Source organism: Corynebacterium sp. HMSC034E11 (assembly GCF_001835905.1).
Lineage (GTDB): Bacteria > Actinomycetota > Actinomycetes > Mycobacteriales > Mycobacteriaceae > Corynebacterium > Corynebacterium coyleae.
Map to the genome: position 1 here is coordinate 1 of NZ_KV826394.1, position 115,343 is coordinate 115,343.

The 115,343-nt window shown below is 60.3% G+C and carries 112 protein-coding genes, 1 tRNA gene and 1 pseudogene (1 of these 114 running past the window's edge); 37 read left to right on the forward strand and 77 right to left on the reverse strand.

What is annotated here, in order from left to right; all coding sequences use genetic code 11:
• Nucleotides 1-470: pseudogene (locus HMPREF2690_RS12145) on the forward strand (PLP-dependent aminotransferase family protein); the annotation flags it as partial.
• Between the two features lie 8 nt (nt 471-478).
• A complete protein-coding gene (locus tag HMPREF2690_RS03980; protein ID WP_210384752.1) occupies nt 479-658 on the forward strand; it encodes a type II toxin-antitoxin system Phd/YefM family antitoxin in 180 nt (59 codons plus the stop codon).
• 3 nt (nt 659-661) lie between these two features.
• Here the strand turns inward: HMPREF2690_RS03980 and arc are convergent, their stop codons facing one another.
• From arc to HMPREF2690_RS03995, 3 genes are read right to left on the reverse strand one after another with little or no spacing between them, the layout of a single operon-like run.
• Nucleotides 662-2,185, reverse strand: a complete 1,524-nt coding sequence (gene arc, locus HMPREF2690_RS03985) for a proteasome ATPase (protein WP_070615064.1) — start codon at nt 2,183-2,185, stop codon at nt 662-664.
• A gap of 38 nt (nt 2,186-2,223) precedes the next feature.
• Entirely contained in the window at nt 2,224-3,057 is an 834-nt protein-coding gene (locus HMPREF2690_RS03990; RefSeq protein WP_070423170.1) for a tRNA (adenine-N1)-methyltransferase, read from the reverse strand.
• 15 nt (nt 3,058-3,072) lie between these two features.
• Nucleotides 3,073-4,284 carry a M18 family aminopeptidase gene (locus HMPREF2690_RS03995; RefSeq protein ID WP_070820246.1) on the reverse strand — a complete coding sequence of 404 codons (1,212 nt, stop codon included), beginning with the start codon at nt 4,282-4,284 and terminating at the stop codon, nt 3,073-3,075.
• 26 nt (nt 4,285-4,310) lie between these two features.
• On the opposite strand from HMPREF2690_RS03995, the gene HMPREF2690_RS04000 reads away from it, so the two are divergent.
• Nucleotides 4,311-5,150, forward strand: a complete 840-nt coding sequence (locus HMPREF2690_RS04000) for a RecB family exonuclease (protein ID WP_070820408.1) — start codon at nt 4,311-4,313, stop codon at nt 5,148-5,150.
• On the opposite strand, the gene HMPREF2690_RS04005 is transcribed toward HMPREF2690_RS04000, so the two are convergent.
• The 7 genes from HMPREF2690_RS04005 to HMPREF2690_RS04035 all read right to left on the reverse strand — a co-directional run bounded on the left by HMPREF2690_RS04005 (nt 5,147) and on the right by HMPREF2690_RS04035 (nt 12,905).
• Nucleotides 5,147-6,814 carry a formate--tetrahydrofolate ligase gene (locus HMPREF2690_RS04005; protein ID WP_070820247.1) on the reverse strand — a complete coding sequence of 556 codons (1,668 nt, stop codon included), beginning with the start codon at nt 6,812-6,814 and terminating at the stop codon, nt 5,147-5,149. The two genes, HMPREF2690_RS04000 and HMPREF2690_RS04005, sit on opposite strands and share 4 nt — an antisense overlap.
• 5 nt (nt 6,815-6,819) lie before the next feature.
• Nucleotides 6,820-8,130, reverse strand: coding sequence for an anaerobic C4-dicarboxylate transporter (locus HMPREF2690_RS04010; protein WP_070820248.1), 1,311 nt, complete (start codon nt 8,128-8,130; stop codon nt 6,820-6,822).
• A 146-nt stretch (nt 8,131-8,276) separates the two neighbouring features.
• Nucleotides 8,277-9,710 carry an aspartate ammonia-lyase gene (aspA, locus tag HMPREF2690_RS04015; RefSeq protein ID WP_070820249.1) on the reverse strand — a complete coding sequence of 478 codons (1,434 nt, stop codon included), beginning with the start codon at nt 9,708-9,710 and terminating at the stop codon, nt 8,277-8,279.
• Nucleotides 9,711-9,765: 55 nt separating this feature from the next.
• A complete protein-coding gene (locus tag HMPREF2690_RS04020; protein ID WP_256380947.1) occupies nt 9,766-10,440 on the reverse strand; it encodes an HAD family hydrolase in 675 nt (224 codons plus the stop codon).
• On the reverse strand, nt 10,433-10,828 hold the full coding sequence (locus HMPREF2690_RS04025; protein ID WP_070451478.1) for a hypothetical protein: 396 nt from the start codon (nt 10,826-10,828) through the stop codon (nt 10,433-10,435). The genes HMPREF2690_RS04020 and HMPREF2690_RS04025 overlap by 8 nt, the downstream gene beginning before the upstream one ends.
• A gap of 24 nt (nt 10,829-10,852) precedes the next feature.
• Nucleotides 10,853-12,067 carry a cysteine--1-D-myo-inosityl 2-amino-2-deoxy-alpha-D-glucopyranoside ligase gene (gene mshC, locus HMPREF2690_RS04030; RefSeq protein ID WP_070820251.1) on the reverse strand — a complete coding sequence of 405 codons (1,215 nt, stop codon included), beginning with the start codon at nt 12,065-12,067 and terminating at the stop codon, nt 10,853-10,855.
• Between the two features lie 10 nt (nt 12,068-12,077).
• Nucleotides 12,078-12,905, reverse strand: a complete 828-nt coding sequence (locus HMPREF2690_RS04035; protein WP_070423249.1) for an undecaprenyl-diphosphate phosphatase — start codon at nt 12,903-12,905, stop codon at nt 12,078-12,080.
• 72 nt (nt 12,906-12,977) lie between these two features.
• Between HMPREF2690_RS04035 and HMPREF2690_RS04040 the strand changes: the two genes are divergently transcribed.
• Both HMPREF2690_RS04040 and HMPREF2690_RS04045 read left to right on the forward strand, forming a co-directional pair.
• Entirely contained in the window at nt 12,978-14,015 is a 1,038-nt protein-coding gene (locus tag HMPREF2690_RS04040) for a WD40 repeat domain-containing protein (protein WP_070820252.1), read from the forward strand.
• 9 nt (nt 14,016-14,024) lie between these two features.
• Complete coding sequence (locus HMPREF2690_RS04045; RefSeq protein ID WP_070820253.1) at nt 14,025-15,104, forward strand: quinone-dependent dihydroorotate dehydrogenase; 1,080 nt, start codon at nt 14,025-14,027, stop codon at nt 15,102-15,104.
• Here the strand turns inward: HMPREF2690_RS04045 and HMPREF2690_RS04050 are convergent.
• The 4 genes from HMPREF2690_RS04050 to HMPREF2690_RS04065 are packed head-to-tail and all read right to left on the reverse strand — an operon-like array spanning nt 15,101 to nt 19,268.
• The gene (locus tag HMPREF2690_RS04050; RefSeq protein ID WP_070423161.1) at nt 15,101-15,457 is read right to left on the reverse strand and encodes a hypothetical protein; all 357 of its coding nucleotides are present in this window, start codon (nt 15,455-15,457) and stop codon (nt 15,101-15,103) included. The two genes, HMPREF2690_RS04045 and HMPREF2690_RS04050, sit on opposite strands and share 4 nt — an antisense overlap.
• A gap of 10 nt (nt 15,458-15,467) precedes the next feature.
• Nucleotides 15,468-16,001 carry a YbhB/YbcL family Raf kinase inhibitor-like protein gene (locus HMPREF2690_RS04055; protein WP_070423160.1) on the reverse strand — a complete coding sequence of 178 codons (534 nt, stop codon included), beginning with the start codon at nt 15,999-16,001 and terminating at the stop codon, nt 15,468-15,470.
• Nucleotides 16,002-16,022: 21 nt separating this feature from the next.
• Nucleotides 16,023-17,828, reverse strand: a complete 1,806-nt coding sequence (locus tag HMPREF2690_RS04060; RefSeq protein ID WP_070820254.1) for an ABC transporter ATP-binding protein — start codon at nt 17,826-17,828, stop codon at nt 16,023-16,025.
• Nucleotides 17,829-19,268: an ABC transporter transmembrane domain-containing protein gene (locus tag HMPREF2690_RS04065; protein WP_371326011.1), complete on the reverse strand. Its 1,440-nt coding sequence runs from the start codon at nt 19,266-19,268 to the stop codon at nt 17,829-17,831.
• Nucleotides 19,269-19,499: 231 nt separating this feature from the next.
• Here HMPREF2690_RS04065 and HMPREF2690_RS04070 point away from each other — a divergent pair.
• The 3 genes from HMPREF2690_RS04070 (at nt 19,500) to HMPREF2690_RS04080 (ending at nt 20,906) form a co-directional block, all read left to right on the forward strand.
• A tRNA-Leu gene (locus HMPREF2690_RS04070) sits at nt 19,500-19,585 on the forward strand.
• A 77-nt stretch (nt 19,586-19,662) separates the two neighbouring features.
• Nucleotides 19,663-20,310 (forward strand): TVP38/TMEM64 family protein, encoded by a 648-nt coding sequence (locus HMPREF2690_RS04075; protein ID WP_070820255.1) that lies wholly within the window; start codon nt 19,663-19,665, stop codon nt 20,308-20,310.
• 35 nt (nt 20,311-20,345) lie between these two features.
• Nucleotides 20,346-20,906, forward strand: coding sequence for a MarR family transcriptional regulator (locus HMPREF2690_RS04080; RefSeq protein WP_070423156.1), 561 nt, complete (start codon nt 20,346-20,348; stop codon nt 20,904-20,906).
• Here the strand turns inward: HMPREF2690_RS04080 and HMPREF2690_RS04085 are convergent.
• From HMPREF2690_RS04085 to HMPREF2690_RS04095, 3 genes are read right to left on the reverse strand one after another with little or no spacing between them, the layout of a single operon-like run.
• Entirely contained in the window at nt 20,878-22,119 is a 1,242-nt protein-coding gene (locus tag HMPREF2690_RS04085) for an SPFH domain-containing protein (protein WP_083279524.1), read from the reverse strand. The two genes, HMPREF2690_RS04080 and HMPREF2690_RS04085, sit on opposite strands and share 29 nt — an antisense overlap.
• Nucleotides 22,120-22,548, reverse strand: coding sequence for an NfeD family protein (locus HMPREF2690_RS04090; RefSeq protein ID WP_070423155.1), 429 nt, complete (start codon nt 22,546-22,548; stop codon nt 22,120-22,122).
• Between the two features lie 10 nt (nt 22,549-22,558).
• Nucleotides 22,559-23,410: a DUF3097 domain-containing protein gene (locus HMPREF2690_RS04095; RefSeq protein WP_070423154.1), complete on the reverse strand. Its 852-nt coding sequence runs from the start codon at nt 23,408-23,410 to the stop codon at nt 22,559-22,561.
• A 40-nt stretch (nt 23,411-23,450) separates the two neighbouring features.
• Here HMPREF2690_RS04095 and HMPREF2690_RS04100 point away from each other — a divergent pair, with 40 nt between their 5' ends.
• On the forward strand, nt 23,451-24,206 hold the full coding sequence (locus tag HMPREF2690_RS04100) for a hypothetical protein (RefSeq protein WP_070820256.1): 756 nt from the start codon (nt 23,451-23,453) through the stop codon (nt 24,204-24,206).
• Here the strand turns inward: HMPREF2690_RS04100 and HMPREF2690_RS04105 are convergent.
• From HMPREF2690_RS04105 to HMPREF2690_RS04115, 3 genes are all read right to left on the reverse strand, one after another.
• Entirely contained in the window at nt 24,203-25,261 is a 1,059-nt protein-coding gene (locus tag HMPREF2690_RS04105; protein ID WP_070820257.1) for a ferrochelatase, read from the reverse strand. The genes HMPREF2690_RS04100 and HMPREF2690_RS04105 overlap by 4 nt on opposite strands.
• A 31-nt stretch (nt 25,262-25,292) precedes the next feature.
• A complete protein-coding gene (locus HMPREF2690_RS04110; RefSeq protein ID WP_070820258.1) occupies nt 25,293-26,951 on the reverse strand; it encodes a DIP1281 family NlpC/P60 protein in 1,659 nt (552 codons plus the stop codon).
• Between the two features lie 568 nt (nt 26,952-27,519).
• The gene (locus HMPREF2690_RS04115; protein ID WP_083279523.1) at nt 27,520-27,993 is read right to left on the reverse strand and encodes an Rv1476 family membrane protein; all 474 of its coding nucleotides are present in this window, start codon (nt 27,991-27,993) and stop codon (nt 27,520-27,522) included.
• 193 nt (nt 27,994-28,186) lie between these two features.
• On the opposite strand from HMPREF2690_RS04115, the gene acnA reads away from it, so the two are divergent.
• The 3 genes from acnA (at nt 28,187) to HMPREF2690_RS04130 (ending at nt 32,439) form a co-directional block, all read left to right on the forward strand.
• Nucleotides 28,187-30,964: an aconitate hydratase AcnA gene (gene acnA, locus HMPREF2690_RS04120; RefSeq protein ID WP_208856595.1), complete on the forward strand. Its 2,778-nt coding sequence runs from the start codon at nt 28,187-28,189 to the stop codon at nt 30,962-30,964.
• A 143-nt stretch (nt 30,965-31,107) separates the two neighbouring features.
• Entirely contained in the window at nt 31,108-31,674 is a 567-nt protein-coding gene (locus HMPREF2690_RS04125; protein WP_070423150.1) for a TetR/AcrR family transcriptional regulator, read from the forward strand.
• A 24-nt stretch (nt 31,675-31,698) separates the two neighbouring features.
• Nucleotides 31,699-32,439 (forward strand): glutamine amidotransferase-related protein, encoded by a 741-nt coding sequence (locus HMPREF2690_RS04130; RefSeq protein WP_070820259.1) that lies wholly within the window; start codon nt 31,699-31,701, stop codon nt 32,437-32,439.
• On the opposite strand, the gene HMPREF2690_RS04135 is transcribed toward HMPREF2690_RS04130, so the two are convergent.
• Nucleotides 32,436-33,092 (reverse strand): NAD(P)H-binding protein, encoded by a 657-nt coding sequence (locus HMPREF2690_RS04135; protein ID WP_070820260.1) that lies wholly within the window; start codon nt 33,090-33,092, stop codon nt 32,436-32,438. The two genes, HMPREF2690_RS04130 and HMPREF2690_RS04135, sit on opposite strands and share 4 nt — an antisense overlap.
• 41 nt (nt 33,093-33,133) lie before the next feature.
• Here HMPREF2690_RS04135 and HMPREF2690_RS04140 point away from each other — a divergent pair, with 41 nt between their 5' ends.
• The 4 genes from HMPREF2690_RS04140 to HMPREF2690_RS04155 are packed head-to-tail and all read left to right on the forward strand — an operon-like array spanning nt 33,134 to nt 36,122.
• Entirely contained in the window at nt 33,134-33,403 is a 270-nt protein-coding gene (locus HMPREF2690_RS04140) for an ACT domain-containing protein (RefSeq protein ID WP_070423148.1), read from the forward strand.
• Nucleotides 33,404-33,412: 9 nt separating this feature from the next.
• Nucleotides 33,413-34,777, forward strand: coding sequence for a PFL family protein (locus HMPREF2690_RS04145; protein WP_083316637.1), 1,365 nt, complete (start codon nt 33,413-33,415; stop codon nt 34,775-34,777).
• Between the two features lie 54 nt (nt 34,778-34,831).
• Complete coding sequence (locus HMPREF2690_RS04150) at nt 34,832-35,521, forward strand: MerR family transcriptional regulator (RefSeq protein ID WP_070820261.1); 690 nt, start codon at nt 34,832-34,834, stop codon at nt 35,519-35,521.
• Complete coding sequence (locus tag HMPREF2690_RS04155) at nt 35,514-36,122, forward strand: hypothetical protein (protein ID WP_070816377.1); 609 nt, start codon at nt 35,514-35,516, stop codon at nt 36,120-36,122. Before HMPREF2690_RS04150 ends, HMPREF2690_RS04155 begins: the two co-directional genes overlap by 8 nt.
• On the opposite strand, the gene HMPREF2690_RS04160 is transcribed toward HMPREF2690_RS04155, so the two are convergent.
• The gene (locus tag HMPREF2690_RS04160; protein ID WP_083308126.1) at nt 36,103-36,348 is read right to left on the reverse strand and encodes a PLDc N-terminal domain-containing protein; all 246 of its coding nucleotides are present in this window, start codon (nt 36,346-36,348) and stop codon (nt 36,103-36,105) included. The genes HMPREF2690_RS04155 and HMPREF2690_RS04160 overlap by 20 nt on opposite strands.
• Before the next feature lie 181 nt (nt 36,349-36,529).
• On the opposite strand from HMPREF2690_RS04160, the gene HMPREF2690_RS04165 reads away from it, so the two are divergent.
• On the forward strand, nt 36,530-37,396 hold the full coding sequence (locus tag HMPREF2690_RS04165; protein ID WP_070484810.1) for a hypothetical protein: 867 nt from the start codon (nt 36,530-36,532) through the stop codon (nt 37,394-37,396).
• 33 nt (nt 37,397-37,429) lie between these two features.
• A complete protein-coding gene (locus tag HMPREF2690_RS04170; protein ID WP_070820262.1) occupies nt 37,430-38,968 on the forward strand; it encodes an HNH endonuclease signature motif containing protein in 1,539 nt (512 codons plus the stop codon).
• Between the two features lie 75 nt (nt 38,969-39,043).
• Here HMPREF2690_RS04170 and HMPREF2690_RS04175 read toward each other — a convergent pair whose 3' ends face one another.
• The 8 genes from HMPREF2690_RS04175 to HMPREF2690_RS04210 form a co-directional block, all read right to left on the reverse strand.
• Nucleotides 39,044-40,672 (reverse strand): ABC-F family ATP-binding cassette domain-containing protein, encoded by a 1,629-nt coding sequence (locus HMPREF2690_RS04175; RefSeq protein ID WP_070820263.1) that lies wholly within the window; start codon nt 40,670-40,672, stop codon nt 39,044-39,046.
• An 82-nt stretch (nt 40,673-40,754) separates the two neighbouring features.
• Entirely contained in the window at nt 40,755-41,129 is a 375-nt protein-coding gene (locus tag HMPREF2690_RS04180) for a metal-sulfur cluster assembly factor (RefSeq protein ID WP_070423143.1), read from the reverse strand.
• A gap of 2 nt (nt 41,130-41,131) precedes the next feature.
• Complete coding sequence (sufU, locus tag HMPREF2690_RS04185) at nt 41,132-41,581, reverse strand: Fe-S cluster assembly sulfur transfer protein SufU (protein ID WP_070820264.1); 450 nt, start codon at nt 41,579-41,581, stop codon at nt 41,132-41,134.
• Complete coding sequence (locus tag HMPREF2690_RS04190; protein ID WP_070820265.1) at nt 41,578-42,810, reverse strand: cysteine desulfurase; 1,233 nt, start codon at nt 42,808-42,810, stop codon at nt 41,578-41,580. The genes sufU and HMPREF2690_RS04190 overlap by 4 nt, the downstream gene beginning before the upstream one ends.
• Nucleotides 42,810-43,565 (reverse strand): Fe-S cluster assembly ATPase SufC, encoded by a 756-nt coding sequence (gene sufC, locus HMPREF2690_RS04195; protein ID WP_070820266.1) that lies wholly within the window; start codon nt 43,563-43,565, stop codon nt 42,810-42,812. The genes HMPREF2690_RS04190 and sufC overlap by 1 nt, the downstream gene beginning before the upstream one ends.
• Nucleotides 43,566-43,576: 11 nt before the next feature.
• Nucleotides 43,577-44,740: a Fe-S cluster assembly protein SufD gene (sufD, locus tag HMPREF2690_RS04200; protein ID WP_070423139.1), complete on the reverse strand. Its 1,164-nt coding sequence runs from the start codon at nt 44,738-44,740 to the stop codon at nt 43,577-43,579.
• A complete protein-coding gene (gene sufB / locus HMPREF2690_RS04205; RefSeq protein WP_070820267.1) occupies nt 44,741-46,186 on the reverse strand; it encodes a Fe-S cluster assembly protein SufB in 1,446 nt (481 codons plus the stop codon).
• Complete coding sequence (locus HMPREF2690_RS04210) at nt 46,179-46,883, reverse strand: helix-turn-helix transcriptional regulator (protein ID WP_070423137.1); 705 nt, start codon at nt 46,881-46,883, stop codon at nt 46,179-46,181. The genes sufB and HMPREF2690_RS04210 overlap by 8 nt, the downstream gene beginning before the upstream one ends.
• Before the next feature lie 194 nt (nt 46,884-47,077).
• On the opposite strand from HMPREF2690_RS04210, the gene mptB reads away from it, so the two are divergent.
• The 5 genes from mptB to HMPREF2690_RS04235 are packed head-to-tail and all read left to right on the forward strand — an operon-like array spanning nt 47,078 to nt 52,386.
• The gene (mptB, locus tag HMPREF2690_RS04215) at nt 47,078-48,682 is read left to right on the forward strand and encodes a polyprenol phosphomannose-dependent alpha 1,6 mannosyltransferase MptB (protein ID WP_141761211.1); all 1,605 of its coding nucleotides are present in this window, start codon (nt 47,078-47,080) and stop codon (nt 48,680-48,682) included.
• A 6-nt stretch (nt 48,683-48,688) separates the two neighbouring features.
• Nucleotides 48,689-49,615 carry an ABC transporter ATP-binding protein gene (locus HMPREF2690_RS04220; protein WP_070615017.1) on the forward strand — a complete coding sequence of 309 codons (927 nt, stop codon included), beginning with the start codon at nt 48,689-48,691 and terminating at the stop codon, nt 49,613-49,615.
• Nucleotides 49,616-49,619: 4 nt separating this feature from the next.
• Nucleotides 49,620-50,408: an ABC transporter permease gene (locus HMPREF2690_RS04225; protein ID WP_070423134.1), complete on the forward strand. Its 789-nt coding sequence runs from the start codon at nt 49,620-49,622 to the stop codon at nt 50,406-50,408.
• 45 nt (nt 50,409-50,453) lie between these two features.
• Complete coding sequence (locus HMPREF2690_RS04230) at nt 50,454-51,407, forward strand: COX15/CtaA family protein (protein WP_070451424.1); 954 nt, start codon at nt 50,454-50,456, stop codon at nt 51,405-51,407.
• 1 nt (nt 51,408) lies between these two features.
• On the forward strand, nt 51,409-52,386 hold the full coding sequence (locus HMPREF2690_RS04235) for a quinone oxidoreductase family protein (RefSeq protein ID WP_070451422.1): 978 nt from the start codon (nt 51,409-51,411) through the stop codon (nt 52,384-52,386).
• Between the two features lie 10 nt (nt 52,387-52,396).
• Here the strand turns inward: HMPREF2690_RS04235 and HMPREF2690_RS04240 are convergent, their stop codons facing one another.
• Nucleotides 52,397-53,314 carry a heme o synthase gene (locus HMPREF2690_RS04240; RefSeq protein ID WP_305764019.1) on the reverse strand — a complete coding sequence of 306 codons (918 nt, stop codon included), beginning with the start codon at nt 53,312-53,314 and terminating at the stop codon, nt 52,397-52,399.
• Between the two features lie 155 nt (nt 53,315-53,469).
• On the opposite strand from HMPREF2690_RS04240, the gene tkt reads away from it, so the two are divergent.
• From tkt to pgl, 5 genes are read left to right on the forward strand one after another with little or no spacing between them, the layout of a single operon-like run.
• Entirely contained in the window at nt 53,470-55,641 is a 2,172-nt protein-coding gene (tkt, locus tag HMPREF2690_RS04245; protein ID WP_371326012.1) for a transketolase, read from the forward strand.
• Nucleotides 55,642-55,647: 6 nt separating this feature from the next.
• On the forward strand, nt 55,648-56,739 hold the full coding sequence (tal, locus tag HMPREF2690_RS04250) for a transaldolase (protein ID WP_070451418.1): 1,092 nt from the start codon (nt 55,648-55,650) through the stop codon (nt 56,737-56,739).
• Nucleotide 56,740: 1 nt separating this feature from the next.
• A complete protein-coding gene (zwf, locus tag HMPREF2690_RS04255) occupies nt 56,741-58,258 on the forward strand; it encodes a glucose-6-phosphate dehydrogenase (protein ID WP_070423129.1) in 1,518 nt (505 codons plus the stop codon).
• A 22-nt stretch (nt 58,259-58,280) separates the two neighbouring features.
• Nucleotides 58,281-59,201, forward strand: a complete 921-nt coding sequence (locus HMPREF2690_RS04260) for a glucose-6-phosphate dehydrogenase assembly protein OpcA (protein ID WP_070451416.1) — start codon at nt 58,281-58,283, stop codon at nt 59,199-59,201.
• Nucleotides 59,198-59,896 (forward strand): 6-phosphogluconolactonase, encoded by a 699-nt coding sequence (pgl, locus tag HMPREF2690_RS04265; RefSeq protein ID WP_070820269.1) that lies wholly within the window; start codon nt 59,198-59,200, stop codon nt 59,894-59,896. The genes HMPREF2690_RS04260 and pgl overlap by 4 nt, the downstream gene beginning before the upstream one ends.
• Nucleotides 59,897-59,903: 7 nt before the next feature.
• On the opposite strand, the gene secG is transcribed toward pgl, so the two are convergent.
• The 18 genes from secG to HMPREF2690_RS04355 all read right to left on the reverse strand — a co-directional run bounded on the left by secG (nt 59,904) and on the right by HMPREF2690_RS04355 (nt 78,278).
• Complete coding sequence (gene secG / locus HMPREF2690_RS04270) at nt 59,904-60,140, reverse strand: preprotein translocase subunit SecG (protein WP_070423126.1); 237 nt, start codon at nt 60,138-60,140, stop codon at nt 59,904-59,906.
• A gap of 67 nt (nt 60,141-60,207) precedes the next feature.
• Nucleotides 60,208-60,981 carry a triose-phosphate isomerase gene (gene tpiA, locus HMPREF2690_RS12375; RefSeq protein ID WP_070820270.1) on the reverse strand — a complete coding sequence of 258 codons (774 nt, stop codon included), beginning with the start codon at nt 60,979-60,981 and terminating at the stop codon, nt 60,208-60,210.
• Nucleotides 60,982-60,993: 12 nt separating this feature from the next.
• Nucleotides 60,994-62,205 carry a phosphoglycerate kinase gene (gene pgk / locus HMPREF2690_RS12380; protein ID WP_371325711.1) on the reverse strand — a complete coding sequence of 404 codons (1,212 nt, stop codon included), beginning with the start codon at nt 62,203-62,205 and terminating at the stop codon, nt 60,994-60,996.
• Between the two features lie 93 nt (nt 62,206-62,298).
• Nucleotides 62,299-63,309, reverse strand: coding sequence for a type I glyceraldehyde-3-phosphate dehydrogenase (gene gap, locus HMPREF2690_RS04285; RefSeq protein WP_070423123.1), 1,011 nt, complete (start codon nt 63,307-63,309; stop codon nt 62,299-62,301).
• A gap of 259 nt (nt 63,310-63,568) precedes the next feature.
• The gene (gene whiA / locus HMPREF2690_RS04290; protein WP_070423122.1) at nt 63,569-64,558 is read right to left on the reverse strand and encodes a DNA-binding protein WhiA; all 990 of its coding nucleotides are present in this window, start codon (nt 64,556-64,558) and stop codon (nt 63,569-63,571) included.
• A 54-nt stretch (nt 64,559-64,612) separates the two neighbouring features.
• On the reverse strand, nt 64,613-65,593 hold the full coding sequence (gene yvcK / locus HMPREF2690_RS04295; RefSeq protein WP_070451408.1) for a gluconeogenesis factor YvcK family protein: 981 nt from the start codon (nt 65,591-65,593) through the stop codon (nt 64,613-64,615).
• Nucleotides 65,593-66,501: an RNase adapter RapZ gene (rapZ, locus tag HMPREF2690_RS04300; protein WP_070423120.1), complete on the reverse strand. Its 909-nt coding sequence runs from the start codon at nt 66,499-66,501 to the stop codon at nt 65,593-65,595. The genes yvcK and rapZ overlap by 1 nt, the downstream gene beginning before the upstream one ends.
• Nucleotides 66,502-66,578: 77 nt before the next feature.
• Nucleotides 66,579-68,639 (reverse strand): excinuclease ABC subunit UvrC, encoded by a 2,061-nt coding sequence (gene uvrC, locus HMPREF2690_RS04305; RefSeq protein ID WP_070451404.1) that lies wholly within the window; start codon nt 68,637-68,639, stop codon nt 66,579-66,581.
• A 3-nt stretch (nt 68,640-68,642) separates the two neighbouring features.
• The gene (locus HMPREF2690_RS04310; RefSeq protein ID WP_244268731.1) at nt 68,643-69,176 is read right to left on the reverse strand and encodes a PH domain-containing protein; all 534 of its coding nucleotides are present in this window, start codon (nt 69,174-69,176) and stop codon (nt 68,643-68,645) included.
• A 72-nt stretch (nt 69,177-69,248) separates the two neighbouring features.
• Nucleotides 69,249-69,734, reverse strand: a complete 486-nt coding sequence (gene ribH, locus HMPREF2690_RS04315; RefSeq protein WP_070423117.1) for a 6,7-dimethyl-8-ribityllumazine synthase — start codon at nt 69,732-69,734, stop codon at nt 69,249-69,251.
• A 19-nt stretch (nt 69,735-69,753) separates the two neighbouring features.
• Entirely contained in the window at nt 69,754-71,058 is a 1,305-nt protein-coding gene (locus HMPREF2690_RS04320; protein ID WP_070451594.1) for a bifunctional 3,4-dihydroxy-2-butanone-4-phosphate synthase/GTP cyclohydrolase II, read from the reverse strand.
• A gap of 11 nt (nt 71,059-71,069) precedes the next feature.
• Entirely contained in the window at nt 71,070-71,657 is a 588-nt protein-coding gene (locus HMPREF2690_RS04325; protein ID WP_070423115.1) for a riboflavin synthase, read from the reverse strand.
• 3 nt (nt 71,658-71,660) lie between these two features.
• Complete coding sequence (ribD, locus tag HMPREF2690_RS04330; RefSeq protein ID WP_070820271.1) at nt 71,661-72,656, reverse strand: bifunctional diaminohydroxyphosphoribosylaminopyrimidine deaminase/5-amino-6-(5-phosphoribosylamino)uracil reductase RibD; 996 nt, start codon at nt 72,654-72,656, stop codon at nt 71,661-71,663.
• Nucleotides 72,653-73,315 carry a ribulose-phosphate 3-epimerase gene (gene rpe, locus HMPREF2690_RS04335; protein ID WP_070484833.1) on the reverse strand — a complete coding sequence of 221 codons (663 nt, stop codon included), beginning with the start codon at nt 73,313-73,315 and terminating at the stop codon, nt 72,653-72,655. The genes ribD and rpe overlap by 4 nt, the downstream gene beginning before the upstream one ends.
• A gap of 9 nt (nt 73,316-73,324) precedes the next feature.
• Complete coding sequence (locus HMPREF2690_RS04340; protein ID WP_070820272.1) at nt 73,325-74,803, reverse strand: RsmB/NOP family class I SAM-dependent RNA methyltransferase; 1,479 nt, start codon at nt 74,801-74,803, stop codon at nt 73,325-73,327.
• Nucleotides 74,800-75,726, reverse strand: coding sequence for a methionyl-tRNA formyltransferase (gene fmt, locus HMPREF2690_RS04345; RefSeq protein ID WP_070820273.1), 927 nt, complete (start codon nt 75,724-75,726; stop codon nt 74,800-74,802). Before fmt ends, HMPREF2690_RS04340 begins: the two co-directional genes overlap by 4 nt.
• 2 nt (nt 75,727-75,728) lie before the next feature.
• The gene (def, locus tag HMPREF2690_RS04350) at nt 75,729-76,229 is read right to left on the reverse strand and encodes a peptide deformylase (protein WP_070423242.1); all 501 of its coding nucleotides are present in this window, start codon (nt 76,227-76,229) and stop codon (nt 75,729-75,731) included.
• A 39-nt stretch (nt 76,230-76,268) separates the two neighbouring features.
• The gene (locus HMPREF2690_RS04355) at nt 76,269-78,278 is read right to left on the reverse strand and encodes a primosomal protein N' (RefSeq protein ID WP_070820274.1); all 2,010 of its coding nucleotides are present in this window, start codon (nt 78,276-78,278) and stop codon (nt 76,269-76,271) included.
• 187 nt (nt 78,279-78,465) lie between these two features.
• On the opposite strand from HMPREF2690_RS04355, the gene HMPREF2690_RS04360 reads away from it, so the two are divergent.
• The 3 genes from HMPREF2690_RS04360 to HMPREF2690_RS04370 are packed head-to-tail and all read left to right on the forward strand — an operon-like array spanning nt 78,466 to nt 80,661.
• Nucleotides 78,466-79,395 (forward strand): polysaccharide deacetylase family protein, encoded by a 930-nt coding sequence (locus HMPREF2690_RS04360; protein ID WP_070484836.1) that lies wholly within the window; start codon nt 78,466-78,468, stop codon nt 79,393-79,395.
• Between the two features lie 18 nt (nt 79,396-79,413).
• Nucleotides 79,414-79,809, forward strand: coding sequence for a hypothetical protein (locus tag HMPREF2690_RS04365; protein WP_070820275.1), 396 nt, complete (start codon nt 79,414-79,416; stop codon nt 79,807-79,809).
• Between the two features lie 3 nt (nt 79,810-79,812).
• Nucleotides 79,813-80,661, forward strand: coding sequence for a hypothetical protein (locus tag HMPREF2690_RS04370; protein WP_070820276.1), 849 nt, complete (start codon nt 79,813-79,815; stop codon nt 80,659-80,661).
• Here HMPREF2690_RS04370 and metK read toward each other — a convergent pair.
• The 11 genes from metK to pyrR all read right to left on the reverse strand — a co-directional run bounded on the left by metK (nt 80,658) and on the right by pyrR (nt 92,184).
• Nucleotides 80,658-81,875: a methionine adenosyltransferase gene (gene metK / locus HMPREF2690_RS04375; protein WP_070820277.1), complete on the reverse strand. Its 1,218-nt coding sequence runs from the start codon at nt 81,873-81,875 to the stop codon at nt 80,658-80,660. The genes HMPREF2690_RS04370 and metK overlap by 4 nt on opposite strands.
• A 72-nt stretch (nt 81,876-81,947) precedes the next feature.
• Complete coding sequence (gene coaBC / locus HMPREF2690_RS04380; protein WP_141761200.1) at nt 81,948-83,177, reverse strand: bifunctional phosphopantothenoylcysteine decarboxylase/phosphopantothenate--cysteine ligase CoaBC; 1,230 nt, start codon at nt 83,175-83,177, stop codon at nt 81,948-81,950.
• 73 nt (nt 83,178-83,250) lie between these two features.
• A complete protein-coding gene (rpoZ, locus tag HMPREF2690_RS04385; RefSeq protein ID WP_371325710.1) occupies nt 83,251-83,565 on the reverse strand; it encodes a DNA-directed RNA polymerase subunit omega in 315 nt (104 codons plus the stop codon).
• A gap of 13 nt (nt 83,566-83,578) precedes the next feature.
• On the reverse strand, nt 83,579-84,166 hold the full coding sequence (gene gmk, locus HMPREF2690_RS04390; RefSeq protein WP_070423104.1) for a guanylate kinase: 588 nt from the start codon (nt 84,164-84,166) through the stop codon (nt 83,579-83,581).
• Nucleotides 84,167-84,168: 2 nt separating this feature from the next.
• Nucleotides 84,169-84,492 (reverse strand): integration host factor, actinobacterial type, encoded by a 324-nt coding sequence (gene mihF, locus HMPREF2690_RS04395; RefSeq protein ID WP_070423240.1) that lies wholly within the window; start codon nt 84,490-84,492, stop codon nt 84,169-84,171.
• Between the two features lie 231 nt (nt 84,493-84,723).
• Entirely contained in the window at nt 84,724-85,542 is an 819-nt protein-coding gene (gene pyrF, locus HMPREF2690_RS04400; protein WP_070570393.1) for an orotidine-5'-phosphate decarboxylase, read from the reverse strand.
• Nucleotides 85,542-88,916: a carbamoyl-phosphate synthase large subunit gene (carB, locus tag HMPREF2690_RS04405; protein ID WP_224212669.1), complete on the reverse strand. Its 3,375-nt coding sequence runs from the start codon at nt 88,914-88,916 to the stop codon at nt 85,542-85,544. The genes pyrF and carB overlap by 1 nt, the downstream gene beginning before the upstream one ends.
• A 22-nt stretch (nt 88,917-88,938) precedes the next feature.
• The gene (locus HMPREF2690_RS04410; RefSeq protein ID WP_070816216.1) at nt 88,939-89,400 is read right to left on the reverse strand and encodes a carbamoyl-phosphate synthase domain-containing protein; all 462 of its coding nucleotides are present in this window, start codon (nt 89,398-89,400) and stop codon (nt 88,939-88,941) included.
• A gap of 4 nt (nt 89,401-89,404) precedes the next feature.
• Nucleotides 89,405-90,688 (reverse strand): dihydroorotase, encoded by a 1,284-nt coding sequence (locus HMPREF2690_RS04415; RefSeq protein ID WP_070451380.1) that lies wholly within the window; start codon nt 90,686-90,688, stop codon nt 89,405-89,407.
• Complete coding sequence (locus tag HMPREF2690_RS04420; protein WP_070423099.1) at nt 90,685-91,623, reverse strand: aspartate carbamoyltransferase catalytic subunit; 939 nt, start codon at nt 91,621-91,623, stop codon at nt 90,685-90,687. The genes HMPREF2690_RS04415 and HMPREF2690_RS04420 overlap by 4 nt, the downstream gene beginning before the upstream one ends.
• On the reverse strand, nt 91,624-92,184 hold the full coding sequence (pyrR, locus tag HMPREF2690_RS04425; RefSeq protein ID WP_070816217.1) for a bifunctional pyr operon transcriptional regulator/uracil phosphoribosyltransferase PyrR: 561 nt from the start codon (nt 92,182-92,184) through the stop codon (nt 91,624-91,626).
• Between the two features lie 157 nt (nt 92,185-92,341).
• Here pyrR and HMPREF2690_RS04430 point away from each other — a divergent pair, with 157 nt between their 5' ends.
• Both HMPREF2690_RS04430 and HMPREF2690_RS04435 read left to right on the forward strand, forming a co-directional pair.
• On the forward strand, nt 92,342-92,824 hold the full coding sequence (locus HMPREF2690_RS04430; RefSeq protein WP_224212667.1) for a YbjN domain-containing protein: 483 nt from the start codon (nt 92,342-92,344) through the stop codon (nt 92,822-92,824).
• On the forward strand, nt 92,821-93,300 hold the full coding sequence (locus HMPREF2690_RS04435) for a YbjN domain-containing protein (protein ID WP_070570403.1): 480 nt from the start codon (nt 92,821-92,823) through the stop codon (nt 93,298-93,300). Before HMPREF2690_RS04430 ends, HMPREF2690_RS04435 begins: the two co-directional genes overlap by 4 nt.
• Here the strand turns inward: HMPREF2690_RS04435 and HMPREF2690_RS04440 are convergent.
• The 16 genes from HMPREF2690_RS04440 to aspS form a co-directional block, all read right to left on the reverse strand.
• Nucleotides 93,297-94,139: a PPK2 family polyphosphate kinase gene (locus tag HMPREF2690_RS04440; RefSeq protein ID WP_070570405.1), complete on the reverse strand. Its 843-nt coding sequence runs from the start codon at nt 94,137-94,139 to the stop codon at nt 93,297-93,299. The two genes, HMPREF2690_RS04435 and HMPREF2690_RS04440, sit on opposite strands and share 4 nt — an antisense overlap.
• A 129-nt stretch (nt 94,140-94,268) precedes the next feature.
• Nucleotides 94,269-94,802, reverse strand: a complete 534-nt coding sequence (gene nusB, locus HMPREF2690_RS04445; RefSeq protein WP_070820279.1) for a transcription antitermination factor NusB — start codon at nt 94,800-94,802, stop codon at nt 94,269-94,271.
• Nucleotides 94,802-95,365 (reverse strand): elongation factor P, encoded by a 564-nt coding sequence (gene efp / locus HMPREF2690_RS04450; protein WP_070451369.1) that lies wholly within the window; start codon nt 95,363-95,365, stop codon nt 94,802-94,804. Before efp ends, nusB begins: the two co-directional genes overlap by 1 nt.
• Before the next feature lie 51 nt (nt 95,366-95,416).
• On the reverse strand, nt 95,417-96,508 hold the full coding sequence (locus tag HMPREF2690_RS04455) for an aminopeptidase P family protein (RefSeq protein WP_070451367.1): 1,092 nt from the start codon (nt 96,506-96,508) through the stop codon (nt 95,417-95,419).
• Nucleotides 96,508-96,942, reverse strand: coding sequence for a type II 3-dehydroquinate dehydratase (gene aroQ, locus HMPREF2690_RS04460; RefSeq protein WP_070423092.1), 435 nt, complete (start codon nt 96,940-96,942; stop codon nt 96,508-96,510). Before aroQ ends, HMPREF2690_RS04455 begins: the two co-directional genes overlap by 1 nt.
• A 3-nt stretch (nt 96,943-96,945) precedes the next feature.
• Nucleotides 96,946-97,998 carry a 3-dehydroquinate synthase gene (aroB, locus tag HMPREF2690_RS04465; RefSeq protein WP_070451365.1) on the reverse strand — a complete coding sequence of 351 codons (1,053 nt, stop codon included), beginning with the start codon at nt 97,996-97,998 and terminating at the stop codon, nt 96,946-96,948.
• Nucleotides 97,999-98,039: 41 nt separating this feature from the next.
• Complete coding sequence (locus tag HMPREF2690_RS04470) at nt 98,040-98,624, reverse strand: shikimate kinase (RefSeq protein ID WP_083284804.1); 585 nt, start codon at nt 98,622-98,624, stop codon at nt 98,040-98,042.
• On the reverse strand, nt 98,617-99,843 hold the full coding sequence (gene aroC / locus HMPREF2690_RS04475) for a chorismate synthase (RefSeq protein WP_070570409.1): 1,227 nt from the start codon (nt 99,841-99,843) through the stop codon (nt 98,617-98,619). The genes HMPREF2690_RS04470 and aroC overlap by 8 nt, the downstream gene beginning before the upstream one ends.
• 37 nt (nt 99,844-99,880) lie before the next feature.
• On the reverse strand, nt 99,881-100,300 hold the full coding sequence (locus HMPREF2690_RS04480; protein ID WP_070451359.1) for a prepilin peptidase: 420 nt from the start codon (nt 100,298-100,300) through the stop codon (nt 99,881-99,883).
• Between the two features lie 56 nt (nt 100,301-100,356).
• The gene (locus tag HMPREF2690_RS04485; RefSeq protein WP_070771039.1) at nt 100,357-101,196 is read right to left on the reverse strand and encodes a shikimate dehydrogenase; all 840 of its coding nucleotides are present in this window, start codon (nt 101,194-101,196) and stop codon (nt 100,357-100,359) included.
• A gap of 20 nt (nt 101,197-101,216) precedes the next feature.
• Nucleotides 101,217-102,368 (reverse strand): endolytic transglycosylase MltG, encoded by a 1,152-nt coding sequence (gene mltG / locus HMPREF2690_RS04490; RefSeq protein ID WP_070451356.1) that lies wholly within the window; start codon nt 102,366-102,368, stop codon nt 101,217-101,219.
• Nucleotides 102,369-102,370: 2 nt separating this feature from the next.
• Nucleotides 102,371-102,859: a Holliday junction resolvase RuvX gene (gene ruvX, locus HMPREF2690_RS04495; protein ID WP_070423088.1), complete on the reverse strand. Its 489-nt coding sequence runs from the start codon at nt 102,857-102,859 to the stop codon at nt 102,371-102,373.
• A gap of 111 nt (nt 102,860-102,970) precedes the next feature.
• The gene (gene alaS / locus HMPREF2690_RS04500; protein ID WP_070820280.1) at nt 102,971-105,640 is read right to left on the reverse strand and encodes an alanine--tRNA ligase; all 2,670 of its coding nucleotides are present in this window, start codon (nt 105,638-105,640) and stop codon (nt 102,971-102,973) included.
• 71 nt (nt 105,641-105,711) lie between these two features.
• Nucleotides 105,712-107,076, reverse strand: a complete 1,365-nt coding sequence (locus HMPREF2690_RS04505) for a replication-associated recombination protein A (protein WP_070816222.1) — start codon at nt 107,074-107,076, stop codon at nt 105,712-105,714.
• A gap of 4 nt (nt 107,077-107,080) precedes the next feature.
• The gene (locus HMPREF2690_RS04510) at nt 107,081-108,421 is read right to left on the reverse strand and encodes a phosphotransferase (RefSeq protein WP_070423085.1); all 1,341 of its coding nucleotides are present in this window, start codon (nt 108,419-108,421) and stop codon (nt 107,081-107,083) included.
• Nucleotides 108,422-108,429: 8 nt separating this feature from the next.
• Nucleotides 108,430-110,241 (reverse strand): aspartate--tRNA ligase, encoded by a 1,812-nt coding sequence (gene aspS, locus HMPREF2690_RS04515; RefSeq protein ID WP_070423235.1) that lies wholly within the window; start codon nt 110,239-110,241, stop codon nt 108,430-108,432.
• Between the two features lie 169 nt (nt 110,242-110,410).
• On the opposite strand from aspS, the gene HMPREF2690_RS04520 reads away from it, so the two are divergent.
• From HMPREF2690_RS04520 to HMPREF2690_RS04530, 3 genes are read left to right on the forward strand one after another with little or no spacing between them, the layout of a single operon-like run.
• Nucleotides 110,411-111,331 (forward strand): KPN_02809 family neutral zinc metallopeptidase, encoded by a 921-nt coding sequence (locus HMPREF2690_RS04520; RefSeq protein ID WP_070451349.1) that lies wholly within the window; start codon nt 110,411-110,413, stop codon nt 111,329-111,331.
• A gap of 16 nt (nt 111,332-111,347) precedes the next feature.
• Entirely contained in the window at nt 111,348-112,070 is a 723-nt protein-coding gene (locus tag HMPREF2690_RS04525; protein ID WP_070423083.1) for a CBS domain-containing protein, read from the forward strand.
• Nucleotides 112,071-112,123: 53 nt separating this feature from the next.
• Nucleotides 112,124-113,518 (forward strand): L-serine ammonia-lyase, encoded by a 1,395-nt coding sequence (locus HMPREF2690_RS04530; RefSeq protein ID WP_070820281.1) that lies wholly within the window; start codon nt 112,124-112,126, stop codon nt 113,516-113,518.
• Here HMPREF2690_RS04530 and hisS read toward each other — a convergent pair.
• Nucleotides 113,505-114,791 (reverse strand): histidine--tRNA ligase, encoded by a 1,287-nt coding sequence (gene hisS / locus HMPREF2690_RS04535; RefSeq protein WP_070820282.1) that lies wholly within the window; start codon nt 114,789-114,791, stop codon nt 113,505-113,507. The two genes, HMPREF2690_RS04530 and hisS, sit on opposite strands and share 14 nt — an antisense overlap.
• Nucleotides 114,792-114,960: 169 nt before the next feature.
• Between hisS and HMPREF2690_RS04540 the strand changes: the two genes are divergently transcribed.
• On the forward strand, nt 114,961-115,343 hold the start of the coding sequence (locus tag HMPREF2690_RS04540; protein ID WP_070820283.1) for a peptidylprolyl isomerase. The gene runs 568 nt beyond the window's last position; the window shows 383 of its 951 coding nt (coding positions 1-383); it begins with the start codon at nt 114,961-114,963; its stop codon lies beyond the right edge, outside the window.

Here is a 115,343-nt window from a genome sequence, read left to right on the forward strand (position 1 = left end):
GGATTGCCCCTACCAACTACACGGAAACGGCAGCCGGCTACGTCGTCGCCTCACCAGCAACCGCAGAAGTGCTGCGCGAGGTACGCAGCGTCCTCGGCATGCCAGTTTCTTCGGTCACCCAGCGTGCCATCGCATACTTGCTTAACGACGGCGTCGCTCGCCGCTCATCTCGCGCCGTGCATCGTGGGCTGGCACAGCGACGCAAAGTACTCAACGAGCGACTGGTTCCGTTAATCAACGGTGCCGAACTCGCGCCCGGCGATGGCGCAGACCTCACGGTGCGTTTTGACACACGAAACGAACGGGATGAGTTTGAACAACGCCTGCTCGAGGCAGGCGTCGAGTCCGGCCATGAATCTGCATTGTGGACAAATGGTGGCGACGGGCTGTTGCTGAGCTTTGCTCACTTGAGCGCGTCTGACTTCGACCATGCCGTTGAGATCGTCGTCCAAACTGTCGGACGCATATGATGAAAGTCATGACTTACTCAGAGTCTCGCAAGGGGGCCGACTTTGTCTCGAGCACGGAATACGAGTCAATGAACGAGACCTCTTTTCTACTTCAATCACCCGCGAATGCCCGCGTACTCAAAGAGCGAATCGACCGATTAGAAAAAGGGTTATCGGTGCAGAATGCACTCATCGAGGAAAATGAATAACTACTACCCGATAACTTCTGCAGCGACGACGCGCTTGCCGTGACGGCCAGTAATACGCGCCCACTCGTCTGGGTTCGCGGTGTTCGGCATGTCTTCACTTTCGTCTTGCTCGTCGCGTACTGCTTCGCGCAGGTGATCAGCGGTGACACCCGCGGTAGATACACCTGAGAGGTGGTCCTTGATCGCAAGCTTCTTCGCGCGATCCACCACGTTGGCAATCAAAGCGCCAGAGACGAAGTCGGAGTAGTGCAGTACCTCGGCGGTGCCGTCGACAAGTTCGAGTCGCACGAAGGGGCGCGGGGCGAACAGAGCGGCAGCGGCTGCGTCGATAAGTTCTTTGCGAGGAGCCGCGAGTGGGATCTCGTCAGTGAGGTAGCGCGCGAGGATGTCCTTCGACTCCTCCTTGTTCGGTCGCGACACGCGGACCTTGATGTCGAGGCGACCCGGGCGCAGGATTGCGGGGTCGATGAGTTCCTCGCGGTTGGTCGCGCCGATGACGATGACGTTCGCGATGTCCTCCACGCCGTCGATCTCAGTCAGCAACTGCGGCACCACGGTGGTTTCCATATCTGAGGAGACACCGGAACCGCGGGTGCGGAAGATCGATTCCATCTCGTCGAAGAAGACGATGACGGGGTTGCCCTCGGAGGCGAGTTCGCGGGCGCGCTCGAAGATCAGGCGGATGCGCCGCTCGGTTTCGCCGACGAACTTGTTCAGCAGCTCGGGGCCTTTGACGTTGATGAAGTGCGCCTGTCCTCCGTCGCCAATGCGCTGCGACAACGAGTTCGCTACCGCCTTTGCAATGAGCGTCTTACCGCAACCCGGAGGACCATAGAGCAGCAGGCCCTTCGGCGGGGTGAGGTCGTACGCGGCGTAGAGCTCGGGGTGTGAAAACGGCAGCTCGACGGAGTCTTGGATCGTCTCAATCTGAGACGACAGCCCGCCGATGTCTTCATAGGTCACATCCGGGATCTCTTCGAGCGAGAGTTGGTTGACTTCGGTCTTCTCAATGCGCTCAAACGCGTAACCGGCGGACGAATTCACCAGCACCGTATCGCCTGCACGCGTGGTCTTGAGTAGCGGTTCGGCGAGCATGACCAGCGACTCCGCGCCTTGCTGGTCGGCGACCACGGCGCGATCTGTGCCGATGCGTTCCACCATCGTGGCAATCTGGCCTGTTGGGGTAAACCCGCAGGCTTCCACCACAACGGTCCCCTCACCGAGGCGCACAAGCGTGCCTGGTACAAGGGCTTGCGGCTCGACCAAGGGCGAGATTTTCAGACGCATCCGCCGACCGGACGTGTGCACCTCCGCTTCCCCATCGCGAGTACCCGGGGCAAGGTAGATGCCGTAGGTAGACGCGGGTTCGCCGAGTTCCTCGACCTTGACGTAGAGGTCATTGAGCTTGTCGCGGCTGGACTTCAGCAACTCCGCAAGCCGCTTGTTGCGCGCCCCCAAATCCTGGTTCTCGCGCTTGAGGTTGCGCAATTCGGGCCCGAAAGCATCGTCTTCAATGTGTCCAACCATGGATCCGAGCCTACCTATCGCCGATAGGACGCAAGTGCTTATCGACGAGCCTTACGCTGCGGACGCGGCGGCGTCACACCATCGGCGAGCCTGCGGGTCCAGACAAGAAACGCCGTGTGTGCGTTCATGCGGTGCTCCGGGCGGGTAGCCAGGCCGTCGACCTTCCACTCACGCAGCAGGGTCTCCCAGGCGCGTGGCTCAGTGAAGCACTTCGCCTCGCGGATAGCCTCCATAATGTTCATCAGCTGTGGCACGGTGGCCACGTACGTCATGAACACACCACCTGGGATGAGCACGTTCTTCACGGTGTCGATGAAGTGCCAGGGCTCGACCATGTCCAAGATGACGCGGTCCACCTGGCCGTCGAGGTCTTCCGGGGTGACCTCGCCGAAGTCGCCGAGGCGAGGCGTCCACCACTCCGGTTCGCCGCCGAAGTATTCAGCGACGTTGTCTTTGGCAAACGCCAGGTGGTCGTCGCGAATCTCGTAGGAGTACACGTGCCCCTCGGGGCCGACCGCGCGCAGCAGCGACATGGTCAACGCGCCGGAGCCGGCACCCGCCTCCAGCACGCGTGCGCCCATGAAGATGTCACCCTCAACGAGGATCTGGGCCGCATCCTTCGGGTAGATCACCGCAGCGCCGCGCGGCATGGACAGGACGTGATCCACCAGGAGGTGGCGGAAGCAGAGGTAGTCCGAGCCCAGCGTGGACTTGACCACCGTGCCCTCGTCGGCACCGATGATGTCGTCGTGACTGACGATGCCCTTGTGGGAGTGGAACTGGCCACCCTCCTTGAGCTCGATGGTGAAGTGGCGGCGCTTCGCGTCAGTGAGCTGCACCTTGTCGCCTGGCTGGAACGGTCCCGAATACATGCCGGTAAGTATGCCCTACTGTGCGCCGGTGTAAAAAGCCGACAGTGCGCGCACGAAGTAATCCATGTCGTCCACTCCGCACAGCTCGCGCGCGGAGTGCATGGACAAAAGCGGCACACCCACATCGACCGTCGGAAGGCCTAGACGTGTCGAGGAGATCGGGCCAATCGTCGACCCGCACGGCACAGTGTTATTGCCCACAAAGGTTTGGTGCGGCACGCCGGCAGCGCGGCACGCCAGGATCCACTCGGCTTCCGTCGCTGCATTGGATGCGTAGCGCTGGTTGGCGTTGATCTTCAGCACCGGGCCCTTGTTGATCAACGGATGGTGCGTCGGATCGTGCTTGCCCGGATAGTTCGGGTGCACCGCGTGCGCCGCGTCGGCGGAAACCTGGATGGAGTTCGCGATGATTTCAGACGGATCGCCGAATGCCGCCGCAACCTTGGTCAGGACGCGCTCTAGCATCGGGCCACCGGCTCCGGCGGTGGATGCAGAGCCCACCTCCTCGTGGTTAAACGCCGCAAGCACCAGGATGTCCTGGGCATTGTCCTTGGCTGCGAGCATCGCCTCGAGCGACGCCCACACACTGGTCAGGTTATCCAGGCGACCAGCGGCCAGAAGATCACCGATGACCTCGCCCCGCTGTGCGTCCGCGGTGATAAGTTCGTGCGCCACGATGTCGTCTGCAGCAAGGCCCGCCGACTCCGCCGCTAGCTCGAGCAGCGGACGGTCCACACCCAGGATCGGCTGGGTGTGGACCTGGCGGTCGATCTCCGGCATGTCACCCCGGTAGAGGTGGATAGCCAGGTTGGGAACGCGCGCAACCGCACCCGTGTTCACGAGGTGTTCCTTACGGTCGGTGGTCACCACTCGACCGGCGAAGGTGAGGTCGCGATCGAACCAGCTCGCCAGGATCGGCCCGCCGTAGACCTCGGTGGCAACCTGGCGGAACCCTTCGCGCACGACATCCGGATCGGGCTTGGCCATCAGCCCAGGCGAGTCCGTGTGCGAGCCGACAACACGGAACCGCGGGGTGTGGTTTTCCGGGACCCACCACGCAATGACGGCGCCATCGCTGATGATGAGGTGGCCGCCGGGGCGGGTGGCGTCGTCGTCAAGCAATGCCCGGCGAGTAAACCCTGCTGCCTCGAGGCTCGTGGCAACGTTTTCCGCCGCGTGATAGGCGGATGGACTCTGGCTGATGAAATCGATGAACGGCTGTGTCATACCCCCACTCTAAGATGTTGGGCACCATGACTCCCAGCAATACGCCACGACCACTCGCCCTGTCCCCCTCCCGCGCGTCCGATTACAAGCGCTGCCCGCTGCAATACCGTTTCCGCGCGATCGACCGCTTGCCGGAACCATCCACGGAAGCGCAGGTGAAAGGCACCCTGGTGCACGCCGTCCTGGAGGAGATGTTTTCCTGGCCCAGGGAGGAGCGCACCTACCCCGCCGCCGTGAAGCGGCTCAAGCCGACGTGGGAGCAGATGCGTATCGACGACCCCACCTGCGCCGTACCCGTCGAAGACGACTACCAGATGCTCGTGGATGCCCGCACGCTCCTACGTGGCTACTTCACCATGGAAAACCCGCTCGGCTTCGACGCGCACGCACAAGAAATGCCGGTTGATTTCACGTTGCCCAACGGGGTTCCCGTGCGCGGGTTCATCGACCGGGTGGACATCGCGCAGACCGGCGAGGTGCGTGTTGTCGACTACAAGACCGGCAAGAAGCCACTGCCCCGCTACTCCCAGGACGCGCAGTTCCAGATGCGGTTTTATGCGCTGGTGTACTGGCGGCTCTTCGGCGTTGTGCCGACCCAGCTGAAACTGATGTACCTGAAGGTGATGGACTCAATGATCCTCACCCCTTCACGCGAGGAGCTGGAGTACTTCGAGCGCGACCTCGCGGAGTTGTGGTGGAAGATCGAAGCCGACGGCAAAGCCGGCTCGTTCCGTCCACAGCAGTCAAAGCTTTGCGGGTGGTGCGCCTTCCAATCACTGTGTCCAGTGTTTGGCGGCACACCACCCGAGTATCCCGGTTGGCCTGGCTCCCGCGCAGAGGAGGAGCCGGGACCGGAAACGGACTAGAACAGTCCGCTGACCACGCCGTTCTCGTCGACGTCGATGTTGTTGGCTGCCGGCTTCTTCGGCAGGCCAGGCATGGTCATCACATCACCGGTCAGCGCGAGGACGAAGCCTGCGCCGGTGCGCGGGATGAGGTTGCGTACGTGCAGGGTGTGGCCCTCTGGCGCACCGAGCTCCGTCGGGTCGTCGGAGAAGGAGTACTGCGTCTTGGACACGCAGACCGGCAGGTTGTCAAAGCCGTTGTCCTTGAGCGTCTTCAGGTCCTTCAGAGCTGCAGCGGAGTACTGCACCTCGCCTGCGCGGTAGATCTCCTTGGCGATGGTTTCGATGGACTTCTCCACGCCCTCAGCCGGGTCGTACAGCGGGTGCGATTCGCCCTCGGTGAGGTTCGCCAGCAGGGTTTCAGCGAGCTCGGTGGCGCCGGCGCCGCCTTCGGCCCACACGTTGGCGTCGGCAAGCGCGATGCCCTTGGACTCTGCCCAGTTACGCAGGAAATCGAGCTCGGCTTCGGTGTCGGTGACAAAGCGGTTGAGCGCAACCACCGGGGTGACACCGAACTTGCGCACGTTTTCCACGTGACGCTCCAGGTTCACGATGCCCTCTGCAAGCGCATCGACGTTCTCGGCCTTGAGGTCGTCCTTGGCAATGCCAGCGTGGTGCTTGATCGAGCGGATCGTGGCGACGATCACCGCACCTGCGACATCCAGATCACCGTAGCGGGCCTTGATATCGAAGAACTTCTCCGCACCGAGGTCAGAGCCGAAGCCAGCCTCGGTGAGCACAATGTCGGCGTAGTCCAGTGCCGTGCGGGTTGCGATGAGCGTGTTGCAGCCGTGTGCGATGTTGGCAAACGGACCGCCGTGGATAAACGCAGGGGTGCCGCCGAGCGTCTGCACCAGGTTCGGGTTCACGGCGTCCTTGAGCAGAGCGGCCATCGCGCCCTGTGCGCCGATCTCGCCGGCGGTGACCGGCTTGCCGTCGTACGTCAGACCGATGGTGATCGCCGCGAGGCGACGCTTCAGATCCTCCAGGTCCGTGGCCAGGCCCAGGATCGCCATGATCTCAGACGCAGCCGTGATGGTGAAGCCGGTCTCCGCCGGAACGCCCGAGGTCGGGCCTCCGAGGCCGGTAATGACGTTGCGCAGCACGCGGTCGTTCACGTCCACGCAACGCTGCCAGGTCACGCGACGCGGGTCGATGTTGAGCTCGTTGCCCTGATGGATGTGGTTGTCGATCAGCGCAGCCAGGGTGTTGTTGGCGCTGGTGATGGCGTGGAAGTCACCGGTGAAGTGCAGGTTGATCTGCTCCATCGGAACGACCTGGGAGTAGCCGCCACCTGCTGCACCGCCCTTGACGCCCATGACCGGGCCGAGCGAAGGCTCGCGAAGCGCCACCATCGCCTTGTGGCCAAGCTTTGCCAATGCATCGGTCAAACCGATCAGCATGGTGGACTTGCCCTCACCAGCCGGGGTTGGGGACACACCGGTCACCAGGACGAGCTTGCCCGGCTTGCCCTTCGGGGTTTTGTTGATGTCCACCTTGGCCATGTACTTGCCGTACGGGATGAGCGCATCCTCATCCACGCCGGCCCGGGCGGCAATGTCGGTGATGGGTTCGAGTTCGTGTGCTTGAGCGATTTCGACGTCAGTCAACGGTTGTGCAGTCATGCATCTCACACTACCGCTGCACCGATGAGGTATCCCAGGATTACGCTGACTAAAATGCAGACCACTCCGGGGACGAGGAATGGGTGGTCAAACACGTACTTGCCAATGCGTGTCGAGCCCGTGTCGTCCATCTCCACTGCCGCGAGCAGCGTTGGGTATGTGGGCAGGACGAATAGTGCGGAGACCGCCGGGAATGCTGCAAGTGCGGTGAGTGGGCTTACCCCGATCGCCAATGCGGCGGGGATGAGCGCTTTCGCCGTAGCGGCTTGTGAATACAACAGTGATGCGGCGACGAAGAGCACAACCGCGAGCAGCCAGGGTTTTGACGTCAGCACGTTACCGGCGATGTTTTGGATGTCGTCGATGTAGTAGTTTATATACGTCGTACCCAGCCACGCCACGCCGAGAACGCAGACACATGCGGACATGCCAGATCGAAAGACTTGGGTGTTCAGAATCTCCGCGGCAGCAGTGCGGGTGCTCATAATGATGACGACCGCGGCGCTGAGCATGATGGCCATGATTGCCTCGTTACGTGGCACTGTTGGCTCCGCAATCAGGCCAATCTGATCCGAAATCAGCGTTGCATAGACCATCACAATGACGATCGCAGCCAGAAAGATAGCGACCGAACGCTTCGCACCTGGTGCGGGAACGTAATCATCGTGACCTTGATGCGTTGCGACGAGCCCAGCGGCCTTGCGTTTGCGGTACACGGGGTCGTCGTCAAGCTCACTGCCCATGTGATTGGCAACCCACGCCGTCGGGAAAATTGCCAGGAACGTCGCAGGAAGCATCACCGCAAGAATCTGGAGATACCCCACCCCAAGTGGTTCCAGCGCTGACGCCATGAACACAACTGCTGCAGAGATTGGTGAAGCGACGATCGCCATCTGCGAAGCGATCACGGCCGCTGACAGCGGGCGCGAAGGACGAACGTTTCCTTCCTTAGCTACCTCTGTAATAACCGGCATCGTGGAAAATGCCGTATGCCCCGTTCCCGCGAAGACTGTCATCAACCACGTCACCACCGGGGCGTACACAGTGATGCGCTTAGGGTTCCTGCGTAAGAGTCGCTCCGCAAGATCCACGAGATACTGCATGCCACCCGCGAGCTGCATTGCAGAGATGGCTGCGATAACGCACATGATGATGCCGATGACATCAAACGGAATTGCATCTGCGGTGACCGGCATACCGGTTGCGCCGAGAAGCAGCACCCCCAATCCCCCGGCGAAACCGATCGCGATCGAGCCAATGCGTGCACCCAACACGATTGCCCCAAAAAGAATGAGGGTGTGCAAGGCAACCAACATGGTGTGCGCTCCTTCATTACGGGCTAGTAAGAACTTCCGCCATTATCCCGTATTGATCACACCAAAAGGAAACGGGGCAGGTGTGAGATTGGCTACCACCCTGCCCCGGTTCACCGCTGACGCGGAAGGAAATGCGGTTTTAAAACCTAATTAGCGTCGTCCTCATCAACGTAGAGCTTGCCGCGGAATTCCGGGTGCATGAGGTTTTCCTTGCTCAGCAACCGCTTCAAATCCTCTTCCTCAATAAGGCCCTTCTCCAGCACTAGGTCATAGACGCTCTTACCGGTGGAAGCAGCCTCACGGCCAATGATGTCGCCGTTATGGTGACCAATCACCGGGTTGAGATAGGTGACGATGCCGATCGAGTTAGTCACGTAAGCCTCGCACACGTCCTTGTTCGCAGTGATGCCCACAACGCACTTCTCGCGCAGCGTACGTGCCGCATTGGCCAGCAGACGGATCGACTCAAACAAGGACTGAGCAATGACCGGCTCCATGACGTTGAGCTGGAGCTGACCTGCCTCAGCAGCCATGGAGACCGTCACGTCGTTGCCGAAGACCTTGAAGCACACCTGGTTAACAACCTCCGGGATAACCGGGTTGACCTTGGCCGGCATGATCGAGGAACCAGCCTGGCGCTCCGGAATGTTGATCTCGTTCAGACCAGCGCGAGGACCGGACGACAGCAGACGCAGGTCGTTACACATCTTGGAGAGCTTCATTGCCGCACGCTTGATAGCGCCGTGCATCATGACGTAGTCGCCGGTATCCGAAGTGGCTTCGATCAGATCCGGAGAGGCCTGGATGTCCAGGCCGGTGACCTCGCGAAGTGCCGTGACAACCTGATCTTTGTAGCCGTTCGGAGTGTTAATTCCCGTACCGATTGCGGTTGCGCCAAGGTTGACTTCCAGCAGGGACGTCGCAGCGTTGCTGATGGTGCGCTGCTCTTCATTGAGGTTTGCGCCAAACGCAGTGAATTCCTGACCCAGCGTCATCGGAACCGCGTCCTGCAACTGAGTACGACCCATTTTGATGATGTCGGAAAACTCGTCGCCTTTCGCGCGCAGTGCCTTCTGCAGCTCGTCGAGCTCCTCAAGCAAGCCCTGCACCGCGTAGTACACACCGAGACGCAGACCAGTCGGGTACGCATCGTTGGTGGACTGGGACATATTCACATCATCGTTCGGATTGATGATGTCGTAGGAGCCCTTCTCAGCACCAACGTATTCCAGTGCGAGGTTAGCCACCACCTCGTTCGTGTTCATGTTTGCCGAGGTACCCGCGCCACCCTGGAACAGGTCGATCGGGAACTGATCCATGCAGCGTCCCTCTTCCAGAATCTGGTCGCAGGCCCACGCAATTGCTTCGGCTTTCTCGCGCGGCAACACATGCAGGCGACGGTTCGCAATAGCGGTAGCCTTCTTCACTTGGGCCATGCCACGGATGAACTCCGGCAAATCGTTCAGGGTGCTGGCCGACAACTTGAAGTTGTCTACTGCTCGCTGCGTATGCACTCCGTAGTACACATCAGCGGGGACTTCAGCCTTGCCAAGCAGGTCTTCTTCAATACGAGTGCTCATGGCACACCACTATACGTAGCAAAGCGAAGCCTCTCGACGATTGTGCGCGTGACACCTACGCCCCGCAGGCTGCAGCAAACCAGCGGTAAACGTCGTCGGCACTGGCCCCCACAAACAGGTGGGGATCAAACCGATACACACCGGCAGGTACATGATCCGCGAGCCCCAACACTGCACATCCCGCTGCAGCCGCAGCTGACATGCCACTGAACGAGTCCTCGACCACGAGACAGTCTTGCGGAGCGGCGCCGACGCGCCGGGCTGCTTCGAGGTACATGTCGGGGGCAGGTTTCGGGTGGATCACTTCGTCGCCAGTAATGGTGCCGGTGAAGAACGCACGCCCAATCGCATCAATGCACGGATCTGCCAGGACGCGTTCTGTATTCGTCGTCACGAACATAGGCCTGTGGTCTTCCTTCAGCGACTGCAGCACTTCAAGAATCCCTGGGTTGCATTCGATACCTGCAGAAAACAGTTCAGCCATTCGACCGAACATCCAATCTTTATATCGCTGTTCGTCGCCGTCAGTCAGTGTGTGCTCCGCCCACTGCGCCACAATGCGAAGCGTGTTCGGGAAACTCCCGCCAATGGTGCGCTCGCGAACCTCTGGGGTCAGCGGCCGACCAAGCAACTCCCCTAACTCGTAGGTCGCCTGTCCCCAGAGCGGCTCTGTGTCTATCAGCGTGCCGTCCATATCCCAGAAGACAGCCGCCGGACGCTGCCTACTCAAATTCCGGCAGCGCTTCTAGCGCCTCATCGGTCGCGCCCGCCGCGGTGCACACCCGAATCACGAGCGTCTCAATATCTGCTTTTTCTTCTGGCTCAAGCACCGCGTCCGCATGACGGACATTGAACGCCTCCAAGCGCTCGTAGAACGGGCCAACTAGCCCCACCAGTTGCTGGTCCTCTGGCTGGGAACCGAGTGCGTCGACCTCGTCGAGGTACTGCTCAAGCATTTTCCGCAACTCGGGCAACACGGACGGGTCGAATGGCTCGTCCCACAACTCCTTGTCTTCCTCAGAAAGGTAGGAGCCTGAGGCGAACATCGTCAGGTCATCGATAAACTCGTCGACCTCAGGCTGGAACTGGGCACGAATCGTGTGTGCTGCTGCGCTCATGACCACCATTGTGCTGGATGAGGCCTAGAGATGCACACCAAGCAGTCCATCAAGTGCTGTTGCAATCACACCGTCGTAGTCGCCCCGTGCTTCATCGACCACACGAAGAGCTGTGGGCGTGTCAAGGTCGTCTGCCAGCGCAGCGCGCAACTTATCGACGACACCGAGCGCCTCGTCTTCAGACACCTCGTTCGCCAGGGCCTCACGCCACCGGTCGAGTCGCTCCTCAGCGGTGTGAAGAATCGCGTCGGAGAAATCACGGTCTTCCCGGTAGTGCTGGGAAAACACCGCCAGCCGGATCGCGGAAGCCTCGTGGCCTTGCTCGGTGAGCTTGTGAACAAAGACGAGGTTACCTAGTGACTTCGACATCTTCACACCATCAAGTGCGATCATGCCCGCGTGCACATAGTGGCCGGCCATCCGGTCCACGTGCAGCGCGGCCTCTGCGTGCGCGGCCGAGAACTCGTGGTGTGGAAACGCAAGGTCCGAACCACCACCTTGGATCGCGAAACTTGCTCCTAAGCGGTTCGTCGCAATCGCGGAGCACTCTACGTGCCATCCCGGACGACCTAGGCCGAACGGCGAGTCCCAGGCTGGCTCGCCCTCACGGTGACCACGCCAGATCAGCGCGTCAAGCTTGTCGCGCTTGCCTTCACGCTCCGGGTCGCCACCGCGTTCAGCGAAGTACTCCTCCATCGTTGCTCGGTCGAGGTTCGACTCGTAGCCAAACTGCTCGGTTGCATCGATCGAGGCATACACATCGCCCTGGTCGAGTGTGTAGGCCACGCCTTCGTCGAGAAGCTTCTGCACCATCTCGATGACCTCATCGACAGACTCCATCGCGCCGATGTAATCGCGCGGCGGGATGACGGAGAGAATCTCCATGTCACTGCGGAACAGATCGATCTGGTTTGAGCCGAGTTCGCGCCAATCCACACCGTCACGCTCGGCTCGCTCGAACAGAGGGTCATCAACATCGGTGATGTTCTGTACATAGTGCACCTTGTGACCGTTAGCGATCAGCTGACGCTGCACAAGGTCGAATGTGAGATAGGTGGCAGCGTGTCCCAGGTGGGTCGAGTCGTATGGAGTGATACCGCAGACATACAACCCCACTTCGCCCTTCGCATCCGGCGTGGTATCCACAGGTTTCACCTGCTGATCAGCGGTGTCGTAGAGCTTCAGCGGCACCGAAGTGCCGGCAACGTTAGGAACAATTGGGTTCGGCCAAGCTTGCATGCGCCCAACCCTACACAGGCTGCATGACACCAGTGCCAAGCAGAATCATCACAATGACACCGAGTGGGATGCGGTAGGCAGCGAACCAGGCAAACGAGTGGTTAGAAACGAACTTCAGCAACCACGCAATGGAGATGTAACCGACGATAAAGCCAATTCCGGAGCCGACAAGCAGCTGCATTCCGGAAGCCGCCTGGCCCGCTTGCGGGTCGAACGCATCGGGCAAGGAGAACAGACCAGACGCGAGTACCGCAGGGATAGCCAGAAGGAAGCTAAACCGGGTAGCCACCTCGCGGTCGAGGTTGAGGAACAAACCACCCGAGATCGTTCCGCCGGAGCGCGACACACCAGGAATCAGCGCTAGGCACTGCCACAGGCCCATGAGAACGGCGTCCTTCATAGTCAGCTCCTCAAACCCACGAGACTTCTTGCCGCGGCGTTCCGCAAGAATGAACACCAGAGAGAACAAAATGAGCACGGTCGCGGTGATCCACAAGTTGCGGAAGTTTTCGCGAATCAGGTCCTTCAGCAACACACCTGCCAACCCGACTGGGATCGTGCCGGCGATGACCATCCAGCCCATGCGGTAATCAAACCCTCGCTTGGCCTTGTCGAACAGTCCAGCGAACCACGCGGTGAGAATCCGCCAAATGTCCTTGGCAAAGTACACAAGTACGGCAAGCTCGGTACCGAGCTGGATCACAGCGGTAAAACTTGCGCCAGCGTCCTCCCCCCAAAACAACTCTGAGACGATACGGAGGTGACCCGACGAGGACACCGGGAGAAACTCCGTCAAGCCCTGCACGATGGAGAGGACGATCACCTGTAGCCACGACATCATGGCTGCACACCCTACTCCGCACCGCGCTTGATCACTGAACGCAGCAGGCTGATTGCTAGGCTTACGTGCGTGATTGTTCGACGTACTGCTTCCCGTTTTACTGCCGCACTCTGCCTTAGCGCGGCGTTACCGCTCGCGCTGGCAGCATGCGGCGCCACCCCGAACGCAAAAATCGAGGAGGCGGGTGGCGACGCCGCAGCCAACATGGGCAGCGCCGAACCCGCCCAGTCCCCTGCGAGCAACAACCCGGCTGGGCGTGTAGTGCAGTTTGAGGCTGTGCGCGACCTCGACACGACAAACGGTGTTGTCGGGGTGCGCACAGAAAACGCTCTACTGATTGGGTCGATCGACGACATTGCCAACGGCAAGGCTGAAGAGCATCCACTCGACGCGTCGTGCGGGGATGTATCTGCCAGCGATGGGTCGTTCGCAGTGGCGTGTGATGGGGCTGTCAACGTCTTCGGCCAAGTCGCGCAAACTATTAGCACCGACCTTCCGGTGACTTCGGCGACTGTTGTTTCCAGCGGTGAAGTGCTCGCTGCAAGCGATACGGAGCGCAAAGTGTGGGTGTTTAAGGACGGGGAACTGTCGGACACGATCGATGTTGCCCGCGAGACCGACCAGCTGCAGGCGGTTGCTCTTGACGGCCAAGATGACGCGGTAGTTCGCATCAGCAGCTTCGACACCACCATCCAGGACATCGACTGGCAGGGCTCCCGCCAGGGCGGCACGCTGCGTGTTGGCCTCGGCGTGGGCAAGGTTGCCGCAGGCGAGCACGGGCTTGTGCTCGCTGCCGACTCCACCGGGAACCAGATCCACGTCTACACCACCGACGACATCATTCGTCTCCAGCAGAGCGCACCTGTGCCGGAAGGCCCGTGGGACGTCACGTGGGATTCGTCGCAACGCCTTGCATGGGTAAGTTCCTTGGCTGAAAACACCGCAACCGGATACGACATCTCCCAGGGTGTGCCGATCGAAAAGAAGAGTTTCGCCACTGTCGCGAACGCTCAGAGCATCATTTCGCTTGACGACGGCACCGTCGTCCTCGCATCCGCCACCGGCGATGGCATCCAAATCGTCGCACCCGACGAGCAGATTAACTAGGAGACCAACATGAGTCTTTACGACCGCGCCCTGCAACTGATGTTCCGCATCCCGCCGGAGCGCATCCACGGCATCATCAGCGGTGGCCTGCGTGTGCTGGATGCCGCGAGTCCCATCAACCGCGCACTCGAGAAGGTTGTACGCGTCCACGACCCCGTGCTGCGCCAGACAGTGTTCGGCGTTGACTTCCCTGCCCCGCTCGGACTTGCGGCTGGGTTTGATAAAAACGCTGAAGCTATCGACGCCTGGGGCGCCGTTGGCTTCGGCTACGCAGAGATGGGCACGGTGACTCCGAAGCCGCAGCCGGGTAATCCCGCCCCACGCCTGTTCCGCCTTCCCGCGGACAAGGCAATTTTGAACCGTATGGGGTTCAACAACAAGGGTGCACTCGTTGTCGCAGATAACCTGCGCAGCAGGAAGTCCGACGACATCGTCGGGATTAACATCGGCAAGAACAAGACCGCCGAAGACGCTGTCGCCGACTACCGCGCAACCGCTACCGCCCTTGGCCCGCTGGCCGACTATCTCGTGGTCAACGTGTCCTCCCCGAACACGCCGGGTCTTCGCGACCTGCAGGCGGTGGAGGAGCTTCGCCCCATCCTTTCCGTGGTGAAAGAGTCGACCACCACCCCGGTGCTGGTCAAGATCGCGCCAGATCTTTCGGACGAGGACATCGACGCTGTTGCAGACCTCGCTGCCGAACTTGGACTCGACGGCATCGTGGCGACCAACACCACGATCTCCCGCGACGGGCTGCACACCAATGCAGACGAGGTTGCAGCCATGGGTGCGGGTGGCATCTCTGGTGCACCCGTTGCGGCACGCTCACTCGAGGTGCTCAAGCGCCTCTACGACCGCATCGGCGGCCAATTGGCGATCATCAGTGTTGGCGGTATCTCCACACCCCAACAGGCGTGGGAACGCATCACTTCAGGTGCCAATCTGTTGCAGGGCTACACGCCATTCATCTACGGCGGCCCGGGTTGGATCCGGGATATCCACCGGGGCATTGCTGCACAGATTAAGGCCCACGGTCTGAACTCTATTGAGCAGGCCGTGGGCAGTGGGCTTGAGTGGAAAGCGCTCTAGGCCTTCGGTTGCACGCTGCGCCGTAGAATCACGGCGCAGAAGCCCGCGGCGATAGCCCAAGCGACAAGCCACACCGGCGTCGTCGTGAATAATGCGGTGTTCGGCAAAATTACCCCAAGGCCGATCAAGACGATCGCGATGAAAAGGGCGATAACCTGCGTGCGCGAGCCTTGCTGCTCTTTGTTCGTGGTCGCAAACGCACCGACGAGAGCGACAGCCACAAGCACCGTGAGCACCTGAGGGGTGATCACAAACCCCTCATCACCACGGGTAAATCCGACGACTGCATAGAGGACGAGTGCGGCGGCAAGACCTAAAAAGGCGCCGCCGACGCGAAGCTGCACAGGTACCATTCGCCGAATACTACTGGTTCTCGTACCAACCCCAGATGATTGCCCGGCCCAACGAGTGGAAGTTCAGGTTGAACCCGAGCTGCGTTGGGTTCGCGATCTGATCTGCCGGCAATTCCGTGTCCACCGCGTGGACTACGAACAGGTAGCGGTGCGGCCCGTGGCCTGCCGGCGGGTTTGCACCGTAGAACCCTTTAACTCCGGAATCACCGGTGAGCACAACCGCGCCGACGCCCAGGTCCTCCTTGGCGCCTGCGCCAGCAGGCAGCTCGGTAATATCTGCCGGGATGTTGAACGCGGACCAGTGCCAAAAACCTGACGCGGTTGGTGCGTCCGGGTCGAAGCACGTCACTGCGTAAGTCTTCGTCCCCTCAGGCGCACCTTCCCAGGCAAGCTGCGGGCTGGTGGCGTTATCGCCGGCAAGTGTGTCGTTGAGACGCTCGCCGTCAACAATGTCATCCGAGGTCACCGTGAACGAAGGCACGTCCGCCAGGGGCGCATACGGGTCGGGGCCGGGGAAACGGTCTGAAACATAGGAAGCAGTCATAGACCCATTCCTACCTGAAAATCAGTGACCCTCGCCACTCCACGCCTCAAAGAGTTGTGCATATCTCCCACCGGCAGCAAGCAGCTCGGCATGGGTGCCGTCTTCGATAATGCGTCCTGCTTCCATCACCAGGATGCGATCAGCGGTTGCAGCTTGATCGAGGCGATGCGCGACAACCAACGCCGTCGTTCCTTCAGTAATCCTTGCAGCAGCATCTTCGAGCGTGTTTGTGGCATCACTGCCCGCCTCTGCTGTCGCTTCGTCCAGGATGAGGATCTTCGGACCTGCCAACGCCACACGCGCGAGCGCGACCTGTTGCTCCACCTCGGGTGGGAGGTCATCTGCGCCTGCTCCCACAGCGGTGTCGAGCCCATTGGGGAAGAGTCGGGCAAACTGCGTGCTGTTCGGATCCAACCCGACACTGGCGAGCGCCTTGAGCAAAACAGTGTCGTCACTTCCCGGAGCAGCCATAGACAGGTCTTCGCGCAGCGTGCCCGCGAAGATATGCACGTCCTGGGTGAGCAGGGTGACGTTCTTCGCAGTCCAGACGTCGCTGACTTGGGAGGTATCTACCCCACCAACTCGGATGCTCCCCGAAGTCGGCTCCACTAAGCCTGCGATAAGCGCTGCCAGCGTGGATTTGCCCGCGCCAGACGTGCCGACGAGCGCCGTCATCGTGCCCGCTGCGAGCGTCACCGAGAGGTCCTCAAGAACGTTAGCTCCGCCGGGGTAGGCAAAGGACACGTGGTTGATCTCAACGTCTTCAGGCACATCGAGGTCATCAGGTACCACGGTGGCCGCTCGGCCGTCCGCCAGTTTGGCCAAACTCACCGCGCGCCCAACAGACGTGGCGGCGCTTTGGAGCTCTCCGATGAAAAACAGCGCATTAAACACGACGACCTCAGCACGGATCACCATGAACACAGCAGCGCTGGCCTCCCCAGGTGTCACAGCGCCTGTAGACACCAACCAGGCACCCACACCAAGAGTGAGCAGCACCCATGCTGCGAAGGCGAACTGTCCGATGCCCATGAGACGAATGAACCAGGGCACACGATCCATCGTCGCCTCCACCGCACCCCAGGAGGTGCGACGCATGCGCCCAAGCGCCCAACGTTCTAGTCCGAACGCGCGAAGCGTCGGCAGGCCACGTACCGTATCAAGCAGCACTGCGTTTCTACGAGCCTCCGCCACACTCACTGCGTTCGACGCAGCAGGGATTGCACGCACAACGGCTCGCGCGAACGGGTACGTGCAGATACCGACTATGACGAGGATGAGGGCAAAGCGGACGTCGATAAGCAAAAGCCCGAGAAAGGTAATCGGAAACACGAAGGCTGTGGTGAGGACCCTGGATCCGATCGCGGTGATCGTTTGCACCACATCATCGATGTCCTTCGTCATGCGCGTAATCACGTTGCCGGTGCCCAACTCCATCACCCGCGGCACAGGCGCGCGCAAGATAGCGTCGAGGCAACGACGGCGCAGATCGATCGACGCACGGGCGACCTTCTGGCCCACCACATAGTTGCCCAGACCACGGAGGGACAGCTCGATCAGCATGCAAAACATTGCCAATGCGATGGCCCAAATAAAAGCACTGCTGCCAGAGCCGAGCCCGGGTATCGAGCCACCGATCAACGGGTCAACGCTGCGCCCAAACAGGTTCGACTGTGTCGTGTTCACAGCAACGATCACAGCCTGGATACTCAACAGCATTACCCACCACCGACGATCCAGAGCGTTCGGCAGTTCCGCAAGGTACGCGAAGGTCTCCTTCACCCCAGCGGGGGCAACGGCATCGACGCGCTCGTATTCACGCTTCATTTACTGCACCTCCAATGCGTTACCTGCAGAGCGCCACGCGGCATTTCCAGTGATCACTATGGTTGTTTTGTCCGCACGTAGCGTCTTAACCGCCGCAACGACGTCAGCTTGGGTGACAGAGTCCAGCCCTGTTGTTGGGTCGTCCAAAATGAGCACGTTCGGATCCGCTGCGAGTGCGCGTGCAAGTGCCACACGTTGCCGCTGCCCGCCCGACAAATTCAGCCCCGCCTCCCCCAGCGGCGCATCAGGCAATTCACCGTTCTCTCGGACACCTCCGAGGCGACGCAGAATGTCCTGGCAATGCGCCGCAGCGAGCGCCTGCTTGACGACGACTGCCGGCAAATCACCGCGCGGATTCACGTTATCCGCGATCGTGCCCTCAAATACGTTGACGGTGTGCGGTGGGAACAGCACCCCCTCACGCTCCGCCCATGCCTCAACGACCGCAAACGATCGCTCATCCGGAGCGAGGATCCACAGCCCTGGACCGGGGATCGCGTTGGAGGTTGGCTGCGGCTCAGACACCTTTTCGGCTGCATGGTGCAACTCCACGATGCGCTTGCCACTGGCAACCGCCCTGCCCCACCCACTAGCTAGGTCACCGAAGGCAAATCCCGCCATATTCAGCGCAGGCGGCACTAGCAGCGCAACCGATGTCATCTGCCCAGGCGTGATCTCTCCGCGAAGCGTCAACCAGGCAGCAAGTGCCACGATCGCCAGATTGCACAGCCAAGCCACCACAAGACGAACAAAGCCCAGCCCGACTTCAACCTTCAGGTGCTTCAAGATCAATGTCCTGGCGTTGGCCGTCTCAACTGCAAAACGTTGTGCAACAGATGCACCCGCGCCAAGGCCCTTCACAGCACGAATGCCTTGAGAGACATCCGTGGCCAAGCCCGCGACATCCGCTTCCGCAGCGCGACGCTTCAACGAGATCCGTGTCACTGGTCCTGCGGTCCACGCCGCAAAAAGCCCAATGATCATCGCGCTAACCGGAATGGCAAGTGCCACCCACGGGGACACAGACCACATCGCCACCACTGCACCCGCGGCATAACCGATCGCCATAAGCGGAAACGACAGCAGTTCGCGGTACCGTCCGACCGTGCTTGCGTCTGCATCGATCGTGTTGAGCACCGTACCCGGGCTCATCGCGCCTGCACCATCGCGCAGCACTCCGGAGGATAAGTGTAACCGGGCATTGTGGGTAACCCGGCCCACCGACGCTGCCGCAAGGCCGTCGCCGGTTGCCTCACCGATGAACGACAAAACAAAAATGCCCACCAGTACCGCAAACAGCCACCACGCGTTAAACGTTTCTTCGCCAAGGAGACCGTCCACGATCATGCCGACCACCACCGGCACGAACGCTGCGATACCGGAGCCAAAAAGGTAGCTCAGAATATGCAGCGCGAGCACACCCGGATACGCGGAAACCATGTCCCGAACGACCCGGTTACCTTCCTCCCATCGCGCCGGGTGGAGCCGGGCGGGGTCATGAGCAGGCGGAACTTGTGGGACGAACCAGCGGTACGTCAGCATTCTGCGCGGTGGAGCTATCACCCCGCAAAATTTAGCAGAATCTGCGCGTTATGCTGGCGATTTGGTACCTGCAAGAACCGACCCTATAGTAGTGCAGGTGCCCAGCCGAGAGGCTGAACAAACACCCTAGCCCGGGTGGCGGAATGGCAGACGCGCTAGCTTGAGGTGCTAGTGTCCTATTAACGGACGTGGGGGTTCAAGTCCCCCTCCGGGCACAGATAAGTCCCGCTCAGCAGTCAATAGAACTGCGGAGCGGGACATTTATATTTACAGACATGGTCGAGGAGTGCGTATGCCCAAGATATCGGGTTCCGCCCGCAACAAGCTCGTACTCGCAGTGCTTATCGTCGTGTTCATAGCGGGCTGGGTGTTTCTCGACGTCCCACCACTCTCCACACTTCGCACCTGGGCTGACACACTCGGCCCCTGGTTCCCAGTAGCGTTCTGGCTGCTCTATATCTTGATTACCCAATTCCCTATCCCGCGCACCGTGATGACCGTCTCTGCCGGCATTCTTTTCGGTTCGGTACAAGGGATCCTGATCGCGATTACCGCGACGACAGTCAGCGCAGTTATCTCACTGTTGATCGTGCGCACTCTGCTGCGGGATTGGGTAGAACCGCGGCTGACACATCCTGCTGTTGAGCAGATCAACCGGCGCCTCGAAGAACGCGGCTGGCTCGCGATTTTCAGCCTGCGCCTCATTGCAGCCGTTCCATTTTCCGTCCTCAACTACGCAGCAGCGCTCACGCGCGTTCCGGTGTTGCCGTTTGCCATCGCAACGTTTGCGGGTTCACTTCCAGGAACCGTGTTGGTCACTATCTTTGGCGACACCCTCACGGGTGAGGCAAACCCTGTGGTGATCGCAGTGATGGCTGTATTGGCAGTGATTGGCCTTAGCGGGTTGATTCTCGACGCACGACTTCCGGCGCGTAAGTAAAGGCTCACGGGTAGACCCGCGTAGTATTGGCAGCCATGATTGCCGTGCATGCGAAATACAGGGGCCGCGAAAAAGGGCGTGCTGCCGTCGTCGAGCGTTCCGCGGAGGCGCTTGGCACTCTCCCAGGCATCAGCCCGTTTGAAGTGCTCGGTGTTGAAGATATCCGCACCCTGGTGGATGACGCTGAGGCTTCGTTAAACCTGATCATGGCGCTGCTCTCCGACGGCAACTGGGCCATCGGCCTAGGGGTCGCTGCAAGCAACAGCGATGCATTGAAAGCTGCCTCAAAGGCGGTTGGGGTGAAAGCGGGCCAGGTGCGTGTGGTCGTCGACAAGCAAGGCGCAACTACTGAGGCTGCGGATATCGCTGCCGCATTCGCCCTGCTAGCCCACGTGCTGCACAAGCGGACATTCGAGGGACGAGAAGCGACCTCGCTCGTGCGCCGCGGGCTGAATCAGAATGAAGCAGCAGCCGAGCTCGGCATATCCAAGCAGGCAATCAGCCAGAGGCTCCAGGCAGCGGGATGGCCAGCCGAACAAGCCGGCTGGCAACTGGCCCTCAACCTGATTACTCGGGCTGCTGATCTGGCTGATTAAGCGGGTTCGACACCTGGTCATTGAACCCGAAATCGGTCGGCTTGTTCGCAGGGGCACTGATCTCTCGCAACCCCGAGTCGCTGGAAGCCGTGCCAGCGGTAGGTTGGGTCGGATCTGGATCGTCTACGTGTTTGTTCGCCACCGCGCGGGCCTCTGCAAGCGCCTTGGCTAGCTCCGGGTCGGTCGAGGTGTCGAACCAACGCTCCGGATTGCCCTCATCGGCCATCTCAAGATCGCGCTCGTCAACCTGCGCCGCCTCGTAGCGGAACACTCCGTCGTCGTCCTTGTTGGCAAACGCCTTGGCAAACTGCTGCAACGAATCGCCGAACTGGGACGGAATCATCCACATCGTGGCCGCCTCGTTGTTGGCAATCTTCGGCAACTGGTCCAGGTACTGGTATGCCAGGAGTTCCGGCGTCACTCCAGAGGACTTAATCGCGGCGTTCACCTTTTGGATCGCACGCGCCTCACCCTGCGCAGCGAGGTACTTCGCGGCACGCTCACCTTCGGCGCGCAGCATCATCGCCTGGCGCTCAGCCTCAGCGGCGAGAATCGCTGCGTGCTTCTCACCCTCGGCAGAAAGAATGCGAGCCTGCTTTTCACCCTCAGCGGTTTTGATGTCGGACTCGCGCTTACCTTCAGCGGTGAGGATCATCGCGCGCTTTTCGCGGTCCGCCTTCATCTGCATCTCCATGGACTGCTGAATCGACGGTGGCGGATCAATCGCCTTGAGCTCCACGCGGCTAATGCGCAGGCCCCACTTTGCGGTCGCAGCATCTAGCTCACCGCGCAGGCGGCGGTTAATGGTTTCGCGAGAGGTCAGCGTCTCCTCAAGCGTCATGCCACCAACGACGTCACGCAGCGTTGCCGTCGAAATCTGCTCCACACCGACGAGGTAGTTGTCCACGCCGTAGATGGCCTTCGCAGGCTCGTTGATCTGGAACGTCACCACCGTGTCAATCGCCACGGTCAGGTTGTCCTGGGTAATTACTGCCTGGGGCGGGAACGACACCACGCGCTCACGCGTGTCTACGCGCGCACGGATGCGGTCGATATACGGCACCAGGAACGTCAACCCACCGGACGCCGTGCGCGTGTAGCGTCCCAGACGCTCAATAACCGCAGCTTCTCCCTGCGGAATCAGTTTGATCGACGCTGTAAGCAGCGCGATAAACAGAATAAGTATGACGGCGAAGGTAACTAACCCACCCATTTAGGACTCCTTCCAAACGACGGCTACGGGTCCGTCGATATCGTAAACGGTCACGTGGGAACCTGCAGGAATAGTTTTTGCCGGATCCAGGGCGCGTGCCGACCACAGGCTGCCGTCGAAACGCACTTGCCCACCCCCGGGGCCGATGTCCTCGACAACCTCTGCACGACTTCCGACGAGCGCGCGTGGCGTCTCATCGAGCACCAGCGGCTTATCCATCCGCTTGCGCAGACGTGGCCTTAGGAAGAACCAGAACAGCAACGAGGAAGCGATAAACACCGCGACTTCAGCTGCAAGTGGAACGTCGAATAAGGCGACCCCCGATGTTGTCAACGCACCCGCAGCGAGCATGAGCAGCGTCAATTCGCCCACGCCAAGCTCGAGTAGCGCGAAACCTGCCGCGACAATAAACCAAATCAATGCTCCCACGGCGCAAATCTTACATGTGTGTGAGATCTTCCTTCGTGAGCTCGGGATTAGTGACGAAGTCCACCAGTCTCTCAACTGCACCGATAAGTGTTGAATCCAAGTCGCGGAAAGTGCGCACGGACGATGAAACGCGGCGCCAGCCTTCCTTTGGATCAGACCAACCCAAGCGACGGCACACGCCCGTCTTCCAGTCTTCGCCGTACGGAACCTCCGGCCAGGCGGCGATGCCGACGCTCTTCGGTTTCACCGCAGCCCAGATATCGATGTAGGGGTGCCCCGTCACCAACACATGAGGTCCTACATTTTCGACGAGCCGAGCCTCCTTAGTCCCCCTAATGAGGTGATCGGCGAGCACACCGACGCGACGGTCCGGTCCAGGCTGGAACTCGTCGAGACGCATCTGCAGGTTGTCTAGCCCTTCCAGATACTCGACGACAACCCCCTCAACACGCAGGTCGTGCCCCCACACCTGCTCAACGATCGCAGCATCGTGGATGCCCTCCACCCAGATGCGTGACGGCATTGCAACCTTCGCCTGCACGTTAGCAACCTTGCGTGAGCCCGAGTTGGAGCGCTTTGGTTCGTCGTTACGCGGTGCAACATATCGGGTGAGGGTGACACGCTGCCCTTCAACCATGAATGCCCCCGGCAGCATTTTGAACAGCCGCTGGGTTCCATAGCGGTCCTCCAGGCGGACGAAGTCGCCGTCGTAGGTTCGCTCGAATCCAACCACTGCGCCGACAAAGTCGTTGCCGACGATCTCCACGATGATGCCTGGCTCTGCAGGCATCTCTGGATACGTTGGCCTCCTCTTGCGCGCGTGGCCCTGAAAAATATCTCCGCTATACCGGCTATCTCCCATAGTGGCTCCGTATTCTATCCCCCTAGCTAGACTCAACTGGATGCACACGCGCGCTCAGGTCTACTCGCCTCTCCAAAACACTGCAGTCTGGCTTGCCGCCTGGCTGTACAACGTCGAATCCACGGACGACACCCTCGACGCGTTAACAGACCTCGGCGGCACCCACACCTATTGCGACGCGCCCATGGTGCAATTGCTTAGCGACGTCCGCGCCGCCGCCGACCTTGAGTCTCCGGATCCAGTTGTCCGCTTGATTCTGTGGGGACCAGGACAGGCACCGCGCCTCCGAGCTGGATCCCCCGCAATGGACGCCCTCTCCCAGGCCGGTGCGTTGGTTGTCCGGGGAGATGGGATCAGCCACATCCTTGTCCCCGACTACTCGGGGGCGGAAGTGCGCTGGCGTTGGTTTGAAGAAACTGAGCGGCTGCCGGAACCGGATTGGCTAACTCCAGGTGAGGCAGATCAACTGCTGTCGCGCGCAACCGATGAAGCCGCCGTTTTGATTGAGGCGGCTGGTGGCACCTCGAAGGAATTGCCGAATCCACGGCTTACCGTCGGCACGCTCGCGGACTTCTACGACACCCCTGGGCTGCCGGCTGGGGTGACTGCGCGAGCGGCAAAGCTTTTTGCCAGGGCTGACCGTGTTGCCGCGACGATCGAGACGGTAACGGAGCGCCTCGACGACCACTCCTTCGACCCTCACCTGTTTGCACTGTGGCGGCACGTCCGCACCGCCCGCATGGCGGGGGTCGCAGACGCAGTGATCGATTACCGGCGCGAATATCTAGCGAATTAGTTTGCGCTACCCGGTCGGCCCGGGTGCTTCAACGGCTCGCAGCAATGCGGCTTGCACGGTACGCCGTTGACGGTACAACCCTGAACAGTAACGTTAGACAAGGTTTCAGGCTTGTCACCATCGGTGATAGCTCGTGCGATATCGACGACCATGCCAGCGAAATCGGGCTCGAGCCCCACCGTCGCAACGCGATCTAGCGTGATGTTGCGTGCCTCGCAGGCCTGTCGCAGCTCGGTGTCGAGGTCCCAGATCACCTCCATGTGGTCGGTGATGAAGCCGAGTGGCACACAGATCAAGTGCGTAAAGGTGCTGTCTTGATCATGGAGTTCCTCGGTGCGATCGACGATATCCGGCTCCAACCACGGCGTTGCCGGATTGCCGGAGCGAGACTGCCAGACAACCTCGTACTCTTCGACGCCGGCCTCTGCAGCGACCAGCCGGGCCGCCTCATGCACCTGCCGTGAGTACAGGTTGGCATCCTCCGGGCCACCTGAGACATCATCCGCAGCATTCGGAACACTGTGAGCAGTGAACAGTACTTTTGCACCAGCCGGCGCTGCATCGACGGCGCTACGCAACACGTTCGCCATAAGCCGCACGAACGTCGGGTGGGCGTAAAACTGCCAAAGCTTGGTGTACTCAAGCTGCGGCGTCACTTCGCGGATCCTCTGGATGTCTTCGTCGTACTGTCGGCAGGCCGAGTACCCACCCCATGCCGAGGTCGCGAAAACCAGCACGCGCTTATGCCCGTCAGCCTCCAGCTGCTTCGCAGAATCTTCCGCAAAGGGGTGCCAGTTCCGGTTGCCGAAGTACACCGGAAGTTCAATCCCCCGAGCCTCCAACTGCTTTTCGATGTTGCCAATCAGCACTCGGTTCTGTTCATTGATCGGGCTAACACCACCGAAGTGGAAGTAGTGTTCCCCTACCTTGGCGAGCCGCTCACGCGGAATCCCGCGGCCACGGGTGACATTCTCTAGAAAAGGAATAACCTCCTCCTTTCCTTCGGGTCCACCGAAGGAAAGGAGGAGGAGTGCGTCGTAGTCGTTGAGAGCCATAGCCTTGAGCCTAGACTGTGGCCCCGAAAAATTAGAGCAGGCGGACCGCGTTAGGCGCCATGCCGGACCAACGGACCGGAGAAATCTGCACGTTCATGCCGGACTGCGGTGCCTCGATCATGGTGCCGTCGCCGAGGTAGATGGCAACGTGCTGGTTGCCGCCCGGACCCCAGAACAGCAAGTCGCCGCGCTGCGCTTCGCTCGCCGGCACATGCGTGCCACGCTGGTACTGGTAGCCCGTGTAGTGGGGCAATGCAATGCCAGCGCCGGCGAATGCGTAAAGCACGAGGCCAGAGCAGTCGAAGCCAGCTTGACCGCCACCTTCCAAGCCCGTGGTTGGACCGTTTGCATCGCCACCGCCCCAGACATACGGCGTGCCGATCATCGACTGAGCGCGTGCGATAACCGTCTCAACCTGAGAGGCGTCGGATACGGCCGCAGAGGCAGCACGAGCCTTCTCAGTAAGATCTGCCGCAGTCTGCACCTGCGGCAATACGTCAGCCACAGTGCCTGAGGTGCTATCGACATTGCCCAAGGCACCAGTGAGCCCTTCTGCGAACGCAGTCACAAGTTGGCCTGCGTCACCGCTATTCACTGCATCAGAGAAGGAGCCGTGGTTCGCAGCAACGCCGCCAACCAGGGCTACGCCGACGGCGATGGCGCCAGCCTTCGCGATAGCGTCGTCGTCAAGCTGTGGCAAGCCTGCTGCCGAAGAAAGCGCAGCAACCTGGGACACGTCGTCGGACGTCGTATCTGAAGAAGAGGTCTGGGCGACAACACGCACGGCATCCACGATGGCCTCACGGCTCGGCTCGCCGGCTTCAGGGGAGGTACCAGAGATGCGCTCCCGAACACGGTCCACGACCTCTTCTGGGACCTCATAGGTGGCATCGCCGCGCGAAATGGTCAGGGTTGAAGCGTACGGGCTGGCCACAGGGCCCTCCGTTGTCTCATCGGATGCTTCCTGCTGCTCAGGCGCGCGCTGCTCCTGGAGATCAGATTGCGCTGCTTCGAGCTCGCGTTGCGCGGCGTCGCGCTCAGCCGTGCTTGCCTCGAGCGCTGCGCGGTTGTCGTCGAGAAGCTGACGCGCTTGCGCCTCCGCAGCCTCGGCTTCTTGAGCAGCCGAGTCGGCAAGCTCACGCGTCTGACGCAGCGTCGACTCTTCGTTCGCCGCCTCTGCACGGGCCTGCTCCGCTTCCTGCAGCTTCGCACGCTTTTCTTCAGAACGCTGGCGCAGGAACAGCGAGCGATCCAGCACGTCGCGCTGCGTGTCCCTACCGCTAATCGACGTGAGCACATCGCTTGTCGACGCCCCGCGATACTGGGAACGGCTTAACTCATCAAGCTCGGTGCGCAGCCTTTCGACGCGAGCCTGAGCCTCGTCCAGTCGACGCTTAGCTTCCTCTTCGCCGAGGCGGGCCTGCTGGGCCTTTGCATGAGCGTCGTGCAAATCGACGAGCGACTGGTTAACCGCCTCTTGCAGTTCGCCGAGGTTCAAGTTTCGGGCGTCCACGTCCGCTTGAGCGCGGGTGACTGCGGAAACGAGTTCGCTGACGGTAGACGTCGAGCTCTGACCAGAGGCAGCCGGGCTGACGAGGCCCACCGCCAACGACACGGTAACGACACACGCGGCAGTACCGAACACATTACGTGCACGTCCAAACCGGGTGCCCCTTAGTGGATTTGCCACGAAGGTGCTCCTTCACGCCACACGCGCATACCGTGGCAGGCCCGCAGGTGATCAAGAAACCTGCAGGCGCGCCAAGGCACACATAAACCCTGACTAGGGGTAGGAACGTGCGGCCTCGATGTTGACTACTAACGCGGCAGCGCGAAGAAGTAGCCACCACAAGAATCCGTGGCGCTTCAACAATGTTTCAGGATCTCGGCGTGCTTCCCCACAAGCCCGATCCATCAGTCGAACGCTTGACTAGAGCGCTCAATGAAGCTTCACGCGAAACGTGTGACAACTATCGACCCGCGAGCCGATAGGAGCACCATACGTCAAGCCAACCGACTTGTATCCCTTTCGTTACATAAAGTTGATCAAGTCAAGTCTTGTCACATGATTCACACGCGCCTCACCTGCATGTATTGACACGCTTATTTGATGTGTGAGTTTGCTCACATCCAAGGTTACCGAACCGTTACTTATACGTTTTGACGTGGGAAAATGGCGAAAAAAGAGCCGCGGAGCAGGTACCCTTTAGCAACCCGAGATACTCCTGACATGAACTCCGTCAAGTCTTGCAACTTGTCTAGCGTGACGGCTTTGGGCGCCGCGCAGCGATCGCGAGGAGGGCAAACGCGACTAGCACCACCCCAACAACTACCGGCCACATTGGAGAGAAGGAACTCGCCTCCCCTGTAAACGCTTTCAGCCCTTCGACATAATCCGCATGCGACATCATCGCGAGCTCCCCTGTCTCTATTTGCGCACGACTCAACTCTTCGCTTACCCCCACTGCGGTGTGGGGTGTGCGGATCAGCACCGTTGAATATTCCGTAGCGTTTGCAATGTCCTGGGCAAGATCTCGGAGCTGGGCAACCTTTTCTGGAGTGCGCTCTAAAACGACTACTGCGGCAGGGTCAATCGAATCCGAATGCGGCGAGCTCAGCACGCCTTCAATGCCATTTCGCAGGTCATCGTTTACCGGATTCTCCGTACCAAAAGCCACGGCAGAGGTTTCAAGCTGGCCGATTAGCTCGTCCAATGTCGTCTCCGGCTCCACGATTACTCCTTCATGCCAAACTGCTGGGCCGATTCTAATCTGAGTGATTTTGCTGTAGTCGATAAGCAAAATATGAAAACATAACGAACGTACTGTTATCATCAGTACGGATCTATGGCGGGTCGCTTAGTATGGGACTTGACCATAGGGTCATCATCCCTGTTTTTGATTACGACGAGGAATGGAGCTCACCGTGGCAGAAAGCAAGAATTCCTTCGGTGCCAAGAAGACGCTCGAGGTTGGCGGTAAGTCTTACGACTACTTCGCTCTCGATGCTGTTGAAGGCATGGAGAAACTCCCCTACTCCCTTAAGGTATTGGGCGAGAACCTCCTGCGCACCGAGGACGGCAAGAACGTCACCGAAGACCACATCAAGGCCATTGCAAACTGGGACCCGTCGGCAGAGCCGAGCGTTGAGATCCAGTTCACCCCAGCACGTGTGCTGATGCAGGACTTCACGGGCGTGCCGTGTGTCGTCGACCTTGCCACCATGCGTGAGGCCGTATCGTCGCTCGGCGGCAACCCGGATCAGGTCAACCCCCTGAACCCGGCAGAGATGGTTATTGACCACTCTGTGATCATCGAGGCCTTTGGTTCCACCGACGCCATCGAGAAGAACGTAGAGATTGAGTACCAGCGCAACGAGGAGCGCTACCAGTTCCTGCGCTGGGGTGCAGAGAACTTCTCTAACTTCCGCGTTGTCCCGCCGGGAACCGGCATCGTCCACCAGGTCAACATCGAGTACCTTTCCCGCGTTGTCTTTGACAACGACGGCGTTGCATACCCGGACACCTGCATTGGTACCGACTCCCACACCACCATGGAAAACGGCCTGGGCATCCTTGGCTGGGGCGTCGGCGGTATCGAGGCTGAGGCAGCGATGCTTGGCCAGCCGGTCTCCATGCTCATCCCGCGTGTTGTCGGCTTCAAGCTCACCGGCGAGATTCCGACCGGCGTGACCGCAACCGACGTGGTGCTGACCATCACCGAGATGCTGCGTGAGCACGGCGTGGTCCAGAAGTTCGTCGAGTTCTACGGCAACGGTGTCAAGCAGATCCCGCTGGCAAACCGCGCCACCATCGGCAACATGTCCCCAGAGTTCGGCTCCACCTGCGCGATCTTCCCGATCGACGAGGAGACCATCAACTACCTGCACCTGACCGGTCGTAACCAGGAGGACATCGACCGCGTCGAGGCATACGCCAAGGCACAGGGCATGTGGCTTGAGCAGGACGCTGCGGAAGCTGAGTACTCCGAGTACCTCGAGCTCGACCTCTCCACCGTCAAGCCGTCTATCGCTGGCCCGAAGCGCCCGCAGGACCGGATCCTGCTCGCGGAGTCCAAGGAGACCTTCCGCAAGCAGCTGCCGGACTACAACACCGCTGGCGAGGGCACGTCCGAGCCGGTTCGTGCAGCAAAGGTCGACAGCGTCTCCTACAACGAGTCTTGGCCGGCAAACGGCGAGTCCGCCGCTGTGGGTGCTGAGGGCCGCGCTTCCAAGCCGGTCATCGTCGAGTCCCCGCAGGGTGGCGAGTACACCCTCGACCACGGCTTCGTCGCAATTGCTGCAGTCACCTCCTGCACCAACACCTCCAACCCGTCCGTCATGGTTGGCGCTGCCCTGCTCGCACGCAAGGCTGCTGAGAAAGGCCTGAAGGCTAAGCCGTGGGTCAAGACCATCATGGCTCCGGGCTCCCAGGTTGTCGACGGCTACTACGAGCGCGCAGACCTCTGGAAGGACCTCGAGGCTGTTGGCTTCTACCTGTCCGGCTTCGGCTGCGCATCCTGCATCGGCAACTCTGGCCCGCTGCCGGCTGAGGTCTCCGAGGCTGTCAACGAGTTTGACCTCACCGCAACCGCAGTGCTTTCCGGCAACCGCAACTTCGAGGGTCGTATCTCCCCGGACGTGAAGATGAACTACCTCGCGTCCCCGCTCTTGGTCATTGCATACGCAATCGCCGGCACCATGGACTTCGACTTCGAAACCCAGCCGCTCGGCCAGGACGCAGACGGCAACGACGTCTTCCTCAAGGACGTCTGGCCGTCCACCGAGGAGATCGAAGAGACCATCGCTGGCACCATCTCCCGTGAGATGTACGAGGCTGACTACGCCGACGTCTTCAAGGGCGACGCACAGTGGCAGGGTCTCGACATCCCGACCGGCAAGACCTTCGAGTGGAACGAAGACTCCACCTACATCCGCAAGGCACCGTACTTTGACGGCATGCCGGAGGAGCCGGAGGATGTCAAGGACATTGAGGGTGCTCGCGTTCTGGCGAAGCTGGGCGACTCGGTCACCACGGACCACATCTCCCCTGCTTCCTCCATTAAGCCGGGCACCCCGGCTGCGAACTACCTCGATTCCCACGGTGTTGAGCGCCAGGACTACAACTCCTTCGGCTCCCGTCGTGGCAACCACGAGGTCATGGTTCGCGGTACCTTCGCAAACATCCGTCTGCGCAACCAGCTGGTTGATGAGCAGGGTGGATTCACCCGCGACTTCACCCAGGAGGGTGCACCGCAGGCATACATCTACGATGCTGCGATGAACTACGCCGAGAAGAACATTCCGCTCGTCGTCCTTGCTGGTAAGGAATACGGCACCGGTTCTTCCCGTGACTGGGCTGCTAAGGGCACCAACCTGCTTGGTGTGAAGGCAGTTATCGCCGAGTCCTTTGAGCGCATCCACCGTTCCAACCTGATCGGTATGGGTGTTCTGCCGCTGCAGTTCCCGGAGGGCCAGTCCCACGAGTCCCTCGGCCTCGACGGCACCGAGACCTTCACCCTGTCCGGTATCACCGACTTCAACAAGGGTGACATCCCGGCAACGGTTCACGTCAAGGCTGAGAAGGACGGCGCTGACGCTGTCGAGTTCGACGCTGTTGTCCGCGTGGACACCCCAGGTGAGGCTGAGTACTACCGCCACGGCGGCATTCTGCAGTACGTGCTTCGCCAGATGGTCAAGAGCTAGTCAGCTCTCCTGACGCCATCGCCGCGAAGGGGCCACCGCACTACGCGGGGCCCCTTCCGCATTTTTACCCCCTAATCCTTTGTTTCCGCACTCCGCTAGTCTTCGACCACTTTTGACCTAGAACTACGCCAAGGAGCACTGACATGCCTATCGTGAGCGAGGCCGAGCTCGCACGCCGCCGTAGCGAGATTATCGATACCGCACGCAAATGCTTCGCCCATTACGGCTACGAGGGCGCCACTGTTGCAAGGCTCGAGGAAGCCACCGGTAAAACCCGAGGCGCGATCTTCCATCACTTCGGAGACAAGGAATCACTGTTCCTTGCTATTGCGAAAGCGGACGCGGAGCGCCAGGCACAAGTGGTCAGTGAGCAGGGTTTGGTTGAGGTCATGCGTGGGATGCTCCACGACACTGAAGCAAACGATTGGTTCACCACCCGTGCGGAAATCCTGCGGAGACTGCGAACTGACCCGAAGTTCGAAGCACGCTGGCGGGAACATCAAGAGGTGCTCGACCAGGCGGTGCGCACGCGCTTGGAATCGAACAAGCATATGCGCGACGACGTCCCCGTGGAGGTAGTGCAGACCTACCTGGAGACTGTTCTCGAAGGGTTTATCACCAAACTCGCTGCCGGTGAGCCTGTGGAACGCCTCGAATCGATGCTTGACATCGTGGAGCAAGCCGTTCGGCACCCAATGAATCAGGACTAGACCGAGCGGTATAGAGTAGCCGGCATGGCTAAGCTCCTTTTCCTTTCACTTCGCAACGGCGAGATCGGCCCAGATGTCGCGCACGCCGAGTATCACGACACGCTGCGCGCAACTGGCCTGAGCGAATTGGATATGGAGCTTCGCATCATCAATTCGCCTGACGCTGAATTAGGCGCTCTTGACACAGTCAGCGGGATTATCGTCGGCGGATGCTCGCTGAACGTCACCAATGAAGAACGTGGTGCCTGGCACCTGCATATCGACGACGTGCTATCCACCGTGGTTGCATCTGGCAAGCCTGTCTTTTTCGTCTGCTTCGGCATCTCCTGGCTCGTCGACCACCTCGGCGGCACCGTTGGGTGCACCTCGCCTGAGCCTTCTGGACCTACCATCGTTGACGTGACAGCCGAAGGGGAGCTTGACCCCGTAGTCAGTGGCTCCGGCACGTTTACCGCGCTGACGGGACATACAGAGAACCCCGTAGAGTTGCCCAATTCGTTGACCGTGCTCGCTACAGGTCCCTCCTGCCCAGTGCAGATGGTGCGTTACGACGACCACGTGTGGGCCACACAGTTTCACGCCGAAATGGACGCCGACGCCATGCGTACACGCATGGATTTCTTCCACGACTACGGCTACTTCCCTGCCGAGGAGTACGCCCGCATCGTCGCAGATCTGCCCAACCATGACGTCAGCCGGGCGAACATGCTTCTACGCAACTTCGCCCGGCTGTGCCGCGAGGACTACTTCTCCCTCGACAATTAGAGGCCTGCTACTGCCCCGCTGCCACCCTCAAAGTCCAGCGGGTTACGTGCAAACGGCTCGCCACGGCCAACCGATTCGACGATCACATCTGCTACGAGCTCTCGAGGGGTTTCGGATTCGGTGCCACGTGGTTCGTCGAGAAGCGCGATGCCCTCTGCTGGGTCATCGGTCAGCAGCGTTGGGCCGACGATCTGGTGTGGCAGGCTCGAATCAAGCAGGCGCCGATCAACGGCCTTCTTCGACTCAACGTAGGCGTACCACGAACCGCCATCATCCTCAGTGGAGGCCTCGGTGGCACCTGCATAGGACACCATGACGAGAAATGGGGCGAACTCGTCTAGCTCTTCGAGCGCGTCGATCATCGTCATCGCAGCGTCGCGATCCACCGCCCAGGTCCGCTCCGCAGATCCCCCGCCTGCGCCCGCGGACCAGACAACCACATCGAATGGTGTAAGGAGGCGTGCCCATCCCTCCTGGTCGAGAGTGGTGAGATCGCGAACGATGACGGTGGCGCCATCGTCGACAAGCTGCTTGGCGTGGTCAGGATTCCGGACAAGAGCACTAACGTTATGGCCATTGCCCACTAGTTTGGGCACAGTGAAGCGCGAGACGTTACCGCCTGCACCAAGAACGAGGACATGCTGAGTTTTCATAAACCCGACTCTAACGACGATTCTCGATCTATACTTTTCGCATGCATGCAATTATTACAACCACCGGTAAGGATCGCCCTGGCGTGATTGCGGCCGTGTCAAAGACCGCTGCTGACCAGGGCTTGAACATTGTCGATGTCTCGCAGACCATCATGGATGACTTCTTCACCATGATCATGCGCGTCGAACTCCCCGAAGGCAACGTTGACATGGGCGTTCTCCAGGACGCCTTCGACGCATGTGGCAAGCCACTCGGCATGGTGGTCCGGATCCAATCCGAAGCACTGTTCAGCGCCATCAACGACATCTAAGGGACGACCGTGAAACTCGAGTTTTCTGACGCACGATTCCTCGACGTCATCCGGATGATCGAGGACTATCGTCTGGACATCCGCACCGTAACCATGGGTATCTCGCTCATCGGCTGCACCCGCGCCACGATGGAAGCGACCGCACAGGCCGTGTACGACCGCGTCACCGAGCGCGCACGCAACCTTGTCCCCGTCTGCGAGGGCATCGAACGCGAGCTTGGCATCCCCATTGTGAACAAGCGCATCTCAGTCTCCCCGGTCGCACTCGTCGCTGCAGGTGTCGAGGGCAACCCTGTTGAGATCGCTCGTGCACTTGATCGCGCAGCGGCCGAACTTGGTGTGAACTTTGTCGGTGGCTACTCGGCGCTCGTAGAAAAGGGCGGCACGCGTGCCGACAAGAACCTGATCTACTCCATCCCGGAAGCTCTGGCGGAGACCAACAACGTCTGCAGCTCCGTCAACATCGCATCCTCGCGCGCCGGCATCAACATGAACGCCGTGGCCAAGATGGGCGAGATTGTGAAGGAAGCGGCGGAACTGACCAAGGACCGCTCCTCCATCGCCTGTGCGAAGCTCGTCGTCTTCGCCAACGCGGTCGGCGACAACCCGTTCATGGCCGGCGCATTCCACGGCATCGAAGAGCCAGACACCGTCATCTCTGTCGGCGTGTCGGGCCCAGGTGTCGTTGACAATGCGATCGCTCCGCTCAAGGGCGCGACGCTCAACGAAGTCGCCGAGGAGATCAAGAAGGCCGCGTTCAAGATCACCCGTGCGGGCCAGCTCGTCGGCACTCTTGCTGCTGAGCGCCTCGGCGTCCCGTTTGGCATCGTCGACCTCTCGCTTGCACCGACCGCCGAAATGGGCGACTCCGTCGCACACGTCCTCGAACGCATGGGGCTCGACCAGGTCGGCACCCACGGCACCACCGCAGCACTCGCCCTGCTCAACGATGCGGTAAAGAAGGGCGGCATGATGGCTTGCTCCCGCGTCGGTGGTCTTTCCGGCTCTTTCATCCCAGTCTCAGAGGACAAGGGCATGATCGACGCCGTCAACTCCGGTGCGATCTCCATGGACAAACTCGAGGCAATGACCTCCATCTGCTCCGTCGGCTTCGACATGATCGCAATCCCAGGCGACACTTCTGCCGAACTCATCGCCGGCATGATTGCCGACGAAGCGGCAATCGGTGTCATGAACCATAAGACCACCGCAGCACGCCTGATCCCCGTGCCGGGCACCAAGCCTGGCGACGAAGTCAACTTCGGCGGCCTCCTCGGCTACGCACCGGTCATTCCGGTAAACAAGGTGGGCAACGACGAATTCATCCACCGTGGCGGATTCATCCCCGCACCGGTGCACGGGTTTAGGAACTAATTAGTTCCTCCGACTTCTTGACCCTGACACAGTGTCAGGGTTGAGAATGGTCGTGTGAAGATTTCAGAAGTCGCTGCAGTCGCAGGCTGCTCCGTGCGGGCCGTGCGTCACCTGCATACGAGTGGCGCAGTTCCCGAACCTGCTCGGACCAGTGGTAACTACCGCAACTATTCCGTATCCGATCTCGCGGCGGTCCTTCGCGCCAGAGCACTTATCGACGCCGGCGTTCCGGTATCTGAAGTCCAGAGCCCGAAGGCTGTTGAGGAATCGCTCGCCCTTCTCGACGAGCGCATCACACAGCTCCAACGGCAAAAACAGCGCCTTCTCGCCCTGGCATCCTCGCCACATGGGACCCCGGACGACATCCGTTTTTCGCTCAGCTCCTTAATCGATGATTCGTCACTTTTGCGGATCGAACTGGATTCATGGGATCTCATGGCCCTTACCGGCGTTGCTACGCCGGACACTTGGGAGCAGCTCCGGAAGAATCTTCAAGATCCCAGCTGTCTCGCCGCAGCTCGAAAGGCTGCGGACCTCTGGCTAAAACTCGGTGAATTGCGGCCTGGAGACCCTTCCGTCGAAGTAATCGTCGATAGGCTGCGCCCGCTGGCGCAAGCCGGACTGATGCGAGACATTTTCCCCACCCTCAGCCCCGGAGACGTGCCACTTGCGTCGTCGGATGTACCTACGAAGGGCGCACAGGGATTAGTGCTTCAAGTGCTGGCAGGTGATCCCCTTGCGTAGCTTCCTCCGCTTGTTCCGAAAACACCCCGGCTTCCGCCTGGCCAAGTATGAACTCGGTCTATACCGAGATCTCTTGCGTTGGATCCGCCGGGAGACACTCATCCCCGAAGAGGCTACGGCGCTGCCCCATCAACCTGGTCGATTGCAATTGCTTGGGATGGTCACAGCGGTGCTTGCCGTCGAGGCAGTCGTTGTCCACCTTGTACTGCCTGCAGGGGCCCTTCGTATTGCCGCGTTGCTGGTGTCGCTGTGGGCCGTGGTGTACGTGTGGGGCTTGATCGCCGCGGAGCGAATTCGTCCTAGCTATTACGACGAGAACGTCTTCGTTTTCAGGCGCGGCCGGACACTCTTCGCGGAATTCCCAACGGCTTCGGTGCAAAGCATGTCGGACGAACCTTCTTACTCATCGGCGGTCGAGATCGTCGACGGAGTGCTTACTCTGGGCGGTCCTGCTGGAACAGACACACTCATGCGCCTGAGCGAAGAGGTACGGGCCTACCCCGACCGCTATCCCTGGCAGCGGCCCGACCCCCAAAACATCAGCAAGATCCGCTTTTACCGCGGATCCTCGGCCGTGGGACCTAGCGCTTCTTCCCAATGATGAAGTAGCCGACCCAGCCCAACGTGTTCACCGCTCCGATGATCGGTGTCCATAGCCACTTTGGACCACGGATCTTGTTGGAGTTGGTGCGGGCAAGGTCACGCAACGCGAAGGCCTTGCCTGCCGTATCGATCGTGGCCAAGACGCCAGCGATGGTCTTCTGGTCAGAGGACAAGCTGTTCCATGCGTCCTTGATGGTGTCGATGAACTCATTGTTTTTAGCCATGGCTTGAAGTTTAGCCGGTTGGGTTGATCGTCGATAAGCGTGTTGCTATTCTCGCAAAATTTCGAATATTTCTTTTATCTAGGGTCCAATGCACAATATAGTGATCAAACACTTGTGCGAGCAATGTTTAGCTCATTACGGTCACTGGTAACGCAATTTTTACGACCTAAGGAGCGCAAAAATGTTCCCAGAACCGCTACTACATGTCATAACCGAACGCATCGAATGCGAGCCCATTGGCGCAACTTTCGATCTTCACGGGGACGGATTCGCATTCATACTCGAATCTATTTACGCATATAGGATCGACACACGAAATCCCACTCGGGGACTCGGAGACATCGCAAATCTTCTCGCCCAATTTCCAGCGCCACTATCCACGCAATATGTGGACACCCCGTACCTCGACGAGCTATGCGAAGACTACCTCATCCTCGACTACGCCCGACGCGAAGTGACGCTCAGGATCGACAACTATAAGCCGGACCGCTGCACGTTTGATCATGAAAACGTTAAGCCACTTTACGAATTGGCTCGCGCTAGCAACACGGACATGTACTTGCAGCTACCGCCACTTCTTGAACGCAAAGTCATACGGGTTATCTCAAAGCGCAACGGCGAGTACTGTTCAGGCATGGATATCCTGCTCCCCGCCGGCGGAGACAGGATCCTGACCAATCTGCTTTCACTCCGGGATGAAGGATCCGTTACTGCGGAGATTTTGGCGCAATACCTATTCCACTGGAAGCCACCACACGTCCAGATTCGCCCCTTCCAGGACGCATTGCTTGGCGACGAATACGAGACGGTAGTGAAGCCACACTTCCCGAGCGACTATCCATTCCTCACCATTGATTCGCCGGAAAACTCATTGCGCCTGAGCGATAGTTCCGGCAGGTTGATCATGGTAGTCGACGTCAACGAAGACTCGATGAAGCGCGTACATGAACGGCTGACACAACCACGCCGAGAATCCATCACAGTTGACTTTCTTGCCGACACATCCTGGGCTGACTCCAGCCCTACAACTGTTAAAGGTCCGTTCTAACACTAATTCCGATTGCGTTAAGGGAGAGAAACCATGTCAACGGAGCTTTCGCGCCACGTCGACACCATCTCCCATGCCCTTTTCGCAATCAAGGACCTCTTTCACGACCCAGCAACGCTGCACTTCGACGACATCCACAAAGAGATGGAGCGCTTCGAAGCAGCCTTCAACGTCAAGGCAAGCCTCGACGCCTTCTTCGCATTCCTCTGCGAGCGCGATGAAGCTGGCCGCACCGTCGGCGCGAAACATCCGACCCAGTACTTACAGAAGAAGCTTGGCCTTGAGCCCAAGGAGGCCTACGACCGTCTCGCCCGTGGCCGCGACTACTACGGGGAGCCGGCCGTCGAGGAGACCGCAGACGACGCTGCTGATGCTGACCTCTTCGACTCCAACGCAGATTCCACGGCGGACGATGCCGCACAGGCGGCAGCGAAAGCAGCTGCACATCAAGCGGCACGCGAGCAGGCGCGCCGCGAACAGGAAACGGCACGCCGAAACGCCGAGCGCGTCAATGCCGAAAAACAACGCGTGATTCGTCTCGAGCTGGATCGCCTCGTTGAGGCCGCCAAAGGTGCCCGCGCTCGTCTCCAGGCTAAGGCGCTCGCAGAGGCTCCGCGACGTACAGTCAAAGACCTCCGTGCAACAGTACGACGCTGGGTAGAAGACGCTAACCGCGAACACCTCGACCCCACGAACCCAAACGCCGGCATGGAAAAACGTGGGCTCCACATCGGGCCACAGCGCGCCGACGGCACCCACAAGATCACCATCGACGCGACCACCAGCGACACCGCATTGTTCAAGGCACTCACCGACAAGGGGCTAGCGCCAAACTCAAACATGCCGAAGGATGTCGACGACTACCGATCCCCAGCACAACGGGCCTACGACCAATTTGCCAAGATGCTGAAGCACTACGACACGTGCCAAAAGCCAACAGGTGGCGGCTGTGCGTCCGTTGTCGTCTCCGTAACGCTCGACGAGCTCGCCGATGCCTCCCCGACCACGAAGTTTCAAACCAATACCGGCATCGACCTCACAGCATTCGATCTCGTCCGTCTCGGGATGGACGGCACCGCTGACTTCATCCTCAGCGTTGATGGGGCGACTTCTTTGCCCTTGAACCTCTACCGCACGAGCCGCCTTGCATCGTTGGCACAGAAGATCACGCTGCTCGCGGTGCAAGGCGTGTGTGCCTGGACGGGGTGCACCGCCCCACTGACCCAAACCGAGATCCACCACATCACGTCGTGGCTGCAAGGCGGTGACACCAACATCGATAACCTCGCCGCACTCTGTAGAACCCATCACCGGTGTAACAACGACTTCAAAGATCACAGAGACAACACGAGTCACATCGAGCGAGACCTCGCAACTGGTCGCGCCGGCGTGAAGCAACCCGGGTCCACCGAAATCAGGTTCAATCATGCCGATGCGGCGGAAAATTCAGCCGTCAATCGGATCCGTAAACGAAACCACCGATCGAAAGCAGCTACACCGAAGCCTCCACCGCGCGAGCCTACCGAGCCACCACCCTGGGCAAACAGCCAATCCCCCTACCCGCCGTTTTAGGCCGCCTCCGGGAACACGCCTGCCTCGAACGTAGGTGGGCGCTAGCCTGCCCACGTCTGCCATGATGACGCGTTGCTACGCCAGCTCGACGATCTCCATGTACTCGTCGCTCCACATGTCCTCATCGCCCTCCGGCATGATGATGACACGCTCAGGCTCCAACGCCCGCACCGCACCCGGGTCGTGGGTGACCAGCACGACCGCACCCGTATAGGTTTTTAGCGCGTCGAGGACCTGTTCGCGGGATTGTGGGTCGAGGTTGTTGGTGGGCTCGTCGAGAAGCAACACGTTCGCACGCGAGGAAACCAGCGTCGCCAGCGCCAAACAGGTCTTTTCACCGCCGGAGAGCGTACCTGCTGGCTGATCGAGCTTGTCGCCGGAGAACATAAAGGCACCAAGCAGACCACGCAGGTCTTGCTGGCCGGCATCCGGGCAAGCCTCGATCGTATTTTCCCAAACCGACTTCGAGCCGTCGATCGTGTCGTGCTCCTGCGCGAAGTATCCGATCTTGAGCCCATGGCCGGATACGACGCCGCCCTCCCCGTCGGTGCGCTCTACCCCGGCGAGCAGCTTGAGCAAGGTGGTCTTACCCGCACCATTCGTACCGAGGACAACCACCCGGGATCCTTTATCTACCGCAAGGTCGACACCCGCGAACACTTCGAGGGAGCCGTACATCTTCGTCAGACCCTTGCCAAAGAGTGGAGTCTTGCCACACGGTGCCGGCTCCGGGAAGGAAATGGAGGCGACCTTGTCGGCGACGCGAACGTCGTCAAGCTCGCCCATCATGCGCTCGGCACGCGCCAGCATCTGCTTCGCTGCAGCTGCCTTAGTAGCCTTCGCCCCCAGCTTCGCGGCCTGTTTTTGCAGCGCCGATGCCTTCTTTTCGGCGTTGGCGCGCTCGCGGCGTCGCCGGGCCTCGTCGAGGGCGCGCGCGTCCTTGTACTTGGAGAAGCCCATGTTGTACACGTCGGCTTCGGCGCGGACGGCGTCGAGGAACCAGACCTTATTGCAGACTGCGTCGAGGAGCTCAACGTCGTGCGAGATCATGATCAACCCGCCCTCGTGCTTGGACAGGAAGTTACGCAGCCAGGTGATGGAGTCGGCGTCGAGGTGGTTAGTGGGCTCGTCGAGAAGAAGCGTCGTCTTCGACTTACCCGAACCCTGGCGAGAAGCAAAGAGAATTTGGGCCAGTTCGACGCGGCGACGCTGACCACCCGAAAGCGTCTTAAGTTTCTGATCAAGCACCCTGGCCGGAAGCCCCAAATTGTCACAGATCTGCGCCGCTTCAGCGTTGGCCTCGTAGCCGCCGAGCGCCTGGTAGCGCTCCTCCAGGCGGGAGAACTTCGCAATCGCCTTGTCACGCTCCGCCCCGTCGGTCTCCTCCATGATCTTCTGCTGCTTCGCCATGGAGCGTTGAATCTGATCAAGCCCACGGGCGGAGAGCACACGGTCGCGGGCGGTCTGCTCGATGTCGCCTTCCTTGGAATCCTGCGGGAGGTAGCCGATCTCGCCCGCCCGGGTCACCGAGCCGCCGTAGGGTTCGGTCTCCCCCGCCAGGATGCGCATCGTCGTCGTCTTACCGGCACCATTGCGGCCGACGAGCCCGATGCGGTCGCCGGGTTGGACGCGGAGGTGCTGGCCTGGGGCGTCGAGAAGCGTGCGCGCGCCGACGCGGACCTCGAGATCATTGGTGACAATCACGGGGCAACACTCTATCAACCATCCCTAAACGAAAATTCCCCGCCACAGTCATTCCGTGACGGGGAAAGATCAAGATAGATGTCTAGACAGCGAAGCCAAGCGCACGCAGCTGCTCGCGGCCCTCTTCCGTGATGAACTGCGGGCCCCACGGCGGCATCCAGACCCAGTTGAGCTCAAGCTCGTCGACCGCGGTATTCGACACCACCGCATTGGTGGCCTGCTCCTCGATCACGTCGGTGAGCGGGCACGCCGGCGAGGTGAGCGTCATGTTGAGCACCGCGACGGTCTTGCCCTCGCGCTCCTCGATCCACAGGTCGTAGACCAGGCCGAGATCAACAACGTTGATACCCAGCTCCGGGTCGATGACATCGTGGAGGTACTCCTCTACTTCACCGACCAACTTGAGTTGCTCTTCGGTTTGCTGTGGTCGCTCGGACTGCTTGTTCGATTCGGTCACAGTTACTCCTTTTCTTCCAATGCATCCGACGTTGCCGCCTGGAATGCCTTCCAGCCGAGCAGCGCGCACTTGACGCGGGCCGGAAACTTCGACACACCCGAGAAGGCGACGCCATCGCCGATCATCTCCGCGTCGCCTTCGAGGGTGCCGCGGGAGGTGATCATCTCGTCGAAAGCTTCGAGCTTCTTCATTGCTTCAGCAACCGGCAGCCCGATGACCTCCTCGGCCATCACCGAGGTCGAAGCCTGGGAGATGGAACACCCTTCGGCGTCATAAGAGACGTCCTCGACGGTGGAGCCGTCTTCGGACAGGTGAACACGCAGCGTCAGTTCGTCGCCACAGGACGGGTTGACGTGGTGCACCTCCGCCTCATAAGGCTCGCGGAGCCCGGCGTGCTGCGGGTTTTTGTAGTGGTCCAGGATGACTTCCTGGTACATGGATTCGAGGTTCATCGTGCGAAAAACTCCTTCGCCTTGGCAATAGAGGCCACCAGGGTGTCTACCTCGTCGAGAGTGTTGTACAGGTAGAAGCTGGCCCGCGAGGTCGACTGCAGGTCGAGGCCCCGGTGGGCCGGCCACGCACAGTGGTGGCCGGTGCGGATCGCAACACCTTCAGCATCGAGCACCTGGCCCAAGTCATGCGGGTGGACGCCGTCGACAGTGAACGAGATCGCGCCACCGCGATTCTCCGCCGTCAGCGGGCCAGCGATGCGCAGCCCGTCGATCGCCTGCATCTGCTCTAGGGCGTACGCGGTGAGCTCATGCTCGTGGGCTTGGATCTCGTCCATTCCGATCTCGGTGAGGAAACGCACTGCCTCGCCGAGCCCGACGACCTGCGAGGTCATTTGGGTCCCCGCCTCGAAGCGCTGCGGGGCGGGTGCGAAGGTGGATTCCTCCATGCGCACAACCTCGATCATGGAGCCACCGGTCAAGAATGGCGGCAGATCGTTGAGGTGCTTGGAGTACACCGCACCCACGCCACTGGGCCCGCACATCTTGTGCCCGGAGAAGGCAGCAAAGTCTACGTCAAGGGCATGGAAATCCACGGGCATGTGGGGCACCGATTGGCAGGCGTCGAGCACAGTCAGTGCCCCGACAGCCTTGGCGCGGCGCACCATCTCATCGACGTCTGCAACCGCACCGGTGACGTTCGACTGGTGGGTAAAGGCGATGACCTTGACGGAGTCGTCGAGCTCGAGCGAGTCAAGGTCGATGCGTCCGTCCGGGGTCATCTTGTACCACTTCAGCGTCGCTCCGGTGCGACGGGCAAGCTCCTGCCACGGCACCAGGTTTGCGTGGTGCTCAAGCTCGGTGATCACGATCGTGTCCTCGGGCCCGACCGCGAGCGAGCCCGCCCGCGAGTCACCTAAGACGTACGCAACCAAATTCAGTGCTTCGGTGGCGTTTTTGGTGAACGCGATCTCGTCGTTACGCGCGCCCACGAACGTAGCGATCGCCTCGCGGGCCGATTCGTATGCATCGGTCGCCTCTTCAGCGAGAAGGTATGAACCGCGGTGCACGGGAGCGTTGTAGCCGAGCACGAAGTCGCGCTCAGCGTCCCACACCCGCTGCGGCCGTTGCGCGGTCGCCCCCGAATCCAGGTACACCAACGGCTTCCCGCCGCGCACGGTGCGCCCCAGGATCGGGAACTCTTGCCGGATTGCAGTTACGTCGAGCGTCATTAGATGAACTTCTCGTAGCCTTCGGCCTCGAGCTGATCAGCGAGGGAAGCATCGCCGGTCTTGACGATCTTGCCGTCCGCGAAGACGTGGATGAAGTCCGGCTTGACGTAGTTCAGGATGCGCTTGTAGTGCGTAATCATGAGCACTCCGCCACCGGTTTCGTCCTGGTAGCGGTTGATGCCCTCGGAGACGATGCGAAGCGCGTCGACGTCGAGGCCGGAGTCAGTCTCGTCCATGACGGCGAACTTCGGCTTCATCAGGGAAAGCTGCATGACCTCGTGGCGCTTCTTCTCGCCACCGGAGAAGCCTTCGTTGACGGAGCGCTCGGAGAAGGAAGCATCCATCTGGAGTGCCTCGCGCGCTGCGTTGAGCTCGGAAACCCACTCGCGCAGCTTCGGAGCCTCACCGCGCACTGCGGTGACTGCGGAGCGCATGAAGTTCGAGGAGGAGACGCCTGGTACCTCGACCGGGTACTGCATGGCGAGGAAGAGGCCTGCGCGTGCGCGCTCGTCGATATCCATCTCCAGGATGTTCTCGCCGTCGAGCAGCACTTCGCCTTCGGTCACCTCGTACTTCGGGTGGCCAGCGATGGTGTATGCGAGGGTGGACTTGCCGGAGCCGTTGGGGCCCATGATGGCGTGGGTTTCGCCGCCCTTGATAGTCAGGTTGACGCCCTTGAGGATGGGCTTCGGCTCCTGGCCTTCCTCGGAGGGAAGGACGTTGGCGTGCAGGTTCTTAATTTCGAGGGTGGACATAGAAGCTCCTTTTAGTTTTCGTTGCGCTCGAGTTCGCCGGCGACGCGGGCGATCAGGTCTTCGCGGACCGACTCGATTGGGATCTGGTTGAGGACCTCGTTAAAGAAGCCACGGATAATCAGACGGGTGGCGTCTTCCTCGCGGATACCGCGGGAGCGCAGGTAGAACAGCTGGTCGTCGTCGAAGCGGCCGACGGTTGCTGCGTGGCCTGCTCCTGCGATTTCGCCGGTTTCGATTTCCAGGTTCGGGATTGCGTCGGCGCGTGCACCGTCGGTGAGCACCAGGTTGCGGTTGGTTTCGTAGGTGTCGGTGCCTTGGGCTTCGGCGCGGATGAGCACGTCGCCGACCCAGCAGGTACGCGCCTCGGGCAGGCCAGAGGCCTTGTCACCCTGAAGAGCACCCTTGTAGAGCACGTTGGAGCGGCAGTTCGGTACGCCGTGGTCGACGAGCAGGCGGTTTTCGATGTACTGGCCGGCATCGGCGAAGTACACGCCGGTCAGTTCCGCGTCGCCACCCGGTGCCTCGAAGGAGACACGTGGGGAGATTCGCACGACCTCGCCGCCGAAGGTGGCGACATGGTGGCGCAGGGTTGCATCTCGCTTGACGACGATCGCCTGCTGGCCAACATGTACTGCATCAAGATCCCAATTGGCGTCGATGACGGCGTTCACACGGGAGCCCTCGCCGATGACCCAGTTGACGTTGTCGGCGTGAGTACCCGAGCCTTCGTAGCGCACCAGCACGGTTGCGCCGGAGTTTGCGCCGGTCTCGACAACGATGGTGCCAAACGTCGTGACGTCTGCGCCTGCACCGGTCACAGTGATGGTGATTGTGTCGTTGAGCTCGACGTTTGCTGGCACCGATACCAGGGTGGCGTTTTCGGAGGAGGTCCACGCCTGGGCGGCGATGCGGTCGACGGGGGCTCCGGCGGCGGTCACGCGGTCGTCGTCAAGCGCAACTTGCTCAACGGTGACCTCAGACGGAGCGTCAACTGTGATCTGGGCGGGAGCCTGCGGCGCGAACTGGCCGTTGTGCAGGCCGCGCAGGCGACGTAGGGAGACGAAGCGCCAGACCTCGTCGCGGCCGCCGGGGATGTCGAAATCCTCAACGTTGAAGGAGGAGTACAGGTCGCCCTTGTTGTTGTGTGTGGTGGCGTTCTTGACGGTTTCAGCCATTTAGCCCACCGATCCTTCCATTTGCAGCTCAATGAGACGGTTCAGCTCGAGGGCGTACTCCATTGGCAGCTCCTTGGCGATCGGCTCGACGAAGCCGCGCACGATCATTGCCATCGCCTCTTCCTCGGCAATGCCGCGGGACATGAGGTAGAACAGCTGATCTTCGGAGACCTTGGACACCTTCGCCTCGTGTCCGAGCGTGACGCGGTCGTTGCGGATGTCGTTGTATGGGTATGTATCCGAGCGGGAAATGTTGTCAACCAACAGCGCGTCACATTCCACGTTAGATGCGGAGTCGTGCGCGTTGGCGTTGACCTGGACCAAGCCACGGTATGCGGCACGGCCACCGCCGCGGGCGACGGACTTGGACACGATCGACGACGACGTGTGCGGAGCCATGTGCGTCATCTTCGCACCGGTGTCCTGGAACTGGCCCTCACCTGCGAAGGCGACGGAGAGCACCTCGCCACGGGCGTGCTCACCGGTCATCCAGACGGCCGGGTACTTCATGGTCACCTTGGAGCCAATGTTGCCATCGACCCACTCCATGGTCGCGCCCTCTTCAGCCTTGGCACGCTTGGTGACCAGGTTGTAGACGTTGTTCGACCAGTTCTGAATGGTGGTGTAGCGGCAGCGGCCGCCCTTCTTCACGATGATTTCCACCACCGCGGAGTGCAGGGAGTCCGACTTGTAGATCGGGGCGGTGCAGCCCTCGACGTAGTGCACGTACGCGTCCTCGTCGACAATGATCAACGTGCGCTCGAACTGGCCCATGTTCTCGGTGTTGATGCGGAAGTAGGCCTGCAGCGGGATGTCCACGTGGACCCCCGGCGGGACGTAGATGAAGGAGCCACCAGACCACACTGCGGTGTTCAGCGCGGAGAACTTGTTGTCGCCGGCTGGAATGACGGAGCCGAAGTACTCCTTGAACAGGTCCTCGTGCTCACGCAGCGCGGTGTCAGTATCGACGAAGATGACGCCCTTTTCCTCCAGGTCCTCGCGGATCTGGTGGTAGACAACCTCGGACTCGTACTGTGCTGCAACGCCTGCAACGAGGCGCTGCTTCTCAGCCTCTGGGATGCCGAGCTTGTCGTAGGTGTTCTTAATGTCCTCGGGCAGGTCATCCCAGGAGGTCGCCTGCTTCTCGGTGGAGCGGACGTAGTACTTGATGTTGTCGAAGTCGATGTCTGAGAGGTCTGCACCCCAGGTCGGCATTGGCTTCTTCTCAAAGATGTCGAGCGCCTTGAGACGCTGGTTCAGCATCCATTCCGGCTCTTCCTTGATGCCGGAAATGTCGCGGACAACGTCCTCGTTGAGGCCGCGTCGCGCGGATGCGCCGGCAACGTCGGAGTCGTGCCAGCCGTAGTTGTAAGCGCCGATGGACTCGATAATTTCGTCGTCGTTCATCGGCTTTTCAAGACCTGGCGTTGGCTTCGCTTCAGTCATTGTCAGCCGCTCCTTTCGTTTCGTTTCCCGCCTTTGGGGCGAGAGGGATGTTAGTCGTGCAGATGCCGTGTCCGTCCACGATAAGGGCTAACGGTTGCACGTGCGTATCGACGATGCGCGCAATGGCTTCGTGTTCCGCCTCGCACAATTCTGGATGCTCAGCCGCTACCGCGGAGACTGGACAGTGGTGTTGGCACAGTTGGATACCTGCTGGCGTACGCCTGACGGTGGGCTCGTATCCGTGGGCTTCGAGCGCGGCAGCAACAGCTTGCACTGCTGCTTCCGGGTCGTCACTGTCAGCACCAGTCTGGACATCTGCGAAGATGCGTTCGGCCCTCCTGCGAGCGAATTCACGCACCGCTTCCTCGCCGCCGATAGATTCGATCACATCAACGGCCTCAAGTGCGATGGTGTCGTAGCTCGTACCGAACTCTTCCCTGCCCTTGACGGTGAGCTGGAAGTGTTTTGCGGGACGGCCGCGGGATGCCTGATCTCCTGCTACCGCGCGCGGCGGGCAGGTTTCTGCCATCCCTTCTTCAACGAGTTTGTCCAGATGGCGTCGTACGCCGGCGGGCGAAAGTCCAAGCTCGGTGCCGATTTCGGCCGCCGCAACGGGCCCTTGTTTGAGCAGGATAGACATCACCTGCGAACGGGTTGTTCCGTTCGCGCGGTATGCAGTGTCTTTCTCTGCCACCATGCAACCCCTTTCCTTGGCTCTCTGCTCGCCTTTACACAACACTAGTGTGTCGTAATTATTCCCGCCGAAGCGGGTCTCCTTGGCGTGGCGTGCACCAAGTAAGCTCTAGCGACGTGACTGCCCAGCCTCCCCGCTCGCCGAGATTGCCGCGTCTGCGGCGCCCTGGCCGTGCGGTCCTTGCGGAGTTTCCCCACATGGGGCGGCCCGGTTCGCGTTCCTCGGAACTGCACAATCCGTCGCCCGGGTTTGATGGTGGTTCGTCCATTCCACAACCGTCCTATCGGGAGCGGGACCGGTTTTTCCTTTTGCGCTGGCTCGGAGCCCTGGGCGCGTGTCTCATCGCGCTCGGTGGTTTAGGTGGCGGGGCGCTCCCAGTCGTCGATAATCCGTGGTTCGCCTTCCCCTTTGGGGCGACCATGAGCCGAATGATGCTGGCTTCTAACGCCATCGTGCTCATCGGCGTGGGCATGCTTGTCGCGTCATGGCTGATTATGGCGCCGTTTGTCGGCGCAGGTGGGCACGCACCACGCATCGGAGCACCGGCGCTGCAGCGCACGTTCGTCGCATGGGTGCTGCCATTAATGTTGACCGCGCCCCTGTTCACTCAGGACATTTATTCTTATTTGGCTAACGGCGCGATTGTGCGCATGGGCCTTGACCCGTACGCCGCCGGGCCAGTAGAGATCCTCGGCGTCGACCACCCACTGGCCAGATCTGTGCCGTTCATTTGGGCGCACTCTCCAAGCCCGTACGGGCCGGTCGCACTCGGCATCGCGGCGTTAATTTCCATTGCTACCGCCGATGCAGTGTTTTGGGGGGTCTTCCTGCACCGTGTGCTTTCTGTCGCGGGATTGCTCGCAGCATCGTGGGGGCTGCGCGCCCTTGCGCAACGGTGTGGCGTCAACGCCTCGGCTGCGCTGTGGCTCGGCCTGCTCAACCCACTGACCATCCTGCACCTGGTCGGAGGTATTCACAATGAGGCGTTACTGGTCGGCTTCGTCCTCGTCGGCCTCGAGCTCGGGCTCAGAGCAGTCGATCCGATCCGAACTGGCGATGCAACCTTCCGTACTTGGATCATCCTGATAGCATCGGGCGCCCTCCTCTCCTGTGCGGGGTTGGTGAAGGTGACCGGGTTCATCCCGCTGGGGTTTATTGGCATGGCGCTCGCGCGCAGTTTTCACCTCAGGGGAGTCTCTACGGTGCGCTCCATTGCGCGGGCAGTCGCCGTGCAAACGCTTATTTTCTTAGCGACGATCACACTCGTCTCCCTCGGTACCGGCATCGGGTTCGGGTGGGTGACGGGACAGGGCGGTGCTGCGTCGATACGCAGTTGGCTCTCGCTGACCACCGACATCGGCGTCATCAGTGGATTCATTGGGATGCTGCTGGGACTTGGCGATCAGACCGAGGCGATACTCGTCATTACGCGTGGCGCAGGGCTCGCCGTAGCTGCAGCGTTCGCGGTCCGCATGTTGTGGGCCACGTTCAAGGGCACGATCCACCCCGTCGGCGGGCTCGGCGTATCCATGCTGGTGCTCGTGATTCTGTTCCCGGTGGTGCACCCTTGGTATCCGCTCTGGGCGATCTTGCCGCTAGCGGCCTGGGCGAACCGGTTCTTTTTCCGGGTGATTGTGGCGTCTTATAGCGCGGTTTTTAGCTTCCTTGTGCTCCCGCGCGGGCTGGCACTGCCGCCGTTTGCTGTGGTGACAATCTACGGGTCAGCTGCTGTTGCGTTCGCTGCGTTGGTGCTTGTTGCCTGGTTGGGTTTCCGGTACTGGCGGGGCCGCGGGCTAGACTGATCGGCCATGAGTGATCTTGCTCTTGAAGTCGACAATGTCGTCAAGGAGTACGGCGAAAAGCGGGCTGTCGACGGACTGACGTTTACCGCGCGCCGTGGTGAACTTTTGGCACTGCTCGGCCCGAATGGTGCCGGCAAAACGACGACGATTGAGATGTGCGAGGGGTTTACCACACCAACCTCCGGGTCTATCCGGGTGCTTGGCATCGACCCTGTCACGCAACCGCAGAAGGTCCGTGACCGCATCGGCATCATGCTGCAAGGGGGCGGATCCTATGCGTCGTTGAAGGTTCGCGAGATCCTGCAGCTCGCTGCGCGGTACAACACCAATCCTCACGACCCGGACTGGCTTATAGAGCTGCTCGGGCTCGAAGGCGTAGCGAAGACCACGTACCGCCGCCTGTCGGGCGGCCAACAGCAGCGACTGTCGCTCGCGCTCGCGATGATTGGTCGCCCGGAACTAATCTTCCTCGACGAACCCACCGCGGGCATGGATGCCCAGTCGCGCCTCGCAGTATGGGACATCATCCAGGCGATGAAGCGTGACGGCACCACTGTGCTCCTTACCACCCACTTGATGGACGAAGCGGAAACGCTCGCCGACGACGTTGCGATCATTGACCATGGCAAACTCGTCGCCCAAGGCTCCCCAGCGGAGTTGACCAGTCATGAGGAGTACCCGGTTGTTGCTGTCCGCACGGACCGTAAGCTCGATGTGCACCTGCTTAACGACGAACTCCGAGCGCTCGACATTACCGCCGAGGCAGTCAGCCCTCAGCGCTACCGAATTCTTGGCGCCGGTTCCCCGGCCGTCATCGAAGCGCTTGCGCGAAGTGCTGCCCAGCAAAACGTGCTGATCCGGGATTTGTCGATGTCGCACCGCGACCTTGAGGACGTCTTTTTGGATATCACCGGACGAGAGTTGAGGAGCTAACGCAATGACCACGCAAGCCCAGACCACCGACCGAGCTCTTACCCCTGGTATTTTCACGCCGAACCCGCAACGTGCATCACTTGCACAGATGGCACTGGCACAAGGCCGCGTTGAAGCAAGGCTGATGCTGCGCCACGGCGAGCAGCTCCTCGTCAACCTCATCATCCCTGCTGCGGTGCTCATCGCAGCCACGCACATGCCGATGTTTGGCGACGACACCGACTTCAACGCACTCGTTCCGATGGTGTTTGCTGTTGCTGCTACCTCGGCTGGCTTCACGGGCCAGGCGATTGCCCTTGCGTTTGATCGTCGATACGGAGCGCTCAAGCGCGTGGGCGCCTCGGGCGTGCCACCATGGACCATTGTCGCCGGGAAAATCTTCGGTGTTCTCGCCACCGTTTTGGTACAGATCGTCGTCCTCGGCGCGATTGCCCTGTACCTGGGCTGGCGGGTCTCGGTCGCAGGCGCTGGATTCGGCCTGATTACCCTGCTGTTCGGCGTGGCGGCGTTTACCGCCATGGGACTACTGATGGGCGGCACGTTGAGCTCCGAGCTAGTCCTTGCGCTGGCAAACCTGATCTGGATTGCGTTCATGGGCATCGTTGGATGGGTGGTCTATTCCGGAGACCTTTCTAGTGCCGGTGTTTGGAATGCTGTGCCCACGGTCGCGCTAGCCGGCGCTTTGGCAGATGCTGTTGACCTGCGTTTTAACGTGTCCGCTTGGGTCTCGCTCGCAGTATGGACTGTCCTAGCGATCATCGGGGCGGTGCGCCTGTTCCGCTTTGACGACTAACCGCGATACACTCAAGCCGTTATTCATCCGAAAGTTGGAGAAGTTTTGTCGACCGCCACTGCCCAACCAAAGTCCCAAAGCCGGTTCAAAGAGGCCTGGGAAGATCCCTCGCTTCACCTGCAGCGTGTTCTCAGCATGGTGCTGCTCATCTGCCAAGGTGGCATTACGGTCACCGGCTCGCTTGTCCGCGTGACCGGTTCCGGTCTCGGTTGCGACACCTGGCCGCTGTGCCACGAGGGCTCACTCGTGCCGGTTGCGGGCGCTGCACCTTGGATTCACCAGACAATCGAGTTTGGTAACCGCCTGCTCGCCTTCGTCGTCGCCGCTGCCGCAGTCCTTGTCCTAATTGCGGTATACAAAGCGAAGCGCAGCGACGCAATCAAGACGATGGCTTGGGTTTCCTTCCTCGGCGTTGTTGTCCAGGCCATCATCGGCGGCATTTCAGTACGCCTCGACCTGCAATGGTGGTCCGTCGCGGTGCACTTCCTGCCGTCGATGCTGCTCGTGTGGGTTGCGGCAGTGCTCTACATGCGCATCGCAGAAACCGATGCGGCCGAGCTGACGCGCCGCTTCCCCGCACATGCTCAGACCTGGACCGTCATCGCCGCCGTCGCGCTCTGCTTTGTCCTCGTTACCGGCACTATGGTTACCGGCTCGGGTCCACACTCGGGTGATTCCGGTGTTGGCATGGAAGGTCGTCTCGACCTCGACACCCGGATGCTCGCCTATGTCCACGCCATCTGCATGTACGTCTACCTCATCGCAACCTTCGTCGTCGCTTTCATCTTGCGCCGCTCTGATGCCCCCGCAGACGCAAAACGAACCGTCTGGGTGCTCATTGCATTGATTTTTGTGCAGTGGGCCATCGGCGTCATCCAGTTCAGGATGGGTGTTCCACGCTGGACAATCCCAGTCCACATCGGCATGTCATCAACGGTCGTGGCATTTAGTGCATTCCTTTTCGCACACGGAAAGCGTCGTTTGCCTACGCTAGTGTGACATGAAGGCAATTCTTGTTACCAAACATGGCGGCCCGGAGGTACTCGAATACACCGAGATCGCCGATCCCGTTCCAGGCGAGGGGCAATTGCTTGTCGACGTCGACTATGCCGGCGTCAACTACATAGACACGTACTTCCGCTCCGGAACGTACGCCTCTGAGCCTCCCTACATCCCCGGCACCGAAGGTTGCGGGCGAGTGGTCGACGACCCATTGGGGGAAATCGCGCCGGGTACGCTCGTCGCTTGGCACGACGCTCCAGGGTCCTACGCAGAGAAGGTTGCCGTCGACCGCAACCGTCTCGTCGCAGTGCCGGAAGGCGTGCAGCCCGAGGTTGCGGCATCCATGCTTCTACAGGGGATGACCTCGCACTACCTTCTCCACGGTGTTCGAGATACCAGGCCGGGAGACACCATGGTCATCACTGCTGGCGCCGGTGGCGTCGGCCTTATCCTGACCCAGATGGCTGCGGCGCTCGAAACCACGGTTTATTCGATTGTTTCTAGTGACGAGAAAGAGGATCTCGCGTACAAAGCCGGAGCGACCAAGGTGTTCCGATACGGAGACAAGGGCTCCGCTCTCGCAGAGGAAATCAAGGAAGCCAACGGTGGCAAGGGCGTCAACGTGGTCTACGACGGCGTTGGCAGGAACACTTTCCAGTTTGCCCTTGAGGTCACAGGTCCGCGTGGCCTCGTGTGCTCCTTCGGTTCCGCGTCGGGCGACGTGGAGCCGTTCAAGATTCAAGAGTTGAACCAGCACGGAGCACTGTTCCTCACCCGCCCCTCGCTGAAGCACTACGTTGCCACAGACGAGGGGTTCCTCATGCGCGCACAGGCAGTTGTCCGTGCGATCGAGGACGGCACCGTCAGGATGCGCGTCCACCCGCCGTATGAGCTCAAGAACGCCCGCAAAGCCCATGAGGATCTGCAGGCGCGTAAGACCACAGGTTCTGTGGTGCTCAAGATCGAGCGGGATTAATCGAGCGGGATTAGAAGAGCAGTTCTCCTATAGTCTCCCAGCCAAGCACGGCGTCAAAGGACAGACCGAGGAACAGGGCCGCGAGGTAGTTGTTCGACAAGATGAACAGCTTTAGCGGCTTGACCTTCTCGCCACGGACGATGCCGTTGTGCAGCTTGGTCGCCATGACGAGGAATGCGACACCGGATACCACGGCAATCACGAGGTAAATCCACGACGCAGCCGGCACGAGGCCAAACGAGACAATGACGGTCAGCCAGGAGTACAGCACGATCTGACGGCTGGTTTCTTCTGGCGAGGCCACCACCGGCAGCATCGGCACATTCGCACGCGCGTAGTCTTCCCTGTACTTCATTGCTAGCGCCCAGGTGTGCGGTGGCGTCCAGAAGAAGATGATCAGGAACATCACGATGGCCTGCCACCAGTGGTCTGGCGTTCCGTCGGTGACGTTGTCGCGGATCACGGCCCAACCGACGAGCACCGGCATGCAGCCAGCCGCGCCGCCCCAAATCACGTTTTGCCACGTGCGGCGCTTGAGCCACTTCGTGTAGACGAAGATGTAGAACGCGTTGGTCAAGATGATGAAGAACGCCGCCAACCAGGACTTACAGAGCAAACCAAGCCACAGCACACTGATGATCAGCAGTGCCCATGCAAAGACGGCGGCCTTTTGCTTGGTGATCTTGTGACGGACCAGCGGGCGGGCGCGCGTACGCCCCATCTTCTGGTCGATGTCGTAGTCGGCCACCATGTTGAACGTGTTTGCGGCGCCGGCACCCATCCAGCCTCCGAGGAGAGTTGCGAAGACGAGCCAAACGTGAACGTCGCCGCGGTCAGCCTGGAGCATCGCCGGGATTGCGGCGACCAGGAGTAGTTCAATGACCCTCGGCTTCGTCAACGCGAAATATGCCTTAATGGTCTCCAACAACTCTCTCCTTTTTATTCTTCAGGTGGCGCAGGGCACTCATACCTTTGGACGATGGTAGCCGTTCCCCCACTGTAGGCACGAATCGAACACGCCATAAGGGTCACGCAGTATGCTCTTGGGAGACCTCATCAGACTCAACTTAAGCGAGGAATGAAGTGACGCTGCCACCCGAGCTGCAAGCCATGACTGTCCGCAACTACCCGTCGGATTGGACCGATACTGACACCCGCGCGGTTGATACCGCCCGCGTGCTGGCGGCCGACGCGGTGGAGAACTGCGGGTCCGGACACCCGGGTACGGCGATGTCCCTGGCGCCGCTCGCCTACACCCTGTTCCAGCGTGTGATGAATGTTGACCCGTCCGACAAGGATTGGGTTGGCCGCGACCGCTTCGTGTTGTCCAACGGCCACTCGTCGTTAACCCAGTACGTGCAGCTCTACCTCGGTGGTTTCGGCCTCGAGCTGCAGGACTTGAAGGATCTGCGCACCTGGGGTGCAAAGACGCCGGGGCACCCGGAGTACAACCACACGGACCATGTGGAGATCACTACGGGTCCACTCGGCCAGGGCCTTGCCTCCGCTGTGGGCATGGCAATGGCTTCTCGACGAGAGCGCGGCCTCTTCGACCCTGAGACGCCTGCTGGCGAGTCCCCGTTCGATCACTACATCTATGTCATCGCTGGCGACGGCTGCCTCCAAGAAGGCGTCACCGCAGAGGCATCTTCGCTTGCAGGTACCCAGCAGCTGGGCAACCTCATCTTGTTCTGGGACGACAACCGGATCTCCATTGAGGACGACACCCAAATCGCGTTCACCGAAGACGTGATGAAGCGTTACGAGGCCTACGGTTGGCAGACGCTGACCGTCGAGTCGGGCGAGGATGTCGTGGCAATCGAAGCAGCCGTCGCAGAGGCGAAGGCCGAGACCACGAAGCCGACCATTATCCGTGTGAAGACCGTCATCGGCTACCCGGCCCCGAACCTGATGAACACTGGTGCTATCCACGGCGCAGCTCTCGGCGCGGACGAGGTAGCTGCGGTGAAGGCTGAACTCGGCTTCGATACCGACGTTCACTTCCCTGAGGAAGCCGACGTGATCAACCACACCCGCAAGCTGCGTGAGCGCGCAGCCGAAAAGCGTGCCCAGTGGGATGAGAAGTTCAACGCCTGGGCTGCGGCAAACCCGGAACGCAAGGCGCTGCTGGATCGCCTCACTGCCCGTGAGCTGCCTGCGGATTGGAAGAAGGACTTCCCCACTTGGGAACCGGATGCCAAGGGCCTAGCTACCCGAAAGGCTTCTGAAGCTGCGATCCAGGCTGCGGCCGCTATGCTGCCTGAGCTCTGGGGCGGTTCTGCGGATCTTGCTGGTTCCAACAACACCCTCATTAAGGGCGAGCCGTCGTTCGGTCCTGAGTCGATCTCTACGGAGATGTTCACGGCGAACCCGTACGGCCGCAACCTCCACTTCGGTATTCGTGAGCACGCGATGGGCGCTGTCATGAACGGCATTGCCTTGCACGGTGGTACTCGCGTATACGGTGGCACCTTCCTCATCTTCTCTGAATACCTCTACCCCGCCATCCGCGTTGCCGCACTGTCCGGCATCGATGGCTACTACGTGTTTACGCACGACTCGATCGGCCTTGGCGAGGACGGCCCAACTCCCCAGCCGGTGGAGACTCTGGCTGCGCTGCGCGCTATCCCGGACGTTGCAGTGATTCGTCCGGCAGATGCGAACGAGACTTCTGCTGCGTGGATCGCGGCACTCGAGGCGAAGGAACAGCCGAAGGCCCTGGCCCTGTCGCGCCAGAACCTGCCGGTGCTCGAGGGCACCAAGGAGAAGGCGTTCGACGGTGTCGCCCGCGGCGCTTACGTCCTGGTTGAGAGTTCGAAGGAGACTCCGGACCTGATCATCATGGCGACCGGCTCCGAGGTGCAGTACGCGGTTGAGGCCGCCAAGGTGCTCGAGGAAGATGGCACCGCAACGCGTGTGGTTTCCGTGCCGTCCATTGATTGGTTCATGGAACAGGACGAAGACTACATCGACGCTGTTTTGCCTCGCGAGGTCAAGGCCCGTGTGTCTGTCGAGGCAGCAACCTCCATGCCGTGGTTCCGCTTCCTCGGCGAGTTCGGCCGCGCTGTGTCGCTGGAGCACTTCGGTGCTTCTGCCCCGGGCGCGGAGCTCTTCGAACGCTTTGGTTTCACCACCGACAACGTTGTCCGCGTCGCCCGCGAGACTCTTGCATGCGTGCGAGATAACCGCAGCGTGCCAACGAGCCAGCGTGTCGGCGAAACTGAGTCCGAACCAACCCGCGGCGACGGAAAGTAGGAGTGCATGACTGCTATCGACGATCTGTACAACGTAGGCACGTCAACGTGGCTGGATGATCTGTCGCGTGAACGCATTGCTACCGGCAACCTTGCTGAAGTGAAGGCATCGAAATCGATTGTCGGCGTAACCACTAACCCGGCGATCTTCGCTGCGGCGATGAGCTCGGGCACACACTACGACGAGCAACTCGCCGAGTTGAAGGCTGCTGGATCTGCTGCTGATGCAGCGGTTTACGCAATGAGCGTCAAGGACGTTCAAGATGCGTGCGACCTGTTCCGCGATACGTTCGAGGCAACGGGTGGCAAGGACGGTCGCGTGTCCATTGAAGTCGATCCTCGCTACGCAGCCGACGAGGCAAAGACCATCGAACAGGCAAAGGAGCTCTGGAACCAGGTCGACCGGGAGAACTTGATGATCAAGATTCCCGCGACCGACGAGTCGCTTCCGGCCGTCACCGCCGCCCTCGCTGAAGGCATTTCGGTCAATGTGACGCTGATCTTCTCGGTAGAGCGCTACCAGCAGGTCATCGACGCGTACAAGGAAGGCATCCGTCAGGCTGCCGCGAACGGCCACGATGTCAGCACTATCCATTCGGTGGCATCGTTCTTCGTATCCCGTATGGATAGCGAGGTGGACAAGCGCCTCGAGGTCATCGGCACCGACGAGGCTCTCGCGCTTCGTGGCAAGGCAGGCATTGCGAACGCCCGCTTGGCGTATGCACTGTTCCAAAAGGAGTTCGAGGCGGAGCTCATCGACGAACTGCCTAACGGCGCGAACAAGCAGCGTCCGCTCTGGGCGTCAACGGGTGTGAAGAACCCTGAGTACCCTGCGACGATGTACGTCACGGAGCTGGCCGGACCGGATACTGTAAACACGATGCCGGAGAAGACTCTTGACGCGGCGCTCGCGGATGGCGGTGTGCACGGCGACACGCTCACCGGCACCGAAGCTGTCTCCCGCGAGGTGTTTGCGGCGCTGCGTGAGGTTGGCATTGACGTTGAGGATGTCGTCGCCACGCTAGAGCGCGAAGGCGTAGAGAAGTTTGTGGACGCGTGGCAGGAGCTGCTCGATTCGATGACAGCTAAACTCGCCTAATGTGACTAACCCACTCCGTTCCCCTGAGGACAAGCGGCTGCCCAAGATCGCCGGACCTTCCGGCATGGTTATCTTCGGTGTGACCGGCGATCTGGCCCGCAAAAAGCTTCTTCCCGCGATCTATGATCTAGCGAATCGCGGTCTGCTCCCCGGCGGGTTCACGCTCGTCGGCTACGGGCGGAGGGACTGGACACAGGCTGATTTTCAGGCCTATGTCCGTGAAGCAATCGATGCGGGCGCGCGCACTAGCTTTCACGAGAATGTGTGGCAGCGCCTCGCTGAAGGTCTTCAGTTTGTCAAGGGCAACTTTGATGACGACGACGCCTTCGACGCCCTTGCGGCCACGTTGAAACGCAGCGACGCGGAACGCGGCACTGCTGGCAACTGGGCGTACTACCTGTCGGTACCTCCCGATTTTTTCGCGGATGTGATCCACCAACTTGATCGCAGTGGTATGGCCCACGCAGGTGAAGGCGAGTGGCGGCGCGTGATCATCGAGAAGCCATTTGGGCACAACGCGCAGTCAGCGCACCAGCTCAACGAGGTGGTAGGCGCCGTGTTCGACGAGCGCTCCGTGTTCCGCATCGACCATTATCTGGGCAAAGAAACCGTCCAAAATATTTTGGCCCTGCGCTTTTCTAACCAGCTCTTCGAGCCCGTGTGGAACTCGCACTACATCGACCATGTGCAGATCACCATGGCCGAGGACATCGGCCTCGGTGGTCGGGCGAGCTACTACGACGGCATCGGCGCAGCGCGCGATGTTATCCAGAACCACCTGATTCAACTGCTCGCGTTGGTTGCCATGGAGGAGCCGACATCGTTCTCGCCACGGCAGCTGCGCGCGGAGAAGCTTAAGGTGCTTCGTGCCACCACCGCTGTCGGCCCGTTCTCTGAGACGACGGCACGCGGCCAGTACACCGCGGGTTGGCAGGGCTCTGAACGCGTCGTAGGGCTGCGGGAGGAAGACGGATTCGATCCGAATTCGACAACTGAGACGTACGCAGCATGCACGCTAGAAATCGCGTCGCGACGTTGGGCTGGTGTGCCGTTTTATCTGCGCACCGGCAAGCGCCTAGGCCGACGGGTGACCGAAATCGCGCTTGTCTTCAAACAACCCCCGTACCAGCCGTTTACAGAAGGCCAGACGGATTTGCTGACCAACAACGCAGTGGTCATCCGCGTCCAGCCCGACGAAGGTGTTCTCATGCGCTTCGGTTCGAAGGTCCCTGGTGCGGGTATGGAGCTTCGGGACGTGAACATGGATTTCCACTACTCGGAGGCGTTCACGGAACAGTCCCCAGAGGCGTACGAGCGTCTCATCCTTGATGCGCTGCTTGACGAGTCCAGCCTGTTCCCCACTAACGCCGAGGTGGAGCGCAGTTGGCAGATTCTGGATCCGGTGTTGGACTACTGGGCGGAACATGGCGCCCCTGAAGACTATGAGGCAGGCACCTGGGGTCCTGCGTCCGCTGATGAGATGCTTGCCCGCGAGGGCCGGGCGTGGCGTCGTCCGTAACGGAACGGAAAGGGTTCGACGTATGATCATCGATCTTCCTAACACCACCACGAAACTGATTGAGACGTCACTCGCACGCGTGCGCGAGAGCCATTCGCTAGCTACCGGTCGCGTCCTGACGCTTTTGGTTGCGGTAGATGAAGACAGCGAGCTTCTCGACGACACCTTGTCCACCCTCCGGGACGCCTCTTTCGAGCACCCAGCACGTGTACTCGTGCTGGTCTCCGGCGACCCGGCTAAGGAATCGCGTCTCGACGCTCAAGTGATGGTTGCGTCTAACGCAGGCGCCTCCGAGGTCGTCGTGATGCATCTGCGCGGGGAATTGACGCAGCACCTCGGTGCGGTGGTGACACCCCTTCTGCTTCCCGACACCCCCGTTGTCTCATATTGGCCAGGCGCTGCTCCAAAACGGCCCGCCGAAGATCAGTTGGGACACATTGCGCAACGTCGCATTACCAACATTCGTGGTGCGAGCCGCGATGGATCGCTCGCGGAGTTGGCGGCAGGCTATACGCCCGGCGATTCCGATATGTTGTGGTCTCAAATCACTCCCTGGAGGGGAATTCTCGCTTCGGCGCTTGACCGGTTCCCTGAGCACACAATCACGGGTGCAGAGGTCGCCGGTGCTCCTGGAGACCCCAGCGTGGATCTTGCGGCCGGCTGGCTCGCTGACAGCCTCGATGTGGAGGTAACACGTTGCGATGAGCATATCTCCGGCTTCCCCATCGCCCACACCATCATCCACACTGACGGCGGCGATGTTGAAGTCGTTGCTGAGGGTGAGTACACGGTACGCATTTCGGTACCAGACATGGCTGACTCGCGCGTCGCAATGGGTGAGCGCACTGACGCCGAATGTCTTGCCGAAGAACTTCGCCACCTCGGTCCCGATGCCATCTACGGCAACGCTTTGAACGGCTTAGGAAAGGTACGACACGCATGATTTACCCGAATCTCGAAGCTCTTATCGACGACACCGCCGCCGACGTTGCGGCCGTCATCCGCGACGCTCAGCGCTCAGGCGACGGCCGCGCTCGAGTGGTACTGACCGGCGGAACCGCGGGCATCGCTCTCCTGCGACGTCTGCGCACCGAAGCGATCGACTGGGCAAACGTAGACGTGTTTTTCGGCGATGAACGCAACGTACCGGTAGACCACCCCGAGTCCAACGAGGGCCAGGCCCGGGAGGCGTTGCTTGACCATGTCGACATACCCGAAGCGAACATCCACGGCTACGGGTTGGACGGTGGGCCCATGGATGCCGCGGTAGCGCGTTATGAAGCAGCCTTAGCGAAGTTTGCGCCGGATGGCTTCGACCTCCACTTGCTCGGTATGGGCGGCGAGGGTCACATCAACTCACTGTTCCCTCACACCAGCGCCGTGCGCGAACATGATGCCATGGTCGTCGCGGTTACTGACTCCCCCAAGCCGCCAGCCGAGCGGGCGACCCTGACCCTGCCTGCGGTCCAGTCAGCCGACCGTGTGTGGTTGCTCGTTTCCGGCGCTGAGAAAGCCGAGGCTGCCTCCCACGCAGGTGACGGTGTTACGGCAGCTCAGGATTGGCCGGTCGCCGGCGCAGTTGGGCGTAAAGAAACGGTCCTGCGCATCACCGAGGATGCAGCAGGACCGTTGAACTAATTCGCTGTTAGGACGCGAACGTCTGGATCAGGTTCAGACCGATGATGCAGGCGATCCAGATGATCGCCATCAGCACGGTCACGCGGTCCAGGTTGCGCTCCACGGTGGTGGAGCCGGACAGGTTCGCCTGAACGCCGCCACCGAAGAGGCTGGACAGACCGCCGCCCTTGCCTTTGTGCAGCAAGACGAACACGGTCATGAGGATCGCCGAAATCACCAGCACGATCTCGAGAGCAAGAGCCATCTGCGATACCTTTCCAAATCACATTGGTGCAAACTCTGTTGAGCCTACACCACTCTCTGGTGGGAACTTACATCGACGCGTTCGCGGCAGCGGCGGCAAGCTTCGCAAACTCCTGGCCATCCAGGGAGGCACCGCCGACGAGTCCACCGTCGACGTCGGGCTGGCCCACGATCTCTGCGACGGTGTCCGTTTTCACCGAACCGCCGTAGAGGATGCGGACCTGCTCGGCTGCGTCGTCGCCCGCAAGCTCACGGACAAGTTCACGGATGCCGTGGCAGACCTCTTGGGCGTCCGCGGCGGAGGCCACCTTGCCAGTACCGATTGCCCAGACGGGCTCGTAGGCGATGACGGCCTTGGACGCATCCACACCAGCTAACGACTCACGCGTTTGCTTGACCACGAAGTCGAGGTGGTCGCCCGCCTCGCGGACCTCGAGTGGCTCGCCGACGCAGACGATTGGCGTGATGCCGTGTTCAAGGGCCTTCTTCGCCTTGGCAGCGACCTGCTCATTGGTTTCGCCGTGGTATTCGCGACGCTCCGAGTGTCCGACGACCACCCAGGTGCAGCCGAGCTTCTCCAGCATCGCGGCAGAAATGTCGCCGGTGTACGCGCCGTTGTCGTGCTCAGACACGTCCTGCGCGCCGTAGGTGATCTGGAGCTTGTCGCCTTCCACCAACGTCTGGATTGAACGAAGGTCTGTGAACGGGACGGTCAGGGCGATATCGACTACCTCGTAACCATCCTTCGGGAACGCGAAGACAAGCTTCTGCGCGCTCTGGATCGCCTCAAGGTGATCGTGGTTCATCTTCCAGTTGCCCGCGATGAGTGGTGTACGTGCCATGGATAGACCTCCTTACTGCAGAACAGAAACGCCAGGCAGGTCCTTACCCTCAATCAATTCGAGGGAAGCGCCACCGCCGGTCGAAATGTGGGAGAAGCCCTCTTCGTCGAGGCCCAGAGTGCGCACGGATGCCGCCGAGTCGCCGCCGCCGACAACCGTGAAGGAACCGTTGTCCTTCGTCGCTGCGATCATTGCCTCAGCCACTGCCTTGGTGCCGTCGGCGAAGTTCGGGAACTCAAACACACCCATGGGGCCGTTCCAGAACACCGTCTTGGAGCCCTTGATTGCCTCGGCGTAGTTCTTTGCGGTCTCCGGTCCGATATCCAGGCCCATCCAGCCATCCGGAATCTCATCCAGGCCGACGACCTTCTTCTCGGTGTCCTTGTCAAAGCCAGCACCCGCAGCGACATCAACCGGCAGAAGCAGCTTCTCGCCGAAACGTGCGATGAGCTCCTTGCAGGTATCGATCATGTCGTCCTGCAGCAGCGACTTCTGCACGTTGTGGCCCTGGGCCGCAAGGAAGGTGAAGCACATGCCACCACCGATGATGATCTTGTCTGCCTTCTCTGCAAGCGCCTCGATCACACCGAGCTTGTCGGACACCTTCGAGCCACCGAGCACCACAATGTAGGGGTTCTCCGGCTTGTCCTTGACCGCAGACAGGATCTCTACTTCCTTATCGACGAGGAAGCCCGCGTACGCCGGCAGCTTCTTCGCAACGTCGTACACGGACGCCTGGGCACGGTGCACAACGCCGAAACCGTCAGAGACGAACGCGCCGTTGTCAGCCGCCAACGCAGCGAGCTCAGCTGCGAACTCCGCGCGCTCCGCCTCGTCCTTTGAAGTCTCGCGCGGATCGAAACGGACGTTCTCCAGGAGCAGAATCTCGCCCTCGGTCAGGCCGTTGGCACGCTCGTGGGCGTCCTCGCCACTGACGTCGCCTGCCAGCGGGACAAACTGCCCGAGACGTTCCGACAGTGCCTCTGCAACCGGTGCGAGAGAAAACTTCGGGTTCACCTCGCCCTTCGGGCGGCCGAGGTGTGCCATAACGATGACCTTCGCGCCGCCGTCGAGAAGCGCCTTCAGCGTAGGCAGCGACGCGTCAATGCGACCGGCATCGGTGATGTTGCCGTTCTCGTCGAGCGGAACGTTGAAGTCGGAACGAACGAGGACGTGGCGGCCGTCGACGCCTTCGTCGAGAAGCTGCTGCAAGTTCTTAGTCAAGGGGTCTCTCCTTTTAGTTCGGTGAACGCATCCCATCGTATGAAAAACGGGTCCGCCGCGCTGGAAGCGCCACGGACCCGGGGGTGCCATAACTTAGAGCTTGTCCGCAACCAGCTTGGTCAGACGGATGTACTGGGCGGTGTAAGACCACTCGTTGTCGTACCACGAGATGATCTTGACTAGGTTGCCGTCGATGACGCGAGTCATGCCAGCGTCGAAGATAGCGCCGTGCGGGTCACCGATGATGTCGGAAGAGACAATCGGGTCCTCGGTGTACTTCAGCGCCTGGCCGAACTCGCTGTCCTCCACAGCCTTCTTCACTGCCGCATTGACCTCCTCGACAGTGACATCCTTGCCCAGGGTCACGGTGAGGTCGGTGGCGGAACCGGTGATGGTCGGCACACGCATTGCGAAGCCATCGAGCTTGCCCTCAAGGCTCGGGAGCACGAGCGCCACAGCCTTAGCTGCACCGGTGGTCGTCGGAACGATGTTCTGCGCTGCCGCGCGGGCGCGACGCAGGTCCTTGTGCGGAGCATCCTGGATCCGCTGGTCACCTGTGTAAGCGTGGATGGTGGTCATCAGGCCACGCTCGATACCGAACGCCTCGTCGAGGACCTTCGCAACCGGCGCGAGCGAGTTCGTGGTGCACGATGCCGCGGAGATGATGTTCTCCTCGCCCGTGTAGTCGGCGTGGTTCACGCCCCACACGTAGGTGCCGTCAACTTCCTTGCCCGGTGCGGAGATGATGACCTTCTTCGCGCCAGCATCAATGTGTGCCTGAGCCTCCGGCCCCTTGCGGAATACGCCGGTGCACTCCAGCACAATGTCAACATCCAAGTCACCCCAGGCGAGGTTTGCCGGGTCCTTCTCAGCGGAGACCTCAATACGGCGGCCATCGATAGAGATCGAGTGGTCGTCGTACTCGATGTCGTGCTTGAACTGGCCGTAGGCCGTGTCGTACTTCAGCAAGTGTGCGAGAGTCTCATTGTTCGTCAAGTCATTGATCTTGACGACCTCGAGCTCGCCCTTGTACTCGTCCTCGATGATGCGGAGCGCGGAACGTCCGATACGACCGAAACCGTTAATGCCAATGCGCGTAGTCACTGTATTTTCTCCTCGATGGTTGTAGAAAACCTCGTACGCAAGCCAGTGTATCTGCGCCTCTCACAGCCTGCAGGGCGCAAATTCGCCCCAAGGCCCCCTCCCCACAACCAGGGGGAACATTCCCCCGCCGTGCCGATTCCGAATGTGGTTTCCCACACCACGACACCTCAGCACCCCCACTCCCCCTGGGGAAATACCGCCCGCTCAGGGCACCTCATGTACCCCGCAGGCAACTGTGATTCCGAACACCTTCTGGACGTTAATCTGAATTCACAGGATTCGGAGCCGTTTCCACTCCGTGTGTGTCCGGGATCCCCATCTCGGCTGCTCGACGGTCAGCGAGCGACAGCAGTCGTCGAATACGTCCTGCAACGGCGTCCTTGGTCATCTGCGGGTCAGCCAAACGACCAAGTTCCTCGAGTGAAGCATGACGGTGTTCCACGCGGAGGTAGCCCGCTTCTGCAAGGTGCTCAGGAACATCGTCGCCAAGAATGTCCATCGCACGCTCCACCCGTGCTGCAGCAGCTGCTGCAGCCTGCGCCGAACGGCGCGTATTGGCGTCATCGAAGGTAGCCAAGCGGTTGTTTACCTTCGCTGTCACAGCCTTCGCCGCGCGCTTGCGGTCCCACTCCAGGCGGGTCAGTGGTGCCCCCATACGACTCAGCAGGATTCCGATGGTCTCGCCGTCGCGGATAGTCACTCGCTCCACACCTCGGGTTTCACGGGTCTTCGCGGTCACCGACAGACGACGGGCCAACCCAACGAGTGCGAGCGCAGCTTCCTGGCCCGGGCACGCCACTTCAAGGGTCGCGGTACGGCCAGGCTCCATCAGCTTTCCTCGCGCGAGAAACGCGCCACGCCAAGCTGCCTCAACGCCGGCCATTGATCCTGAAATCACCTGTCGCGGCATACCAACCACCGGGTGACCAGACGCTGTCACAAGCTTCAGCCGGCGGATGACATCAGCCACGTCACGTTCCACCCGAACGACATACGTGGTGTCTTTACTGCCTTGGACAGGGGGTACGGTCTCGATGGCAGGCTGGACTGCGCAGAGTTCTTGAATGGATTCCGCGAGCCTCACCGCCACCGGCTTCTCGCCGAATTCTGCGACGATGGCCAGACCGTTATCGGAAGGCTGGATCGAGCCGGCGAAACGAATAAGCGCGGTGGCTTCCGCCGCCCGAGCCTCGGTGGTACCACAAGATACGGCGAGTAGCTCTTCTTTCACCTTGCCCGTAAGCGCCAATGTTTCCGTCCTTTCATCGCCCCCTTTAACCCGGAGCAGTCTAGCTTGCAGCTGTTAGCTGCTCGTCGAGAGGTCCTTGAGCGCAGCAGCAAGCTTCAACGGATCATGAAGGTTGCGCTTCACACCATCGTCGCCTTCGACGCGTAAGGAGCGGTACTCGACGTCCGCGCCGAGCCGTTCCGCCGCACGGCGGACGTTTTCACGTTCACCGTGCGTAGTCACCATGTCACTGTCCGCCAGGAAGCAATCAACCCGCAGGTTGGGGGCGTGTTGCGCAAAGACATGGATATGACGCTCGGTGGTAAACCCATGGGTCTCCCCTGCTTCTGGGGAGAGGTTAAGTACCACAACCACCTTCGCTTCGGTCTCGTTCAGCGCATCGCGCACTTGAGGCACCAACAGGTGCGGGATCACAGAGGAAAACCACGAACCAGGCCCAATGGTGACCAGATCCGCGTCCATAATCGCCTGGATGGCGTCCCGGCTCGCTGGCGGTTCGGACGGAGTCAGCCGCACACGGCGCACAGTGCCCGGTGTCGTCGCAACGGCGACTTGGCCGTGTACAGAGCGCAGCACCCGTGGGTCGTCGTCAAGCCCTGCAACATCAGCTTCAATGTCGAGGGGTTGTGGGCTCACTGGAATGACTCGTCCCTGGGAGCCGGTCCATTTGCCAACCTGGTCCAGCGCCGCTTGTGTGTCACCAAGGCGCTCCGCAAGTCCGGCGATGATCAAGTTTCCCAAGGCGTGTCCAGCCATTGCGCCATGCCCACCGAAGCGGTGCTGGAGCGTGTCGCGCCACATCGCGCCGTCCCCGCTGTCGTCGGTAAGCGCTGCCAGCGCCATGCGGAGATCTCCCGGAGGAACAATCTCCATCTCGCGACGCAGGCGGCCCGACGAGCCGCCGTCATCGGCAACTGTCACCACAGCGTTAATACGAGCTGCGCCGGCAACGCGCGCGGCCGTGAGCGTCTGGTAGAGCCCATGCCCTCCCCCGAGGCATGTGTACGTCATCGCCGCGGGATCAGTCGCGCGCATTAGTGCTTCTCCAAATCACGGTGGATGACATTGACATCAACTTGGCCCTGCTGTCGCAGTCGCCTCCCGATCGCTTCTGCGACCGCAACCGAGCGGTGGTGCCCACCTGTGCAGCCAACGCCCACAGTGATGAAGTCCTTACCTTCGTGGCGGTAGCCCTTCAACGTGCTCGACAACAGATCAACGAAATGATCCACGTATTCCTTCGCACCATCCTGCGACAGGACATAGTCTGCTACAGGTGCGTCGATACCGCGGAAGTCGCGCAGCTCCTCAACCCAGTATGGGTTGGGTAGGAATCGCACATCAATGATCAGATCAGCGTCACGTGGCGAACCATGCTTGAATCCGAAAGACTCAATAGTGACGTGTTGACGCTCCACCGGCAGCTCGCCGACCGATGCCTCAACAGCGCGGCGTAGGTCGTGCACAGACAAATTGGACGTGTCGATGATGACATCTGCGGCCGAACGGATGCCTTCCATTTCCTCGCGTTCGCGATCGATGCCGTCCTGCAAGGTACCATCGCCCTGCAGCGGGTGCGTGCGCCGCACGGAGTCGAATCGGCGGATCAGCACATCGTCACGCGCCTCAAGAAACAGCACGAACGGTGAGTAACCACGTCGACGGAGCCCCTCAAGGGTGTCGGCCAATGAACCGTTGAACCGGTCTGCGCGCACGTCCGACACGACCGCCAGCCGTTCCACTGGGGAATCGTCCGCTGCTGCAAGGTCCACAAGCTCCAGAATTAACTGGGGTGGCAGATTCTGTGAAACGAAGAAACCTTTGTCCTCGAATACTTTCGCTGCGGTGGACAATCCGCCACCGGACAAGCCGGTGATGATCACCGGACGCCAACTGGCGGAACGCAAATCGTGTGGCAATGCTTGAGCAGAAGCTGTGGACATGGCGCTCATCCTAACGAAGCGCAGCGAGCCGCGTCGCGGTTCCGCAAAAGCTGCCACAAAACCAGCCTCACAACCAGCTACGTATGAAGGTGCTCGTAGATCGTCGCGGCGAGTTTCGGACCGACGCCTTTAACCTCCTGGATCTCCTCGATAGAAGCCTCTTTGATCTTCTTCACCGAGCCAAAGTGCTTCACCAAATCGGTTCTCCGCGCGGGGCCTAGTCCCGGGACTGCGTCGAGGGCGGACGCTCGCATGCGCTTCGAGCGTTGCTGGCGGTGGTAGGTGATGGCGAACCGGTGGGCCTCATCACGCACCTGCTGGAGCAGATACATGCCTTCGGAGTTTCGCGGCAGGATCACCGGCTCGTCGTCGTCTGGCACCCACACTTCCTCGAGGCGTTTGGCCAATCCGATGAGTTGTACATCGACGATGCCGAGGTCGTCGAACACAGCCTGTGCGGCATTAACCTGGGGTTTGCCGCCGTCGACGATGAACAACTGGGGAGGGTAAGCGAAGCGTTTCGCACCGGTCGATTCGTCGGCCTCGTCCTCGAAGGTCTGCGCCTCAGCGACCTCATCAGGGTTGGCGAGTTTGTCCTCGTTGTAGCGCTTGAAGCGCCGGCGTGTGACCTCGGCGATGGACCCGACGTCGTCGGATCGACCATCGCCGGCTGCTTCCTTGATGCGGTATCGACGGTAGTCGTTCTTTTTGGGCAAACCGTCCTCGAACACCACGAGGGAGGCTACAACGTCGGTGCCTTGGATGTGGGAAATATCGGTGCATTCAATACGCAGCGGCGCTTCGTCCATCCCGAGCGCGTCCTGGATATCTTGCAGGGCCTGCGATCGTGCGGTCAGGTCACCGACCCGCTTCAACTTGTGCTGGTGGAGCGCTTCGGCGGCGTTTTTGTGCACTGTTTCCATCAGTGCGCGCTTGTCCCCACGCTGCGGCACGCGAAGGTCCACAGGCCCGCCACGTAGTTCTTCGAGCAGTTGGGTCACTTCCGGCAGTTCCGCGGGCAGCGTCTCGACGAGAATCTCACGCGGCACCGGCATCGGTGCCGCCGCTTGCGCACGTGACTCCTGATCTACGCCTCGGCGACGAACCTTCTGCGCTTCGATCTTGCGATCCTCTTCACGCTCCTGCTTCACTCGCTCGACCGCATCCGAGTAGTACTGGACCAAGAAGTTCTGCATCAACGTTGGCAACGTTGGGTCGGTCTGGCCTTCCTCCAGACGTTCTGCTGCTCCGGGCTCATCGCCCGTTTTTTCCACGACCCAGCCCCGCTGTGCACGGATGCGTCCATCACGGACGTTGAAGATCTGCACCGCCGCTTCAAGCTCGTCGGTGTCAAAGGCGATGATGTCCGCGTCGGTGTCTTGGCTGAGGACGACCGTCTGGCGCTCCATTACCTTTTCGACGGCACCGAGGTCGTCGCGAAGCCGCGCCGCCTTTTCAAACTCGAGGTTTTCCGCGGCCTCCTCCATCTGTGCGGTGATGCCACGGACAAGCTTCTCGGAGCGACCTGCCATGAAGCCAAGGAAGCCCTGGACGATCTCGTCGTACTCGGCTTCGTCGACACGACCGACGCAGGGTGCCGCACACTTGTCGATGTACCCAAGCAAGCAAGGGCGTCCAAGGGATTCGTGACGGTTAAACACACCGTTGGAACACGTCCGAATCGGGAACACGCGCGTGAGCAGATCGAGGGTCTCGCGCACCGCCCACGCATGCGAGTACGGGCCGAAATAGCGTACGCCCTTACGTTTGGGGCCACGGTAGAAGAACGCGCGCGGGTAGCGTTCGCGCACGCTGACGGCAAGCATTGGGTATGTCTTGTCGTCGCGGTACATGACGTTAAACCATGGGTCGAAGCGCTTGATCCATGTGTATTCGAGCTGGAGCGCCTCTACCTCGGATGCGACAACGGTCCATTCGACTGAAGCGCCGGTGTAGACCATCTGCCGGGTCCGCGGGTGCAGAGTCTCCGGTGGCTGAAAGTAGTTGCTCAGGCGCGCACGAAGATTTTTGGCTTTGCCAACGTAGATGACACGCCCGTCGCGGTCCCGGAACTTATACACGCCCGGATCGGTTGGGATCGTTCCGGGCGCTGGGCGGTAAGACTGGGGGTCAGCCAAGGGTTAATCCTTAGGCATGTATTTGGCTTCGAGCTTGCGGAATTGCTCGACAGCCTGAATCGCGCGCTCTTTATCGCCTGATTGGATCGCCCACAGGGTGACGTACTCGAATTCCGGAAGTTCGAGTCGCGCCATGCGGGAGCCCTTGGGAAAGCTCAAACCGTAAATGACGGTCCAGGGGTAGAAACGGGTGCCGATGATGTTGGCCACCTGGACACCGTCTTCGTTCGCACGCACCCGAGGGCGAGTCAGTGCGATCCAGGACAGGACGGAAATAATCAGGCCAACGCCAACGAACGCGAACTTATCCACGCTGGTAATCGCGATGCCCGAGAACTGCGCGTCCACGGCCCACGCCATGAAGAAATGCACGGCCATGACAAGGATGATCCAGCCGATCGCCACGGTTCGCAGGTACCTCGACGAAATCTCAAGCTCCCACGGCTTCGTCGAGGTGTTGGCGTGCGGATCAAGCGCAGTCAGGTAAGCAGCTTCCTGCTCGTTCGTTATGTGTGTGCCTGCTGGTTGATCAGTCACTTCCGCACTCCTTGTCAACTTGAAAACGCTCTTGCTTCTCGACGACTCCGTGCCGCGCTAGCTCCGGCTACTTTAACCCTTTAGCGGCAAAGCGCGAACTTTCTGCAGTTCAACTAAGGCTCCAGCGGCCGCACGCATCGCTTCGGCGCCTTTGTCTTCTTTCGCGTCTTCCCCACCGGCACGCTCGTAAGCCTGGTCTTCTTCTTCAACCGTGAGCACGCCGTTGCCTACCGGCGTTTCCTCATCCAATGCAATACGGGTGAGGCCAGCGGTGACAGAGTCGCAAACGTAATCAAAGTGGGCAGTTTCGCCACGGATGACGCAGCCGAGGGCCACTACCGCGTCGTAGCGCTTTGCGCATGCCTGCACCACAACTGGCAACTCCAACGCGCCTGCTACCGCATATTCATCGACTTTAACGCCCAGTTCTCGGGCCTCATCTCGTGCGCCAGCGCGCAGCATCTCGACGATCTTTTCATTCCAGCGGGTGTAAACGACGGCGACGGTAAGCCCCTCCGCTTGCAGGGAATAGTCCTCGGGTGCTCCAGTAGCTGCCACTGGTGGGTCTCCTTGATACCTAGTTGGTGTGGTGTTGTGGGTGTTGTGTGTTGTGTTCTTCAGCCCAACCGAGAATGCCGGGCAGGTCGTGTCCCATCCTGTCGCGCTTCGTCCGCAAATAGGCGATGTTGTCGTGGTTAGGAACCACTTCGATCCTACTGCGGTGAGCAACCTTGGGGATCAGACCGGCAAAGGCATCGACTTTTTGGGGATTGTTGGTCATCAGATCGACCGAACCGATACCCAGGTCTGCAAGGATGTCGCTTGCTGCGGAATAGTCGCGTGCGTCGACTGGCAGGCCTTGTTCAAGGTTTGCATCAACGGTGTCGAGCCCGTCGTCCTGTAAACGGTAGGCGCGCAGCTTGGCGAGTAACCCGATTCCGCGTCCCTCATGTCCACGCAAGTAGACGATAACGCCGCGGCCTTCCTGCTGAATGCGGCGCATTGATTCCTGAAGCTGCGGACCACAGTCACAACGCCGGGAGCCAAACACATCGCCGGTGAGACATTCCGAATGCACGCGGACGAGAACGTCCTCGGCGTCGCGCAGTGCATCAAGTTCCCCCGCGATCAGCGCAACATGCTCGGTCTCAGTCAACGTATCCAGGTAGCCAACCGCAGTGAATTCACCGAACTCCGTTGGTAAACGAGTAGCAGTGCTGCGTTCGACAAATCGTTCATGCTGGCGACGGTACGCAGCGAGCTGCTCGATCGAAATCATCGGAAGCCCGTGCGTATTCGCGAACCTGCGGAGCTCGTCGAATCGAGCCATGTCTGCAGGGTCATCTTCAGAAACGATCTCGCACAGTGCGCCGACGGGGGCCTTACCCGCAAGCGTTGCAAGGTCTACCGCTGCCTCCGTGTGTCCGTCCCGGACAAGCACTCCCCCGTCACGCGCCCGCAGGGGCACAACGTGTCCGGGCCTCGTAAACGACTCTGGGGTCGCGGAATCGTCGGCAAGCAATGCGATCGTCGTGGCGCGCGAACGTGCGGAAATACCGGTGGTGCCGGTTGCTGCATCAACGGTCACGGCGTAGGCAGTCCCGTGCAGGTCCTGGTTTTGCGCAACCATCGGGGGCAGATCGAGGGCCGTGGCCCGTTCGTCCGACATGGACACGCAAATGTAGCCAGAGGTGTACCTCACCATAAACGCCACCAACTCCGGCGTGGCGTCTTGTGCAGCGAAGATGAGATCGCCCTCGTTTTCGCGATCCTCACTGTCCACGACGACGACTGCTTTGCCCTCGCGGATGGCGGCAATCGCCTCCTCCACAGTGTCCAATTCGGTGGTGTGATTACCGGCGCTACCGGCGGATGCTGTCATACCGTTCAACCCTAGCCCTGCACCATTTTCTCAACGTACTTGGCCACGATATCCACCTCAAGGTTCACCGGATCACCGACCGTAAGGTCACCAGCAGTGGTATCGCGCAGCGTGGTGGGGATCAGCGACACCTCGAAAAAATCGTCTCCAACCGCGGAAACCGTCAGCGACGTTCCGTTGACCGTAATGGATCCTTTCTCCACCACATACCGACCAAGATTCGCGGGCAGAGTGAAGCGCACTACCTCCCAGTGCTGCGAAGGCGTGCGAGAGACAACCTCGGCGACACCATCGACGTGGCCCTGCACGATATGTCCGCCCATGCGCTGACCAGCAGCCAACGCGCGCTCTAGGTTGACCTTGCTCCCCTCGCTATAGGTGCCGAGACGCGAGCGATCCAGCGTTTCGCGCATCACGTCAGCGGTGAATACGCCAGCAACGTTGTCAACCACCGTCAGACACACGCCGTCGACCGCGATGGAGTCCCCCGGTGATGCATCCTCGGTGACCTTCGGCGCACGTACCGCGATCCGAACGGCATCCTCGAGTTGCTCAAGCGTGTCGACGACACCAATCTCCTCAACGAGTCCCGTAAACACAGTTCAGTCCTTCTCCATTTCCATAAGCACATCGTTGCCGATCCGGCGCACATCAGTGGTGCGGAAACGTTTAGCGTCGCCAATCGTTCCCGCGATTTCGCGGTCGAGCACTCCCCGTCCGGCCCCCAGCAGTGCAGGGGCAATGTAGGCCTGCACCGCGTCGACCAGGTCGAGTTCCAGGAAACTCGCCGCCAATGTTGCCCCGCCTTCTACAAGCACATCTCTCGCGCCGCTATTCCACAGCGCTGTCAGCGCGGCCTGTGGAGTGTCGTATTGCTCAAACCCGAGCTCGGTCAGGTTGCCGCTGGGAACAGCCCGCTTACCGACGACCACACGTCGCGGCTGGTGCTCATACAGAGCGCCATCGCTGTGGCGGGCGGTCAACGATGGGTTGTCAGCAAGCGCGGTCCCCGTGCCAATGACAATCGCGTCACGTTTCGTGCGATCTGCGTGCACAGCGGCGCGGGCTTCGTCGCAAGTGATCCACTTGCTCGTCTTATCGGCCGCTGCCGTAAACCCGTCCAGCGTCGACGCAAACTTCAGCGTCACACTCGGGCGGTTGTTGCGCACCGAGCGAAGCCAGGGCTGCAGTGCCTCCACACGGGTGTGAAGTAGGGCCACATCCAATCCATGTGTTCGCAACCAATCCGCGCCGCCGGATGCAGGCTCAAACGGATCAGCGGTCAGATACACCACCCTCGCAATTCCGGCATCCACCAACGCTTGGGTACACGGACCTGTCCTGCCAGTGTGGTTGCACGGTTCCAAAGTGACAACGGCAGTCGCGCCCTTCGCCCGTGGTCCCGCTTCGCGCAGAGCGTTGACCTCAGCATGGGGCCCGCCCGCGGGAGAGGTCCCGCCAGTCGCGATAACTTCCCCGGATGCGTTCACGATTGCGCAGCCCACCGGCGGGTTCGGCGAGGTCGTCCCGCGCACTGCGTCACCCTCCGCTATGGCCGCAGAAACCGCGTTGGCTAACGCGGGATTATCATGTGTCACGCCTGCGCAGCCTCAGTTGCCAACTCGCGGAGGCGCTCTACCGCCTGGGCTGGGTCGTCTGCGCCGAATACGGCGGAACCAGCAACGAATGCGTCCACACCGGCCGCTGCCGCTTGTGCGATAGTGCTGTTGGCAATGCCACCGTCGATACCAATGATTGTGTCCAGGCCCGCTTCCGCAATGCGATCGCGAAGCGTCATCACCTTGCCCAGGACCTCGGGCATGAACTTCTGGCCGCCAAATCCTGGCTCGACACTCATGACCATGACCTGATCAAAATGCTCGAGGTCATCGAGGTACGGCTCGATTGCGGTCCCTGGCTTGATGGCGAAGCCGGACTGTACACCGAGTTCGCGGCACTGCTTCGCAGCAGCTACATGGTCGTCGGTCGCTTCGACATGGAACACGAGGCGGTCGCCGCCGGCCTTGACGTAGGTTTCAAACCACCGCTCCGGCTCCTCGATCATCAAATGCATATCCAGGAATTGGTCCGTCACGCCGTTAACCGCCTTGGTCACGTCGGGACCAAAGGACAAGTTGGGCACAAAGTGGCCGTCCATGATGTCAACGTGGATCAGGTCTGCGTTGGGGACCTTGCGGACGTCGTCGCCAAGCGCTGCATAATTAGCGGCAAGAATTGATGGTGCGATGTAAATCATGAGGTGTCCTTAAACTTCGGTGGTCGGCTCGGGTCCGAGTTTTCGCAGTACAGCGAAAAACATAGCGTCTGTTCCGTGTCGATGCGGCCACATCTGGACGCTTGGCAAGTCGCCAACGTCATCCATGCCCGCTGCGTACTGGCTCGCATCGAGCTCCTCGACCTTGCCATCAGCGAGGATCGTGTCGACGATTCCCCTGGTTTCTCGCACATCGGGTGAGCACGTGGAGTAGACGACAATACCGCCGGACTTAACTAGCTCGATTGCAGCCGAGAGCAATTCGCGCTGAAGCACGTTGAGTTCCGCGATGTCTTCCTCACGCTTGGTCCAACGCGCCTCTGGGCGGCGGCGAAGCGCTCCGAGACCGGAACAGGGTGCGTCGACGAGAGCACGGTCGTAGCCCGGCTCAAGGCCAGAGCGACGACCATCGGCAGTATGGACGCGCACAGGAAGATCACGCACGGTTTTCCGAATGAGTTCAGCACGGTGCGGACTCACTTCGACGGCATCAACTACTGCGCCATCGATAGCAGCCAGCGCCCCCATGAGCGCCGCCTTACCTCCCGGCCCAGCGCACAAGTCGAGCCATCGGCCTTGGTCGTCTTCGACCGGCACGTCCACTACTGCACGCGCAATCACCTGCGAGCCCTCGTCCTGAACTGCGGCGAGCCCCTCGCGTACCGGCTGCAACTGTCCTGGATCACCTTCAGGGAGGTAGACGGCGTACGGTGAGTAGCGCCCCTCTTCTCCGCCAGTGACCAGCGCTAACTCCTCCGCACTCATCTCGCCTGGTCGAGCAACAAGATGTACGACCGGGCGGTCTGAATCAGCCTCAAGCGCAGCCTCAAGCTCGTCGTCTCTCGAGCCCAGTGCAGCACGGATCGATTCCGCGATCCACACCGGGTGCGCATGGCGGAACGCCACCGCAGCAAGCGGGTCCTCCGGTTCAAGCTTGCGGAGCCACTCCTCCGCTGGAGTCCGCGTAATCGAGCGCAACACGCCGTTGACAAAACCCTTGGCCTTGAATTGACCGGCCGCTTCAACCAAACGTACGGAGGTGTCGACGGCCGCATGGTCCTCCACTCGCGTGTACAGCAACTGGTAGGTGCCGAGCCGCAACGCAGTCAGCACTTCAACAGCCATTCGGTCCAGGCCGCGGGATGCGTTGTCTGCAATCACAGCGTCAAGAACACCAAGGCTGCGCAGCGTACCGTAAGTCAGCTCGGTTGCAAACGCCGCGTCACGACCGGTGATCTTTCGCTCACGCAAGACCGTAGGCAAGGTGAGGTTCGCAAAAGCCGCGTCGCGCTCGACGCGTACCAACACCTCAAATGCCGCCTCGCGCGCCGGGTCACCGATGCGCGCGGTTTCGTTCACGGACGCAGCTTCTTTGCGACGCCTCGGCGCCTGCCGCGTGTTTGCTCGCCCGTTTCGCTTCGGCTGGTGTTCACGGCGCCCTGCTGCGCGTGACCGGAATCCACCACTCATTCGAACGTCATCCCTTCCGCCCGGACATCGTTGGCCAAGCCTCGAGCCCAATCAGCTGCGTTCATCATTTTCTTGCCGGGTGCCTGAATCGTGCTGAGCACGACGTCACGAGTACCGGTTCCCACTCGCACCTCGTTCTTGCCAAATGCAACCTGGCCCGGGGCGAGCTCGGTTGAATCGACAGACGTTACTGGCCCGAGCTTGAATCGCTCCTCGCCTCGCATAGTCCATGCACCAGGCGCTGGAGTATGCGCACGAATTGCCCGATCGATGACCGTGGAATCGGCGGCCCAGTCAACGCGCGCATCTGCAGTGAGAATCTTTGGCGCATAGGTTCCCTCTTCAGGCTGTGCTTTCGGCGTCAGTGTGCCGGATTCAAGACCATCCATGGTGCGAACGAGCAGGTCTGCGCCGGAGTACGCCAAACGCTCGAGAAGAACACCGGCGGTGTCGTCGTCGGAAATTGTGTCTGTGAGGGTGTCCAAAATGTCGCCGGTGTCCAACCCTTCGTTGATCCGGAACGTCGTCGCACCGGTGGTGGCATCGCCCTCGCGGATCGCGGCCTGTACCGGCGCAGCACCGCGCCACTGCGGCAGCAGCGAGAAGTGCAAGTTCACCCAACCGTGCGTCGGAATATCGAGCATGCCAGCAGGAATCAGGTTGCCGTACGCAACGACCGGGATCGCGTCTGGGGCGATGTCGCGCAGTCGGGCCGCGGTGTCGTCGTCAAGTTTCTCGGGTGTGAGCACCTCAATGCCATGCTCGAGTGCAACTGCCTTCACCGGCGACGGATGCAACGTGCGCCCCCTACCCTTGCGTGCATCGGGTCGCGTCAGCACGGCCACTACCTCATGTTCCGATGCCAGCAGCCGCTCCAGTGCCACTGCCGCCGGCTCAGGGGTACCTGCAAATACAAGTCTCACGGTTAGTTCTCCTTATTCCACTCCGCCGCGGCAATCGCATCGAGTGCCGCTTTGCGGTCAGCTGGCGACATTCGGGCCGTAAACATCACGCCGTCGAGATGGTCTGCTTCGTGCTGAATGCAGCGTGCGAGCAATCCGCTGCCGCGTAGTGTCAGCGGGCGCCCACACATGTCGGCGCCATGGGCAACCACGGTGTTGTGCCGCTCAACAGTCCCGCGAACATCAGGCACCGAAAGACATCCCTCCACACCAATTTGGGTATCTTCGCCCAACGGCGTCCACACCGGGTTCACGATGTGTCCCCGAAGGCCCTGACAATCGAACACAAACACTCGCTGTGCGACACCGACCTGGTTTGCCGCTAGGCCAACACCCCCAGCCGCATCCATCGTCTCAAGCATGTCGCCCACGAGCCTGTGCAGGCGTTCGTCGAACACATCCACCTCCTCCGCTGCCGTGTTGAGCACCGGATCCCCGAATAGACGAATGTCGCGTATGGCCATGAACGCCAAGTGTACTGACCTGGACAAGCGAAATTTCGCTTACCCGATATCCACCGGATTGACCTGGATACGCAGTGGCAGTTCCTGCTTGGACGTCGTCCACGCGACTGCCCCTGCCCGCAGCGCCTTGCCCAGCGCAGACCGCCCAGTTAACGGCGCGCGCACCAGCATGCGCTGCGCCGGACCGTACTCACGCTGATCCCACTCGCCGGGCAAACGCACACCCGGGGGCAAATCCACAGGCCCCAGGATCTCCGCGTAGTCCGGCAGGTCGGTGCGCTCAAAGAACGGCTCCAGCGCGTCTCGGGGCGCGTCAACCACGGCAACGTGGACCGCCGGCGGTAATCTCGCCTCGCGGCGCAAAGCCAGCTCTGCAGCTGCAAATCCCGGCGCGTCCCAGCGAATGAGATGCTGCACGACCGGCATGCTCGGCTCCGCTACCACTACGACTTCTCCGCCATCGGCATGCGGTTGGACAAGCGTGGCAGCAGCCATCCATTTCGACAGCGTGTCCTCCACTGCCCTTAAGTCAGGGCGTTGTACGAGCGCCCACGCGTCAAGCAGCACAGCAGCACCGTATCCGCCTGGTACTCGAGGTTCTGCGCCTGGCGTGGCGACGACAATCGCAGGCCCCGCGTCAATCGTGCGCGAAATACGATCGCCCCCGGACGTTTTGACCCTATATTTCGCAAACGCACGGCCAAGCTCTTCTGCGGTGCGTTCGGTGCCCAGTACGACAGCCCGCACACGCCGGGAACCGCATGCCGGACACACATGTGCAGGGTCCATTCGGCCACACCACCGGCATGTCGGTGCCGCTGCTTCACCACCGGACGGCAACCCCAGCGGTCCGTTGCACCAACGGCAACGCGACGGTGTACGACACTGCCCACACGCAAGAGATTGGATATAGCCGGTGCGTGGCACCTGGAACAACACGGGTGTGCCCCGCTCGAGGGCTTTCGTCGCGGCTGCAAATGCTGACGAAGGCAGACGCGCCTGTTTAGCCCTCGGGTCCCGTTCAAGCTCAAAGTCAGAATCGCCCGCGGCGTGAATGTAAGGCGAACGTGTACGAAGCGTTTGGCGGGGTGCGACCAGTTCGTGCATCCAGCCAGATTCCACCAACAGTTGCGCCTCTGCTGTGCGTGAGAATCCACCGATGACCAAACATGCGCGCTCAAGGCTCGAGCGCGTCGTGAGCACCTCCCTGGCGTGAACGTAGGGCGCGCGAGGATCCACGAGGTTGTCATCGCCGTCGAACATGACGACCATCAACCGCAAGTTCTGGACCGGCGCGAACGCGGCGGAGCGGGTCCCTACCACGATGCGCCCTTGGCCGTGCAGAACGGACAGGTAGCGGGAATACCGTGCTTGGGGTCCCTGGGAGGCGGTCAAAGTCGTCACTTGTTTTGCCGCAACGAGCTCGCGTAGCGCTTCCTCGCAACGGTCAACAGCATCTTGGTCCGGAACCACAATGAGCGCGCCACCGCCGTCCTTTGCCACCTTGACAGCGAGTGCGGCAAGCGCGGCAGGCCAATCCTCGCCCGGCACCAACTGCCACGCGGCACGAGCCAGCTTTCCCTCTACTACGGCATCGACGAAGGACTCACCGTGTGTGTACGTCGTCCATGCGGAAAGGTCCGGCTCGGCTACCTCCCCGAGCTCCACCCATGGTGTGGAGGTATCCGTTTCTTCCGCTTTCGCATGTCGTGCGGGTATTGCAGAGCGATAAATGTCGGATCGGATGCCTGCGTACCGGTCCGCGAGTGCGTCGATAAGCATGCGCGTGTGCTCCGGGGCCACGACCTCGGGTGAGATAACGCGTTCGATGAAGCGCAGTGAGCCTTCATGGCTTGTCGACGACACCCGCTCCAGCACGATCGCATCCACGAGCCTGCCTGCAAACCGAACCCGCACGCGGACGCCTGGCTGTGCGGCATCGGCATCCTGCTCGTCGACAAGATAATCGAAGGCCCGATCAAGGTGCGCGAGCCCCAACATAGGCAGCACGCGGGCCACAGGCAGGTTGGCAGCTCGCGTGTTCGACATGGTGCAGCATTCTAAACCACGCCACGACACGACACTCCGGACCTAAGGCTCAGCTGTGCGAAACAGTGCGGTAGTAATAGATGCATCACAAATCAATCGCGCCGATGAGGGACCCGCTTCCGCCATGAAACGTCTGCTTCCCGCAGTCTTATCCGTCTGTATATCCGCTGCAGTTGCCGCAGGAGCCATGACTGCTCCCCAAGCACATGCGGTTGACGTCACAAATCTTTCGCTAGGAAGCAAGCAGACACAACAGCTTTTTGCAGGCTCCTCCCTTGGCCCGATACTTAGTCCAGGTAACGGCTCGCCGATCGACAACGTATCCGCCTACATCCACGGCTCGTCGCAAGGCGCACAGCAAGCCGTACAGGACAACTGGCGCAAGGCATACAACCAACTCCCCCAACAAGTTCGAGATAGCGTGCCACCTCACCTGCGCCCTGCACCGCAGGAAGAAGAGACTGTGCCGGTAACCGTGGTCCCGGCAGCGGAGCCAACGTTGTCTCCTAACGCAACCAACTGCAGCAATTGCGTAGCAATTACGTACGACGACGGACCGGTTCCCGGTACGGAGCGCCTGCTCGACATCTTCAAGCGCAAGAATGCGCATGCGACGTTTTTCGTCGTCGGTAACAACGTCAATGCAAACCCGAAGATCCTGCGCCGCATCCGCGCCGAGGGCCACACGATTGGCAACCACTCGTATTCACACCCGGACCTGGCGCGCCAATCCGACGCGACGATCGGGTCACAGCTCAGCGACACGAGTGCTGCCATTGAGAAGCAATCGGGAGTGAAGGTGCACTGGGTGCGCCCGCCCTATGGTTCCTACGACGGCCGTGTAATCAATGCTTCCAAGGCCCGTGGCCTATCGCTGGCAATTTGGGACGTTGACACGATGGATTGGAGCCACCGTGACACCGCACGCACCTGCTCCATAGCGGTCAATCAGGCGCAAGCTGGATCGATTGTGCTCATGCACGACATCCACGAGCCGACCATCAACGCAGCGGAATGCATCATCGATGGTCTGCGCGCCAAGGGGCTGCGTCCGGTAAGCCTCGACGAGATGATTAAGGACCCCGTCCCGGGGCGTGTGTACACCCACGCGAATTAGCCGTTAGACTTCGTCGCCATGACTGATCCAGGCGAGCATACAGACGAGCAATCGGAAGACACTGCAGACCGCGAAGGTTGGCTCAAGGCACTTCCCTATGCCGTTTTTGCACTGTATGTGATCGCACCTGCACTCCTCATTCCCGTCGCTGGCACGCCATGGCTCCTCGTTGGTTTCATCTTTGCTGTCGCTGCTATCGCGGGGCTTGTCGACGGCTACTGCTTCCGTCCCTCTTGGACATTGCCACTATCCGCCGCTGGCGGTTTCTGGGTGGCGAAGATCCTTTACTTCAATGACGGCACCTTCATCTATGCACTCGGCGTGGCTGTCGTGTCGGCGCTTTGCGCGTGGCTGATGTCTTTGGTGCGCAAACAGCCGGCCCCGATGTCGTCGACAAGCAGTGCACAGGTGTAGCCGATGGAAACCTGGAGCCTCAACCACCCGAAGTATGGGCTTATCGAACTGCGTGTGGGATTCGACCGCGACTTCGCGGCAGAGGACCCTGAGTGGCCCGGAGATGAGACTGACAAGGAAGGTACGCTAGCCACAGACGAGCACACCCTGCGCGAACGCATCGAACTCTGGGCAAAGAATCCGAGTGAGCGCATGGAAGTGTGTGTCGACGGCACCGTGCAGCACCGCTACAACGACGTGAACAGCGGGCGACTCCCCCTTTTTGGAAACGGCGGGGCAAAACTCGAGACTCCAATGGGGATCGGCGTTGACCGCCAAAAGCCTCACCTTAAACTGCGTGCAAGTGGCTTCGACGAACTGCTCAGTGTCGAGTTTCGGGAGGGCGACACCATCGTCGAGTTCGACCCTCCAGAAGGCTCACGCGGTGCGAAACGGCGTCGGACAATGGAATCGAGTTCGCTCAAGCGCACACTCATCCCTATGGCCGAAGGCTTGGGCAAAGGTGGCTGGGCGCTGGCGGTGATTGTCCTCGGTCCGATCGTAAGCCGAATCATCGACCGGCTTCTGCGCTACCTTCCGGACTGGGAACTCCCCGACATCACCTTGCCGCACATGGATCTTCCGGTCCCGCACCTTCCCCAAATGGATCTTCCGCTCCCCCAGATCAACTGGCCTGAATTAGACCTCCCGGACTTGCCCGAGTGGGTTCTTGTTGCGCTCGAATACTCCAAGATCTGGCTGCCAATCCTCATTGGCGTGGTTGTCGGCATCGTGGCCTTGCGCAACCACAAGAAGTCTGAACAGCAAAAAGCCGCCTGGGACAAACCCCAAGCGGCTTCGAAGGAACCTTAAACGCCTGCGGCTGCGCGCAAGTCGTCCACCTTATCGGTGTGCTCCCAAGGCACATCGATGTCTGTGCGACCAAAGTGGCCGTAGGCAGCGGTTTGGCTGTAGATCGGGCGCTTCAGATCCAAATCGCGGATGATCGCATCCGGTCGCAGATCGAAGACCTTCTCCACTGCCTGCTGGATCGACTCGTTGGTCTGCCCCTCAGCGGCGGTACCGAACGTCTCCACATACAGGCCAACCGGGGTTGCACGACCAATTGCGTACGCAACCTGAACCTCAACACGGTCTGCGAGGCCCGCAGCGACAATGTTCTTCGCCACCCAACGTGTCGCATACGCGCCGGAGCGGTCCACCTTTGAGGGATCCTTGCCAGAGAACGCGCCACCGCCATGGCGTGCCATACCGCCGTAGGTATCCACAATGATCTTGCGTCCGGTCAGGCCTGCGTCCGCCATCGGACCACCGGAGATAAACGAGCCAGACGGATTGATCAGGACCTTGGTGTCCTCGCGGTAGAACTTCTCCAGACCGCCGTCTTCCATGACCCAAGCGATAACGTGCTCTCGCAGCGCCTTCTCAAGTGACTCACCAGTGAAGTGTGGGTCGTGCTGCGTGGAGATCACGATCGTGTCGATAAACGCCGGGGTATCACCGTCGTACGCAAACGTGACCTGAGTCTTGCCGTCTGGGCGAAGGCCGTCGACGATGCCCTCGTGGCGCACTTGGGACAGTCGGCGCGAGAGGCGGTGTGCAGTCGCGATCGGCAGCGGCATGTACTCCGGGGTCTCGTTGGAGGCGTACCCGAACATCAGCCCCTGGTCACCCGCACCAGACTGGTCAGTCTCTTCCGTGGAGGCCTGTTCGCGCACCTCCTGGGAGGTGGTCACGCCGTCCGCAATCTCCTGCGACTGATCGCCGATTGCAATGTTGACGCCACAGCTGTTGCCGTCGAAACCAACCTCGGAGGAGGTGAACCCGATTTCCACCAACTTGTCGCGCACGATCTTCGCAATATTGGAGTACGCAGACGTGCGCACCTCTCCAACAACGTGAACCTGTCCAGTGGTAACGAGGGTTTCCACTGCAACGCGGGACTGTGGGTCCTGCGCGAGCATGTCGTCCAAAATCGCGTCCGAGATCGCATCGCAGATTTTGTCTGGGTGCCCTTCAGTGACGGACTCACTGGTGAACAGTCGGTAGTAAGTGTCGAGTGACAACGGATCTTTCCTTTACGTGGCCTTGAGGCGGATTCTCCAACACACTAGACCAAGCGGTCTAAGTACGCAAAGCTAAGCCCGAAACTTTTCAATCGCATTCCAGATCCGAGCGGCTACCTCGTGTTTCGTTCCGTCCTCAATTTCCACTTCTTCGCCGGACGCACTCAGCAACCAGCCGCGGTTAGTTGACTGACCAAACACATTTCCACCAGCAACCGAGTTCAGCATGAGCAAATCCGCGCCCTTACGCTTGAGTTTCGCGCGACCATTCTCAAGTTCGTTGTCCGTCTCAGCTGCAAACCCGACGATCGTGGCATGAGTCTCGCCAGCATCTCGCTTTTCGACGAGACCTTTAAGGATGTCCGGGTTCTCGGTCAAGCGAACAACGGAGAGCGCGTCATCGCTCTTGCCCTTCTTCAGTTTCGTCGTAGCTTCCGATTCTGGACGGTAATCGGCCACGGCGGCCGCCATCACGATGATGTCTGCGTCTGCGGCACGCTCATCCATCGCGTCTTTCATCTCACGTGTGGATTGCACACGCACCACCTCCGCCCCTGAGGGCACAGATAGTTCCGCGGTTGCTCCAGCCACGATCGTGACCTGTGCTCCCCGCTGCGCTGCGATGTCCCCGAGCGCAAACCCCTGCTTGCCAGAGGATCGGTTACCAATGAAACGCACAGGATCAATATTTTCTTGCGTTCCTCCCGCGCTAATAAGTACGCGGGTTCCTGCGAGCGTCTGCTTCATTGGACCGGTTGCCAACACCGTACGGGCTAGCTGCGCAATCGCCTCAGGGTCCGGCAAACGACCCGGACCCGTGTCCTTTCCCGTCAGGCGCCCATGCGCCGGCTCAAGAACCGTAATCCCACGCGAACGAAGCACCTCTACATTGTGTTGCGTAGCTGGGTTATTCCACATTTCGGTGTGCATTGCAGGCGCAAGCACGACGGGGCATGTGGCCACAAGAATGGTTGCAGCCAACAGGTCATCTGCTCGGCCTGCTGCGACACGAGCCATGAGATCAGCGGTTGCAGGTGCGACAACGATGAGATCGGCCTCTTGACCGAGACGGACGTGCTGGACTTCGTCGACACGTTTGAATACCCCAGTATCAACTGGGTTTCCGCTCAGCGCCTCAAATGTTGCTGCGCCCACGAACGACAACGCGCTTTCCGTAGGGATAACGCGCACATTATCGCCATGTTCTTTAAAGTCGCGAACCAAGTGGCATGCCTTATACGCAGCAATTCCACCGGAGACACCGATCACAACGTTCTTGGGGGCAGACGTGGCTTCGTTCATGTGGGCCAAGCATACAAAAACGCCGTTGTGCGAGCCCCAATGGCTCGCACAACGGCGTCATTAGCAGAAGCGCTTACTGGCCTTCCTCATGTTCGAGGAGACCTGCCTCGATCTCACGCAGCGCGATCGACAGCGGCTTCTCACCAGGCTCTGGCGTTACCAGCGGGCCGATGAACTCGAAAACACCATCTTCGGAGTTCTGGTAGAAGCTGTTGATCTGACGTGCACGCTTGGCTGCAAAGATCACCAGAGCGTACTTCGACGAGACCTTCGTCAGCAGTTCATCGATCGGGGGCGCGGTAATGCCGTCCGGGGTGTCGTAGACACGTTCCTGCTGAGTCTCCTCAACAGCGGTGTCCTGCGACAGGTCATTGGTTGATTCAGTCACTAAAACCCACTCGCTAATTGTTGTCGGATGTTGCGCCTAGAAGGATGCGCGCAATGTGTGCAACGGCATCGTCGACATCGTCATTCACAACAACGGTGTCGAACTCCCCTTGCGCATCGAGCTCCTCGCGCGCGGTGGTGAGCCTGCGCTCAATCACAGCTTCCGTCTCGGTCCCACGACCCGTGAGACGTTCAACGAGGACTTCCCACGACGGGGGTGCAAGGAACACTGTACGCGCTTCAGGCATGAGCTGCTTGATGTTGCGAGCACCTGCGAGGTCCACCTCTACGAGTACCGGGCGCCCGTCTGCAAGAGCTTCACGGACCGGACCCGCAGGCGTGCCCGAGCGCTGAAGGCCTCCGTGAATGTCAGCCCATTCCAGCATCTCACCAGCATCGATGCGCTGTTGAAAATCATTCGAGGAGACGAAGTAGTAATCCCTACCATCGACTTCGCCCGGGCGTGGAGCTCGAGTTGTCATCGAGACAGAAAAGTAGAGGTCCGGCACCTCGCCGCGCAGGCGGCTAACCACCGTTGACTTACCTACGGCAGACGGTCCGGCCAAAACGACCAGCTGCCCGCGGGGCGCCACCTCAGCCATGTTTAGTTCTCTTCGAAGCCGAAGCGCTCGAGCAGAGCACGACGCTGACGCTCACCCAGGCCACGCAGGCGACGGGTCTGAGCGATCTCCAGCTCCTCCATGATCTCGCGAGCCTTGACCTTGCCAACCTTCGGCATGGCCTCGAGCAAAGCGGAAACCTTGGTCTTGCCGATGATCTCGTCGGTGTCAGCCTTCTCCAGCACGTCCTTGAGCGTGGTCTCGCCGCGCTTCAGGGAGGCCTTCAGCTCAGCGCGCTTCTTGCGAGCCTCAGCCGCCTTCTCGAGGGCTGCCTTGCGCTGTTCATCGGTCAACTGTGGAAGTGCCACGGGTTCCTCCATGTAGGTAGTTCATTCAATATGTTCAGGCCGACTCGTGCCGGCGCGGGGCCTCCTCCACACTCTGCGTTTCAGAAGGCGCACCGCATCCGACACAGTCTAACACTGCATCTGGTTGGCACCGGGAAAATGGAGCGCATTCTTGCTGCATTTCTCCATGTCACCGTTGCGACGCACCTAAACTACCAGGGTTTTTCTCAGCCGATGAAATGGACCCGCTAGTTATGGCTGTTTTACCAGTTCAGCGACACGTTTCCGCAGTTCAGTAACGTCCGGTCCAGCAGACAAGACGGAACGGGAAACATTCGGGAACACCAGGTGTGCGTTTGCACCTGCAATCTGCGCCGCGTCTTCCATCGTCGCTCCCTGCGCTCCGACCCCAGGCATAAGCACTGGAGCATTGAGCGCGTCGAGCACCGGCGGCTTCGCCACAGTTGCACCGACAACGACACCAACGTGGCCTACTGCAGCGCCCTGGTTGTACGTGGCGCATTCATCGACCATCCACTGCGACACCATGCGCCCATCGATTTCACTCGTCTGGAACGCTTCAGCTTCAGGGTTGGAGTTCGCAGACATCACGAACACGCCCTTACCGTGCGCTGCAGCAAGTGAGATGGCAGGCTCCAGCGACCCGACACCCAGATACGGTGTCAGCGTGAGCGCGTCCGCTTCCAACGGTGAGCCTGGTTGCAGCCACGCGGCGGCGTATCCAGCCATCGTGGAGCCGATATCGCCGCGCTTGGCGTCCGCGACGACGAGCGTCCCGCTCTCACGGAGTGCGGCGAGGGTCTCCTCGAGCACCGCGAAACCCGCAGAGCCGAACCGCTCGTAGAAGGCAACCTGTGGCTTGACCAACGCAACTGATCCTGCAAAGGCCTCAACACAAGCCGAGGAAAACCGTTGCAGACCATCAATGGTGTCCGGAAGACCCCACTTGTCTAGCAGCGCCGCGTGCGGGTCGATGCCTACACACAGTCGGCCATATTCGTTACCAGCGGCAACGAGACGCTCCCCGAAGGAGGCATGGGGCTGTACCACTACTGGCCACCCTCTGCGTTCTTGGAGACGCTGTGCTCGAGCTCCTGGAGGCTGGTCACATCAATGGAGTTGCTGCGCACTGCTTCGATGCCTTGGACTGTGGCGGTAACACCCTGCACATCGGTCATGATCGGTACATCCGCGATCACGGCTGCGGCACGGATGTCGTAGCCATCGTGGCGCGCGGTTGTCGAGCCCGCCGGAGTGTTCAGGATGAGATCAATCTCGCCGTCCAAGATCCGCTCCACGATGGAACGGCCCTTCGCACCTTCGCGGACTTCGGAGCCCTTGAGTGCTACTTCGCATTCGATGCCGTTGCGGCGCAGCATTTGCGCTGTACCTGCCGTCGCGATCACCTTGAACCCCATGGTGGACAAACGCTGGATCGGGAAGATCAGGGTGCGCTTGTCGTGGTTAGCCAGGGAGACAAAGACCGTGCCCTCCGTTGGCAGTTCGCCGTAAGCAGCGGCCTGGGTCTTAGCAAATGCCACACCGAACGACGGGGCAAGCCCCATGACCTCACCGGTGGACTTCATTTCCGGGCCGAGGATGGTGTCCAGAATCGACCCGTCTGGGCGGCGGAAGCGGCTAAACGGCAGTACCGCTTCCTTCACAGCGATCGGGTGGTTCAGCGGCAAGGATCCGCCATCGTAGTCGGACGGGATGAGGCCCTCGTCGCGAAGTTCAGCGATCGTCGCGCCGAGCATGACGCGTGCTGCAGCCTTCGCAAGGTGGACGCCGGTCGCCTTGGAGACGAACGGCACCGTACGCGACGCGCGCGGGTTTGCCTCGATGACGTAGAGGATGTCGTCCTTCAATGCGAACTGGACGTTCATCAGCCCCTTCACCCCGATACCGTGAGCGAGTGCCTCAGCGGAGCGACGGACCTTTTCAATGTCGTCGGGGCCGAGCGTCATCGGCGGAAGCGCACAGGCGGAGTCGCCAGAGTGAATGCCGGCTTCCTCGATGTGTTCCATCAGACCACCGAGGTAGACCTCGTTGCCGTCAGACAACACATCGACGTCAATTTCGATGGCGTTGTCAAGGAAGCGGTCCACAAGCACTGGGTGGTCCGGGCTGAGCTCGGTTGCGCGCTCGATGTAGTTGCGCAGGGAGTCTTCGTCATAAACGATCTCCATGCCACGGCCTCCGAGCACGTAAGACGGGCGCACGAGGACGGGGTAACCAACCTTGTTGGCCACTTCGCGAGCCTCTTCGAAGGAGGTTGCGGTGCCAAATGCGGGAGCTGGAAGCTTGGCTGCTTCGAGCACCTTGCCAAACTCGCCACGGTCCTCCGCCAGATCGATTGCCTCGGGGCTCGTACCGACGACCGGCACGCCCGCATCCGCGAGACGCTGCGCGAGGCCCAGCGGGGTCTGACCGCCGAGCTGCACAATAACGCCAGCAACCTCACCGGTAGCGGCTTCCGCACGGTAGATCTCCATCACGTCTTCGAACGTCAACGGTTCGAAGTAGAGACGGTCCGCGGTGTCGTAGTCGGTAGAAACGGTCTCCGGGTTGCAGTTGACCATCACGGTCTCGTAGCCAACGCGGGACAGTTCCAGGGCGGCGTGGACACAGGAGTAGTCGAACTCGATGCCCTGACCAATGCGGTTCGGACCAGAGCCCAGGATGATGACCTTGCCCTTGCTGTTTTCCTTTGCACCGGTGAACTGGTCAACCTCAGACTCGGCAGCCGGGTCGAGTTCGTACGCCGAGTACAGGTACGGAACCTTCGCCTCGTACTGGCCCGAGCAGGTGTCCACGGTCTTGAAGGTCGGGTGGATACCCAGCGTCCATCGCAGTTGACGCACGCCGTCTTCGCCCGCGAGTTCTGGGCGCAGCGTAGCAATCTGGGCGTCGGACAAGCCTTGAGCCTTTGCCTCACGCAGAAGATCTGCGTCGAGCACAGGGGCGTCGATAAGCACCTGGCGAAATTCGACCAGCCCAGCGACTTCCTCGAGGAACCACGGATCGATGCCGGAGGCTGCGTAGACCTCATCAACGCTCGCGCCGAGGCGGAGCGCAAGCTCGACATCGTAGAGACGCTTGTCGGTCGGCACCTTAAGGTCTTCGAGCACCGCTGCGACGTCATTTGCACGCTCTCCTGCGACGTACTCGTCGGAACGAGTCCAGAAGCCGTTTGGCTTGTCTTCCATCGAGCGCATGACCTTGTTCAGGCCCTGGATGTAGTTGCGGCCAATACCCATGGCCTCGCCAACCGCCTTCATGGAGGTGCCCAGAGTCTCGTCCGAGCCCGGGAACTTCTCAAAGGTAAAGCGTGGCATCTTGACGATGACGTAGTCGAGGGACGGCTCCTCAAGCGCAGTGGTCGCGCCACCGGTCATGTCGTTGGCAATCTCGTCGAGCGTGTAGCCAATAGCTAGTCGGGTTGCCACCTTTGCAATCGGGTAGCCGGTCGCCTTCGACGCAAGTGCAGACGAACGCGACACGCGCGGGTTCATCTCGATCGTGATCATGCGGCCGTCTTTGGGGTTGATGGCGAACTGGATATTGCAGCCACCGGTCCTGACACCGACTTCACGGATGATGGCCTTGCCTTGTTCGATCATCTTGGTGACCTCGGGCTCGGTCATCGTCAACACCGGCGCCACCGTGACAGAGTCGCCCGTGTGGACACCCATGGCATCCACGTTCTCAATCGTCGCAACCGTAATGCAGTTGTCATCCGAGTCACGAATGAGCTCGAGCTCGATTTCTTTCCAACCGAGGATGGATTCTTCAATGAGCACGTTCGCTTCTGGCGATGCGGTCAAGCCGTCGCCGGCGATGCGGTGCAAGTCGTCCATGTCGTAGGCAAGGCCGGAACCGAGACCACCCATGGTGAACGACGGGCGCACGACGACTGGGAAGCCGAGCTCCGCGACGGTTTCTTCCACTTCTTCCATGGTGTAGCAGACACGGGAACGGGCGGACTCGCCGCCGATCTTTTCAACAATGTCCTTGAACTTTTGGCGGTCTTCGCCGCGCTCAATCGCGTCGATGTCTGCGCCGATGAGTTCAACGCCGTGCTTTTCCAGAATGCCAAGGCGGTCGAGTTTGATGGCTGTGTTCAGCGCAGTCTGCCCACCAAGCGTCGGCAGAATCGCATCAACCGGGTGGCCTTGCTCTGCCTCGCGGGCGAGGATGCGGTCGATGTACTCCGGCTGGATCGGCTCTACGTACGTGTGGTCGGCGAACTCAGGGTCGGTCATGATCGTTGCCGGGTTCGAGTTCACCAGGGTGACGCGCAGGCCTTCTTCTTTGAGCACGCGGCACGCCTGGGTGCCGGAATAGTCAAACTCGCACGCCTGTCCGATGACGATCGGCCCGGAGCCGATGACCAGGACGTGGTTGAGATCTTCTCGCTTCATAATGTTTCTCCTGGTCTTTCTTTTAAGCTTCTTGCTTTTCGACGATTACCTGCACGCGCACCGACTTACCCTCGTGCTGCGCCTGAGAGACGTGGCGGACCAGCCTGCGGGTGTCTACACCCCAGATGCCGGTAATGCCCTGCGCCTTCATTTCTTCTTCCAGGCTGTGCTTTGCTTCCTGGTTCGATGCGATGCGAGCGAGATCGCGGATCACCACGGCTTTTGCCGTGATTGCTGTACGTTCCTCCCCTGCTCCTTCACCTGTCCAGCCAACATTGCCGATGTGCGGTGTAGCGAACACCAGGATCTTGCCGTCGTTATCGGCAGAGCACATTTCGCGCTCGTAACCGAACATATCGATGATGCTCTTGAGATCGCCTTCAATGTCACCTTCCGGTGCTGCGCCGAAGACGAAGCCGGTGAATTTCTCGCCTGTGTCGAGGACGAGTTGTGCGCGGGTGCGCTGCTGCTGTGTTTTTGTCATGGGTTTAGGCCTTCTTTGCAGAGTAGGTTTGGGTGCCGCGCAGCCAGGTGCCAACTACGCGTGCGTTAAATTCGATGCCTTCGTAGGGAGTGTTCGACGCCTTCGACGCCATATCCTTGCCCTTTGCGGTCCAGGTGTCCTGTGGATCAATCAAGGTGAGGTTTGCTGGCTCGCCAACCGCGATCGGACGGCCCTGGTCCTCAAGCCGCAGAATTTCGGCAGGGCGCTCGCTCATGACCTTGGCCACGAAGCGCCAGTCAGCAAGACCCGATTCGACGAAGACTCGGTGCACGATCGCCATGGACGTTTCTAGGCCGAGCATGCCTGGCTTGGCGTGCTCGAACTCCACGCACTTGTCTTCAGATCCGTGAGGAGCGTGGTCGGTGGCGATGACGTCCACGGTGCCGTCGAGAAGCGCTTGCTTGAGCGCTTCAGCGTCGCGCTTTTCGCGCAGTGGAGGGTTGACGCGGAACAGGCCGTCGTAGGTGGACAGCATTTCGTCGGTAAGCAGCAGGTGGTGCGGGGTGACCTCTGCCGTAACGTTGATGCCCTGTGCTTTGGCGAAGCGAAGCAGCTCGACCGTGCCTTCGGTCGACGCGTGGCAGAGGTGGTAACGACCACCGTAGTCACGAGTCATGATGGCGTCGCGTGCGACGATGGATTCCTCCGCGACACGTGGCCAACCGCGAAGCCCCAGGCGCGCTGCCTGCTCGCCTTCGTGGGCGACAGCGCCCTCGGTCATGCGGTGATCTTCCGCATGCTGGGCGAGAATCACGTCGTGTGCCTTGGCGTATTCGATAGCGCGGCGCATGAGCTGCGGGTCGTTGACGCACTTGCCATCGTCGGAAAACATGCGCACACCGCTGCGGGCCATCAGACCGATCTCGGTGAGCGTCTTGCCCTCGAGTCCCTTGGTAATCGAGCCCACCGGGTAGACATCGCACTTACCGTACGTCTGGCCCTTCTCCCAGACCGCCTCGGCGAGGAACGGCTGGTCGATCACCGGGTTGGTATTCGCCATGGTGAATACAGCGGTGAAGCCTCCCTTGGCGGCAGCATCCGAGCCGGTAGCGATGGTTTCGGTGTCCTCGCGGCCCGGCTCACGCAGGTGCACGTGCATATCGACGAGACCAGGAAGCAACACGTTGCCACCACAGTCGATGGTTTCATCAGCATCGTCAAACGGGTTGTCCCCAATGGAGTCGATGACACCGTCTTCCACGTCAATGAGAATGCTGGTCACGTCCTCGCCATATGGACGAACGTTGTTGAGTGCAAGCTTGGTCACTTGATCGCTCCTTCTTCGCCGCCAGTGCCGGCGAGCAGTGTGAACAACACGGCCATGCGGGTGTACACGCCGTTAGAGACCTGGCCGAGAACGACAGCATTGTCGCGATCGGCCACGTCGTAGTTAATTTCCATGCCACGCAGCATCGGACCCGGGTGCATGATCAACGCCGAATCCTTCATGCGGTCGGCTCGGTCAACGCTCAAGCCGTACAAGGTGGCGTACTCGCGGTGCGACGGGAAGAACCCGCCGTTCATGCGCTCGGCCTGCACGCGCAGCATCATCACGACATCTGCGTGCTCAATCTCGGCATCGAAGTCATACGAGACACGTGCCGGCCAGAACTCCACACCGGTAGGCAGCAGCGTCGGCGGCGCAACCAACACAACCTCTGCGCCCAAGATGTGCAGTAGATCCACGTTGGAGCGAGCAACACGGGAGTGCAAAATATCGCCGACGATCAGGACGCGCTTTCCAGCGACATCGCCAATGTGCTGGCGCATGGTCACCGCATCCAGCAAAGCCTGTGTCGGGTGCTGGTGCTGGCCGTCACCTGCGTTCACGATGCTTGTATTCGGCAACCACTTGGCCAGAAGCTGTGCAGCACCCGAAGCAGGGTGGCGCATGATGATCGCGTCTGCACCGATTGCCTCCAAAGTTGCAGCGGTGTCTTTGAGCGATTCACCCTTCTTCACCGAAGATGAAGACGCAGACAGATTGATCACATCGGCGCTCATCCACTTGCCCGCTGTCTCAAACGACGAGCGGGTACGCGTCGAGTTCTCGTAGAACAACGTCATCACAGTGCGGCCACGCAGGGTCGGAAGCTTCTTGATCTCACGACCATCCAGAGCTTCCCGGAAGCGGTCCGCTTCATCCATCAGCTCGATGATCTCTTCGCGGCTGAGATCTGCAATATCGATGAGGTGCCTCATTTACGCCTCCCGTTCCAGGGTCACGCGATCTTCACCGTCGAGCTGGGCGATCGCGACAGTGACATCTTCGTCCTTCGATGTGGGGATGTTCTTGCCTACGTAATCCGCGCGGATTGGCAGCTCCCGGTGGCCACGATCGACCAGCACTGCGAGCTGGATCGCGGCTGGCCTACCGATGTCGCGCAGCGAATCAAGGGCGGCGCGAATGGTTCGGCCGGAGTACAAGACATCGTCGACAAGCACGACAATTGCCCCGTCGATGTCGACCGGAATGTGGGTTGGGCGCAGTGCCCGATGTGGCTTGTCGCGGAGATCGTCGCGGTACAAAGTGACGTCGAGACTGCCTACTGGCACGCTCACGCCTGAAAATTCTTCAACCGCTTCCGCAATACGCTGCGCTAACGGAACACCACCGGACGGGATCCCCAGCAGAATGACCTGCGGTCCGTCTCTGTCGTCCAGCGTTGTCTTCTCGATGATCTGGTGCGCGATGCGTGCAACAGTGCGACCGACGTCCTGAGCGTTCAGCAGCTCAACCGTCGACCGTTCGTTTCCACTCATCGAACCTCCTTCCCCGCCTCTCTGTGCGGCATTTAAAGGAAATATCGACGCGGTCCCGCCTATCGGGGCCGTGTGAAGTCTCGGAGACTGCGCTTCACATTAGCACCAGCACCGCGCCATCGCGAGGAGTTTCACCCAGATGGGTATTCTCGCAAGTGTGACTACAGAAGAGACTGAAGCCATCCAGCCCAACGAGCACCCAGAACGCAACGTTCCGGAACCGGTGACTACCGAAGCAATCGCCGCGATTTTTGAGGAAGAAAACCTTGAATACCGCGTCGAAGATCAAGCCGTGCGCTCTGGTTTTATCAACGCAGCAATCGTCATTGCCCTCGACGGCGATCACCTCATCTTCGAGGCCCTGTGGCGTGGCGAGTTTCCCCGCGATAGCGCATCGCAGGTGCTGTTTGCCTGCAACGAGCACAACCAGACGCATTTTGCACCGACCCTGCGTTTCTTCGAACGCGGTGAGGACAACCTGGCTGTGAGCGCCATTCGCTCGATGAACATCGCCGATGGAGCCTCATTCAACCAGCTCGGCTCTTTCATTGTGACGTCTATCGACGCCACGCTTCAGGCATTCGACTACCTCAAAACCACTTTCCCGACCGTCGTGAACTGGGAGGAACCGCAGCAGTGAGCACCGCAACTCAAGTAACCATCGACCGCGTCATCGAAACGATGGCGAAGCAGGGCATCGAAGTTTCCGACGACCCGTCTGGCCGCGCAGGCCACGCCCATTACAAGGGATTCAACCTGCTGTTTGTCCTGTTGGACTCAGTGTTGATCCTGCGTGCGGACTCGGTTACCGACACCCCGTCCGACACGCCCGATGCCACCTTGTACCTGGCCGCAAACCAGGTCAACAGCTCGTACCTCGACGCGCGTGCGCTCGTGGTCAACCGCACCGAGACGATCGTTGTGCGCACCGAATCGGAAATCGCGATCGGCGCAGGGCTAAGCGACGAGCAACTCGCGTCCTCGCTCAAGGCCGCTGTTGCTGGTGTGTTGGAAACCCAAGATGCCATGCAGGTGCTGGTGGGCGAGATCAAGCGCACCGCTGAGGAAGCAAGCGCAGCGCAGTCTAAATCTGCGCCTGCCCCCGACGAGGACTAGGAGTTCTCCAATCGCTCAAGCTCGACTTCAGCGTCGAAGTCGGGCTCGGGCCACGTCGGGTTGAGCGACTCTAAAGCGTCGTAAAGCAACGCTTTCACCACACTGCGGCAGTACTTCTTATCGTCCGAAGGAATGCAATACCACGGCGCAGATTCCGTCGACGTGCGCGTCATTGCGATCTGATACGCCGCCATGTACTGGCTCCAGAGCCGACGATCATCGATATCACCCGGGTTGTACTTCCAGTGCTTGTCTTCCCGCAGAATGCGCTTCTTCAGGTTCTCTGCCTGAAACTCCCGTGAGATGTGTGGCATCACCTTGATGATCTTGGTGCCACGGGCGGCAATCTCCTGTTCAAACTCAACGATTGCTCCGTAGCGGCGCTCAATCTCCTCCGGTGAAGCCATCTGTTTCACGCGCTGCACAAGTACATCTTCGTAATGGGAACGGTCGAAGACACTGATCTGCCCAGGTTTTGGGAGGTGGTCGTAGAACCGCCAGAGGAAATCATGAGATGCCTCCTCCTCCGTTGGACGCCCGAACGCCTGGACGTGTACGCCTTGAAGGTCCATGGTCGCACCGACGACGTGGCGGACGATCCCGCCTTTGCCTGACGTATCCATCCCCTGCAGCACCAACAGCACCGAGCCCGCATCCTCGTTGCCTACGCGACCGTTGGCGTACAGCCGCCTTTGCAGGTCATCGAGTTCATCGTCGTAGTCATTAAACACCTCAGCGGCATCCTTCACCCCGGGTGTCGCTGTTGGATCTACATCCGCAAGTTGAAAGTCGGGACCGACCCGAAATTGCTTCGCTTCTTCAACAGTGAGTTTCGACATGGCATCCTTTCTTGAAGATCGTTCGCATAACAAAAGCCGCTACTGATGTCTGCCTCTTCCGCACAAAATACGGCAAGTGCGAACAACAATCAGTAACGGCTCCAATGCGCTTCGCAAATACTGAGGAAGCTACTCCTCGTCGCTCTCGGTGTCGCCGAGGCCGTCAGGTTGACCCTCCTCCTCGTCGGCATGTTCACCATCAGGTACAACGAAAAACGGAGAATTCGGATCAACGGACGAGGCAATCCGATCCAACACCGCGTTGATGTAGGGCGCAGCCTTGGCACCTGAGTACTCAGACGCCATCTCGACCGCTTCCTTGATCGAGATCGGCGCATCGACCTCGTCGTTAAACAAGATCTCCCAGGCGGCCACGCGCAGGATCTGACGGTCGACGGCTGGCAGACGAAACAGCTCCCAGTCCTCGCTGAGTGAGCGCTCAATCGCATCGTCCAAGTCGTCGAGCTTCTCCGCAGCGCCTGCGACAATCTCGCGAGTGTAGTCAGCAACCGGCGCAACTGCGTTCAACGGATTGCGCGAAAGCTCCGTGCGGTCCTCAACAATCGCAACCGGGTCGATGTCCCGTGTCTCAGCCTCGAACAGCATGTCTACTGCACGACGGCGCGCCCGATACCGAGCGCCATGACGTTTGTAGTCGGGCATTAGTTGTTCACGCGAGAGAGGTACTCGCCAGTACGTGTATCAACCTTGACCACGTTGCCGGTTTCCAGGAACAGCGGAACCTGGATCTCAGCACCGGTCTCCAGCGTTGCCGGCTTGGTACCACCGGTGGAACGGTCGCCCTGCAGACCCGGCTCGGTGTGCTCGATCTTGAGGTCCACAGAGATCGGAAGCTCAGCGAAAAGTGCTTCACCCTCGTGGAAAGAAACCTGAACATGCATGTTCTCCAGCAGGAAGCGTGCTGCATCGCCGAACTTGTCGGCCGGCAGCTCGAACTGCTCGAAGGTCTTGTCGTCCATGACAACGTAGCTCGTGCCGTCGTTGTACAGGTAGGTCATATCGCGACGATCAACCGTCGCGGTCTCCACCTTCACACCTGCGTTCCACGTCTTCTCAACGGTCTTTCCGGAGACGACATCCTTAAGCTTGGTGCGCACGAATGCCGGTCCCTTACCGGGCTTGACATGCTGGAACTCAACGATCTGCTGCAGTTTGCCATCGACCTTCAGCACAAGACCGTTCTTAAAATCGGCGGTAGTTGCCATGGGTGGTACCTTCCTCGTAATTGTTTCGGAACGTGTACAAACACAGCAATGCTACAGCACCGTCAATTCCTTCGGGTACTTGGTGATAATCCGTGGCTTCCCTGATGTGATGATCAACGTGTCCTCGATACGCACACCGGTCTTGCCCGGAATGTAGATCCCCGGCTCAATGGTCAGGGTCATACCTTCCTTTAGGTCTCCCTTGCCGGTCTGTGCGGCAGACGGGGCTTCATGCACGTCCAGGCCGACACCGTGGCCAGTGGAGTGAACGAAGTACTCGCCGAAGCCTGCCTCTTCAATAACGTCGCGGCAGGCCTTGTCTACATCCACAAGTGCCGTTCCCGCCGTGGCTGCCTTCACGCCAGCAAGCTGGGATGCAAGCGTCACTTCGTAAATCTCGCGCTCCAACTGACCGATTTCCCCGATAGCAAACGTACGGGTCATATCGGAGTTGAACCCGAGGCGGTGCATACCGTAATCAATGGTCACCAAATCGCCTTCGGCGATAAGACGGTCGCCGGCCTGATGGTGTGGCTTCGAGGCGTTCGGGCCGGAGGCGACAATCGTGTCAAAACTTGGGCGTTCTGCACCAAGTCGACGCATGCGGTACTCAAGGTCAGCGGCAATGTCACGCTCAGAACGGCCTGCTCGCAATTCTCCTGCGGCGACGAGTTCCTCCAACGCCTGTGTGGCCAGCTCGGCAGCCTCAGTCAGACGGGTGAGTTCAAGGTTGTCCTTAAACAAGCGGATCCCTTCAATCACGCCAGAAACCGGCACAAGGGTTACGCCCTCCGGGCATGCATCCTCGAGGCGCTTGAGCTCCGCAACGGAAACGAAATCGGCCTCATAGCCCACACGGTGGCCTTCGGTAACCTGCGACAACAACTCGGTTGCTGTCGCGCGAGCAATCGTCGCCTTGATATCCGGGACCTCTTCAGCAATCTGGGTGGTGTAACGACCGTCGGTTGCGATCTTCGCAGTACGGTCTTTCGACACCAGAAGCGCGCCGTTCGAGCCGGAGAAACCAGACAGGTAACGCACGTGGGTCAAATGGGTGACCAGCATGTCGTCGATACGCTGTGCCGCAAGTTGCGACGAGAGTTTCCTCCGACGAGTTTCAAAACGAGTATCGGCCAATGCCATCATTTCCTCCTTGCGAAGTAGTCCAACGCGAGCCGGTAGCCTTCCGTACCCAACCCCGCGATCACGCCTACGGCGATTGGCGAGAGGTACGAATGGTGCCTGAACGACTCGCGCGCGTGCACGTTCGAAATATGCACCTCAATAAAACCTTGGTGATCATTTAGTTCTACCAGTGCATCACGAAGCGCAACCGAGGTATGGGTAAAACCACCCGGGTTAATGATCACCGGCCAAGTGTTATCGGCTGCTTCATGCACCCAGTCAATGAGTTGGCCCTCGTAGTTGGACTGGCGGCACTCCACTTCAACCCCAAGATCGGCTGCGTGATCGTGCAATTGCTTTTCGACGTCCGCCAGCGTGACCGTCCCATACACCTCCGGTTGGCGTTTGCCGAGTCGATTGAGGTTCGGACCATTGAGTACCAAGATTTTCATGTTCTACTCCGAAATCTTTGCGTACGCCGCGCGCATCTCTTCCACAGTTGCGTCCTCCAGGCGAGTGCAGGACCCAAGGCCGTCCAGGACGACAAATCGGATCTTGCCGTCGCGGTTCTTCTTGTCCAGAAGCATCGCCTCATGCAACTCTTCAAACGCACCGGCCTCGTAGCGCGTGGGAAGTCCCGCACCACTGATGACGGTCTCGTGGAGGGCGACCAGGTCATCGTCGATAAGCCCGCGCGCATGAGCAAGGTGTGCCACAAACATCATGCCCACCCCGACGGCATTGCCGTGGCGCCACATGTAATGCTCGCGACGTTCGATCGCATGGCCCAGAGTGTGGCCATAGTTAAGAATCTCGCGCAGCCCAGCTTCCTTGAGGTCCTCCCCCACGACCTTGGCTTTTACGCTGACAGAGCGCTCGACAAGCTCCGCCCAGTGATGCTCTGGGCCCTCCTGATAGAGCTCCAAAATCCGCGGGTCCGCAATAAAGCCCGTCTTTACCAACTCAGCAGAACCTGAAACAACCTCTTGCTCAGGCAGCGTTGCAATACGAGCGAGATCAATAAACACCGCATTCGGCTCGTGGAACGCACCGACGAGATTTTTACCTGCGGTCGTGTTGATGCCAGTCTTGCCGCCGACTGCCGCATCAACCATGGCGAGCAATGTCGTCGGCACATGCACAACCTTGATGCCGCGCATCCACGTGGCCGCGGCGAAACCGGCAAGATCTGTCACAGCGCCGCCACCCAAACCGACAACGGCGTCCTGGCGCGAGAACCCGTGCTCCCCCAACACGTCCCACAAGTGGGAAAGCACCGGAAGATCCTTTCCAGCCTCCGCATCGGGAACACATGCCAAGACCGGCGCCAGGCCCGCTTGCTCAAGCATGTGCTCAAGGTCCTCAGCAACGGCACGCAACGGTTCCTGGTGGACCACCAGCACACGGCGTGCGCCGGAATCCGCAAGGTGACCTGCTACGGCGTCAAGGTTATTGCTGCCAATATGAATGTCGTACGGACTTGGGCCCGTGACGGATACCACTGCCATTGTTTGCTCCTTCGCTTGACAGAACTGAAGCCTGACGGAAACTACTCGCCGTCGATGAAACCCAAAATCTCTGCGACAACACGCTGCGGTGGCCGCGCGTCCGTGCGGACGCGGAACGTGGCCACTTCGCGGTACAGCGGTTCACGTTGATCCATGAGGTCGCGGTAACGCTGCTCGCGATCATCACTGTCAAGCACTGGTCGAGTGGAATCCTGTGCTGTGCGGCGAATACCCTCTTCCGCGCTGACATCGATCCAAACAACAGTGTGGCGCTGCAGCAGCTGTCGCACTTCCTCGGTCACGATCGCACCGCCGCCGAGGCTGACTACCCCACCGGTGGCCAGAGCACGTGCCACAAACCCGACTTCGAGCTCACGGAAGGCATCCTCACCCAACTCGGCGTACACCTCGCCACACGCTTTGCCTTCAGCCTGTTCGATGAGCAGATCCGAATCCATGATCGGCAGGTTCAGCGCGCTAGCTATTCGACGACCAATCGTTGACTTACCCGACCCCGGCATACCGACGAGCACCACGCGAGGAGCCGTATGAACCGTCGCCGGACTTGTATTTGTTGACTCCTCGTTGCATGCCTCTACTGCCTGCAAATCAGTGAGCTCAGTCATCGGCATCCCTAACTTGATCAAACGCAAGACGTTGTGCGACGTACTCCTTGTACGACTCTACGTTGCGCTTCACCTCCTCAATCGTGTCTCCCCCGAATTTCTCAGAGACAGCCTGTGCCAGAACAAGCGCAACCATTGCCTCTGCAACGACACCACCAGCGGGCACGGCACAGACATCGGAGCGTTGGTGAATCCCCGTGGCAGCGTCGCCGGTGCTCATATCAACCGTCTTCAAGGCACGAGGGACAGTCGAGATGGGCTTCATCGCAGCGCGAACGCGCAACTGCTCCCCATTCGTCATGCCACCTTCGATACCGCCTGCACGGTTGGTCAGCCTCCGCACACCATCTTCGGTGCGCTCGATTTCGTCGTGTGCCTGCGATCCACGGCGACGCGCCTCCTCGAAACCGTCGCCGATTTCGACGCCTTTCACCGACTGGATACCCATCAGCGCGCCTGCCAACTGCGCATCCAAGCGTCGTTCGCCAGAAATGTGGGAGCCAAGGCCGATCGGCAGCCCATCCACAATGACCTCAACGATCCCGCCGAGCGTGTCGCCCGATTTCTTCGCAGCCTCAATGCACGCGACCATGTCCGCCTCGGCGTCCTTGTTAAACGCACGAACAGGGGAAGCATCAATTGCCTCAATATCGGCGAAGCTTGGCGATTCTCCTGCGTACGGCACCGACTCCCCAATCGACACCACATGGGAAAACACCTCAACCCCGAGAACCTCACGCAGGTAGCTACGGGCAACCGTACCGGCTGCTACGCGGGCAGCAGTCTCTCGTGCAGAGGAACGCTCAAGCACAGGACGTGCAGAACCGAAACCGTATTTGATCATGCCGGCGAAATCGGCGTGCCCCGGACGCGGACGGGTCAACGACGCACCGCGACCAGAGCTCAACTCTTTTGCCACCTCAGGGTCAGAGGCATCAACCGGCTCAGCAGACATGATCGTGGTCCACTTCGGCCACTCGGTGTTGCCAATCTGGATAGCCACCGGGCTACCGATAGATGAGCCGTGCACGACGCCCGTCAGCAAAGTGAGCTCATCTGCCTCAAACTTCATTCGCGCGCCACGGCCATAACCGAGACGGCGACGAGCGAGCTGATGAGCAATTTCTTCTTTCAATACCGGCACCCCAGAAGGCATGCCCTCAACGAGGGCTACGAGGGCCTGGCCGTGCGATTCACCGGCTGTAGTCCAACGAAGCATGGCGACATTCTCGCACAAGCAGCTGCGATAGATGTGCTTATACCCCGAAATACATTACGACGAGCCACGTTGTGGCAAGCATCGATGGACCATGTGCGACGGTTCGGCTGCGACTTAACCACGCCATTAAGACTGTGAGCAGGCCGGACACACCAATCGCAACGAGTACCGCCGGCAGTTTTCCGGAGATCACACACACCATCGCCAGCGGCAGCGCCAACTTAACGTCCCCACCACCGACCCCCTGAGGCGAAAACAGATACAGCCCCGGCCACAGCAGTGCCCACAGCAACGTCGCCTCGCCAAGAAATGGCGCGAGAAGGCAAGCAATCAGCGCCACAATGGCCGGCGGCACTGTCAGCGCATTCGGCAGACGCCGAAACGCAACATCAAACACCATCAGGGCCGCTGTCCAGCAGGCAGCAACAGTGGCCCCCAAAACTCCCCCGAATTCCATATGGACAGCGTACCGAAGTTGAGTACTTCGAACCGCTCTGGCAAGCGAGCTGCTTCTTACGAGTTCGCGTGCCGCATCAGCGCGTCGCGCATCGCCTGTCGCGGTGCGTCCACACCGGTGAATTGCTCGAACTGAGCGTACGCCTGTCCGGCAAGCATCGACAGTCCACCAACGGTGCGGTAGCCGTTCGCTGCAGCCTCTACGGCGAGCCGCGTGGGCCACGGGTCGTAGATCACGTCAAACACCGGGGCGTGTGCAAGATCGGATGCCACGTAGTCAGCTGCCCCGGCGGGGACAGTCGAAATGACGAGGTCCGATGCGGACGTAATGTCCGCTAGAGGTGCCTCGAAATCCACGAAGTTAAGCACCATCCCCGCAGCAAGGTCTGTGTACTCCCCGCTGCGGTCAGTGCGGTTGACCACGGTTACCTCACGGACTCCGATATGCCGCAAGGCCCACATGACTGCGCGCGCTGTACCGCCCGCGCCAACGATAACGGCGTGAACCGGGGAATCGGGACCAAGTAGCTCCCCAATGGCAGCAATCACGCCCTCGCAGTCAGTGTTGTCGGCGCGCCAACGGTTGTCGTCGATACGCGTCAGCGTGTTTGCGGAGCCGATCTCACGTGCCCTGTCAGTGACTTCATCCGCCACCGCGAGAGCGGCAAACTTGCACGGCATGGTTACAGAAAAGCCCCGGAAACTCGGATCGGCGTTGCGGACGAGATCAGCCAAATCATCCGCAACACACTGTTGGCGCGAGTAATGCCACCCAGTGAGGTCCGCCGCCTCGTAACCCGCATTGTGAAGAACCGGCGATAAGGAGTGCTCGATCGGTGAACCGAGGACCGCTGCCCGATTCGTCACAGTCCCCGACACAGGTTTGGCTGAGTTCATGCTGCGCGAGGACTCCATAACTAACGCTGCGAGTCCAGGATGCCCGACTCGATCGCGCGCTGCGTGTCATTGAGGTGCTGCTCGAACGTGTCGTTGAAGATGGTTGTGCCGTCCTTGTCCACGGTGACGAAGAACAGCCAGTTGCCGTCAGCTGGGTGCTCTACTGCATCGATCGCCTCAATGGACGGAGATGCAATCGGCGTTTGCGGCAGGCCATCCATTGCGTACGTGTTCCACGGAGTAACCCGCTTGCGGTCTTCATCTGTGGTTGCAACCTCAACGCTCGGCAGCCCGTAGTTCACCGTGGAGTCGAATTCCAGTCGCATCGGCTCATCGAGACGGTTCAAGATGACGCGAGCGACCTTGTCAAACTCTCCGGCCGGCGCCTCACGCTCAACCAAGGACGCAGCGACAAGCAACTCGTACGGGCTCAAGCCAATCACTTGCGCGCGGTTGACAATGTCGGTTGCGTCATACTGCTTCGCAGAGCGCGTCACCAGATCCGAAAGAATATCCTCGGCGCTCGCGTGCGGGTCGATGATGTACTCACCAGGGGCAATGAGGCCCTCCAAACGCTTCGCGTCGCCAGCACGGGCAGCAACCGTTTCACGAGCCCACTCCGGCACACCGAGCTTCTCAGGATCACTGTTCGCCGCAGCGTTGTTCAGCTTCTCCACGTTGACACAATCCGGTGTTACCTCCTCGCCACAGGTAGCCGACTGGATCATCGAGAAAATACCGAACCGAGTCTGGCCGCCAACGACGTTGATATCCATCAACGTCGCACCCCCGTAAACCTGCAGAGGGGTGATGCGCTGCGCGGGATCAAGGAGTGCCTCAACCGCTGACTTCGCGCTCATTTTGCCCTGCAATCTGTAGAAGCCAGGCTGAATGTTTCCCGCATCAGGGTTATTCGCTGCCGCTGTTTGGAAAGCACCGTCGCTGGCAACAATGCCGCGCTCTTCAAGCTCTGGGCCAAGCGCTGACAGGCTCGATCCCTCCTTGATTTGAACGACCTGTTCCTCACCGTTGCCTGCACCCTCAAAGTCTGCCGAACCCGAAAGGTTGCGCAAGACGGCAATCCAAGCGACAAGGCCAATGATGAGCAAAATGGATGCGACTAGCACCGCGGTGCCTCGGGTACGCCGGCGTGCGGCTTCACGGGTAGACACGGTTAGTTCTCCTTGAGGTAGTTCAGTCGGCCGTCAAGCCACGATTGCAAAATCTCTACAGCAGCTGCTTGATCAATGACCGCACGGCCTGCTTTCTCATTCACACCAGACATCCGCAATGAATGCGTCGCAGCAACTGTGGTGAGACGCTCATCCGCCATCCGCACCGGCACATCGCTACGCCGGCGAATACGGAATGCGATTTCCTTCGCATGTTTCACGCTTTTTGATCCATTGCCTTGCAGATCACGAGGAAGCCCCACAATGACTTCGACTGCTTCATTCTCAGCGATGAGTTCCAATATCCGCTCGATATCTTGCCCATCGCGGTCCTTGAAGCCGGTCACTCTGTCAATCGTTTCGACCGGTGTTGCCAGGCGGGCATCCCGGTCGGAGCGGGCAACGCCAATGCGCACAGTGCCGACATCAATGCCAAGTCGGCGTCCCGCACCGGGGTCGTCGACCCCAGGGCGATCTGGCTCCACCTTCATCGCTGCTCCTTTCCGTGTCTGCTGGCCTGGTCTCAACCTAGCCGTTAGCTGTGCGTCTCGTCGGACGCGCATTCGGCGTGTCAGCGTCGAGTTTGTCCGCGAACGCGAGGCTTAGTCCCGGCGAAGCCAGTCACGCACAGCGGACAAAGCAGCAGGAATGCCTTCGGGCTTCGCACCAGAGCCCTGCGCAAGGTCAGGCTTTCCGCCACCCTTGCCATCGACGTACTCGCCAAGCACCTTGACCACGTCTCCCGACTTGATGCCGTCTTCCACTGCAGCCTTTGTTGCTGCAACCGCCAGAGAAACCTTGTCGCCAACCTTCGAGGTCAGCACGATCAGCGCATCCTCGGACTGCAACTTGCCACGCAGGTCAGAAACAATCGTGCGCAGATCACCCGTGTTGATCCCGTCGGGCAGCTGCTTTGCGACGAGGCGACGCGCGCCGATGGTCTCTGCTTCCTCCGCAAGGCTTGCAGTGGAAGCCAACAGCTGCTGACGGTGCAGGTTCTCGATTTCCTTTTCAGCCGCACGCAGTCGCTCAGCAAGCTGGGCAATACGGTCCGGAAGATCTTCCGTCGGCGTCTTGAACTCCGCAGCCAGGCCAGAAGCCAGCGCTGCCTCCTTCGACAGGTACTTGAAGGAATCCATACCGGAGTACGCCTCGATACGGCGGGCTCCGGAACCGACCGAGGACTCGCCAAGCACGGCGACCGGGCCGATCTGGGAGGCGTGCTCCACGTGGGTACCGCCACAAAGCTCGACGGAAAACGGTCCGCCGATCTCGACGACGCGGACAACGTCGCCGTAGCTTTCGCCGAACAGCGCCATCGCACCCATGGCCTTCGCCTTGTCCAGCGTGGTCTCAATGGTGTTGACAGCAAAGTCTGCGTCGACAGCCTGGTTCGTGATCGTCGCAATCTCCTGCAGTTGTGCCTCGGTCAGCGCCTCGGTGTAGTTGAAGTCGAAGCGCAGGTAACCCGGCTTGTTCAAGGAACCAGCCTGGACTGCTGTGGGGCCGAGCACCTCACGCAGCGCAGCGTGAATGAGGTGCGTTGCGGAGTGCGCCTGGCGGGCACCGTGGCGCCACGCACCGTCAACCTCAGCCGTGACCGTCGAGCCGAGATCCAGTCCACCGTTTTGGACCGTCGCCTTGTGCAGCCACAGTTTCTTGCCCACGCGCTGCACGTCGTTGACGTTGAGGATCGTGTCCCCCATGATCAAGCGGCCACGGTCGGCCATCTGACCACCAGATTCGGCATACATCGGGGTGACGTCGAGGATGACCTCGACCTCGTCGCCCTGGGAAACCTCGCCAACTTTCTCACCGTCGCGCACGAGGCCAATGACCGTGCCGTCGTGGACCAACTGCTCGTAGCCGACGAATTCCGTCGGGTTGTTGTCAACCCATTCGCGGTACAGCGACTCGTCAACGTTGCGGTGCTTCTTCGCCTTGTTGTCGGCCTTCGCGCGCTCTCGCTGTTCCTGCATCGCAGCGTTAAAGGCATCCATATCGACGTCCAGGCCGGCCTCGCGCGCCATCTCGACCGTCAGGTCGATCGGGAAGCCGTAGGTGTCATGCAGCTCAAAGGCCTGATCACCCGGCAGGACAGCAGCACCCGAAGCCTTCACTGCGGTTGCGGCTTCGTCGAAACGCGACGTGCCGGATTCCAGTGTCTTGGAAAACGCCTTTTCTTCCGCAACAGCAACACGCAAAATGCGCTCGCGGTTGTCCGCGATCTCCGGGAAGGACGGCGTCATGGTGTCCATGATCGTGTTCATGAACGTCTCCATAACCGGCTTCGTCGCACCCAACAGACGCGCGGAGCGGATGATGCGACGCAGCAGACGGCGCAGGATGTAGCCGCGGCCCTCATTCGACGGGGTAACACCGTCGAGGATGATCATCATGCCGGTACGGGCATGGTCAGCGATCACGCGGAAGCGGACATCGTCTTCCTTGTTGCCGTCGTCGTACTTCGAACCGCTCAGTTCTACCGCTGCATCGATGACTGGGCGCAGAAGGTCCGTCTCGTAGACGTTGTCTACTTCCTGCAGGATGCAGGCCACACGCTCAATGCCAAGACCGGTATCGATGTTCTTCTGTGGCAGCTCGCCGACAATCTCGAAGTTGCCCTTCTTATCACCTTCGCCGCGAATGGACTCCATGAACACGAGGTTCCAGATCTCCATGTAACGGTTGTCGTCGGCGATTGGGCCGCCTTCCTTGCCGTACTCCGGGCCCCGGTCGTAGTAGATCTCAGAACAAGGGCCACACGGACCGGGGATACCCATGGACCAGAAGTTATCCTCCATGCCCATGCGCTGAATACGCTCTTCCGGAACGCCAATCTTGTCGCGCCAGATTGCGGCCGCCTCGTCGTCGTCAAGGAAGACCGTAACCCAGAGACGCTCCGGATCAAGGCCATAGCCACCGTCAGCAACAGCACCCGTCAACAGGTTCCACGCGTGAGTAATGGCGCCTTCCTTGAAGTACTGACCAAACGAAAAGTTGCCAGCCATCTGGAAGAACGTGTTGTGGCGGGTGGTGATACCCACTTCCTCGATATCGAGGGTACGCACGCACTTCTGAATCGATGTCGCCGTGCCATTGGCAAAGTCTGGGGTCTGATCGCCCAAGAAGTACGGCTTGAACGGCACCATTCCTGCGTTGACGAACAGCAGCGTCGGATCGTCGAGAATCAGCGAGGCGCTCGGTACCGGGGTGTGCCCGGCCTCAACGAAATGGTTGGTAAACCGCTCTCGGATCTCATGGGTTTGCACGCTTCGGTGTCCTTTCAACTGCTCCGGAGTTTTTCCGCGCTTACTTTACCCGCGACTCCTCTACAGTTGGGCTACCGCCCGCGAACAAGTCGGCGTAACCGACCAATAAACTCGCTAATTCGGCGCTCCGCGCCGTGTTCCGTCGGCTCGTAATACACCGCTTCTTCCAGCCCATCCGGGATATATTGCTGCTCGACCACTCCCCGCGGGTCGTCATGCGGGTAGACATATCCAACCGCATTGCCCATCTGTTTTGCGCCCTCATAGTGGCCATCGCGCAAATGGGCCGGCACTGGAGGCACATGCCCCTCACGCACGTCCGCTAAAGCACGATCGATGGCCTTAATGACGGCAGGCGACTTCGGCGCCGTAGCCAGGTGAATTGTCGCCTGTGCTAGCGCAAGACGCCCTTCTGGCAGGCCGACAAACTGCACTGCATTCGCCGCAGCGGTAGCAGTCTGCAACGCAGTCGGATCTGCCATACCAATATCTTCCGAAGCGTGAATGACCAGACGTCGTGCGATAAACCTGGGGTCCTCCCCGGCCTCGATCATTCGCGCCAGATAATGCAGCGCTGCATCGACATCAGACCCGCGGATCGACTTGATAAAGGCGCTGACCACGTCGTAATGCTGATCGCCATCGCGGTCGTAGCGAACAATCGCACGATTGACGTTTTCACGCACAATCTCCAGCGTGATCGTGCCACCGCCAGAAACAGCTTCAGCGGCAGCTTCGAGGTACGTCAGCGCCCGACGCGCATCGCCTCCTGCGAGCAGAATGAGTTGTGCGCGGGCTTCGTCGTCAAGCAAAACCTGCCCCTGCAACCCCCGCTCATCTGCCAATGCGCGGTCGATGACTCCGCCAAGGTCTTCGTCGCTAAGCGACTCGAGCTTGAGCAGCAGCGAGCGCGACAACAACGGAGCAACAACGCTAAAACTCGGGTTCTCCGTCGTGGCGGCAACCAGCAACACTGTGCGATTTTCGACGGCCGCAAGCAGCGCATCCTGCTGCGTTTTAGAAAACCTGTGGACCTCGTCGATAAAGAGCACGGTTTTCTCACCGCGGATGAGGTCACGCCGCGCCTCGTCGATAACCGCGCGGACTTCTTTCACGCCGGAAGACAGCGCGGACAACGCCACAAAGTTCTGCCCCATCGTTTTTGCGATTAACGATGCAATCGTGGTCTTACCTGTCCCAGGCGGACCATACAAAATCACCGATGCTGCACCAGAGCCTTCGATGAGCCGACGCAGCGGCTTTCCCTCGCTGAGCAAATGCTTCTGCCCCGCTACCTCATCTAGGGACTGGGGGCGCATCCGTGCGGCCAGCGGTGCTGTCGAGCCAGCTTCAAAAAATGAGGTACCCCTATTCCCCGATGCTGCACCGGGAACGTCGTTGCTAGAAGCAGCCGCGAAAAGTTCTTCTTGGCCCATTGCCTTAACGCAACCGCCTTGCGACCTCGGACGCGAACTCAGCAACGACAACGTATGCGGGGTCTTTACCGCTACCCGCATAAGCTGCCAACGACTCGAACGTCTCGCGCAAATCACGTCGCACGAGAAGCTCATCTTCGGTCAATGGTTCTCCACCTCGCGGTCGAAGCACAACGCCAGCATTCTCTTCGGCGTCGTCGCCAATGGCTTCGGCTACCCCATCTACAAGATCAAAATCCTGAATATCACCTGCCGAAAGACCAGCAGCTTCAAGCTCTTTCTCAAATGTCGGATCATCCTGCAACAACGCGGCCATAGGCTTCGGTTCCAACATGGCGACGCTACTAAGCGCCCACCCCACCAGTGCACCCGTGATGCGCGCCTGCAACGTATCCGGATGCTGCACTCCTGGCCAAAGGTCAGAGACCTGTATCCGCCACGCATCGACGAACGCCTTGGTCGCTTCCTCGTTAAACGGCTGCGAAGCCAAATACACCGGGAACCGCGCAACTACGTAGGCAACATCGAATGAAACATCCCGAAAGCCCGCAGATTCATAATCAAGAAAGTGAAACGAGTTCCCAGACCGAATGACGTTATCTGGTGCCAGGTCAAACGGCGTAAAAGCACGCATACCGCCACGCAGCAGCCGGCGCTCGATGTTACGAGCCGTGAGAACGACCTCTTGAGGAATCTCAATTCCGGCCTCACGCATGATCCGCAACCCAACTCTGATCCGATGGGACAGCAACCGGTCCCTCAAACGTTGCAGCGGTGCAGCGTTGGGCCGTGAACGCGTCATCCGATGCAGTAAGACGTTAAACGCTTCCTCTTCATCGGCAGTACCTGCATGCATTCTGCCAAGTGCAGTGCCCAAGCTGCGCAACAGTGCGATGTGGTCCTCTTCGCTTGCAGTCTCAAGCGCTTCTGCGAGAGTTTCCCCATCACCGGAGTCGGTGATGATAATGATGCGTTGCTGCGTGTCGTAGCCCAACAACGCAGGGCCAGGCCTGGTCTTTTCACTTAAGGAAGTGGCGAATTGGTACGCGACAACCTCTCGAAGGTACGCCGCCTCTTCGAAGACAGACTCCGTTGGCGGCGCCTGCTTAATGATGACTGAGCGCTGCTGGAAAAACGGGTTCGTTTTAACACGGGCCCTCAACACGATCGAGGGACCGGAGCCATTAAGGCGTTCAACCTCAAACAACGACTGCTCACCGCCGTAACGGCGAGTGAGAATGTCTGTAGCGCTTGCAACGACTTGCTCGTCACTTACTTGCTCGGGCTGCATCCGGTCCCCTTTGTCGTGCGCCACCGCAGGAGCAGGTTCCTGCGGTGGCTGCATTCAATCGGCTACTTCGTGTCCGTTTCGCCGTCTGCCTTGTCTTCAACCTTCTTCGGCTTGAAGTCCACTCCAGTTTCCTTGCGCTGCTCAGCCGGAATTGGAGCAGGCGCGTCGGTAAGCGGGTCGACACCGCCGCCGGACTTCGGGAAAGCGATCACATCGCGGATCGATTCAAACCCGCCGAGCAACGACACGATGCGGTCCCAGCCAAAGGCAATACCACCGTGCGGAGGAGCACCGAACTTGAACGCTTCGAGCAGGAAGCCGAACTTCTCTTCGGCCTCCTCATCGGTGATGCCCATGACCTCGAACACGCGCTTTTGGACATCGTGCTCATGAATACGGATGGAGCCGCCACCGATCTCGTTACCGTTGCACACAATGTCGTATGCGTAGGCGAGAGCCTCGCCCGGGTTCTGCTCGAAGTTGTCCAGGAACTCCGGCTTCGGAGAGGTAAACGCGTGGTGGACTGCGGTCCACTTAGAGTGGCCCAACGCGACATCACCGGATGCGGTTGCGTCTGCAGCAGGCTCGAACAGCGGTGCATCCACAACCCACGTGAACGCCCAATCGCCTTCCTTGATCAGGTCAAGCTTGCGCGCAATCTCACCGCGGGCTGCGCCAAGCAGTGCACGAGACGCCTTGGTTTCGCCTGCTGCGAAGAAGATGCAGTCACCCGGCTTCGCACCGACGTGCGCAGCGATGCCAGCCTTTTCCTCGTCAGTGATGTTCTTCGCCACCGGACCGGTGAGCTCGCCGTCTTCCTGAATGAGAATGTAGGCCAGGCCCTTCGCACCGCGCTGCTTTGCCCACTCCTGCCATGCGTCAAGCTGACGACGAGGCTGGGATGCGCCACCTTCCATCACAACAGCACCCACGTACTCGGCCTTGAATACGCGGAAGGTGGTGTCCTTGAAGAAGTCGGTGCACTCGACCAATGGAATGTCGAAGCGCAGGTCCGGCTTGTCGGAGCCGTACTTCTCCATCGCTTCCTTGTAGGTCATGCGCGGAATCGGCGTCTGAATGTCGTAGCCGATCAGCTTCCAAAGCTCGACGAGGATTTCCTCGGCCAGCTCGATGATGTCGTCCTGATCAACGAAGGATGCCTCGACATCGAGCTGGGTGAACTCAGGCTGGCGGTCTGCGCGGAAGTCTTCATCGCGGTAGCAGCGTGCCAACTGGTAGTAGCGTTCCATGCCCGCGACCATCAGCAGCTGCTTAAAGAGCTGCGGCGACTGCGGCAGCGCATACCAAGAACCTGGCTTCAAACGAGCAGGAACAAGGAAGTCACGTGCACCTTCCGGGGTCGAACGCGTCAGCGTAGGCGTTTCGATCTCGGTGAAGTCGTGGTTGTCCAAGACGCGACGGGCGGCTTGATTGGCCTTAGCGCGGAGGCGAATTGCCTTAGCCTGACGCTCGCGGCGCAGGTCCAGGTAGCGGTACTTCAGACGTGCTTCCTCGCCAACTTCATTGGAGGATGCATCCTCGATCTGGAATGGCAGGGCTGCAGCCTTGTTCAGCACCTTCAGGTCAGTGACGTTGACCTCGATTTCACCGGATGCAAGGTTCGGGTTCGCAGAGCCTTCCGGGCGTGGCTCAACCACACCGGTGACCTGGATGACGAACTCGCTGCGCAGGTCGTGTGCAGCCTCCGCTACTTCGGACTCACGGAATACAACCTGAGCGAGACCAGAGCGGTCTCGCAGATCGATAAAGATGACCCCGCCATGGTCACGGCGGCGGGCCACCCAACCTGTGAGCGTGACGGTCTGACCGTCGAGTTCTTTGTTCAAGTTCCCCGCAAGGTGAGTGCGCAGCACGGTTTCTTCCACGTCCTTCCACGTGATGGCGAATCTAACCTGACAAAGTCTACCTACCCCGGCTGAGTGGTGCCTCGGCGAGGTCCGCCCCACACCACCCCAGTCGCTCGAGACACGATGTTTTGGCCCAACCGCGACACTCGGTAGGGATCTTTGGCACAATTCAGCCATGACATTTCGTGGTGATTACGCGCAGGGTCAGGGCGGCAACGTCAGGACAAGCTCCGGCTCCGGTCGCGGAGGCGGCGGGGTCAGCCCCGGCGCAATGGCAATTCTTCCGATGCTGCTTCGCGGCGGTGGCGGAGGGACTGTCATCTTGATATTGCTCGCGGTGCTGTACTTCAGCGGTGCGTTAGATGGACTCCTTGGCGGCGGGAGCAATTCTCAATCCCAGTCTGAGTCGCAGGGTGACTACTCACTCGAGCATTGCAACGAACAAGGATCCTCGAACACCTACGACGATTGCCGCGCGGCGGCAACCTTCGGGTCTGCCCAACAGATTTGGAGCGAAGTACTCCCCGCGCAGGCGAATGTCGAATTTGAGCCGGCAGATATGGTGCTTTTCCGCAACGATGTCACCACTGGCTGCGGCTACGCTACCTCCGATACCGGCCCGTTCTACTGCCCTCGCGATACCACCGCTTACCTTGACGTGAGCTTCTTTGAGCAGCTGGGCCAACTCGGCGGCGCGAACGGTCCGCTTACTCAGGAGTACGTAACTGCCCACGAGTACGGCCACCACATCCAGCATCTGGAAGGAACGTTGGGGCTGAGCGACTATAAGAACCCAGGCCAGGATTCTGCGGCTGTCGCAATTGAGCTGCAGGCGGACTGCTACGCCGGAATCTGGGCAAAACATGCTGCCGAGCAGGGCGTTTTGGAACCGATCACCGACGAACAGCTCGAGCAGGCACTGCAGACCGCCCGTTCGATTGGCGACGACAACATTCAACGACGCTCAGGCGGCGACGTCGACCCGGATGCGTGGACGCATGGCTCCTCTGAGCAGCGTATGGAAGCGTTTAATTCCGGATACAACTCTGGACAGATGGCCGCCTGCGACACGCTCAACCGCGGTGTCTACAACTAAAAGGCACCGTTCGCTTATGACCAAGTCCGCACCAAACCGCGCTATCCCGTTCCTCGCCGCCTTCAATTCGATCGAGTCGCATTTGCGCAGCGAATTGGATGCCAAACGATCCGATTCGTTTACGTGGATGGTGGGCCTCGCCGCAAAGAAAGGGATTCTTGCTCGCGACCAGGCCGAGACCTTGCGTGAGTTTGCGGATCTGCGCAACGCGATTAGCCATGGGGAGTACGACAATCTCCGCCCGATTGCAGAGCCGCTCCCCGAGACGGTTCAAACAATCGAGCATTTGCGCGACGCGATACTCTCCCCGCCGTTGGCCCTTGAGGTGGTCCCACACCAGAAGGTGGTGACGTTTACGCCGGAGACGGACATTCATGAGCCATTGAAGACAATCGCGACACAGGGACTAACGCAATTCCCGATCTACGACGAAGGCAAGTGCGTCGGGCTGCTCACCACGAATGCAATCGCGCGCTGGGTGGCGGCGGAACTGACAGATGATGACCGCATTCCCGCTACCACCGTTCGCGATGTGCTCACCCACAGTGGCAAACTCGACCACCCGGTGTTTCTTCCACGGACCGTAACCGCCGCACGTGCTGTTGATGCGTTGAGTACTCCATTGGAAACCGGCGCGGTGCCTCGCCTGGCCATCATTACCGAGCACGGCAAGGCAAACCAGCGGCCGATCTCGGTTTTGGGGGCAACCGACATCCCTGCACTATCTCAAGCGCAGTAGCGCATCCCGCTTATCGACGAGCCACAACCGGTTTCTGCGGTAGGATTCGCCGCATGTCAGCAAACTTTGTCAGTGTTGTCGACCTGTTCAGTATCGGCATCGGTCCATCCTCGTCTCACACCGTTGGCCCGATGCGGGCTGCAATGACGTTTGTGGAGAACCTCGGGAAGGTACCGGCGAAGGTTGTCGTAGAGTTGCGTGGTTCCCTCGCCGCCACGGGAGTCGGCCACGGCACCGACCGTGCTGCGTTGCTCGGGCTGGTTGGGTACACCCCCACCACCACTTCTGCAGACATTGCTCCAAAACCTGGGGAGCCGATCCCTTCCACAGGCGTGATCGAAGGCCCGACAGGGCGCGTGGAGTACGAGCTTCGCTTCGACCCGGCACCGGTGGCCGAGCACCCGAACTGTCTCATCTTCGATGCGTGGGACACAGACGGCACCATGATCGCCGAACGCGAGGACTATTACTCTGTCGGCGGCGGCTTCATTCTGGATCGCTGGGAGATGGAAGCTCACCGACAAGAATCCGGTGTTGCATCCGCTCGTGAAATTGCGACGGTCCCCTACCCGTTTAACAATGGCGCCGAGCTCATGGAGCAGTGCCGAACACATGGGATGACAATCGCAGAAATCATGCGCGCGAACGAGGAGTCGATCCACGGGGCGCAGCGACTCAACTCCCATTTGGATGCGGTGTGGGACGTCATGCAGGAATGCGTCGCGCATGGCCTGAAGACCGAAGGAATCCTCCCAGGTGGGTTGAACGTAAGGCGTCGCGCGAACCGTCTTCACCGTCTACTGACAGCAGAGTACGAAGCATCCACTGCCCGTGGGCTTGACGCTATGGAATGGGTGAACCTGTACGCGCTTGCCGTGAACGAAGAAAACGCGGCTCACGGCCAGGTGGTTACCGCGCCAACAAACGGTGCAGCCGGCATTATCCCCGCGGTTATGCATTACTGCCGCGACTTCACCGACGACTTCACTGCTGAGCGCGCCCGCGAATTTCTGCTTACGGCGGGTGCGATCGGATCGATCATCAAGACCAACGCCTCGATTTCAGGCGCAGAAGTTGGCTGTCAGGGTGAGGTCGGTTCGGCTTCTTCGATGGCCGCTGCTGGCATGTGCGCAATCCTTGGCGGCACCCCTGAGCAGGTTGAAAACGCCGCAGAAATCGCGCTCGAGCACAACCTTGGCCTGACCTGCGATCCTGTGGGCGGTCTGGTCCAGGTTCCGTGCATCGAGCGCAACGCAATTGGTGGCGTAAAGGCCATCAACGCGGCACGGTTGGCAAAGCTTGGAGATGGCACCAACATCGTCACCCTCGACGACGTGGTGGAGACCATGGCAGCCACCGGCCGCGACATGATGACTCAGTACAAGGAAACGTCCATGGGTGGCCTCGCAGTCCAGCTCGGCCTGCCCGTGAACATTACTGAGTGCTGATTGCCTGCGCGACCGCTTCAGCGGAAAGCGCAACGGCCTCCTGTGAGTGCTCGGCGAGGTTCTTGACTGCAACCTCGCCTGCCTCCAGCTCACGCTCGCCGAGCACCAGCGCGAAGCGTGCGCCCGCGCGGTCAGCACCCTTCATTGAGCCCTTGAGCCCGCGGTGGCCGTAAGCCATGTCGGCGCTGATACCGGCCGCGCGGAGTTCGTCGACAAGCTTGCTCATCTTCACTCGTGCTTCGTCGCCAATCGCGATACCGAACACATCGACACGGTGGGCTGCTGCTTCAAGCTCGACGCGTTCAGCTTCGAGGGCGAGTACCGCGCGATCAACGCCGAGACCGTAGCCGATGCCGGAGAGGTCCGGGCCGCCAATCTGGGCCATCAGGCCGTCGTATCGTCCACCGCCACCGATGCCGGACTGTGCGCCGAGGCCATCGTGGACGAACTCGAAGGTGGTCTTGGTGTAGTAGTCCAAACCACGAACCATGCGTGGGTTAATGACGTACGGCACGCCGAAGTCATCCAACGCCGCGGTGACGGCGTCGAAGTGGGCACGGCATTCGTCGCAAAGGTGATCCAGCATCAACGGCGCATCGGCGGTCATCTCTCGGACCGCCTCACGCTTGTCGTCGAGCACTCGAAGTGGGTTGATCTCAGCACGGTGGCGAGTTTCCTCGTCGAGTGGGAGATCAAACAGGAACTTCTGCAGCTTCTCGCGGTAGGCCGGGCGGCAATTCTTGTCGCCGAGGCTGGTGATCTCCAGACGGAAACCGCTCAGGCCGATCGCACGGTAGCTGCGGTCTGCCAAGGCGATCACCTCGGCGTCGAGCAGCGGATCGTCGACACCAATGGCTTCCACGCCCACCTGCTGCAGCTGACGGTAGCGTCCGGCCTGCGGGCGCTCATAGCGGAAGAACGGTCCGTAGTAGTTGAGCTTCACGGGCAGGTAACCGCGGTCCATGTTGTGCTCGATGAAGGAGCGCATGACGCCGGCGGTGCCCTCGGGACGCAGCGTTACCGAACGGCCACCGCGGTCCTCGAAGGTGTACATCTCCTTGCTCACTACGTCAGTAGATTCACCGACGCCGCGGGCAAACAAGGTGGTGTCTTCGAACACCGGCAGCTCAATGTGTTGGTAGCCAGCGATCCGTGCCTGGCGCGCGAACTCGTCGCGGACATGGATGAACGCACTCGAGGCGGGCGGCACATAATCGGGCACGCCTTTCGGTGCGGAAAGTTTTTGGAACTGCTCGGCTTGATTCTCACTCACGAGGCCTTAGTCTAACCAACCTCTCCCCTGTGCGGGCGCACTTGTCGCTGTGGTCTTTCCACCGCTGTTGCGATTAGCCCTGCTAGGCTTTTGCACCGTTCAATGCGCGCGTGCTTTTCGACGACATCACGCACGCGCTTTCCCCGATACTCGAAGAGGTGCATCGCCAGTGGCTAGCAACGAACAGCGTGGCAAAGAGGCCCTGTCCAATCTGGAACGGGAACTCGATTCCCGCGACCGCAAGGAAAAGTCCCGCCCGTGGTCTGTCGCAGCGCTTTCCGCCGTTGCCATCGCGCTGATTGGTGGCGGAATCTACGTCGCAGCCAACCAGGGCGACGAGGACAACCTTGCAGCCGATGACACCTCCGCAACTACGGATGCTGACAACGCAGAACAGGAAGAATTCGACGCTTCCACCTTCGCGCCGATTGCTACGAAGCGCGAGAAGGCCTTGCCGGCTACCGTCTCGTGCACCTATGAAGACGAGGACGGCGCCGAGCTGCGCGCTGGCACCCCGCCGACCGAGAACGTGTCCACCGAAGGCACCGTCAC

Coding starts and splice junctions, on each gene's coding strand:
- HMPREF2690_RS04455 (WP_070451367.1), bottom strand. CDS start 96,508: ATGGCATTGGCCGATACTCGTTTTGAAACTCGTCGGAGGAAACTCTCG.
- gmk (WP_070423104.1), bottom strand. CDS start 84,166: ATGGCTGAGGTGGCGCCCCGCGGGCAGCTGGTCGTTTTGGCCGGACCG.
- HMPREF2690_RS04105 (WP_070820257.1), bottom strand. CDS start 25,261: ATGGCTCTCAACGACTACGACGCACTCCTCCTCCTTTCCTTCGGTGGA.
- HMPREF2690_RS04095 (WP_070423154.1), bottom strand. CDS start 23,410: ATGGGAGATAGCCGGTATAGCGGAGATATTTTTCAGGGCCACGCGCGC.
- HMPREF2690_RS04410 (WP_070816216.1), bottom strand. CDS start 89,400: ATGACAAAAACACAGCAGCAGCGCACCCGCGCACAACTCGTCCTCGAC.
- aroQ (WP_070423092.1), bottom strand. CDS start 96,942: ATGAAAATCTTGGTACTCAATGGTCCGAACCTCAATCGACTCGGCAAA.
- tal (WP_070451418.1), top strand. CDS start 55,648: ATGACTGCTATCGACGATCTGTACAACGTAGGCACGTCAACGTGGCTG.
- HMPREF2690_RS04520 (WP_070451349.1), top strand. CDS start 110,411: ATGACATTTCGTGGTGATTACGCGCAGGGTCAGGGCGGCAACGTCAGG.
- HMPREF2690_RS04525 (WP_070423083.1), top strand. CDS start 111,348: ATGACCAAGTCCGCACCAAACCGCGCTATCCCGTTCCTCGCCGCCTTC.
- HMPREF2690_RS04220 (WP_070615017.1), top strand. CDS start 48,689: ATGAGTGATCTTGCTCTTGAAGTCGACAATGTCGTCAAGGAGTACGGC.
- aroB (WP_070451365.1), bottom strand. CDS start 97,998: ATGGCAGTGGTATCCGTCACGGGCCCAAGTCCGTACGACATTCATATT.
- HMPREF2690_RS04160 (WP_083308126.1), bottom strand. CDS start 36,348: ATGGCTAAAAACAATGAGTTCATCGACACCATCAAGGACGCATGGAAC.
- HMPREF2690_RS04165 (WP_070484810.1), top strand. CDS start 36,530: ATGTTCCCAGAACCGCTACTACATGTCATAACCGAACGCATCGAATGC.
- HMPREF2690_RS04440 (WP_070570405.1), bottom strand. CDS start 94,139: ATGTCGAAACTCACTGTTGAAGAAGCGAAGCAATTTCGGGTCGGTCCC.
- HMPREF2690_RS04470 (WP_083284804.1), bottom strand. CDS start 98,624: ATGACTGAGCTCACTGATTTGCAGGCAGTAGAGGCATGCAACGAGGAG.
- aspA (WP_070820249.1), bottom strand. CDS start 9,710: ATGAGCACTCGTATTGAAGAAGACCTGCTTGGCAAGGCTGAAGTCCCC.
- HMPREF2690_RS04140 (WP_070423148.1), top strand. CDS start 33,134: ATGCATGCAATTATTACAACCACCGGTAAGGATCGCCCTGGCGTGATT.
- carB (WP_224212669.1), bottom strand. CDS start 88,916: ATGAAGCGAGAAGATCTCAACCACGTCCTGGTCATCGGCTCCGGGCCG.
- HMPREF2690_RS04170 (WP_070820262.1), top strand. CDS start 37,430: ATGTCAACGGAGCTTTCGCGCCACGTCGACACCATCTCCCATGCCCTT.
- HMPREF2690_RS04480 (WP_070451359.1), bottom strand. CDS start 100,300: ATGGAATTCGGGGGAGTTTTGGGGGCCACTGTTGCTGCCTGCTGGACA.
- mshC (WP_070820251.1), bottom strand. CDS start 12,067: ATGCAAGCTTGGCCGAACCCAATTGTTCCTAACGTTGCCGGCACTTCG.
- HMPREF2690_RS04080 (WP_070423156.1), top strand. CDS start 20,346: ATGATTGCCGTGCATGCGAAATACAGGGGCCGCGAAAAAGGGCGTGCT.
- rpe (WP_070484833.1), bottom strand. CDS start 73,315: ATGATTTACATCGCACCATCAATTCTTGCCGCTAATTATGCAGCGCTT.
- ruvX (WP_070423088.1), bottom strand. CDS start 102,859: ATGAAGGTGGAGCCAGATCGCCCTGGGGTCGACGACCCCGGTGCGGGA.
- rapZ (WP_070423120.1), bottom strand. CDS start 66,501: ATGTCCACAGCTTCTGCTCAAGCATTGCCACACGATTTGCGTTCCGCC.
- HMPREF2690_RS04085 (WP_083279524.1), bottom strand. CDS start 22,119: ATGGGTGGGTTAGTTACCTTCGCCGTCATACTTATTCTGTTTATCGCG.
- efp (WP_070451369.1), bottom strand. CDS start 95,365: ATGGCAACTACCGCCGATTTTAAGAACGGTCTTGTGCTGAAGGTCGAT.
- sufC (WP_070820266.1), bottom strand. CDS start 43,565: ATGTCCACCCTCGAAATTAAGAACCTGCACGCCAACGTCCTTCCCTCC.
- secG (WP_070423126.1), bottom strand. CDS start 60,140: ATGGCTCTTGCTCTCGAGATCGTGCTGGTGATTTCGGCGATCCTCATG.
- HMPREF2690_RS04005 (WP_070820247.1), bottom strand. CDS start 6,814: ATGACTGCACAACCGTTGACTGACGTCGAAATCGCTCAAGCACACGAA.
- HMPREF2690_RS03990 (WP_070423170.1), bottom strand. CDS start 3,057: ATGTATTCGGGACCGTTCCAGCCAGGCGACAAGGTGCAGCTCACTGAC.
- def (WP_070423242.1), bottom strand. CDS start 76,229: ATGGCCATACGCGACATTCGTCTATTCGGGGATCCGGTGCTCAACACG.
- HMPREF2690_RS03980 (WP_210384752.1), top strand. CDS start 479: ATGACTTACTCAGAGTCTCGCAAGGGGGCCGACTTTGTCTCGAGCACG.
- coaBC (WP_141761200.1), bottom strand. CDS start 83,177: ATGAACGAAGCCACGTCTGCCCCCAAGAACGTTGTGATCGGTGTCTCC.
- mptB (WP_141761211.1), top strand. CDS start 47,078: ATGGGGCGGCCCGGTTCGCGTTCCTCGGAACTGCACAATCCGTCGCCC.
- HMPREF2690_RS04075 (WP_070820255.1), top strand. CDS start 19,663: ATGCCCAAGATATCGGGTTCCGCCCGCAACAAGCTCGTACTCGCAGTG.
- HMPREF2690_RS04055 (WP_070423160.1), bottom strand. CDS start 16,001: ATGACTGCTTCCTATGTTTCAGACCGTTTCCCCGGCCCCGACCCGTAT.
- tpiA (WP_070820270.1), bottom strand. CDS start 60,981: ATGGCACGTACACCACTCATCGCGGGCAACTGGAAGATGAACCACGAT.
- HMPREF2690_RS04370 (WP_070820276.1), top strand. CDS start 79,813: ATGGAAACCTGGAGCCTCAACCACCCGAAGTATGGGCTTATCGAACTG.
- pgl (WP_070820269.1), top strand. CDS start 59,198: ATGATTTACCCGAATCTCGAAGCTCTTATCGACGACACCGCCGCCGAC.
- HMPREF2690_RS04420 (WP_070423099.1), bottom strand. CDS start 91,623: ATGAGGCACCTCATCGATATTGCAGATCTCAGCCGCGAAGAGATCATC.
- arc (WP_070615064.1), bottom strand. CDS start 2,185: ATGGTTGGACACATTGAAGACGATGCTTTCGGGCCCGAATTGCGCAAC.
- HMPREF2690_RS04360 (WP_070484836.1), top strand. CDS start 78,466: ATGACTGCTCCCCAAGCACATGCGGTTGACGTCACAAATCTTTCGCTA.
- HMPREF2690_RS04510 (WP_070423085.1), bottom strand. CDS start 108,421: ATGCAGCCACCGCAGGAACCTGCTCCTGCGGTGGCGCACGACAAAGGG.
- sufB (WP_070820267.1), bottom strand. CDS start 46,186: ATGACTGAAGCGAAGCCAACGCCAGGTCTTGAAAAGCCGATGAACGAC.
- HMPREF2690_RS04010 (WP_070820248.1), bottom strand. CDS start 8,130: ATGTTGGTTGCCTTGCACACCCTCATTCTTTTTGGGGCAATCGTGTTG.
- HMPREF2690_RS04125 (WP_070423150.1), top strand. CDS start 31,108: ATGCCTATCGTGAGCGAGGCCGAGCTCGCACGCCGCCGTAGCGAGATT.
- HMPREF2690_RS04485 (WP_070771039.1), bottom strand. CDS start 101,196: ATGAACTCAGCCAAACCTGTGTCGGGGACTGTGACGAATCGGGCAGCG.
- aroC (WP_070570409.1), bottom strand. CDS start 99,843: ATGCTTCGTTGGACTACAGCCGGTGAATCGCACGGCCAGGCCCTCGTA.
- HMPREF2690_RS04505 (WP_070816222.1), bottom strand. CDS start 107,076: ATGGGCCAAGAAGAACTTTTCGCGGCTGCTTCTAGCAACGACGTTCCC.
- sufD (WP_070423139.1), bottom strand. CDS start 44,740: ATGGCTGAAACCGTCAAGAACGCCACCACACACAACAACAAGGGCGAC.
- HMPREF2690_RS04365 (WP_070820275.1), top strand. CDS start 79,414: ATGACTGATCCAGGCGAGCATACAGACGAGCAATCGGAAGACACTGCA.
- HMPREF2690_RS04065 (WP_371326011.1), bottom strand. CDS start 19,268: ATGGTTTCCGCGTATCCGGGTGTGCTCGCGCTGCATATTCTGAGCTAC.
- HMPREF2690_RS04035 (WP_070423249.1), bottom strand. CDS start 12,905: ATGTCGTGGCTACAGGTGATCGTCCTCTCCATCGTGCAGGGCTTGACG.
- yvcK (WP_070451408.1), bottom strand. CDS start 65,593: ATGCGCGCGACTGATCCCGCGGCGATGACGTACACATGCCTCGGGGGA.
- HMPREF2690_RS04050 (WP_070423161.1), bottom strand. CDS start 15,457: ATGGTACCTGTGCAGCTTCGCGTCGGCGGCGCCTTTTTAGGTCTTGCC.
- HMPREF2690_RS04210 (WP_070423137.1), bottom strand. CDS start 46,883: ATGGTGGCAGAGAAAGACACTGCATACCGCGCGAACGGAACAACCCGT.
- HMPREF2690_RS04340 (WP_070820272.1), bottom strand. CDS start 74,803: ATGAGTGGTGGATTCCGGTCACGCGCAGCAGGGCGCCGTGAACACCAG.
- nusB (WP_070820279.1), bottom strand. CDS start 94,802: ATGCCCGACTACAAACGTCATGGCGCTCGGTATCGGGCGCGCCGTCGT.
- HMPREF2690_RS04000 (WP_070820408.1), top strand. CDS start 4,311: ATGACTCCCAGCAATACGCCACGACCACTCGCCCTGTCCCCCTCCCGC.
- HMPREF2690_RS04135 (WP_070820260.1), bottom strand. CDS start 33,092: ATGAAAACTCAGCATGTCCTCGTTCTTGGTGCAGGCGGTAACGTCTCG.
- HMPREF2690_RS04130 (WP_070820259.1), top strand. CDS start 31,699: ATGGCTAAGCTCCTTTTCCTTTCACTTCGCAACGGCGAGATCGGCCCA.
- HMPREF2690_RS04045 (WP_070820253.1), top strand. CDS start 14,025: ATGAGTCTTTACGACCGCGCCCTGCAACTGATGTTCCGCATCCCGCCG.
- HMPREF2690_RS04530 (WP_070820281.1), top strand. CDS start 112,124: ATGTCAGCAAACTTTGTCAGTGTTGTCGACCTGTTCAGTATCGGCATC.
- HMPREF2690_RS04355 (WP_070820274.1), bottom strand. CDS start 78,278: ATGTCGAACACGCGAGCTGCCAACCTGCCTGTGGCCCGCGTGCTGCCT.
- HMPREF2690_RS04225 (WP_070423134.1), top strand. CDS start 49,620: ATGACCACGCAAGCCCAGACCACCGACCGAGCTCTTACCCCTGGTATT.
- HMPREF2690_RS04060 (WP_070820254.1), bottom strand. CDS start 17,828: ATGAAGCGTGAATACGAGCGCGTCGATGCCGTTGCCCCCGCTGGGGTG.
- HMPREF2690_RS04235 (WP_070451422.1), top strand. CDS start 51,409: ATGAAGGCAATTCTTGTTACCAAACATGGCGGCCCGGAGGTACTCGAA.
- HMPREF2690_RS04320 (WP_070451594.1), bottom strand. CDS start 71,058: ATGACAGCATCCGCCGGTAGCGCCGGTAATCACACCACCGAATTGGAC.
- HMPREF2690_RS04190 (WP_070820265.1), bottom strand. CDS start 42,810: ATGACGCTCGACGTAACTGCAATCCGGCAAGAGTTCCCGATCCTGGGG.
- HMPREF2690_RS03995 (WP_070820246.1), bottom strand. CDS start 4,284: ATGACACAGCCGTTCATCGATTTCATCAGCCAGAGTCCATCCGCCTAT.
- HMPREF2690_RS04025 (WP_070451478.1), bottom strand. CDS start 10,828: ATGAGCGCAGCAGCACACACGATTCGTGCCCAGTTCCAGCCTGAGGTC.
- sufU (WP_070820264.1), bottom strand. CDS start 41,581: ATGAACCTCGAATCCATGTACCAGGAAGTCATCCTGGACCACTACAAA.
- HMPREF2690_RS04100 (WP_070820256.1), top strand. CDS start 23,451: ATGCACACGCGCGCTCAGGTCTACTCGCCTCTCCAAAACACTGCAGTC.
- HMPREF2690_RS04260 (WP_070451416.1), top strand. CDS start 58,281: ATGATCATCGATCTTCCTAACACCACCACGAAACTGATTGAGACGTCA.
- pyrR (WP_070816217.1), bottom strand. CDS start 92,184: ATGAGTGGAAACGAACGGTCGACGGTTGAGCTGCTGAACGCTCAGGAC.